Origin of the sequence: Kordia periserrulae (assembly GCF_003054265.1) — a bacterium.
In the GTDB taxonomy this organism is placed as follows: domain Bacteria; phylum Bacteroidota; class Bacteroidia; order Flavobacteriales; family Flavobacteriaceae; genus Kordia; species Kordia periserrulae.
On sequence record NZ_QBKT01000009.1, the window covers coordinates 1 to 115343 of the forward strand.

Annotated in this window: 91 protein-coding genes, 3 tRNA genes and 1 pseudogene (1 of these 95 running past the window's edge); 63 read left to right on the forward strand and 32 right to left on the reverse strand. The window is 35.9% G+C overall.

Features of this window, described 5'->3' with window-relative positions; genetic code table 11:
- A partial coding sequence (locus tag C8N46_RS16400; RefSeq protein WP_146169856.1) for a T9SS type B sorting domain-containing protein occupies nt 1–1203 on the forward strand: 1203 nt, incomplete at its 5' end.
- Nucleotides 1204–1535: 332 nt separating this feature from the next.
- Here the strand turns inward: C8N46_RS16400 and C8N46_RS16405 are convergent.
- Together C8N46_RS16405 and C8N46_RS20175 are read right to left on the reverse strand one after the other, a co-directional pair.
- Entirely contained in the window at nt 1536–3056 is a 1521-nt protein-coding gene (locus tag C8N46_RS16405) for an OmpP1/FadL family transporter (protein WP_108116049.1), read from the reverse strand.
- A 50-nt stretch (nt 3057–3106) separates the two neighbouring features.
- Nucleotides 3107–4105: a hypothetical protein gene (locus C8N46_RS20175; protein WP_146169857.1), complete on the reverse strand. Its 999-nt coding sequence runs from the start codon at nt 4103–4105 to the stop codon at nt 3107–3109.
- Nucleotides 4106–4206: 101 nt separating this feature from the next.
- Here C8N46_RS20175 and proS point away from each other — a divergent pair, with 101 nt between their 5' ends.
- The 4 genes from proS to rpsT all read left to right on the forward strand — a co-directional run bounded on the left by proS (nt 4207) and on the right by rpsT (nt 6269).
- On the forward strand, nt 4207–5685 hold the full coding sequence (gene proS, locus C8N46_RS16425; protein ID WP_108116056.1) for a proline--tRNA ligase: 1479 nt from the start codon (nt 4207–4209) through the stop codon (nt 5683–5685).
- A 78-nt stretch (nt 5686–5763) separates the two neighbouring features.
- Nucleotides 5764–5835 (forward strand) — tRNA-Glu (locus C8N46_RS16430).
- 72 nt (nt 5836–5907) lie between these two features.
- A tRNA-Glu gene (locus C8N46_RS16435) sits at nt 5908–5979 on the forward strand.
- Nucleotides 5980–6017: 38 nt separating this feature from the next.
- Nucleotides 6018–6269 (forward strand): 30S ribosomal protein S20, encoded by a 252-nt coding sequence (gene rpsT, locus C8N46_RS16440; protein ID WP_108116058.1) that lies wholly within the window; start codon nt 6018–6020, stop codon nt 6267–6269.
- Between the two features lie 151 nt (nt 6270–6420).
- On the opposite strand, the gene rho is transcribed toward rpsT, so the two are convergent.
- The gene (gene rho / locus C8N46_RS16445; RefSeq protein ID WP_108116060.1) at nt 6421–8100 is read right to left on the reverse strand and encodes a transcription termination factor Rho; all 1680 of its coding nucleotides are present in this window, start codon (nt 8098–8100) and stop codon (nt 6421–6423) included.
- A gap of 179 nt (nt 8101–8279) precedes the next feature.
- Between rho and C8N46_RS16450 the strand changes: the two genes are divergently transcribed.
- Nucleotides 8280–8693 (forward strand): DUF4293 domain-containing protein, encoded by a 414-nt coding sequence (locus C8N46_RS16450; RefSeq protein WP_108116062.1) that lies wholly within the window; start codon nt 8280–8282, stop codon nt 8691–8693.
- A 214-nt stretch (nt 8694–8907) separates the two neighbouring features.
- Complete coding sequence (locus C8N46_RS16455; RefSeq protein WP_108116064.1) at nt 8908–9762, forward strand: lysyl endopeptidase; 855 nt, start codon at nt 8908–8910, stop codon at nt 9760–9762.
- Nucleotides 9763–9913: 151 nt separating this feature from the next.
- Here C8N46_RS16455 and C8N46_RS16460 read toward each other — a convergent pair whose 3' ends face one another.
- On the reverse strand, nt 9914–10513 hold the full coding sequence (locus C8N46_RS16460) for an NAD(P)H-dependent oxidoreductase (RefSeq protein WP_170110095.1): 600 nt from the start codon (nt 10511–10513) through the stop codon (nt 9914–9916).
- 100 nt (nt 10514–10613) lie between these two features.
- On the opposite strand from C8N46_RS16460, the gene C8N46_RS16465 reads away from it, so the two are divergent.
- Nucleotides 10614–10979, forward strand: a complete 366-nt coding sequence (locus C8N46_RS16465) for a winged helix-turn-helix transcriptional regulator (RefSeq protein WP_108116066.1) — start codon at nt 10614–10616, stop codon at nt 10977–10979.
- Here the strand turns inward: C8N46_RS16465 and C8N46_RS16470 are convergent.
- On the reverse strand, nt 10976–11473 hold the full coding sequence (locus C8N46_RS16470) for a metallophosphoesterase family protein (protein WP_108116068.1): 498 nt from the start codon (nt 11471–11473) through the stop codon (nt 10976–10978). The genes C8N46_RS16465 and C8N46_RS16470 overlap by 4 nt on opposite strands.
- Nucleotides 11474–11655: 182 nt before the next feature.
- Here C8N46_RS16470 and truA point away from each other — a divergent pair, with 182 nt between their 5' ends.
- Together truA and C8N46_RS16480 are read left to right on the forward strand one after the other, a co-directional pair.
- Entirely contained in the window at nt 11656–12408 is a 753-nt protein-coding gene (gene truA / locus C8N46_RS16475) for a tRNA pseudouridine(38-40) synthase TruA (RefSeq protein WP_108116070.1), read from the forward strand.
- Nucleotides 12401–14167 carry an ABC transporter ATP-binding protein gene (locus C8N46_RS16480; protein WP_108116072.1) on the forward strand — a complete coding sequence of 589 codons (1767 nt, stop codon included), beginning with the start codon at nt 12401–12403 and terminating at the stop codon, nt 14165–14167. The genes truA and C8N46_RS16480 overlap by 8 nt, the downstream gene beginning before the upstream one ends.
- Before the next feature lie 7 nt (nt 14168–14174).
- Here the strand turns inward: C8N46_RS16480 and cdaA are convergent, their stop codons facing one another.
- Nucleotides 14175–14957: a diadenylate cyclase CdaA gene (gene cdaA / locus C8N46_RS16485; protein WP_108116074.1), complete on the reverse strand. Its 783-nt coding sequence runs from the start codon at nt 14955–14957 to the stop codon at nt 14175–14177.
- 179 nt (nt 14958–15136) lie between these two features.
- Here cdaA and C8N46_RS16490 point away from each other — a divergent pair, with 179 nt between their 5' ends.
- Together C8N46_RS16490 and C8N46_RS20615 are read left to right on the forward strand one after the other, a co-directional pair.
- Entirely contained in the window at nt 15137–15325 is a 189-nt protein-coding gene (locus C8N46_RS16490) for a hypothetical protein (protein ID WP_108116076.1), read from the forward strand.
- 212 nt (nt 15326–15537) lie between these two features.
- Nucleotides 15538–15699, forward strand: coding sequence for a hypothetical protein (locus C8N46_RS20615; RefSeq protein WP_158269186.1), 162 nt, complete (start codon nt 15538–15540; stop codon nt 15697–15699).
- 191 nt (nt 15700–15890) lie between these two features.
- Here C8N46_RS20615 and folP read toward each other — a convergent pair whose 3' ends face one another.
- Nucleotides 15891–16718, reverse strand: a complete 828-nt coding sequence (folP, locus tag C8N46_RS16500) for a dihydropteroate synthase (protein WP_245896914.1) — start codon at nt 16716–16718, stop codon at nt 15891–15893.
- 235 nt (nt 16719–16953) lie between these two features.
- Here folP and C8N46_RS16505 point away from each other — a divergent pair, with 235 nt between their 5' ends.
- The 9 genes from C8N46_RS16505 to C8N46_RS16545 all read left to right on the forward strand — a co-directional run bounded on the left by C8N46_RS16505 (nt 16954) and on the right by C8N46_RS16545 (nt 25255).
- Nucleotides 16954–18150, forward strand: coding sequence for a BT_3928 family protein (locus C8N46_RS16505; protein ID WP_108116078.1), 1197 nt, complete (start codon nt 16954–16956; stop codon nt 18148–18150).
- A gap of 7 nt (nt 18151–18157) precedes the next feature.
- Nucleotides 18158–19231, forward strand: coding sequence for an ABC transporter permease (locus tag C8N46_RS16510; RefSeq protein WP_108116079.1), 1074 nt, complete (start codon nt 18158–18160; stop codon nt 19229–19231).
- 36 nt (nt 19232–19267) lie between these two features.
- Nucleotides 19268–19831 (forward strand): L,D-transpeptidase family protein, encoded by a 564-nt coding sequence (locus tag C8N46_RS16515; protein ID WP_108116081.1) that lies wholly within the window; start codon nt 19268–19270, stop codon nt 19829–19831.
- A 1-nt stretch (nt 19832) separates the two neighbouring features.
- Nucleotides 19833–20321, forward strand: a complete 489-nt coding sequence (locus C8N46_RS16520) for a TlpA family protein disulfide reductase (protein ID WP_245896916.1) — start codon at nt 19833–19835, stop codon at nt 20319–20321.
- 29 nt (nt 20322–20350) lie between these two features.
- On the forward strand, nt 20351–21100 hold the full coding sequence (gene tpiA, locus C8N46_RS16525; RefSeq protein WP_108116084.1) for a triose-phosphate isomerase: 750 nt from the start codon (nt 20351–20353) through the stop codon (nt 21098–21100).
- A gap of 1 nt (nt 21101) precedes the next feature.
- The gene (gene prmA / locus C8N46_RS16530; RefSeq protein WP_108116086.1) at nt 21102–21935 is read left to right on the forward strand and encodes a 50S ribosomal protein L11 methyltransferase; all 834 of its coding nucleotides are present in this window, start codon (nt 21102–21104) and stop codon (nt 21933–21935) included.
- Nucleotides 21936–22019: 84 nt separating this feature from the next.
- Complete coding sequence (locus C8N46_RS16535) at nt 22020–22295, forward strand: ATP-dependent Clp protease adaptor ClpS (protein WP_108116088.1); 276 nt, start codon at nt 22020–22022, stop codon at nt 22293–22295.
- A 221-nt stretch (nt 22296–22516) separates the two neighbouring features.
- Entirely contained in the window at nt 22517–23359 is an 843-nt protein-coding gene (locus C8N46_RS16540; RefSeq protein ID WP_108116309.1) for a M57 family metalloprotease, read from the forward strand.
- A 189-nt stretch (nt 23360–23548) separates the two neighbouring features.
- Nucleotides 23549–25255: a patatin-like phospholipase family protein gene (locus C8N46_RS16545; protein WP_158269187.1), complete on the forward strand. Its 1707-nt coding sequence runs from the start codon at nt 23549–23551 to the stop codon at nt 25253–25255.
- A gap of 1235 nt (nt 25256–26490) precedes the next feature.
- On the opposite strand, the gene C8N46_RS16550 is transcribed toward C8N46_RS16545, so the two are convergent.
- From C8N46_RS16550 to C8N46_RS16560, 3 genes are all read right to left on the reverse strand, one after another.
- Nucleotides 26491–27960 (reverse strand): hypothetical protein, encoded by a 1470-nt coding sequence (locus C8N46_RS16550; RefSeq protein WP_108116091.1) that lies wholly within the window; start codon nt 27958–27960, stop codon nt 26491–26493.
- Nucleotides 27961–28499: 539 nt separating this feature from the next.
- Complete coding sequence (locus C8N46_RS16555; RefSeq protein ID WP_108116093.1) at nt 28500–29006, reverse strand: endonuclease V; 507 nt, start codon at nt 29004–29006, stop codon at nt 28500–28502.
- An 8-nt stretch (nt 29007–29014) separates the two neighbouring features.
- Nucleotides 29015–30340: an alkaline phosphatase D family protein gene (locus tag C8N46_RS16560; RefSeq protein WP_108116095.1), complete on the reverse strand. Its 1326-nt coding sequence runs from the start codon at nt 30338–30340 to the stop codon at nt 29015–29017.
- Nucleotides 30341–30511: 171 nt separating this feature from the next.
- Between C8N46_RS16560 and C8N46_RS16565 the strand changes: the two genes are divergently transcribed.
- The 6 genes from C8N46_RS16565 (at nt 30512) to C8N46_RS20775 (ending at nt 35131) form a co-directional block, all read left to right on the forward strand.
- A complete protein-coding gene (locus tag C8N46_RS16565) occupies nt 30512–31642 on the forward strand; it encodes a helix-turn-helix domain-containing protein (protein ID WP_108116096.1) in 1131 nt (376 codons plus the stop codon).
- Nucleotides 31643–31760: 118 nt separating this feature from the next.
- Entirely contained in the window at nt 31761–32156 is a 396-nt protein-coding gene (locus C8N46_RS16570) for a hypothetical protein (RefSeq protein WP_146169858.1), read from the forward strand.
- 1 nt (nt 32157) lies between these two features.
- Entirely contained in the window at nt 32158–33651 is a 1494-nt protein-coding gene (locus C8N46_RS16575; RefSeq protein ID WP_108116099.1) for an alpha/beta fold hydrolase, read from the forward strand.
- Between the two features lie 94 nt (nt 33652–33745).
- A complete protein-coding gene (locus C8N46_RS16580) occupies nt 33746–34324 on the forward strand; it encodes a suppressor of fused domain protein (protein WP_108116101.1) in 579 nt (192 codons plus the stop codon).
- A gap of 4 nt (nt 34325–34328) precedes the next feature.
- Nucleotides 34329–34967, forward strand: coding sequence for an elongation factor Tu (locus C8N46_RS16585; RefSeq protein ID WP_108116311.1), 639 nt, complete (start codon nt 34329–34331; stop codon nt 34965–34967).
- A 2-nt stretch (nt 34968–34969) separates the two neighbouring features.
- Nucleotides 34970–35131 (forward strand): hypothetical protein, encoded by a 162-nt coding sequence (locus C8N46_RS20775; RefSeq protein ID WP_170110096.1) that lies wholly within the window; start codon nt 34970–34972, stop codon nt 35129–35131.
- A 10-nt stretch (nt 35132–35141) separates the two neighbouring features.
- Here C8N46_RS20775 and C8N46_RS16590 read toward each other — a convergent pair whose 3' ends face one another.
- From C8N46_RS16590 to C8N46_RS16600, 3 genes are read right to left on the reverse strand one after another with little or no spacing between them, the layout of a single operon-like run.
- Nucleotides 35142–37661 (reverse strand): TonB-dependent receptor, encoded by a 2520-nt coding sequence (locus C8N46_RS16590; protein WP_108116103.1) that lies wholly within the window; start codon nt 37659–37661, stop codon nt 35142–35144.
- Complete coding sequence (locus tag C8N46_RS16595) at nt 37645–38559, reverse strand: FecR family protein (protein ID WP_108116104.1); 915 nt, start codon at nt 38557–38559, stop codon at nt 37645–37647. The genes C8N46_RS16590 and C8N46_RS16595 overlap by 17 nt, the downstream gene beginning before the upstream one ends.
- Nucleotides 38560–38606: 47 nt before the next feature.
- Complete coding sequence (locus C8N46_RS16600; protein WP_108116106.1) at nt 38607–39131, reverse strand: RNA polymerase sigma factor; 525 nt, start codon at nt 39129–39131, stop codon at nt 38607–38609.
- 112 nt (nt 39132–39243) lie between these two features.
- On the opposite strand from C8N46_RS16600, the gene C8N46_RS20830 reads away from it, so the two are divergent.
- The 4 genes and pseudogenes from C8N46_RS20830 to C8N46_RS16620 form a co-directional block, all read left to right on the forward strand.
- The gene (locus C8N46_RS20830) at nt 39244–41022 is read left to right on the forward strand and encodes a hypothetical protein (protein WP_211314505.1); all 1779 of its coding nucleotides are present in this window, start codon (nt 39244–39246) and stop codon (nt 41020–41022) included.
- 14 nt (nt 41023–41036) lie between these two features.
- A complete protein-coding gene (locus C8N46_RS16610) occupies nt 41037–41528 on the forward strand; it encodes a hypothetical protein (RefSeq protein ID WP_245896919.1) in 492 nt (163 codons plus the stop codon).
- A gap of 480 nt (nt 41529–42008) precedes the next feature.
- Nucleotides 42009–45290 (forward strand): tetratricopeptide repeat protein, encoded by a 3282-nt coding sequence (locus C8N46_RS16615; protein ID WP_108116110.1) that lies wholly within the window; start codon nt 42009–42011, stop codon nt 45288–45290.
- Between the two features lie 366 nt (nt 45291–45656).
- Nucleotides 45657–47336 (forward strand): annotated as a pseudogene (locus tag C8N46_RS16620) (DUF262 domain-containing protein); the annotation flags it as partial.
- A gap of 171 nt (nt 47337–47507) precedes the next feature.
- Here C8N46_RS16620 and C8N46_RS16625 read toward each other — a convergent pair.
- Nucleotides 47508–48902 (reverse strand): 7TM diverse intracellular signaling domain-containing protein, encoded by a 1395-nt coding sequence (locus C8N46_RS16625; protein ID WP_108116112.1) that lies wholly within the window; start codon nt 48900–48902, stop codon nt 47508–47510.
- Between the two features lie 206 nt (nt 48903–49108).
- On the opposite strand from C8N46_RS16625, the gene C8N46_RS16630 reads away from it, so the two are divergent.
- The 6 genes from C8N46_RS16630 to C8N46_RS16660 all read left to right on the forward strand — a co-directional run bounded on the left by C8N46_RS16630 (nt 49109) and on the right by C8N46_RS16660 (nt 52945).
- Nucleotides 49109–49441, forward strand: coding sequence for a LytR/AlgR family response regulator transcription factor (locus C8N46_RS16630; protein ID WP_108116114.1), 333 nt, complete (start codon nt 49109–49111; stop codon nt 49439–49441).
- Between the two features lie 219 nt (nt 49442–49660).
- On the forward strand, nt 49661–50326 hold the full coding sequence (locus C8N46_RS16635) for a DUF2589 domain-containing protein (RefSeq protein ID WP_108116116.1): 666 nt from the start codon (nt 49661–49663) through the stop codon (nt 50324–50326).
- A gap of 67 nt (nt 50327–50393) precedes the next feature.
- Nucleotides 50394–50597 (forward strand): hypothetical protein, encoded by a 204-nt coding sequence (locus tag C8N46_RS16640; protein ID WP_108116118.1) that lies wholly within the window; start codon nt 50394–50396, stop codon nt 50595–50597.
- On the forward strand, nt 50594–51154 hold the full coding sequence (locus tag C8N46_RS16645; protein ID WP_108116120.1) for a DUF2589 domain-containing protein: 561 nt from the start codon (nt 50594–50596) through the stop codon (nt 51152–51154). Before C8N46_RS16640 ends, C8N46_RS16645 begins: the two co-directional genes overlap by 4 nt.
- A gap of 104 nt (nt 51155–51258) precedes the next feature.
- A complete protein-coding gene (locus C8N46_RS16650) occupies nt 51259–51723 on the forward strand; it encodes a hypothetical protein (RefSeq protein WP_108116122.1) in 465 nt (154 codons plus the stop codon).
- A gap of 787 nt (nt 51724–52510) precedes the next feature.
- On the forward strand, nt 52511–52945 hold the full coding sequence (locus C8N46_RS16660) for a hypothetical protein (RefSeq protein ID WP_108116126.1): 435 nt from the start codon (nt 52511–52513) through the stop codon (nt 52943–52945).
- Between the two features lie 95 nt (nt 52946–53040).
- On the opposite strand, the gene C8N46_RS16665 is transcribed toward C8N46_RS16660, so the two are convergent.
- From C8N46_RS16665 to C8N46_RS20180, 3 genes are all read right to left on the reverse strand, one after another.
- Nucleotides 53041–53114, reverse strand: a tRNA-Arg gene (locus tag C8N46_RS16665).
- Between the two features lie 124 nt (nt 53115–53238).
- Nucleotides 53239–53391, reverse strand: a complete 153-nt coding sequence (locus tag C8N46_RS16670) for an SsrA-binding protein (protein WP_108116129.1) — start codon at nt 53389–53391, stop codon at nt 53239–53241.
- 134 nt (nt 53392–53525) lie between these two features.
- The gene (locus C8N46_RS20180) at nt 53526–53705 is read right to left on the reverse strand and encodes a hypothetical protein (RefSeq protein ID WP_146169859.1); all 180 of its coding nucleotides are present in this window, start codon (nt 53703–53705) and stop codon (nt 53526–53528) included.
- 474 nt (nt 53706–54179) lie between these two features.
- On the opposite strand from C8N46_RS20180, the gene C8N46_RS16675 reads away from it, so the two are divergent.
- The 5 genes from C8N46_RS16675 (at nt 54180) to C8N46_RS16695 (ending at nt 76139) form a co-directional block, all read left to right on the forward strand.
- On the forward strand, nt 54180–56573 hold the full coding sequence (locus C8N46_RS16675; RefSeq protein ID WP_108116131.1) for a hypothetical protein: 2394 nt from the start codon (nt 54180–54182) through the stop codon (nt 56571–56573).
- On the forward strand, nt 56573–60058 hold the full coding sequence (locus tag C8N46_RS16680; RefSeq protein ID WP_108116133.1) for a hypothetical protein: 3486 nt from the start codon (nt 56573–56575) through the stop codon (nt 60056–60058). The genes C8N46_RS16675 and C8N46_RS16680 overlap by 1 nt, the downstream gene beginning before the upstream one ends.
- 111 nt (nt 60059–60169) lie before the next feature.
- The gene (locus tag C8N46_RS16685) at nt 60170–68083 is read left to right on the forward strand and encodes a hypothetical protein (RefSeq protein WP_108116136.1); all 7914 of its coding nucleotides are present in this window, start codon (nt 60170–60172) and stop codon (nt 68081–68083) included.
- A 38-nt stretch (nt 68084–68121) separates the two neighbouring features.
- Nucleotides 68122–75354 (forward strand): hypothetical protein, encoded by a 7233-nt coding sequence (locus C8N46_RS16690; RefSeq protein ID WP_108116138.1) that lies wholly within the window; start codon nt 68122–68124, stop codon nt 75352–75354.
- 86 nt (nt 75355–75440) lie between these two features.
- Nucleotides 75441–76139, forward strand: a complete 699-nt coding sequence (locus tag C8N46_RS16695; protein WP_108116140.1) for a hypothetical protein — start codon at nt 75441–75443, stop codon at nt 76137–76139.
- 141 nt (nt 76140–76280) lie between these two features.
- Here C8N46_RS16695 and C8N46_RS16700 read toward each other — a convergent pair whose 3' ends face one another.
- The 3 genes from C8N46_RS16700 to C8N46_RS16710 form a co-directional block, all read right to left on the reverse strand.
- Nucleotides 76281–77756, reverse strand: coding sequence for a thrombospondin type 3 repeat-containing protein (locus tag C8N46_RS16700; protein ID WP_146169860.1), 1476 nt, complete (start codon nt 77754–77756; stop codon nt 76281–76283).
- Between the two features lie 403 nt (nt 77757–78159).
- On the reverse strand, nt 78160–79950 hold the full coding sequence (locus C8N46_RS16705; protein ID WP_108116144.1) for a M56 family metallopeptidase: 1791 nt from the start codon (nt 79948–79950) through the stop codon (nt 78160–78162).
- Nucleotides 79950–80309: a BlaI/MecI/CopY family transcriptional regulator gene (locus C8N46_RS16710; protein WP_108116146.1), complete on the reverse strand. Its 360-nt coding sequence runs from the start codon at nt 80307–80309 to the stop codon at nt 79950–79952. The genes C8N46_RS16705 and C8N46_RS16710 overlap by 1 nt, the downstream gene beginning before the upstream one ends.
- A gap of 153 nt (nt 80310–80462) precedes the next feature.
- Between C8N46_RS16710 and C8N46_RS16715 the strand changes: the two genes are divergently transcribed.
- On the forward strand, nt 80463–81410 hold the full coding sequence (locus C8N46_RS16715) for a calcium/sodium antiporter (RefSeq protein WP_108116149.1): 948 nt from the start codon (nt 80463–80465) through the stop codon (nt 81408–81410).
- 99 nt (nt 81411–81509) lie between these two features.
- The gene (locus tag C8N46_RS16720) at nt 81510–82082 is read left to right on the forward strand and encodes a hypothetical protein (RefSeq protein WP_146169861.1); all 573 of its coding nucleotides are present in this window, start codon (nt 81510–81512) and stop codon (nt 82080–82082) included.
- Between the two features lie 146 nt (nt 82083–82228).
- Here C8N46_RS16720 and C8N46_RS16725 read toward each other — a convergent pair whose 3' ends face one another.
- A complete protein-coding gene (locus C8N46_RS16725) occupies nt 82229–83245 on the reverse strand; it encodes a glutamine synthetase beta-grasp domain-containing protein (RefSeq protein ID WP_108116313.1) in 1017 nt (338 codons plus the stop codon).
- 193 nt (nt 83246–83438) lie between these two features.
- Between C8N46_RS16725 and C8N46_RS16730 the strand changes: the two genes are divergently transcribed.
- Nucleotides 83439–85622 carry a glutamine synthetase III family protein gene (locus tag C8N46_RS16730; RefSeq protein ID WP_108116153.1) on the forward strand — a complete coding sequence of 728 codons (2184 nt, stop codon included), beginning with the start codon at nt 83439–83441 and terminating at the stop codon, nt 85620–85622.
- Between the two features lie 331 nt (nt 85623–85953).
- Nucleotides 85954–86400, forward strand: a complete 447-nt coding sequence (locus tag C8N46_RS16735; RefSeq protein ID WP_108116155.1) for a GNAT family N-acetyltransferase — start codon at nt 85954–85956, stop codon at nt 86398–86400.
- 3 nt (nt 86401–86403) lie between these two features.
- Here C8N46_RS16735 and C8N46_RS16740 read toward each other — a convergent pair whose 3' ends face one another.
- Nucleotides 86404–87009, reverse strand: a complete 606-nt coding sequence (locus tag C8N46_RS16740) for an MCP four helix bundle domain-containing protein (protein WP_108116157.1) — start codon at nt 87007–87009, stop codon at nt 86404–86406.
- Between the two features lie 200 nt (nt 87010–87209).
- On the opposite strand from C8N46_RS16740, the gene C8N46_RS16745 reads away from it, so the two are divergent.
- A complete protein-coding gene (locus tag C8N46_RS16745; RefSeq protein ID WP_108116159.1) occupies nt 87210–88391 on the forward strand; it encodes an AIR synthase related protein in 1182 nt (393 codons plus the stop codon).
- Between the two features lie 30 nt (nt 88392–88421).
- Nucleotides 88422–88814: a hypothetical protein gene (locus C8N46_RS16750; RefSeq protein ID WP_146169862.1), complete on the forward strand. Its 393-nt coding sequence runs from the start codon at nt 88422–88424 to the stop codon at nt 88812–88814.
- Nucleotides 88815–89140: 326 nt separating this feature from the next.
- On the opposite strand, the gene C8N46_RS20185 is transcribed toward C8N46_RS16750, so the two are convergent.
- On the reverse strand, nt 89141–89368 hold the full coding sequence (locus tag C8N46_RS20185) for a hypothetical protein (RefSeq protein ID WP_146169863.1): 228 nt from the start codon (nt 89366–89368) through the stop codon (nt 89141–89143).
- 192 nt (nt 89369–89560) lie between these two features.
- On the reverse strand, nt 89561–90070 hold the full coding sequence (locus tag C8N46_RS16755; RefSeq protein ID WP_108116162.1) for a peptide-methionine (S)-S-oxide reductase: 510 nt from the start codon (nt 90068–90070) through the stop codon (nt 89561–89563).
- Between the two features lie 330 nt (nt 90071–90400).
- Between C8N46_RS16755 and C8N46_RS16760 the strand changes: the two genes are divergently transcribed.
- The 9 genes from C8N46_RS16760 to C8N46_RS16805 all read left to right on the forward strand — a co-directional run bounded on the left by C8N46_RS16760 (nt 90401) and on the right by C8N46_RS16805 (nt 105281).
- The gene (locus C8N46_RS16760) at nt 90401–94699 is read left to right on the forward strand and encodes a leucine-rich repeat domain-containing protein (RefSeq protein ID WP_158269188.1); all 4299 of its coding nucleotides are present in this window, start codon (nt 90401–90403) and stop codon (nt 94697–94699) included.
- Between the two features lie 254 nt (nt 94700–94953).
- Nucleotides 94954–96603 (forward strand): transcriptional regulator, encoded by a 1650-nt coding sequence (locus C8N46_RS16770; RefSeq protein ID WP_108116168.1) that lies wholly within the window; start codon nt 94954–94956, stop codon nt 96601–96603.
- A gap of 285 nt (nt 96604–96888) precedes the next feature.
- Nucleotides 96889–99852, forward strand: coding sequence for a leucine-rich repeat domain-containing protein (locus C8N46_RS16775; RefSeq protein WP_108116169.1), 2964 nt, complete (start codon nt 96889–96891; stop codon nt 99850–99852).
- A gap of 202 nt (nt 99853–100054) precedes the next feature.
- Nucleotides 100055–100870 (forward strand): T9SS type A sorting domain-containing protein, encoded by an 816-nt coding sequence (locus tag C8N46_RS16780; protein ID WP_108116171.1) that lies wholly within the window; start codon nt 100055–100057, stop codon nt 100868–100870.
- A 188-nt stretch (nt 100871–101058) separates the two neighbouring features.
- Entirely contained in the window at nt 101059–102720 is a 1662-nt protein-coding gene (locus C8N46_RS16785; RefSeq protein WP_108116172.1) for an alpha/beta fold hydrolase, read from the forward strand.
- Nucleotides 102721–103109: 389 nt separating this feature from the next.
- Nucleotides 103110–103472: a c-type cytochrome domain-containing protein gene (locus C8N46_RS16790; RefSeq protein WP_108116174.1), complete on the forward strand. Its 363-nt coding sequence runs from the start codon at nt 103110–103112 to the stop codon at nt 103470–103472.
- Nucleotides 103473–103500: 28 nt separating this feature from the next.
- On the forward strand, nt 103501–104046 hold the full coding sequence (locus C8N46_RS16795; protein ID WP_245896921.1) for a YceI family protein: 546 nt from the start codon (nt 103501–103503) through the stop codon (nt 104044–104046).
- Nucleotides 104024–104425 (forward strand): hypothetical protein, encoded by a 402-nt coding sequence (locus C8N46_RS16800; protein ID WP_146169864.1) that lies wholly within the window; start codon nt 104024–104026, stop codon nt 104423–104425. Before C8N46_RS16795 ends, C8N46_RS16800 begins: the two co-directional genes overlap by 23 nt.
- Nucleotides 104426–104429: 4 nt before the next feature.
- Nucleotides 104430–105281: a DUF5777 family beta-barrel protein gene (locus C8N46_RS16805; RefSeq protein WP_108116178.1), complete on the forward strand. Its 852-nt coding sequence runs from the start codon at nt 104430–104432 to the stop codon at nt 105279–105281.
- Between the two features lie 90 nt (nt 105282–105371).
- On the opposite strand, the gene C8N46_RS20190 is transcribed toward C8N46_RS16805, so the two are convergent.
- The 3 genes from C8N46_RS20190 to C8N46_RS20195 all read right to left on the reverse strand — a co-directional run bounded on the left by C8N46_RS20190 (nt 105372) and on the right by C8N46_RS20195 (nt 106544).
- On the reverse strand, nt 105372–105614 hold the full coding sequence (locus C8N46_RS20190) for a hypothetical protein (RefSeq protein WP_146169865.1): 243 nt from the start codon (nt 105612–105614) through the stop codon (nt 105372–105374).
- Nucleotides 105615–105779: 165 nt separating this feature from the next.
- Nucleotides 105780–106094: a hypothetical protein gene (locus C8N46_RS16810; RefSeq protein WP_108116180.1), complete on the reverse strand. Its 315-nt coding sequence runs from the start codon at nt 106092–106094 to the stop codon at nt 105780–105782.
- 156 nt (nt 106095–106250) lie between these two features.
- Nucleotides 106251–106544 carry a hypothetical protein gene (locus C8N46_RS20195; protein WP_146169866.1) on the reverse strand — a complete coding sequence of 98 codons (294 nt, stop codon included), beginning with the start codon at nt 106542–106544 and terminating at the stop codon, nt 106251–106253.
- Nucleotides 106545–107045: 501 nt separating this feature from the next.
- Between C8N46_RS20195 and prfA the strand changes: the two genes are divergently transcribed.
- From prfA to C8N46_RS16840, 5 genes are all read left to right on the forward strand, one after another.
- Entirely contained in the window at nt 107046–108119 is a 1074-nt protein-coding gene (prfA, locus tag C8N46_RS16820; protein ID WP_108116184.1) for a peptide chain release factor 1, read from the forward strand.
- A 104-nt stretch (nt 108120–108223) separates the two neighbouring features.
- Nucleotides 108224–108583: a four helix bundle protein gene (locus C8N46_RS16825; protein ID WP_108116186.1), complete on the forward strand. Its 360-nt coding sequence runs from the start codon at nt 108224–108226 to the stop codon at nt 108581–108583.
- A gap of 39 nt (nt 108584–108622) precedes the next feature.
- Nucleotides 108623–109438, forward strand: coding sequence for an orotidine-5'-phosphate decarboxylase (gene pyrF / locus C8N46_RS16830; protein ID WP_108116187.1), 816 nt, complete (start codon nt 108623–108625; stop codon nt 109436–109438).
- Between the two features lie 12 nt (nt 109439–109450).
- Complete coding sequence (locus tag C8N46_RS16835) at nt 109451–110245, forward strand: ABC transporter substrate-binding protein (protein WP_108116189.1); 795 nt, start codon at nt 109451–109453, stop codon at nt 110243–110245.
- Nucleotides 110246–110525: 280 nt separating this feature from the next.
- Nucleotides 110526–111029 carry a hypothetical protein gene (locus C8N46_RS16840; protein ID WP_108116191.1) on the forward strand — a complete coding sequence of 168 codons (504 nt, stop codon included), beginning with the start codon at nt 110526–110528 and terminating at the stop codon, nt 111027–111029.
- Between the two features lie 38 nt (nt 111030–111067).
- Here the strand turns inward: C8N46_RS16840 and C8N46_RS16845 are convergent, their stop codons facing one another.
- From C8N46_RS16845 to C8N46_RS16865, 5 genes are all read right to left on the reverse strand, one after another.
- Nucleotides 111068–112147, reverse strand: coding sequence for a peptidoglycan-binding domain-containing protein (locus tag C8N46_RS16845; protein WP_108116192.1), 1080 nt, complete (start codon nt 112145–112147; stop codon nt 111068–111070).
- 78 nt (nt 112148–112225) lie between these two features.
- Entirely contained in the window at nt 112226–112846 is a 621-nt protein-coding gene (locus C8N46_RS16850; RefSeq protein ID WP_108116194.1) for a hypothetical protein, read from the reverse strand.
- Nucleotides 112847–112972: 126 nt separating this feature from the next.
- Nucleotides 112973–113176, reverse strand: coding sequence for a putative signal transducing protein (locus tag C8N46_RS16855; RefSeq protein WP_108116196.1), 204 nt, complete (start codon nt 113174–113176; stop codon nt 112973–112975).
- Between the two features lie 144 nt (nt 113177–113320).
- Nucleotides 113321–113794: a DUF5763 domain-containing protein gene (locus tag C8N46_RS16860; RefSeq protein WP_146169867.1), complete on the reverse strand. Its 474-nt coding sequence runs from the start codon at nt 113792–113794 to the stop codon at nt 113321–113323.
- A gap of 168 nt (nt 113795–113962) precedes the next feature.
- Entirely contained in the window at nt 113963–114664 is a 702-nt protein-coding gene (locus tag C8N46_RS16865) for a DUF4197 domain-containing protein (protein ID WP_108116200.1), read from the reverse strand.
- Between the two features lie 145 nt (nt 114665–114809).
- On the opposite strand from C8N46_RS16865, the gene C8N46_RS16870 reads away from it, so the two are divergent.
- On the forward strand, nt 114810–115343 hold the 5' portion of the coding sequence (locus C8N46_RS16870; protein WP_108116202.1) for a Crp/Fnr family transcriptional regulator. The gene runs 54 nt beyond the window's last position; only the first 534 of its 588 coding nucleotides appear in the window; the start codon lies at nt 114810–114812; its stop codon lies off the right edge, out of view.

Here is a 115343-nt window from a genome sequence, read left to right on the forward strand (position 1 = left end):
ACCTATCATCCAACGGTAGCAGAAGCTTTAGCAGGCACAGGAGCGTTAGTAAACGGTTTTGAAAACATGACCGACCCACAAACGGTCTTTATCCGTGTGGAGAACACCGCTACAGGCTGTGTCAACACCAACAACATTGCAAGTTTAGAGCTCAGTGTAGAACCAATACCAACGGCAACTGCGCCAGCAACCTATGAACTGTGTGCCACGGACGCATCAGACCCAAACACAGCGGTGTTTGACCTTACTAGTTTAGATGCAGAAATCATCGCAGGACAGTTAAACATGGCAGTATCCTACTATGAAACCGCCATGGATGCAGATAGTGATATCAATGCCATTGCCAATGCGACAACGTATGTAAACACGTCCAATCCACAGACGCTTTATGCACGCGTTCGACAAACCATTACAGGCTGTTTATCCGACCCAGTACTAGTAACATTACAAGTGAACGCACTACCAGTATTTACCCTACCAGCAGACGATATTTTGTGTGTAGATGCCGATACAGGAACCACTACTGACGGACCGATGATTGGCGTAGACTTAGGTGCAGGCTACAGCTATAGCTGGACCACACCAAATGGTACAGCAAACTCGCCAACGGTAGCAGTAACTACCGCAGGAACTTACACGCTGACCATTACAGACAACAACTTTACCACCAGTTGTATTTATAGCGATAGTGTGACGTATCAGGCGTCTTCTGCACCATCGGTATTAGACATACAAATCACTACACCAGCTTTTGCAAGCAGTCACAATGTGATAGCGACAGCCTCAGGCGGTTCTGGCGTGTATGAATACCAATTGGATGATGGAGATTGGCAAGAAACAGGAGAGTTTTTAGACCTAGCACCAGGCGAGCATACCATCACCGTGAGAGATACCAACGGCTGTGGAGAGCTTATCAGAGGCTTTGAACTGATAGATTACATGAAATTCTTTACACCAAACGGCGATGAGTATCATCCAACGTGGAACATCATCGGACTACGCAATCAGCCAGGCGCGAAGATTTACATCTTTGACCGATATGGAAAACTACTCAAACAAATCAGTCCAGCAGGACCAGGTTGGGATGGAACTTACAACGGTTCGCCAATGCCATCACAGGATTACTGGTTTAGAGTAGAATACGTAGACCCATTCGATGGAACACCGAAAGAATTTATCAATCATTTTACGTTGAAGAGATAATTTACACCAAAAAAAATATACACCATACACCAAAAACCGAAGAATTAATCTTCGGTTTTTTTGTTTTAGTTTTGACGAAATTAATCAAAAGTATTAGATAAATTAGTGAGAATAGTAGGCTTTAATGATGCTCTGTAGATTAAAATTTCTAAAATTTAAGCTGAAATCGTATCAGATAATTGTTATTACTTAAAACAAAAGAAGAGAGTAGAAGGGAAGTGGAGGAATACGTTTTTTATCCTTCAAAAGGGTAGAAAACTAAAGAAAATAGTCTAAAAATAAAAAGACCTCATCATTACAATGAGGTCTCAAAATGTGTTATTTGTGTGATGTTATAATTTGAACGTTAACGAGAATGTTACGTTTGAATTTACGTTATTGATATTAGCACGGTCTACCAAACCAGCTTGGAAAAGTTGTGGATTGTTAGCTTGCTCGCTTCTATCATAAGCCAAATCAAATGACATGCTTCCAAAATTGTATCCGATACCAAGAGAATAGCCTTCTAAGTCACCGATAGTTGCACCATTTTGGTATGGACTTTCTTCAAAGCGATAACCGCCACGCAAGCTTAAACGGTCAATTCTGTATTCGCCTCCAATTCGATACGAAGAAGCTGCTTGTAGTTGAGTTTCTATATTGTTGTTCGTGATAGCAAAATCATCAGTTGGACGCAATTTGGCATTTGAATAATCTTTTAAAGAGTAATCAAAACTAATCAAACCTTTCTTTCCGAAAATATACGCAAAACTTCCTGTTAAGCTTCCTGGAATCACAATTCTGTGTTCTCTATAAGCATTGACTACATTTGGAAAAATATCTCTTCGCAGAATTTCATTTGGATCATTCGGATTACGAAAATCGGTACTTAATCCTTGAATTAATTCGTCATTCAGACTATACCAAGTTGGCGATTGATACGAACCTCCCAAACGAACATTGTCTAATTTTAAAATAGCTCCTACTTGAAAAGAAATTCCAACTCCATAGGTGTATAACTCATTAGAAAATTCAGCATATTGCAATCCTGACGCAGCATTTACAGGTGTTTCAACCAAAACTCTTCGTTCACGATAGTCAACATCATGCGAATTCACGTTTAATCCTAAATGTAAGTTGTCTTTGTACTGAGAAGCTAAATTGAAGGTGTATTTTCTGTTGAATCCAGAAGTCTGTACGATATAATCATGAATGGCTCCATTAGAATAATCTGCATTTGAAAAGTACGATGTGTTCGCATCATCGTCCACATCAGGATTAATCACAAAACCTTCATATCCTAAAAAACCTTGCTGAGCATCAAAACCAAAGTTTTCTCCTAAAAATAAATAGGTGTCTGTATCAGTTTCATCAGGGAATTGCGCAATATTTCCTAAGGCTTGTCCGTTAGCATAAAATAAAAAATAGTCGGCAATTCCTCGAGTTGGATTTGTTCCTGTTGCAAAATAATTATTGTAATAGTTGTCATTATTCTGAACATTGATTCCAAATGAAATTTTTTTCCAATCACTATCCCCCATATTGTTAAAAACAAATACAATTCCTGCTTGATTTAAATCAAACTCAGATTCGTTTCTATTGGCTGCTGTACCGAAATAAGAGACATCATTATCATTATTATAATTACTAAGTGAAAGCGTGACTTCGCTGGTACTAAAAATTGCTGAACCTGCAGGATTGATTGAAAATGCAGAGAAATCTCCTCCAAGAGCACCGAACGCTCCACTCATGGCTCTAAAACGTGCAGTTCCATTCAAATTTTCAGTAGAATAACGAACAACATCGTTTATATTTTGGGCGTAACTTATGGACATAGAGAGCATGACCATGAATAGTATGAATACTTTTTTCATAATGTATTTAGTATAGTATTATTTTTAGGGATGTTTTATATTTCAAGAATTTAGCGTCTTCCTCCTCGTCTTCCGCCACCACGTGAACCACCACTTGATCTCATTCCGCCACCACCAGACGATCGCATTGAGCCTCCAGATGAACTTCTTGACCGCGTATTGATACTAGGTCTATTATTACTACGTGTGGAACGTGTTGACCTTGTAGCTCTAGTTGATCTTGTGGAACGTGTAGATTGTGTAGCTCTTGTTGAGCGTGTATTTGAGTTTCTAGTAGCTCTTGTATTTCGTGAATTTCTTGTGTTTGCATTTACTCTTCGTGAAGAACGATTGGTCGAGTAACGATTTCCATTTCTATTGGTAGTTCTTGAATAATAATTAGCTCGTCTACTTGCCAAAGCTCTGCTAGCATAGCCTCTTCGTCCAACATTATAAGCATAATTTCTGTAAGGAGAGCGCCAAGCATTCCAGCCCCATCCCCAGTTATTCCAACCTGGACCCCAGCCATTCCAGCCCCAATTGTTCCAGCCTATAGGACACCAAGCATTCCAGCCCCATCCCCAGTTATTCCAGCCAAGACCCCAACCCCAACGGTTCCAGCCCCAGTTGTTCCAACCCCAGCCCCAATTATTCCAGCCCCATCCCCAGTTGCCCCAACCGATTTGAGGACCACCATATACATTAATGGTGATGTCATCTGCTGTTTCGCCCCAAGGAGAGTAGCTTTCACTGTAGCCGATTGCGTCAACATTCGTTTCAGTTTGAGGTTCTGTATTGTTACTAGTGTAGGATTCAACATCCGTGAAAATGTCACCATAACGGTCTTCTGCTTCGAATGATTTTTGTTCGAAATAGTTTTGATATGCATTGCTTGAGGGATTGACATCTTGAACAACTTCTACAGTTTCTCTTCTCGGTTCTTCAGTGCCATATATTCCATCATCGTACGTAGCTTGTTGGTATGTGCCACATGATGTTAGTGTCAAAAAAGTGATAGCCATTAAATGCATGGCTTTAATATTATTTTTGAAATAGTATATTACTTGCATATCTCCTAAAAATTAATTGTTGAACAATACAAAAATAGTTAGTTTTGTCGAAACTATTTTTTATTTAACATAGTCACAATATTTGTGCCAAACTACTAAGGATGAGCAAGAAATTAACAAAGAGATCTGATGATTATTCAAAATGGTATAATGAGTTGGTCGTAAAGGCTGATTTGGCTGAAAATTCGGCAGTTAGAGGTTGTATGGTTATCAAACCTTACGGATATGCTATTTGGGAAAAAATGCAAGCTCAATTGGATAAAATGTTTAAAGAAACGGGACATGAAAATGCCTATTTTCCATTATTTGTACCAAAAAGTCTCTTTGAAGCTGAAGAAAAAAATGCTGAAGGCTTTGCAAAAGAGTGCGCTGTAGTAACACACTATCGCTTGCAAGCGGATCCAGATAAAAAAGGAAAACTACGTGTTGATCCTGAAGCAAAATTGGAAGAAGAGTTGGTGGTGCGTCCAACAAGTGAAGCCATCATCTGGAATACCTATAAAAATTGGATTCAATCCTATAGAGATTTGCCAATCTTAATCAATCAATGGGCAAATGTGGTTCGTTGGGAAATGCGTACGCGTTTGTTTTTAAGAACGGCTGAATTTTTATGGCAAGAAGGACATACAGCACACGCAACGAAAGAAGAAGCAATTGCAGAATCTTTACAAATGCAAAGAGTCTATGCAGAATTTGCTGAAGATTTTATGGCAATGCCTGTAGTAAAAGGCGCTAAGACTGAAAGTGAACGTTTTGCAGGCGCTTTAGATACATACACTATTGAAGCCTTAATGCAAGACGGAAAAGCTTTGCAAGCTGGAACATCACACTTTTTAGGTCAAAATTTTGCAGAAGCTTTTGATGTAAAATATGTGACGAAAGAAGGAAAGCAAGAATTGGTATGGGCAACTTCTTGGGGTGTTTCTACGCGATTGATGGGTGGACTCATCATGACGCATAGCGATGATGCAGGATTGGTATTACCTCCAAAATTAGCGCCAATTCAGGTGGTTTTTGTTCCTATTTATAAAAATGAGGAGCAATTTGACGCCATTGCTGAAAAAGTAGCAGAAATTTCGACTGAGTTGAAAAATAAAGGTGTTTCTATCAAGTTTGATAAGCGCGATACCTTGCGTCCAGGCGCAAAATTTGCCGAATGGGAATTAAAAGGAGTTCCGTTGCGTATTGCGATGGGAGCACGCGATTTGGAGAACGGAACAGTAGAAATTGCCCGTAGAGATACATTTGAAAAACAATCTGTAGCACAAGAAGCGGTTGTGGATACTGTTTTACATCTTTTAGAAACAATTCAAGAGGATTTATTTGCAAACGCAAAAAGTTTTAGAGACGAACATACAACTGTAGTAGACACATTTGAAGAATTCAAAGATGTCATTGAAAACAAAGGCGGATTTGTTGCTGCACATTGGGATGGTACTGCTGAAACCGAAAATAAAATAAAGGAACTCACCAAAGCAACTATCAGATGTATTCCATTAGATGCTTTGGAAGAAGAAGGAAAATGTGTATATTCGGGTCAGAAATCAACTAAAAGAGTCTTATTTGCGAAGGCATATTAAAAAAAGTAAAAAAAATTTTTAAAAATAGTTGGAGCATATAAAAATAGTTGTATTTTTGCATCCGCTAACAGAAATAATGGCCCGTTCGTCTAGGGGTTAGGACGCCAGGTTTTCATCCTGGTAACAGGGGTTCGAATCCCCTACGGGCTACTAATTTTTTCTGAAAGTTTATTTGCAAGTTTAAAATTATCAATTAAATTTGCACCCTCATTGAAAAATGATGGCCCGTTCGTCTAGGGGTTAGGACGCCAGGTTTTCATCCTGGTAACAGGGGTTCGAATCCCCTACGGGCTACGAAACACTAAGGTTTATAAAGATAATTAGGAGAAAAGATGGCAAACCATAAGTCAGCATTAAAAAGAATTAGAAGTAACGAGGCAAAGCGTCTAAGAAATAGATATCAGCACAAAACGACTCGTAATGCGATTAAGAAATTAAAATCAATTACAGACAAGAAAGAAGCTGAAGCTTTATTATCTAATGTAACTTCTATGATTGATAAATTAGCAAAACGCAATATTATCCACGATAATAAAGCAGCTAACTTAAAATCAAAATTGACAAAGCACGTAAGCGCACTTTAATAGGTAGTGATTACTTAAAATATAGAAACTCCAATCTAATTGGAGTTTTTTTTATGTCTACACTTTTCTGAAATAGAATAAGTGAGTACAAAAAAAGCTGCTCAATCGTATTGAGCAGCTTTTTGGATTTATAAAGGATATATTCTTCTTATTATCCGTTCATGGATAGTAAAAATTCTTCGTTGTTTCTAGTTTGTTTGATACGTTGATTGATAAATTCCATTGCTTCTACAGGGTTCATATCTGCTAAATATTTACGCATTACCCACATACGCTGTATGGTGCTGTCATCTAACAATAAATCGTCTCTACGTGTACTTGAAGATGTAAGGTCAATCGCAGGGAAAATTCGTCTGTTGGAAATTTTACGATCCAACTGCAATTCCATGTTTCCTGTTCCTTTAAATTCTTCAAAAATTACCTCATCCATTTTAGAGCCAGTTTCTGTCAATGCAGTCGCGATGATTGACAACGAACCACCACCTTCAATATTTCGGGCAGCTCCAAAGAAACGTTTTGGTTTGTGAAGCGCATTCGCATCCACACCACCACTTAATATTTTACCAGAAGCAGGTTGTACCGTGTTATATGCTCTTGCTAATCTCGTAATTGAATCTAATAAAACAACCACATCGTGTCCGCATTCTACCAAACGCTTGGCTTTTTCCAAAACGATGTTTGCTACTTTTACGTGGTCAGAAGCTTCTTTATCAAAGGTAGAAGCAATTACCTCTCCTTTTACATTACGTTGCATGTCGGTAACCTCTTCAGGGCGTTCATCAATCAATAAAATAATTTGATATACTTCTGGGTGATTTGCCGCAATAGCATTCGCAACATCTTTTAAAAGCATCGTTTTACCAGTTTTTGGTTGCGACACTATCATTCCTCTTTGTCCTTTCCCGATAGGAGAAAACAAATCCATAATACGCGTAGAAATCGTGCTTTGACGTTCTGCGATATTGAATTTTTCATTTGGGAATAATGGTGTCAAATGCTCAAATGCCACTCGATCACGCACTACTTGTGGGTCCAATCCGTTAATCTTGCTTACTTTGATTAATGGGAAATACTTTTCACCTTCTTTCGGCGGACGCACAATTCCTAAAACGGTATCTCCAGTTTTCAATCCAAACAAACGAATTTGCGATTGCGATACATAAATATCGTCTGGAGATGATAAATAATTATAGTCAGATGATCTTAAAAATCCGTAACCATCTTGCATAATATCTAACACACCTTCGCTTTCAATAATACCGTCAAACTCAAAATCAGGTTCGCGGTAGCGATTGCGCTGGTCTTTGTTTCCGTTATTTTTGTTAGAATGCTCTTTCTTATTGTTGTGTTTATTATTTTGCTGTGAATGCTCTTTCTTGTTATTCTGTTTATTGTGTTGCTGCTTGTTATTATTGTTGTCGGCAGCATCGTTTCCAGATTTTTTAGAATCGTCATTTTTCGCTTGAGGAGCTGTGTTTTTTTGATTCTTATCTGTATTGCGATTGTTCGATTTATGTTGTTTAGAAGCCTGCTGTTGTGTATTAGAAGTATCTGAAGAAGTCGTCTTTTTTTGTGGAGAAGTTGTCGATTGGTTCTCCTTTCGTTGATTCGGTTCACGTTTAATACGCTTTCGTTTGGACGCAGATTCTTCTGTTTTTTGCTCAGTATTTGTAATAGGAGCAACAGATTCAGGATTGCTAGCTTGCAAATCTAAAATCTTGTAAATTAAATCTAATTTCTTTAAAGTTCTATACTTTGGAACGGCTAAAGCCTTGGCTATCTCTTGTAATTCAGGGAGTTTTTTACTTTTTAATTCTGAAATTTCTAACATGTATTGGCTTGTAATGGATTGTTTTTTTGAAAAAATGAGTGATGTAACTCGTAAGAAGTGAATAAACCTATTAGTAATAACAGGTCATGAAATATCTATGCAATAATACAAATTTATTTTAATAAACAAAATAGTATTTTATGAAAAGAACTATTATTTTTGTCATCCAATTTTAAGATATGATTCAAAGAATACAAACTTTATACATGTTATTAGTCGCGGCTGTTGCTGGCGGTTTATCATTTGTATTCAATTTATATGCTTTTGAAGACGGAACAGAAATCTATGCAAAAGACGATGTAGTGTACTTAGGTTTGTTTATGGGTTCGGCTGTATTGGCATTTATCACTATCTTTTTATACAAAAACAGAAAATTACAATTTGTGTTGAATCGTTTCAACATCTTATTTCACCTTATTTTATTAGGGATATTTGTATATCGAATGCTAAATTTATCTGGAGAGATTGATACAATCTCTGAGAAAGGTATTGGGGTTGTTCTTCCTCTTATTTCTATCGTTTTATTAGTGCTCGCAAACCGAGCAATTAAAAAGGATGAAGACCTTGTAAAATCTGTAGATCGATTGCGATAAACCTAACATCTTAGTAATCTTAGTGCGTAAAACTCCAAAGTATCAAAGCTTTGGAGTTTTTTTATTGAAATTGTAGTGGTGTAAATTTTTCTTAGGAATCTCAAAAGCTACCAAGTGAAAATACGCGTATCTAAAAATCGACAATAATACGTTGAAAAATCTGCATGTGTGATTGTAAGTTTACAGTATTAATCAACCTTATAAAATTGTAATTATGGAACTTACAGCATCAATTTATGGTGGCGGTCCTTTTTATCCAGGCGATAATTCGGCATTACCAACCATTAAAGAATCAGGATTTACTACTGTGGTTTGTTGGGCATTACACGTGCGTCCAAATGGAGATTTAGCATATAATGATACATTAATCATATCAAACGGACAATATGTAGGCGATGCTTCTTGGGGAGAACAACTCGCAAACATCAAAGAAGGTGGAAGTGTGAATAGAATTTTATTTTCCATTGGTGGTTGGGAAACGAATGATTTTTATCATATTATGAATTTACTCAATACACAAGGCGACGGACCTTCCAGTATTTTATACAAAAACTTTGAAACCTTACGTCATGTAATTCCAGCAATTGATGGTATTGATTATGATGATGAAGGAAATTACAATATCAATACCATTACCAGATTTAGTCGTATGTTGGCAACGATTGGATTTGAGCAAATTACCTTCTGTCCATATTCAAGTCCGCAGTTTTGGATTAATTGTTTAGTCGCTTTAGAAAAAACAAATCCAGGATTGGTCACAGGTTTCAACTTGCAATGTTATGCAGGTGGCTCGTATAATATTGGCAATGTTAAGCAATTTTGGATTACACCGTTGCAAGCTGCTATGGGGAAAGGATTTGATGCTGCTGGCTTTGTAGATCCAGGGTTGTGGAGCAATCATGGAGACGATTGTATGCAAGGGATGAATCCAAAGCAAATTAACAGTCAATTCGCAAAATGGAAAAAAGATAAAATTAGGGGCGGATTTATCTGGCTGTACGACGATATTGAAAAATGTGGAAACGATCCGCAAGCTTACGCTGACGCAATTCTTAGTGGATTGAGCTAGTTTTATAAAAAAATAAAAAGCTATTTGGAAAACTTTGAAACGTCATTCTGAACTTGATTCAGAATCTTGCAATAGTAATTTCTCACTGTTATGGGAAACCAAATCAAGTTTGGTTTGACGAAATTTATATGTTCCAAATAGCTTTTTCAGCTTAAACTGTCTTCACAACCTTTTCCAAATCTCTTCTTGATTTTGGATTTTTACTTGGCTGATTTTTATCTTCTTCATCGCGATAACCAATTGCAACGGCTGCAAGTGTTTTGTAATTTTCAATACCGAGAATTTTATCGTAATTATCAGGTTCAATACCTTCCATCGGTGTAGAATCGATGCCCATTTCCGCGCAAGCGCTTAACAAAATTCCGATAGCTAAATACACTTGCTTGTCAAACCATGCTTTAATTTCAGCAGCTGGTTTTGGCTTGATAAATTCTTTATAATAATCCACTGCGCCTTTTGGAAGTTCTGCTTTAATTTGCTTTTCAAACAATTCAGGAGAATCAATTCGGCTAAACACCACAACCGTATCGCAATCGGTTACTTTTTCGGTATTCAACCATGATACTTTTGAAAGTTTCTCTTTCGTTTCTTGGTCAGACACAAACGTAAATCTCCACGGTTGACTGTTAATAGATGACGGACTCAAACGCAAAATCTCTTTCAATTCTTCTATATATTGGGAATCTATTTTCTTGGAAGCGTTGTATTTTTTAGTAGTATAACGTTCTTCCATTGCGGTTAAAAAACTCATTCTGTATACTTTTTTTGATTAAACTATAATTTTTATAGTAACAAAAATAAAGATAGTTTTATATCTTTGCAATAACGGTCAAAAATGATAGTTGAAAATTATGAGAATAGCAGCACCAAAAACATACAGCTTCAACGGAAAAGAATATCCGTGTTGTGCCAGTTTAACAATGGGAATTATTGGCGGAAAGTGGAAAACCGTCATTCTCTATTACTTGATGAATGATACATTGCGCTACAACGAATTGCGAAAATTGATGCCAACAGTAACAGAGCGAACATTAAGTTTACAACTGAAAGCATTGGAAGAAGACAAACTCATTAAACGAAAAGTGTACACCACAAAACCGCCGTTAAAAGTAGAATATTCACTAACAGATTTTGGAAAAACGTTGATTCCACTCATTCAATCTATTGCCGATTGGGGACATGATGTGGCTCAAAAAGAATCAGAAAGTAAAAGTTAATAACGATTGGCAAGTTCAATAATTTCTAAATCTTTAATTTTATCCTTGTCAATCACAAAACGCAGCATGGTACGAACTTTATGAAAACCGTGTTTTCCGCACGCGCCAGGATTCATGTGAAGTAAATTCAGCTTCTTATCAAACATCACTTTCAAAATATGGGAATGTCCGCAAATAAAAAGCTGTGGCGGATTTTGACGAATTTCCTCGCGCACGCGTACGTTATACTTGTTCGGATAACCGCCAATATGCGTAATCCACACATCAACATCTTCACACATAAAACGATTGTGTTCAGGAAATTCCATGCGCGCTTTATCATTGTCAATATTGCCATACACGCCGCGCAACGGTTTTAATTCTTTAATGGTATCTGTCACAGACAAATCGCCAATATCGCCTGCGTGCCATACTTCATCTGCATGTTGAACATGCTTTAAAATGTGGTCGTCAATATGACTATGGGTATCTGATAACAGTAAAATTTTCTTCATAAAATATATTGGTAAAAAAACTCAGCTACGTATGCGGATTCTACGTTTAAAATGTCAAAACAAACGTTACATCATTAAATCTCGATTATCGAGTAAAACTTTGCTAAATAATTGTTATTGCGCGCAAACTAATGAATTAAAACTTATCTTTGTCAGTCTGAAACAAAAGTAGCAAAATTACCTTGAGATACTTCATTGAACTTTCCTATAATGGCGAAAATTATCACGGTTGGCAAAATCAGCCGAACGCCATTTCAGTGCAAGAAGTTATCGAAAAAGCATTGTCTACCTTATTGCGAACAGAAACGGTAATTGTAGGCGCAGGACGTACGGATGCTGGTGTGCATGCCAAACAAATGTATGCACATTTTGATACGGAAGTTGTTTTTGATGCTTCAGAACTGACATTTAAGCTTAATTCATTTTTGCCGAAAGATGTTGCCATTCAGGGAATTTATGCGGTCCATAAAGAGGCGCATGCGCGATTTGACGCTACAAGCAGAACCTATGAATATTGGATTGTCACTGAAAAAAATCCTTTTCATAATCAATCGGCACATCTGGTTTTTAAACCGTTAAATGTTGAATTGATGAATTTGGCAGCGAACGAATTATTTAATCATGAAGATTTCAAATGCTTTTCCAAAGCGCACACCGATGTAAAAACTTATATCTGTGATATACAAAAAGCAATTTGGGAACAAAAAGGCGAATTGTTAATCTTTACCATTCAGGCAAATCGTTTTCTGCGCAACATGGTACGCGCCATTGTAGGAACCTTATTAGATGTCGGATTGGGTAAAATAACCCTTGAAGAATTCAAGCAAATCATTATATCGAGAGATCGAAACCAAGCAGGCACTTCGGTACCTGGAAAAGCGTTATATTTGACCGCGGTAACATATCCGCCAGAAACCTTTACAAACAATGGCTAAAGTAACAGGAAAAGTATTTGATTTTGGTCTTTTTAAACGATTATTGACCTACACAAATCCTTATAAAATCACCTTGTATTTTGTGGCAATCGCGGCAATATTATTGTCTGTGTTCGCGGTGGCGCGACCTGTACTGCTCAAAATAACGGTGGACGACTACATCGTAACCAAAGACAAAGAAGGATTGTTACTATACATTCTTTTAATGCTTGGTGTGTTGCTGTTGGAAGTTATATTTCAGTTTTTATTTGTCTTTTATGCAAACTGGCTTGGGCAAAGTATCATTAGAGATATTCGTAAAAAGCTATTCGAGCATATGTTGCAATTCAAAATGGCGTATTACGACAAATCGTCGGTAGGTCGTTTGGTAACACGTGCCGTAAGCGATATTGAAACCATTGCTAGTATTTTTAGTGAAGGATTGTTTGTCATTATTGCCGATTTGTTAAAAATGCTTGTTGTGATGGGCGTGATGTTGTGGATGAGTTGGAAACTATCGCTAATCGTATTTGCAATTTTACCGCTAATTATTTACGCAACACGAGTATTTCAAAAAGCTATGAAAGCAGCGTTTGAAGAAGTCCGTGCGCAAATTTCCAATCTAAATTCCTTTGTCCAAGAACGTGTAACGGGAATGAAAATCGTACAATTATTTTCACGAGAAGAGACAGAATATAAAAACTTTAAAGCCATCAACGAGAAACATAAAAAAGGATGGTTAAAAACAATTTGGTATAACGCTATTTTCTTTCCAATTCCAGATTTGGCAAATTCTATTGTTATCGGATTGGTTGTGTGGTACGGCGGATTGATGTCAGCAACGAATGTTTCTGTCGAACTAGGAAATGTATTGGCATTTATCATGATGGTTGGCATGTTGTTTAGACCTTTACGACAAATTGCTGATAAATTTAACACCTTACAAATGGGAATGGTGGCTGCAGGGCGAATTTTTACCATTTTAGATACTGAAAGCAAAATTGAAGATGAAGGAGAAATCACGTCTTTAAACATCAAAGGTGACATTTCGTTTACAGATGTATGCTTCTCGTATGTGGAAGATGAAGAAGTGCTACACGGTGTTTCATTTGAAGTGAAACAAGGAGAAACGGTTGCGATTGTCGGAGCTACCGGCGCAGGAAAATCTACAATTATCAACTTATTGAATCGTTTTTACGAAATAGATTCTGGAACCATTGCTATTGACGGAATCGATATCAAAAGTGTAAAACTAGAAGCCTTACGTGCCGAGATTGCCGTAGTATTGCAAGACGTATTTCTGTTTGCAGACACTATTTTTAACAACATCACGCTACAACATCCCGAAATTACACGAGAAACAGTAGAGGAAGCTGCCAAACAAATTGGTGTGCATGAATTTATCATGAGTTTGCCAAACAATTACGATTACAACGTAAAAGAACGTGGCGGTATGCTTTCTTCTGGGCAGCGACAGTTGATTTCGTTTTTACGTGCATACGTCACCAATCCGAGTATTTTAATTTTGGATGAAGCCACTTCTTCGGTCGATTCGTATTCGGAACAACTCATACAAAACGCTACAGATACCATTACACAAGGAAGAACCTCAATTGTTATTGCACATCGATTGGCAACGATTAAAAAGGCAGACAATATCATTGTAATGGATGCTGGAAAAATTGTAGAACAAGGTTCACACGATGAATTGTTGCAAATAGAAGGCGGCTACTATAAAAACTTGTACGAAGTGCAGTTTATTCAACAGGAGAGTGCATAAGAAGAGATTAACTCAAATCTTTTTGAAGCAGTTCTTCTAGCGAATCGATATCTTCATACAATACAAACTCACCATCGCGGATATAGGAAATTTGTCCAGATTCTTCGGAAACAACAAGAACCAAGGCATCTGTTTTTTCGGTAATTCCCACAGCGGCTCTATGGCGCAAACCAAAACGTTGCGGAATCATAGTAGATTTTGAAACAGGCAGAATCACACGGGTAGCTGTGACACGATTTCCTTCAATGATAATGGCGCCGTCGTGCAGTGGACTGTTTTTAAAGAAGATACTTTCTAGCGTAGGTACATTGACGTCCATTCCCATCGTATCGCCAGAATCTTTTACAAATTCTAAGGAATTATTGCGTTCAATCACAATAATAGCGCCTGTTTTAGTGGCAGACATTTTAGTGCAAGCTTCAACAATTGCTTCCACATCAGTATCAATATTGGCATCTTGTTTTAAAAATCGGAAGTGTTTTACAAAACTTCGTTTCGCAGCAAAGTTCGTGGAACCAATCATTAGTAAAAACTTTCTGATTTCTTGCTGAAATACAATGAATAATGCCAAAATTCCAACATTAATAAATCCACCAAAAATATTGCTTAAAACGTTCATTTCTAGTGCTTCGGTAATCTTCCAAGCTACAAAAATAATCACAATTCCAATAAAAATATTAATCGCGGCCGTTCCCTTTACGAGTTTGTATATATAATACAGCAATACCGCAACGAGAATAATTTCGATGAAGTCTAACAATCCAAAATTTAAAAAGTCTAAAAAGTCCAAAGTGCGTTTTTACAATACAAAAAGTAAAAGTAACAAAATTTAAAATGAAAAATGAAAAGTGTTTTGATAAGTTATCAAACCATAAAAAAACAAAGAAAAACTAGGGCAAAACCGTAACTAGGGTGTACTGAGGTTCTTTATATTTCAGTTTTATAATTTATAATCAAACAATAAACACCATGTTAAAAAACATCTTACAACTTGAAGGAGCAAGAGAAATTGAAAAAAAGCAACAACAAAAAATCTTAGGAGGATCTGTGTGTAAACACAACGGATCTTGCGTAAACTACGGAAGCGAATGCAACGAACGCGAATGCCAAAAAGCACCAAACCCACTTGATTCTGATGCTGAAGGAGGAATGAATTAAAAATTTTTAAAATTTTACATGATAAAGCTGTCTAGTATCTCTAGGCAGTTTTTTTATGGAATTCAATACGCAGACTTTTTGTGAAAATAATCTTGAAAAGTTATTTCTATAAAACTATATAATTTTAGCTTATAAGAAAATATGGTAAAACCGTAACGAAAAAAATGACAAATCACGTATCTTAAAAAAGTATAATCTAAAATAAGCATACCATGTTACACAGTATTTTAAAAATCAACGGAGTTTCAAAAATTAAAAAAGAGGAACAACAAAAAATCAACGGAGGACGTAAACAATGTATTCAAAATGGCGTTTGTACAGATTGCGGAGAAAAATGTGCAGAGATTGAATGTGTTTTTTGCATCGATTTTTAAATAAAAAACAGAAAACTGTCTAAAACAACTTTAGGCAGTTTTTATTTTTCAGTAGTTAAAACAGTCAAGAGTCAAGAACCAAGAGTCAAGAACCAAGAGTCAAGAACCAAGAGTCAAGAGCCAAGAGTCAAGAGCTAAGAGTCAAGACGAAAAAAACCAACACCCAACACCCAAAACCTAAAACCTAAAACCTAAAACCCAACCATCTCCACCAACTTCACACATTCCACAGCTTCCTTTACATCATGAACACGTAAAATAGAAGCGCCGTTTTGTAGTGCAATTGTATTTAGGACAGTCGTTCCATTTAAGGCTTCTTGTGGCGTCGTTTCCAATACTTTGTAAATCATCGATTTTCGGGAAACTCCAACTAACACAGGGCAATCGAGCGATTCAAACAGTTGTAAAAGTTGTAAAATGGTATAATTATGCGCAATCGTTTTTCCAAAACCAAACCCAGGATCTACAATAAGGTCGTTAATTTTATGTGTTCGCGCCAACGCAACTTTTTCGGAAAGTTCTTTTAGAATATCGTTGACAACATTCTCATAATTAGGGTTTTGTTGCATGGTTTTTGGCGTGCCTTGCATGTGCATCATACTATACGGAACGCCCAATTCGCCCACAGTTTGCATCATATTCGCATCTAAATTTCCCGCTGAAATATCATTAATAATCGCCGCCCCAATGTTGATAGCTTCTCTAGCAACTTCGCTTCGAAAGGTATCAACAGATAGAATTGTTTGAGGAAATTTTGTTAAAATCAATTCCAAAATCGGCAACAAACGCTGTTTTTCTTCTTTTGTAGAAACTTCAGGGGCATTTGGTCGCGAACTGTACGCACCAACATCGATAAACGTAGCGCCATCGGTCAACATTTTTTCGACTTGCGTCAAAATTGACGAAGCATCTTTATACATACCGCCATCGTAAAAAGAATCGGGCGTTACATTCAAAATTCCCATCACTTTAGGCGTGTCGAGCGCAATTAATTTTCCCTTACAATTGATACTTTTCATCTGTTTGTTCTTATATCATTAATTTTGTCAGATGCAATTCGCCACTAATCATATCGGAAGATACTAACCATTAGTTTTGGCTCATTTCATACATACATACCTTTAAAATGAACTTATGTCATTTTCTTTTTATAAATTGGTAATTTTGGACGAAATTTACATAAAATAAAGCGCATCGCATAGTAAATTTAAGGCTAAGTAAGTTGTGCAGAAGCGAACTATCATAAAAAATAGCATGGAAAAATCAGGAACTGAGCAAACCTCAAACAAACCAACAATTTGGCAACAAATTGTAGAAAAGAAAGTAGCTTTTTTTAATACCATCTATGGAAAAATACTCACGATAATCTGTCAAATATTTGTGGGCGGATTGTTTATTTTTTCAGGATTTATAAAGCTGAATGATCCTGTTGGTTTTTCGTTTAAACTCACCGATTATTTTGCAGAAGACGTTCTGAATTTACCATCGTTAGTGCCGTACGCGCTGTGGTTGGCGGTTTTTCTCGTCATTCTTGAAGTTATTTTAGGTGTGATGATTTTACTAAGCCTATTCAAAAAACCAGTATTGTGGAGTTTGCTCGGATTGATTGTATTTTTCACCTTTCTCACCTTTTATTCGGCATATTTCAACAAAGTAACCGATTGCGGTTGTTTTGGTGATTTTTGGAAATTGACACCTTGGGAAAGTTTCACAAAAGACATCATTTTGCTAGTCGCGATTCTTATTTTGTTCATTGGAATGAAACACATCAAGCCTATTTTCTCTAAAAAAATAAACATCGGCATTGCAGTCGTGAGTTTAATAGCGTGCATTTTCTTTGGAAGACATGTGTTGAATCATTTGCCAGTTTTCGACTTTAGACCGTACAAAATCGGCGCAAATATTCCAGATGGGATGATTGTTCCGCCAGATGCTCCCAAACCTATCATTGAATATACGTGGGTTTTTGATGTGAATGGAGAAGACGTAGAAGTTGTGACGACAGATGTGTCGCAACCACAAGTAGAAGGTGGCGTTTACAAAGATTTAAAAAGTGAAATCATAGATGAAGGTTACGAACCACCAATTCACGATTTCATCATTGAAAGTCCAGAAGAGGGTGATGTTACAGATAGGATGCTGGAAGAAGAAAAAATCATCATGGTCATCATGTATCGATTGGAAAAAGCGGAAGAAGCAGGACTTTTCAAAGTAAAAGAATTTACCGATAAAGCGTTGGCAGCAGGATATAAAGTCATTGGATTATCAGCTTCCGATGCGCAGGAATTGCAAGATTTGGCAGATTTGATGCAGTTCAATTTTAATTTTTATCTCACAGATCCTATCACCTTAAAAACCATTGTACGCTCCAATCCTGGAATCATCAAAGTGGAAAAAGGGACCATTACAGACAAAAAACATTACAACGATTTTGACACGATAAAACTGTAAACACTCTTTGGGAAGATACATTGTACATAAAATCGGCTATGCGTTTTTGACACTTTTTGGCGTCGTGACAGTGATATTTTTTCTGTTTAACATTCTGCCTGGCGATCCTGCAAAAATGATGTTAGGGCAAAATCAAACGGAAGAACAAATTGCAATTGTCAAGAAAAAATATGGCTTTGACAAACCTGTGTTGACACAATACGCGTATTACATCAACGACTTGCTGCCCATTTCGTTTCATTCCACCAAAAAAGAAGATTACACACATTTGGCAGACAACAAATACAGTGCGGTTTCGCTATTTACCATCGGAAATACGACGACTGTTTTAAAACTTCCGTATTTGCGCGAATCATTTCAAAAATCGGGAAAAAGCGTGGCGCAAGTCATTCGAGAAACCTTGCCAAATACTATTGTGTTAGCTATCGCCGCCATTAGCATTGCGATGTTGCTGGGAATTTTTTTAGGAATCATTTCCGCATTGTATAAAGACACATTTGTAGACAAACTCATTCAAATCGTAAGTACATTGGGCATGAGCGTTCCTTCATTTTTTAGCGCGATTCTATTTGCGTGGATATTTGGGTTTCTATTGCACAAATACACCAATTTAAACATGACCGGAAGCTTATACGAAGTAGATGATTTTGGCGAATTTATCAGCATTCGCTGGAAAAACCTCATCTTGCCAGCCATTGTGTTGGGAATTCGTCCGTTGGCAGTTATCATACAACTCATGCGAAATTCATTGCTAGAAGTTTTCAATCAAGATTACATTCGTACGGCAAGAGCTAAAGGATTGAGCGAATTTCAAATCATCAAAAAACATGCTGTCAAAAATGCGCTAAATCCAGTAATTACGGCAATTTCTGGATGGTTTGCTTCCATGTTGGCAGGAGCTGTTTTTGTAGAATATATTTTTGGTTGGAACGGACTTGGAAAAGAAATCGTAGATGCATTAAACAGTCAAGATTTGCCAATCATCATGGGCGCTGTGTTGATTATTGCTGCTATGTTCATTATAATCAATATCTTAGTAGATGTCGTATACGGTTGGCTCGACCCGAAAATTAGAACGTAAATACGAATGATTTCATCCTAAAAAAGTAACGATCAAATGAAAATTGCGAAGCATATTCTAGTGGCTATCAGTCTTATGTTGATAGTGTTTTCCTGTAAACATGATACTTCACAAGAAAAATCGCAAAAAGAAAGTCTGCAAAAAATACTGCCGAAAGGCTCAAGTATTGAAATTTTGATTGATAAAAGCAAGTATACACTTTCTGTCTTTTCGGCAGATACTTTGGTAAAAACATACAACGTCGTTTTTGGAGGAAATCCTGTGGACGATAAAGAAAAAGAAGGCGATCAGCGCACGCCAGAAGGTGAATTTGGTGTGCGAGATAAATATCCGCATCGCAAATGGTCAAAATTTATTTGGATAGATTACCCGAATGCAAATTCGTGGAAAAAATTCAATCAACGAAAAGCTGCAGGCATCATCAAAGAAGGTGAAACTATTGGTAGCGAAGTTGGAATTCACGGCGTGCCCGAAGGAATGGATGCTATAATTGACAAACGACAAAACTGGACGCTAGGTTGTATTTCCATGAAAAATAGTGACGTCAATGAAATCTATCCGTATATTACCAATCAAACAAAAATTACCATTCAAAAATAGCATGAAACGCGCACTAAAACTCGTATTAGTTGCTTTTGTCATCATAAGTTGTCAAAAAGAAAATTTAACCAAATTCCCACCAGAAGCGTTACAGGAAAAAATGCTGTCAATCACTGGAGAAAACACTACTTTTGAAAAGATTTTACAAAAATACCAAGGAAAAACTATTTTTGTAGATATCTGGGCTTCTTGGTGTCGCGATTGTTTGGTTGGAATTCCTGGCGTAAAAGAAATTCAAAAAAATAATCCAGCGGTAACCTACCTCTTTTTATCTTTGGATAGAAATATGGAACGTTGGCAAAAAGCGGTTGAAAAACAGCAGCTTATAGGCGAACATTACTATGTGCCATCAGGAATGAAAGGTACTTTTGGAAAAGCTATCGGACTCAGTTGGATTCCAAGATATATGGTCATCAATCCTGACGGAAGTATCAAGCTTTTTGAAGCCATTAAAACAACAGATTCAGCATTGCTAGAAGCAATACAATAAATAAAAATCAAGTCAAAAACATAAAAAACATGAGACGTAAAATAGTTGCAGGAAACTGGAAAATGAACAATGACCTTTCGGAAACGGAAGCTTTATTAAATGATTTAATTGAGCAGGTACCAAACACGGATGTTTCTGTAATGGTAGCACCGACGTTTGTAAATTTATTTCAAGCGTTCAACGTGCTAAAAGGACACAACATTGAAGTCATAGCACAAAACATGCATCAAGAAGCAAATGGTGCGTATACAGGAGAAGTTTCTGCAAGCATGCTTCAAAGTGTCGGTGTAAATACCGTAATTCTCGGACATAGTGAGCGCAGAGCTTATTTTGGAGAAACGGATGAAATCTTGGCCAAAAAAGTAGATACAGCGTTGGCAAATGAACTACAAATTGTATTTTGTTTTGGAGAAGAATTGGAAGATAGAAAAGCAGGAAACCATTTTTCTGTAGTAGAAAATCAATTAAAAAATGCTCTATTTCATCTAGAAGCTGCACATTGGAAAAATATCATTTTGGCGTATGAACCTGTATGGGCAATTGGTACTGGAGAAACCGCTTCGCCTGAACAAGCACAGGAAATGCACGCGTTTATTCGTAAAACGATTTCAGAAAAATTTGGACAAGATGTAGCAAACGAACTTTCCATTTTATACGGAGGAAGTGTAAAACCAGCCAATGCTGCCGAAATTTTCGCAAAAGCGGATGTTGACGGTGGATTAATTGGTGGTGCTTCCTTAAAAGCAGCTGATTTTGTAGCAATCATAAACGCGTTTTAACATGTCAACAACCTATATTGGATACACTTTTAAAGTTTCGCCTGTGCAGCCAGCCACGGAAATACTCATTGCGGAATTGGGTTTTGCAGGCTTTGAAAGTTTTGTCGAAAATGAAGAAGGTGTCAATGCCTACATTCAAAAAGAAGATTGGCATGCGGCTATTTTGGAGGATATTCAAATTCTAAATAATGCTGATTTTGAAATCACTTATGAACAAGAAGAAATAGCGCAAGTCAACTGGAATGAAGAATGGGAAAAGAATTTTGACCCGATTGAAGTAGATGGAAAATGTGTGGTAAGAGCGCCTTTTCACGAAAAACCTTCGGTGGAATATGATATTGTCATTGAACCAAAAATGAGCTTCGGAACAGGTCACCACGAAACGACACACATGATGTTACAACATATCTTAAACACAGATGTCACTGATAAAAAAGTGCTGGATATGGGTTGCGGAACTGGTGTTTTGGCAATTTTAGCAGAAATGAAAGGCGCCAAACCATTGGACGCGATTGACATTGATAATTGGTGTTATTTGAATTCGCTAGAAAATGTAGAGCGTAACAATTGCAAGCATATTTCGGTGTATGAAGGCGATGTGACTTTATTGAAAGATAGGAAATATGATATCATCATTGCGAATATTAATAGAAACATTTTACTGAACGATATTCATCAGTATGCAGCGTGTTTACATGAAAATGGAATGTTGTTTTTAAGCGGATTTTACACAGAAGACATTCCTATCATTACAGACGAATGTGTCAAAAACAAGTTAAAATTTGCAGACAAACTTGAAAAAAATAATTGGGTTTCGTTAAAATTTGTAAATTAGTGGTGCATAAGCTTTTAACAAACGCTAATGTAACCTTACACGAACAAAAAAGAAACAAGTTTTACTACGGATAAAATACCAAATATGAGTACGCAAGAAAAAATTAAGGAAGAATTACTCACCTTAGAAGAGATACAAAAAAACAATGAAATCGTATTGTACAATGACGACGTAAATACATTTGATCACGTTATTGAAACGCTCATTTATGCCTGTGATCATACTGCGGAACAAGCAGAACAATGTTCAATCATTGTGCATTACAAAGGAAAATGTACGGTAAAAACGGGTGATTATGAAGATTTAAAACCGCGATGCAGTAAATTATTAGAAGCAGGACTTTCAGCCGAAATCATATAAAGAAATAAAGACGATGCCTACAACATACTGAGATAGACGCTTTTTTAAGCGTCTATTTTTTTTGATGAATTTTTAACAAAACACGTAAAATGTGTTAATTTTTTAGATATCCTTAATAGATTTAACATTTTATTAGGAATTATACAATAAAATTTATAAGTTTGAAATGTGTTAAAAATCGCTCCAAACAATTATTAACATTAACCGAAAAAACTTCTAAAATGAAAAAAATTAAAAACTTAGCATTGCTAATGGCAATTGTGTTGGGGCTAACCTTCACTTCATGTACCAAAGACAACACCGCAACAATCGAAGAAGAAACTGCAGTTGCGCCAGTTGGAATTCCACAAGACGTATTTGAAAAAGCACAATCATTACACTTCAATACATTCGACATGCAAAAAACCATGTTCGAAAAGCCAGGAGGAAAAATGGAAGAAGCATATCTTCTTGAAGGAGATATCATGATTCCACACGACCAATTAATGGCAATGGAATTTGGTGATGGTATCACTAGCAAGCAATATCGTACAAGTAACCTAGTAAATGATGGTGTGATCACTATTATTGGATATACAGGAAACAATTCTAATGGATTAACAACTAAAATGATAAATGGACTTAGTTGGGCTGTAGATAACTATAATGCATTGAACTTAGATATCACTTTCCAATTGACTTACGGTACAGATTATGAAAATAAAGACATGGTTGTGTACCAAGTATCTGGAGGTGCAGGAGGATCTGCAGGTTTCCCTTCAGGAGGAAATCCAAACAAGTGGGTTCGTATTAATTCAGGATTGGCTCCATACAGTACCAACGTACACGAGCACGTAATTGGTCACGAAATGGGACACTCAATTGGTTTCCGTCACTCTGACTACTTTAGCAGACAAAGCTGTGGACAAAATACAAATGAAGGAAGCGCTGGAGTTGGTGCAATTCATATCCCAGGAACACCTACAGGATGGGATCCAACTTCATTAATGAATGCTTGCTTTAGCTCAAGCGAAGATGGAGAATTCAACAGTAATGATATTACAGCATTACGTTGGATGTACTAATAAACAGTCTTACATAGTAATAAGAGAAAATAATTAAATTAAAATCGAGAGTGATTTTTAACATAGAAAAGGCGCCTAACCAGCGCCTTTTTGCTATTTATATATTTTACTGAAACTATAGGAAAAGCATTTTTTTAGCCATAAAAAGGCAGATGAAAATGTTATATTTATTCCGAAAATATAATGAACATGCCTACAAAAAAGTTTAAAATATGCATCACTATGGCAGGAGCCGTTTCTGCGGGAGCCTATACTGCTGGCGTAATTGATTATTTGTTAGAATCACTACACCTATGGGAAAAAGCCAAAGCACAAAATAAAAAACTAGGAAAAGAGCATCCGCAATACAATCATTCCATTCCGATGCATGATGTGGAATTGGAAGTGTTAAGTGGCGCTTCCGCGGGAGGAATTACAGGAACATTAGCAGTGTTGAGTTTACTTAACAAAAATCATCAATTTGTAAATAAAGACAACCCGAAAGGCGAAAACAATATCTTTTACCAATCGTGGGTAAAAATGGCAGATACGGATACCGAAACGTCTTTGATGAAAATGTTGCATACAAATGATATCAAAAGTGACGCATATCCAGAATCGTTGTTGAATGTAGCGCCGATTGAAGCCATTGCAGACAATGCCTTGCAAACAAATCATCAAGTTGCATTTCCTAATTATGTGTCTAAAAGTCTGGATTTAGTGTTGACAACCACCAATTTACGCGGATTAAATTTTCATATAGATTTTAAAGATAGCGAAACGGTCATCACCAATCATGGTGGTTTTTTTCGGTATAAAATCGCGAATGACACACACAAACCAGGCATTCCTGAAAACGATTCGTCTCTATTTTATGTGTTGGATTTACAAAATGAAACGCATGTCAATTATTTAAAAGACGCGACACTAAGTACGTCTGCATTTCCGATTGGATTGAAATCAAGAGAAATACAAATTGCGCATGAATATGTAGCGCGCTATCCAAAATATTTGTTTGATAGGAGTGAAGGCATTCGTGTCGATTTGCAAAAAGAGAATACCTATACTTTCAATTCGGTTGATGGTGGATTGATAAACAATGAACCTTTCGGAATCTGCATGAAAGTGCTCATCGAAAAAAACAAAACCATTCGCGACGATGATAATTATGCAATTATTATGGTGGATCCATTCCCAAATCAAGATAACGATGCAGATGCGTTTGATACCAAACGCGATATTATTTCCATTGCCAAAGGAATGTTTAAAGCCTTGCGAAATCAGGTAATGTTTAACCAAGATGGTATTTTGGAAGCCCTGTCGTTGAGCAATCGCACAAAATTTTTAGTCGAACCCAAACGGAAGCAACAATCTGGCGAAAAGTGGATTCGCTCCAAAAAAGACTTAGCTTCTGCGCCGTTGAGTGGTTTTGGTGGATTTTTGGATGAATCGTTTCGTGAACATGATTTTCACTTAGGTAGAAAAAATTGTCAATCGTTTTTACGATACTATTTCGCCATAGAAAACAAAAATATCAACAAACGATTTGGAACTGACGTCACAGAAGCAGCATTGCAACGTTTTTCATTTAGCGATAAAGAAGATGAAAGCAAAACACCAACATACTTTCCAATCATTCCCGACATGCGTGCTTTACACATCATTAACAAAGAATTTGACACAGATACCTATGGCGAAGATGCGTATTTGGCATATCCTGCGTATCCAAAATTCAATATGGAATCTTTTGACAACACCTATAAAAAGCCAATTCAAAAGCGAATTCGTGCCATTGTCAGATCGCTCACCAAAAGCAAATTATACACATTTGCGTTCCGATTGTTAGGACAACGAAAAACGTACCGACTCGTTCGAAAAACAATTGAAAAAAGCTTACATGAAAGCGAACTCATATAAATTATGCTTTCAAAAAAGTATTTCATCAAGATATATTGCTAAAAAATACATTAAAAGACATAAAAAACGGTTGCTTTCACAATTCTAAATACGACATTTTCAATCATAAAAAAACAGCATCTTTTGTGTTGTAAATCAGAATATTATAATGTTTTATGTTTACACGTAATTTATAAATTACGTACACAACTTCTTTTATGCTAGATAGACTTTGCATAAGTTTACCGTAGGTTTTTTAGGTTATTTATTCTTCCATAAAACAATTACAATCTACAGTTGTAAACCATGTTAAGAAGGATATATTTCTTATGCAAAAGGAGTGTTGGGGGACGCTCCTTTTTTGTTTTTCTTCTCAAAAATTAACGCTTATTTTAAATTTCATACGCTCACAAAGTAATTTATGGTGTCTCTATCAACTTTTACTACTTTAGAGCAAGTTTCAATGAGTATTTTATTGAGGTTTATTATTCTACAAATGGAAAGGAGCGTTGGGGAACGCTCCTTTCGTTATTTTCATACATACCTTGTCGCATACAATTAGCTCGATATCTGTATAAAAAAGATATAGACGTTATGTTCAACGCCATAATTGTGTCATTCATCTACACTATAAAGAATACTTGTCGACTTTTAAAAGTAGATGATGATAATCCCTTTATATTTGGTGTAAATATTTAGTATTACGATAATTACAATCTGGTAAATTGTAAAATATAAAGAACTCTTAATGCCCCAAGAGTTCTTTTTTTTGTATATATCATTCACAGGATATCTTTTTTTGATACATTAGTTTATCGATATATTATGACCATTTATCGATATAAAAATATAGGTTCATCGACTTTGTGTGATGCGAATTGAAACTAAAAGTATATTTACACTATTAATATTTAGTATTGAAAAGTTAACAATCTGATAAATTGTTTAAGAAAATAAAAAAAGAATCCTTTGCCCTGAGGATTCTTTTTTTATTTAACGCATTTTGAATATGCTTCTTTTCTTATATATCGTGCTAAAAATCAACTTACTATAAACCATATACAAGCTATTTTGATGTCTTCTTTCACCTCTTTGTAATGTTTGATGAAGTTACACGACTATTGTTGGTAAGTACATAGAAATAGTATTGATAATCTGATACGCTAAGTTGTTTTTAAAAACAAAAAAGAGAATCCTTTGCCCTAAGGATTCTCTTTTCATTTTGGAGCGTTTAAAAAAACTAAATACTGATATGTTTATTCTTTTTTGTTGATAAATTCATTTTGAAATTCTTTTACTTTCATCATGTCGATTTCTTTTTTGGAGCTTCCTTTTTGATGCTCTAAATATCCGTTAAATACGTGACTCAAATACAACGGAGATGTTGGGTGTCCTGAACCAAAACTAGTGGCATTGTGGCACGACAAACAGTTTGTTAAATTGCTAGCCTCAATTTCTGACAAGCTAGATTCAAAAGTTTGCGTATAGGTTTCCATAGAAATATTTGCCGAATTTAACGAACCTCTAGCTACAGAACCTGGCGTTGCATCTCCAAGACCATATCCTTCTTTTTTAATTAAAGTAACTTGCTGCGCAGGTGTTAATCCGTCCGTGTTGATCCAAATAGAGCCTGTGTACGCATAATTATTCCAAACATCGGAAAGATTATCAGCCACACACTTATTAATGTAATCGATATTATTATAATTTTCTGGCTCAGATTGGCTTGTTGTCATAAAATTGGTTTCAGGATCAGAACCTTCAACCCTTGGCACACCGTATTCAAAAAGGGTGTATGCTTCACTTTTTACTTTTGGAGAAGAACCAGTCCAAGTAATTCCATCTAAATTAGAAACTGTTCCTGTTTGAAATAACAACTTTTCTGTATCCGCACTTGCCGTTCCTTTGGTCCAATCAAAAGCAGGTGCCAAACTATTATGCTCAAAAGTTGCCCAAATAAATTCTGGGTGGTTTTCAACAACACCAACTACGTGCATTCCCAACAAAGCTACTTCCGTAGTAGTGCCGTCAACACTAGCATTTGTAGTATAATAATTTCCAAGATCGCTTTGTGGAATCGCGGAAGTTGGAATCCAAGAGGTTTTCAGTTCAAAAGAACCTACAGGGAACACCGCAGAATTGTCTGGCTGCAAAGTACCATTTGCGATTTCAGCACCGTAGTTTTTAGCCGCGGTATTCATCGTTTCATTCATGAAAATCGCATAATACACCGTAGCTGAACTTCCATTATTAAAATTTGGATTCGATTGTAAAATTCCTGACGAACCCGCTTGTTTGTATTCAGAAGAAGATAACGTCACTAAAGTTCCTGAAGCCACAGTCACAGGATTCATATACGGATCTACTTGCATAATGCTTGCATCTCTCAAAAACATAGGAGTTTTGTTGGTATCAGGTACCGTAAGCCACAAGAACTTTTGCCATGACCATTGGTGAAAAATACAGTTGGTAGTAGATTTTGCCGCAAATGGACTATTGGCACCTTCTGCGGGCGCTGGTGTTTGTGTGTGTGGAAACCAATTAGTTTCACAGGCACAAGTACTATCTACAGTATTGGCATCTGCCAAATCGTATTCAGCTTGTGCTTTGGCTTTTAGTTTGGTCGTTTCGGTGTCGGTTTTTGTTTCTTTCTTTTTCTCTTCACAAGAAATAAAGAATACAAAAATTACGCAAAGTAGCGCAGTAGTTTTTAATAAAGTCTTCATGTTACGTTAGTTAAGGTTTGGTTAAGGTGTAATTTAACAATTCAAATTTCATAAAAAAAGCAGTAGTATCATAGCGTATAAATACTTGTTTTGAGCCAAAAACTCGAATTATCATGTTTAAAAGTTACCAAAAATCTTTTTAAGAAGGAAAATAAATAGCGTCAGTTTGATAAGAGTTTTTCTCGAATAAAAGTATTACTTGTCAAGAAAACTAAGCACAAACAACTAAATTTCAATATTTTACTTTCTTATTCTTTGCTTGCCCAAAGAAAAGAAACAAAAGAAAGGGCACTTTTAGTTCGTGAGTTTTCTATTTTAAATAAAGGAACTCATGAATCTTTGATTTCCAGAGGTGTTTTTGCTTTTCTCTTTTAGGGAGAAAAGCAAAACCGCATGATTTTTTCTAAATTTCTTCCAAGGTTTCAGAAATTTTTAACGAAAAAATCATGCTACACTGCGGAAAAGATAAAACTAAGTGTTCTTTTTATGTAGAACTAATAGTCTACTGTTAGATTACTTTTATAGGTATAAAACAACTTTTAGTGAATTTCTGTGCGAGAAATAGCATCTACCAATTTTAAAATAGTTGGCATGCGATGCGATCCATGAAGTAATTGAACGTTCTCTAAAACTGTATCTTTTTCTATCCCAATACACGAAACATATAACGGATTTTCACTTGAGCCACGCTTTATAGGTGTTGCCACTTTTTCAGTGTGAATAAACGATTTTTTCGCAATACCAATGATGGGAACTTTCTCATCAAGTGCTTCCCAAAGATAACCGCCCAAACCATATTTTTTGTCATTATCCACAAACACATGTCCGTCAACAATAATAGCTTCCAATGTGTGAAGCGGCACTTGTTCCAAAACCTTTAAAATACAAGGCAATTCTCGTTTGTAAAATTCACCCGAAACATACGGTTGAACGTCTTTGATGATGGCTGTGTAGACTTGTGTTGGAGTTTCGTCAGACCAATCAAACAATACGCAAACTGCTTTTGCATAAGTTTCTTTATAATGAATATCTAGCGCAGCAATCATTTTGGCGTTTATTTTCTTGGGTATCGAAGGTCAGTAGCTTTAATTTCGTAATCAAATACCTTATTGCCGTCAGAATCGTAAATAGTAAGCAACAATACACGATTCGTGCGTTTTCCTGTAATTTCTAAAATACCAAAATTGCGGTTGTAAAATGTTTTTCCTTTCACCTGAAGCGTATTTCCTTCATCTCTCGGTGAATGCGTTCCAGCCGTTAAAGGCGAGCAAGTAATATCGATGAGCGGATAGGCATCTTCACGTTCCAAACGTGAAATTTCGGTGTGATGTCGGTCACCACTAATAAAAATAACGCCTTCAATCTTTGCATCGTGTAAGCGTTTTAATAATGCTGCACGCTCCGTTGGGTACGTCGCATAATTTTCAAACTTGGTAACGTCGCTCAGTACTTGTCCGCCGTTAATCACAATTTTAAACGGCGCGCTGCTTTTTGTCAAAGCATCTATCAACCAATCCAATTGCTGTTTTCCGAAATAATCTTTGTCTTTATTTGGATCTCTATTTGGTGCTCTGTGATAACGGTCGTCCAGCATAAAAAACTCTACATCGTTCCAGGCAAAATGTTGGGTAACGCCACCATTTCCAGCCGCATTGGTGTTCAAATTTCCCCAATAATCGTTAAAAGTCTGTTCCGTAATTTTTTTATTCACATAACTGCGATCGGCGTCATTTGGTCCAAAATCATGATCGTCCCACGTAGCATAATGATGCACACTTCCTAGCAAAGCTTGCATTTCTGGTGTAGCGCGTGTATGTCTAAAACGATGGCGAATTCCGGTTTCTGTCATAAAATCGGGCGTGCGCAAATACATATTGTCACCAACCCACAACATAGCATCTGGATTTTTTTGTAGAATGGAATTGAAGATTTGATACTTATCACCATACGGTTTTGGGCGATCGTCTTTCTTTTCATTAATAAAACTGCACGAACCAATAGCGACTTTAAAATTTGGCGGATCGGTTCGATATTGCCATAACGTTTGTGTTTGAAACGCTAATTTATAATCTCTCGGAACATACACATCATTGATATACAGCTTATACGTATACGTTTTTCCATATTCTACTTCATTAGGTGTTAATTTGGCAATAAAATCACCCGCTTTGGTCGTTTGAACGCTTTCGGTAAATTTCTCCGTTTCATTCTCTGTAAAATAACCAATTTTTAACTCAGCAGGCGCGGTAGTTTGTACCCAAATCAGTGCTTCCCTAAAGTCAGAATAGCCAACCATAGGACCTGATTGTAATAGTTCTTTTTGTGCAAAAGTGATAGTTACACATAAAAAGGAAAGCAAGAGAATTATGTTCTTTTTCATTCGTCGTTTTTTAATGATTACAAATGTCTGCATAAAAATAGAAAACTAGTTTAAATTTAGGTGAATATTGATGCATATTCGTTCAGTGCAAAAAATCTTTTCACGGACACACATTTTGATTCTACATAGAATTATCTATCTTGGGAAGGCAATAATTTGTCTCAAAAATACATGGAAATCAGTACTGTTTTAATTGTCCTTTTGCTAACTGTTGGTGCAGTACAAGGCATCATTTATGGCAGTATTTTATTTCAATCGAACACACAAAACAAACTAGCCAATCGCATCCTAGCAACCATTTTATTTCTGCTTTCGTACCGACTTATAGTACAAGTGTTACGACTCTTCGGATTGGGATATTACGACAGTTGGTATTATATGATGATTGATCTCAGCTGGATTCACGGTGCGTTGTTATATTTTTACGTAAAAGCACAAACACAACCCAATTTTCGTTTTAAAAAAGCCGATTGGATACATTTTGTACCTGTGGTTTTACAAATTGGCATCAGCATTTTTGTACGAATACAGAATATATATTGGGATGGCACACGCGAAAGTTTGTCGTGGTTAGGCTATTATGGATATATCGTTTGGATGAACAATTCTACGATTTATATTATAGCGAGTTTGCTCATCATTCTATATGCATATAAAGCTCAAAAACGCTTGCAGATGGTGAGTGATATGTTTGAAATGAAAGCCACCAAATTCAATTGGATACAACGGATTATTCGTTCGTTTCTTATCTATTTTTCGCTGGTTTTATGTGTGTTGTTGATAGATTTAATTGTGTTTTCGTCGTCAAACGAAGGTTCATATTTTTACTTTACGCGCTTTTATTACTATCCGTTTTTTGTGGGAATCGCGATTTTGACATATTGGATTGGAATGGAAGGTTTTTCGCGAAGAAACGATGCTGAATTGACGCTTAAAAAATCGCTTCCAAGTGAAACTGCTGAAAAATTAAAAGAAATCTCCAAAAAGCTTGAAACAGCCATGCAGCAAGACAAATTGTATAAAAATCAAGAACTGTCGTTGCAAAGTTTGGCAGAAGCCTTAGACATCAAACCGTACCTAATTTCTAAAAGTTTGAGCGAAATATACAACAAACGTTTCAATGATTTTGTGAACGAATACCGTGTCAAAGAAGTGCAAACCTTGCTAAACGACGCTGACAATTCCAAATACACCTTGCTGAGTTTGGCAATGGAAGCAGGATTCAATTCCAAATCTTCCTTCAATCGCGCTATCAAAAAACAATTGGGAATTTCCCCAAGCGAATTGAAAGTTTCCAAATAGGGTTCAATTCAAAAAATGACGCTTCATTTTCCGAATAAAAAGGGTTCAATTGGCAATTTGAAACGATTTGAAGCCAATAAATATCTAGGTTTGTGTCAAACTTTAAAAAAATCACACAATGAAAAGACATCAACTTTTTATGCTTTGTTGCATGCTTGTAATTACTATTCAAACACAAGCACAATCTAAAAACATGGACGCAAATATTTTAGTAGGCACTTGGGTTTTAGACATGAGTCCAGAAAATCCAAACGACGCCAATTTCGCAGAAATGATGATTACGAAAGTAGCCAATAATACCTTAGAAGGATTTTTCTATCGTGAAGGCGTTTCTATTCGTAACGGAAAAATTAATACCCAATTGGGAACGGTTTATGGCGCATTGGTTTCGGGTGACAATTCGGGCGATTACAATACTGCCTTTTATTACAAGGATGGAAAATTATACGGAAGTACGCACGCACTAGAACGCGATTTTTTAGCCGTTTGGACAGCCACGAAGAAAAGCAATTGATATGCAGAAACCTATCATTCTTTTACTATTGTGTTGTGTGCTATTTTCATGCGAAAAGTCAAAAGAGAAATCCATTAGGTTTACACCAACTTTTACAATTTCAACCGAAACTACACATACAATTCCAGCAGGGCAGGAGTACACTTTTGGATATTTGGAAGTGTTGGAAAATCGTGAAAAACCAGCAGGAAAAACGATTCAGTTGCCGGTGTATATTTTTAAAAGTCGAAGCAACAATCCAAAACCCGATCCAATCATTTACACGGTTGGCGGACCAGGAAATTCTACCATGCGTTCGGCGCAATACATGAAATATTATCAGTATTTGGATGATAGAGATGTCATTTTGTTTGAACAACGCGGAACAGAATTCGCGAAACCTTCATTGGATTGTCCCGCGTGGTCAGAAGCAATTTACAAATCAAATTTCCCTGAATATAACGAAGCAAAACGTGATAGTTTGTTAGAAGCGGCTGCACGCACATGCAGAGAACGTTTGATAGCACAAGGAGTCGATTTGAACAGTTACAACACGAACGCAATTGCCGCCGATATTGAAGATTTGCGCAAGGTATTACACATTGAGAAATACAACCTTTTAACAATTTCCTACAGTACGAAAATCGCGCAAGTGTTGTTGCGAGATTATCCAACACCGATTCGAAGTGTCGTGATGGATTCGCCATTGCCGTTGGAAGTGAATTACGAAGAAGAAAGTGTTGGGAATTTGCTAGAAGTTGTAACTATGTTATTGTCTGATTGTGAGGAAGATGAAAAGTGTGCTGAGAAATTTCCGAACATTAAAAATAGGTTCTTTCAATATTTGCGTGATGCAACTGAAAATCCGTTGCAAGTTACGGTTACAAACCCGAATACAGGAAAACCTGCAACATTTCACTTGCAAGGAAAAGACTTGATTACGGTTTTTACAGTTACCAATTCGAACAATAGTGCTTACGTTCCAAATGAAATTCAGAAACTATTAAACAACGATTTGAGTTCTGTAAAAGCACAGCTAGAAAGTTTGTTTGATAGACCTACACAATTTTCAGGTTCGGGAATGGGCATGCGTTTATCAGTTTGGTGTGCGGAAGAATATCCGTTTGCTTCTAAAAACATAATTGTTGCTGAAAAAACAACATATTCAGAAGTATTAGGCTTATCGCCGATGGTTTTTGAACCGAATATTTGTGGTATTTGGAAAGTGCAACCGTTAAAAGCGATTGAAAACAAAGCCATTCAAAGTGATGTTCCTGTGTTGTTGTTGAGTGGTGAATATGACCATGAAACACCTGTAAAATGGGCTTCGGCAATGCAAAAAAATCTATCAAACAGTTATCATCTCGTTTTTAAAGGCTGGACACATACCGTAACGACCAATTGGGGCAATCCGTGCGGAATGGAAGTTGCCAATGCGTTTTTTAACAATCCCAATCAAAAACCACAATCGAAGTGTTTTGAAGCGATGCAAGCGTTGGAGTTTGTGACGGAGTAGCTTATAGTATTGACTTTTTAATATAATTTCTTAGTTTCTATTATCTGAAAACTTTAGTACTTATATTTGAAACTACTAATCATATAGCTCTTTTATGTTAAAAGGATTATTTAAGAAAAAAACACCTTTCGGAAAATTTACCGCTCATTTATATACGATTTTCCAAACGGAACCTGAATTCTATATGGAAGAATCCACCATAGATGGTGTTTCTGGTGTTACAAGCTTTATTTATAAAGATATTCCTAAAAAAGGAATGATTACGGGAGTTACATACGGACTTTCTCTTGTGAATTATCCCGAATGGAAGTTTGGACGCCCTGAATTAATGATTACAGTAAATTCCAACGATATTTCATGGGCGAAATCTGCAGGATTTTTAGCAAATAGTTTAAGAGGTAATTGTCCTTTCAGTTATAGCAACATCATCAATTTTAGAAAAAAAATAACAGATGAATCTGAAATGGACGCTTTTCTGGTTTTTGCACCATCAATACTTGAAAAAAATGATTTTTCGAATATCAATATTGGATTAAATTATAAAGTAAACATAGCTGGACTTTACCCAATTTATGCATCTGAAATGAAATATATTGAAAAAAACGGACTCGAAAAGTTTTGGAAACATCCTAATTTTGATATGTACGATGTTGCTAGAAAACATGTTAAGTAAGAATATGAAACAAATTGATTTTATAGCAGCTCTTGAATTTTTAAAAACATCTGAAAGTGGTCGTAAAACTCCAGTATATTCAGGATATCGTCCGCATATTGAGTTTGAAAATTATCCAGAATACTTAACTTCGGGAGAACAAACCTATATTGGGCAAGAAGTTGTAGAATTGGGTACTAAAGTAAAAGCTACTATCAAACTTTTAGCGACTTCATATTTTTCAAAGAGACTTTATGAAAATATGGAGTTCAAATTTTGTGAAGGTGCAAGAGTGATAGGTTTTGGTAAAATACTACAAATTATAAATACTGAATTACAATGCGAAGAGGGAATTGATCAAAAAGAAATTAATTTGAATCTGTATCCAAAAGATATTTTAGAAAGAATAAAATCAGATTTTAGAGACAATTATAGTCTAGCCAAACGGAAAATTCAAGAATTTATAATTTTAGACAAAACTTTTAGAGATTATAGAATAGTACGTGCTTTACTATTTACAGCAAATCAAGAAATATCTCGATTAGAAAAAATGATTGCATTAGCGAAAATCGATTGGCGAGATTTACTCTTACAAGCTGAATATAATCAAATTGATAAAAGAGTTCGAGATTTCAATAACGAATTTGGAAAGGAAAAATTATAAATATGCGAATCAAACACTGCGATATCTGTAAAGAAGACTTTGACACCCTATTTCGAATTCAATACAAACTGCCAAAAGAGTGGGTTTTTGTTTGTGAAGATTGCTTGCTGAAAGTCAAAAAAGACAATCCGTTGTATCGTTATGGCGGGACTTGGAAACGATGATGATTTTTGTTTAAAAATACAATCGGCAGGAGAAGTTAGGCGTCATTCCTAAGGAGAAGCGTTGTATGTCGGAAACTGTATCCTGATTGTTGATTCGGTAATAGCGTTCAATTTGGTTGTTGGTGTTCAACACATTCCAAAGTGCAAAAGCAACATCGAGGCGTAAGTTTTCGTTGAGTTGATAGGCATATTTCGCCGAAAAATCCACACGAAAATAATCATCCAATTGTGACGAATTGACGTCTTGATAGTTGATTTCATCATTTAAAATTTCATTGCCAACAACAGGCATCGTGATTGGTTTTCCCGTTCTCCAATTGAATCCTAACCCTAATTTTAATGACTTACGCGTGTATGTAATTCCAGAAGTCAGCGCGTGCGTAATGTCATAATTGCTTGGAAACGGATTGGCTTCTAGCGTTGTAAATTCGTAGTTGTTTTGCATGTAAGAATAACTCATCCAAATATTCAAATTGGTTACGCGTTTTCGCAGTAAAACATCAATTCCGTTGACTGAATAACGTCCGCTCGCTTTGGTAAATTCGTATTGATTTTGAAATCCTTGACTTTGCGTGGTAATTCCGTCTACTTCTTTATAATACACATCAGCACTTGCGAGCCAATTGTCTTTTTGATAACTAATTCCAACAGAAGCTTGTTTGCTCGTAAGTACAGGGATATCTGCATCATTAGACAGTTGCCAGCGTCTTTTTTCAATACCTAAAAAATCATTTTGAAAGTTGATAATTTGTGAGGTGCTTTGATGTTTAAATTCACCTTGTGCTTCTACAATAAAATTCTCTAAAAAGGTGTGACTCAAACTAAATCGTGGCTCAATGATGTGTTTTTTGAATTTGTCCAAATAATTATAGCGTCCGCCCAAACTAATTTGCGTGGCTTTATCTGCAGAGCTAAAATCGATTCCTGTAAAAAAAGCGTGAGTTCGCAATACTTCTGAAATCAATGTACGAATGAGTGGCACATCAATATCGTCTAAATTTGTCACTTCCGTTTCTACAAAATGATACCCAGCGTTGAGGTTGAATTTTTCGTTGAAAATGTAATTCGCCTTTATTTTCGCGCTTGTTTCCGAGACCTTATTTTCTTGCAAAAAACGTTGTGAATCCAACACATTTGCATTGATAGCTTTGAGTTGATAGTCTGTTTCGTAAATTTCTACTGTTGTGAATAATTGATCTCTCCAATTGTTTCTGTAATACAATCCAGCAGCAAAACTATTTTGTTGCAAACTACTTTCTTTAGAATCTTCTACTGAATCTGTCAAAAGCGTTTCTGTAAAATCTAAAGTATTGGATACAAAAATTCCGTTCAATCGCAGTTCATTTCGTTCGTCAATAGCGTACAACCAACGAAAAGAGGCATCATAAAAATCAAAGTCTTTATCAGAATTTACAATGTTTCCTTGATTTTCTGCGACTTCGGTATCTTGTGCAATTTGTTTAAAATACGCAGTGTATGCAGGTGTTTTTACCAAATCATTAATCGATTTGCGCGCCGCAACTTGGATGGACGATTTGTTGCCTAAAGGCGTATCTAAAAAAACATTTGCATCTGTAAAATTCACGCCCGCATTTCCACGAAAAGATGTCGTAATATTTTTAGCGGTTTCCATTGTAATGGTTCCTGAAACGCCATCAGTTTCACTGATATCGGTACCGTTTTTTAAGAGATGTACTGTTTGCGTTATTTGCGGATTGTACATCGAAATCAATCCAAAAAAGTGTCCCGATTGATACATTTTGATTCCGTCCCATTTGATTAAATTCTGATCGTGTGTTCCACCGCGAATGCTTAAATTGGACACTGTTTCATTCGTGCTTTGAATGCCTGGAAACGCTTGTACTGCTTGCAATACATCGTTTTCAATCATGCCCGGAAGCAAATCGAAATTTTTAAAATCGATTGTAAACGCTCCGTTACCTAATTTGTTAATTCCTGTTGCCAAATAGTTGGAAATAATCACGCTTGAAAGTGATTCCGTTTGCGTACGGAGAAAGACAATTCCGCAACCATCATCTGTAAAATAATCGCTCAAACGCCGAACTGTTTTATAGGAAATATGACGAATGATTATCAGCTCTTTGGCAGAGGAAATTTTCAATCGAAAAAAACCATTAGCATCACTCGTGGTTGCGTTGGTTGTTCCTTGAATCGTGGCAGCTTCTATGGGCGAATTGTCGTCTTTGTTTTTTAAAAAACCACAAATCAATATGCCTTTTTTGAGTTTAACTACAACAAATCGCGCGTCAATTTTTTCAAAGGTGAATTTGGTTTCTTTTTCGAGCTGTAACAGTATTTTGGGAAGCGATTTAGAAAAATCAGGTTTGCTTACTTTTACTTCGTCGAGTTCTGATTGTGAATAGTTGAATTCTACATTAAATTGTTGTTTCAACGTATTCAAAACTGTGATTAAATCTTCTTTGCTAGAAGTGGAAGTTTCTTGTCCAAAACTACACGTAGAAACAAAAAAAACAATGCCAAGAATGTATATGTTACTGATTATTTTCATGAAGAATCACACGTTTCTCAGTATCAAATTCAAAGCGAATATTCATAGGTTCTGTAACAGCTTTCAAGGCTTTTTCTACATCATCATGCTGAAAACCACCTGTAAAAAGTTGTTCACTGTTAATGTTTTCAGTCGCAATGCTAACATCAAATTGACGTTCCAATTCAGCCAATACTTCTTGTAGTGGAACTGCTGAAAACGTACTGATGTTTTCTGTCCAATTTGGTTTAAAATCACTAGACTTTCGTTCAACAAGTTGGTTGTTTACAATAACAAATTGATCACCAGGCGCTAATATGTTTTGGTGCGTTTTTGTGATGACTTTTACCGAACCTTCGTAGCATGTAACTTCAAAATAATTGGCGCGTTTTTTCACATTGAATTGCGTTCCCAACACTCGAATGGTATCATTTTGCGCAATCACATCAAAGGTTTTTCCTTTGGCAACTTTAAAATACGCTTCTCCAAGTAAATTCACGGTTCTGTCATCATTCCAGTTATTTTCATCGTACGAAAGTGACGATTTAGCGTTGAGGACAATTTCAGAAGCATCAGGCAAGGTAATGTTGGTTTTTTCGCTAGCCACAGTCGTGATGGTTGTAAGCGAATCGTTCATGAAAAACATGTACAATCCAATAAAAATGATAAATACAGCCGCTACTTTTAGCAATGGCATCCACACTTTTGTAAGACTTCTTTTTTGCGTTTGCGCGACCAATTTTTTCGCTTTAAACGTTTCAAAATCATCAACCGTTTCAAAATGCGAGGCTTTAAAGTTTTGGGCATTTTCTATGATGGACTGATAATATTCAAAATCGTCACGCTGTTCAAAATCGCGCAATTCGGCTTCTGAAAGCTCGCCATTCAGCCATTTTTGTATCAAATTATCGTTGTCCATTCGTTTCGTATTTTTGTATATAACAACTATAGGTTTAAAATCCCTGATTATTTTATGGAAAATCCTTCCAACTGCTCTTTTAATATTGTAAAAGCTTTGTGAACCCTGTATTCTACTACCTTTACCGTTACGTCCAACAGTTCTGCAATTTCTTTATGCTTTTTATTTTCAGCTTTGCTCAGCAAAAAAGCAACACGATATTCTTCTTTCATGTTTGCTAAAACTGCATTGTATTTTTCCAGAAATTCTGCTTCTTGCATTATAAATTCTGGACTGACATTCGTATGTGTTTTGGTTGTTGCTTTTTGATAGTTGAGTTTTACTTTTTCGTGTTTTAAATGATTTAACACCATATTATTGGCAACGGTAAACAGAAACGATTTTGCTTTTGCGGGCGAAACAGTATCACAATTTTTCCAAAGTTTTAAAAAAGCTTCTTGGGTAGTATCATTCGGATTGCAGTTACTTCCGTACTTATAATATAAAAAATCGTGTATGCTTTTTGAAAGTTTTCGATAGAGACTCTCAAAAATACGTTCTTCGCAAACAGTTGTTTCTAGTTCTTTTTCCACAAAAAATTAGTATTGAAATCAAGATAAGTAAAATTTTTTTAAAAAAAGTCAGGGATTTTGAATTTACGATTGTTGTATAGGAAAGAACGAAAAATAAAATCCCAAAATAATTATGAAAACACTCACACAACTTTTAGCAACGGCGCTTCTTTGTACACTTGCGTTTACCTCGTGTAGAACGGAAGAAACGGAAATTATTGAACCGCCACAAGAACAAACGTTGGAAATCAATTCGCCAGTAAAATCGTTAATGCAACGCACCGCAACGAACGATGGTTCTTTAGATAATATTATTGACAATGCCAACTGTGTCACTATTCAATTGCCTGTAACGGTAGTGGTAAATGGATTGCAAATTACGGTAGATTCTGAAGATGATTTTCAAACGATTGAAGATATTTTTGAAGAATTTGACGACGACGGTGACGAATTAATCATTGAATTTCCAATCACGATTATTTTGTCAGATTTCAGCGAAATTGTCATTAATAATGCTACTGAATTGGCAACATTTACAGACAATTGTACAGGCGAAAATGAAGTCGATGACGATATTGAATGTTTGGACTTTAACTATCCGATTGTGGCTTCTTTCTTTAACACCAATAATGAATTGCTGGAAACAATTTCCATCATGAACGATGCACAAATGTATGAGTTCATCGATGATATTGATGAAAATGACATCATTACAGTTCAATTTCCAATTAGCGTTACCACGTATGACGGCGAAACGATTACCATCAATAATTTTGCAGAATTAGAAAATGTAATCAATACCTATGATGATGCCTGTGATGAAGACGATGACAACGATTATAACGATGACGATTGTGACAACTGTACTAACGACCAATTGACTTCGGTATTAAGCGAATGTTCTAATTGGATGGTGGATAAACTAGAGCGAAATGACAATGATTTGGAAGACACCTATGTAGGCTATAATTTCAATTTTGGAACCGATGGAAGTATTCAGATAACTTCTGGAGGCGGAAACTTTACAGGAACGTGGCAATCGTCAGGAACCGGCAATAATATTTCGGTAACGATTACAATTCCTGATTTGCCAGATTTTAACGCTACTTGGAATCTTCACGAAATAGATCAAGAAGACAATGAAACTAAAGTTGATTTGCGATTAGGCGATGACCGTCTGCGATTTGAAAGCGATTGTTCATCCTCAGGAAACAATGGAAATGTAGACGATACAGCTTTGGTAAACTCCTTAACTACGGGCGATTGGTACATCACGTACTATTTTGATGATACGGACGAAACGGCAGACTACACAGATTATGTATTTAACTTCGCTTCTGACGGTTCGGCAACAGCCAACTTAATGGGAACTATTACCAATGGTTTTTGGAATACTTCGGCAGGCGATGAAACAGCTTTGGAATTGAACTTAAATTTCGGCACCACCATTCCACTTGATGAATTGGCTGAGGATTGGGACGTGCTGGAAGTCACCAACGACATCATCCGATTAAAAGATGTGAGCGGCGGCGATGGAGATATTGATTATTTAACTTTTGAAAGAAATCCTTCTGGCGGAAGCGGCAATAACTTAAATGCTATTCTGGAAACAGGCACATGGATTGTAGACTCATACACTGATGATGGAGTAGATGAAACCGCAGATTATAATGGTTATCAATTAACTTTTATGAACAACGGAACTGTGCAAGCTAGCAACGGAACCACCATCAACGGAACATGGGATGTGCAAAATGCTGGAAACACTTTACTATTAAACTTTGAAGCCATTCCTTTTGATGAATTCAACGATGATTGGGATGTAATTTCTGTTTCTGAAACGCAAGTAATTCTGCAAGATGTCAGCGGTGGAGGCGGTGGAACCGATGTATTAAAACTATCTAAACTATAAAAACACGTATTATTATGAAAACTATGAAAACACGATTTAATTTACTCTTTTTGGTGATGTTAAGCTTCTCTTTAATGTCAACCACTTGTGAAACGGACGATGATGTCGTTGTAGATAATTCACAAACCATTGCAGAAATCACGGATATTGCAGAAACCAGTACTTGGAGAATTACAAGTTATGTAGATTCTGGACAAGATGAAACCAACGATTTTAACAATTACAACTTCACTTTTGCAGCCAACGGCACGGTTACCGCAAGTAACGGAACTGACCAAGTGCAAGGAACATGGTCTGTAACCGATGACAGTAATAGCAATGATGATAGCAATTCGGATGACGATATTGATTTCAACATTTCGTTTAACGTACCAACCACCAGCAATTTCTTCGATTTGAATGACGATTGGGATATTATAAGTTATTCCAATACGACCATAAGTCTGCAAGACATTAGTGGCGGAAACGGAGGAACAGACACCTTAGTTTTCCAGAGAAACAATTGATCTTTTTTGCCCTAAACTTCACGAAAACGCTGTTGAATAGTATGTTCATCAGCGTTTTTTTATGATGTAAATTTCCTAAATTCTCTACAATGAACTTTTATTAAGTTTAGAATGGCTATTTAATAAAATCATTTTATGAAAACTCGTCGTGTGTCTAACGTATACTGAGTTTATGGCACTTCAATATTTTGTAATTTCAAAGAATACTTTTAAATATTTTTGAAGAGAAAAAGCCATAAAAAAAGCAAGCTATTTATGTGTAGCTTGCTTTTTTGGTTTTATTGTGACCCCGAACCTTCAAAGTTCGAACTTTTTGGTGGAGGATTTGCGGGAGATAAGTCTATTTGTAATAGAAAATTTTGAATTACTTACTATGCCTCTAGTTCGATTTAAATAATCGCTTTTACGGTAAACCTCATTTTTAACAGTAAGTATTTTATTAATTTTATTCAACTGTAAATCAATGAAATAATTATTCAAATGGATTCTAAAGATATCATTACACTGGTAGTTGCACTAATTGGAGGAATAGCAACTATAGTAGCTGCAATAATCACAACAAGAAAAAAAGATAAGGACAATAAAAAGCTTAGTGAAGATAATCAAAAACATGAGGATAATACTGATGAAATAGAAACAGCTAGAGAGAAAGCAAAAGAATTAACTGATTTTAAGGAGTATCAAACTAATATTTCAATTAATGGTCAAGATTTCTTTGGTAGAAAAAAAGACTTACATGAGGTAAAAAGTTTATTTCTAAATTCAAAAAAACGATTAATTACAATAACTGGAACTGGTGGTATTGGAAAAACAAGATTTTCAAAAGAAATTGGTTTAGATTTACAAAAAAACTATTCAGGGGGTGTTTGGTTTGTGGACTTAACCGAGACAACAACAATTAGTGGTATAGCTTATGAGATATTCGAAGTATTTGATAGACGTCATTCAAGCAATCAAACTACCGATACTCACGCAGTAATTGAACTTTTAAATCATAGAGGTAAAACATTATTAATTCTTGATAATTTTGAACAAATCGTTGAACTTTCTAACCAATCAATCACATATTGGTTAGATAAGTTACCAGATGTAGATTTTCTTGTTACTTCAAGAACTCCTTTAAAAATAGCTATAGAACAACAATTTCAATTATCACCTCTTGAGATTCCTGACAAGAATGAAACTGACTATGAAAAGATTGTTGAAAATAATTCTGTTAAATTATTTACTTGTATATCAAAGAGAGTATATCCAAACTTTACACTTCAAGAGAATGATATTAACACATTGAATTCTATAGTTTCATATTTAGAGGGGTTACCTCTTGCAATTGTTATAGTAGCATCTAGAATAAAATATAGTAATCTTGAAAATATCGAAAAAGAGTTAAGTAATATTCTAAATTTATCACAAAGAAATCGAGATACTCATGAAAAGCATCAAACACTCTATGATACTGTTCTTTGGAGCTTCAATTTATTAAAAGAAGTTGAAAAAGAGGTATTCTTAAAACTAAAAGTTTTCAAAGATGGTTTCACGTTAAATTCTATAAAAAAAATAGTATTAAAAAACGATGATAGATTAATTGACATATTGGATTCATTAATTGAAAATAGTTTGATTTATACTGATCGTACAGAGCAAGAGTTGAGATATAAAATTTTAATTCCAATACAAGAATTTATAAATAAAAAGTCTGAAGTTTATTTTCAAAAAAAAATATTAAATGCTTTGGAAAAAGAGTATTGCAATTTCTTTTATAATTTGAGTATAAAGCACAGAAGTACTCTAAATACTAGAAGTAGTATTGATGCTTTAAGTTTTGAAATGGAAAACATTCTTCATACGCAGGACTTATACATAAAGAACTTTGAATATGAGAAAGCCGCAGAAACAATTTTAATTTTTGTGGAAGTCCTTACGCTTAAAGGTCCCACATCATTAAGAATACCTAGATTAAAAAAATCGTATGATACTTTAAGTGATAAACATACTGAAACTTCAGGGAAACTAAAGTTAGAATTGATAAAAACGCACCTTTCTAGGGGTGAATGGTCACTAGCTGAATCATTAATTTATAAACTACTAGAAAACAATCAATACCTAGAAAATATATTTGAAAAAGCAAAAGTATTTATGCTCCTGAGTACAATAGCCAGTAATTATGGCTTTTTGAAACGTTCTATTTATTTTCGAATAAAAGCTAGTGAAATCTTCAAAATGACAGAATCATCTGTTCAGTTGGCAGAATGTTATATAGGATTGGGAGCATCGAATGAGAGATTAAAAAACTATGAAGATGCAATGAATTATTTTTCTCTTGCTGAAGAAATAGCTAAATCAGAAAACAATCAAGTATTATCAATAAAAATTCATAATCGAAAAGGACTAGCTTTTTGGCATCATGGAAAACCAAGTTTGGGTTTAAAGGAAATTAATGCAGCACTTAGATTAAGTAATCTAATGGGAAATAACCTACTTTTTGCTGCTAATACCACAAATAAAGGACTGATCCTTTCAGATCTTAACAGGATAGATGAATCGCTAGAATATTTTGAAATAGCAGAAACATTTCATAGAGAATTAAGAACTCTACATTGGGCTTCGGTAAATTATGGTGGCTGGGGAAGATCATTAATTTTAAAAAATAATAATTTACAAACTAGAAAAGCTATAGATTATATAAAAAACTCAGAAAAAATTGCTCGTGAAGTATATTATCCTGAAGATTTGGCTATGAGTCTAGGAGACTTAGGGCGGGCGTATTTACAATTAGAAGAGTGGAGAAATGCTTATGAAGCTGTAAGTGAGGCTATTTATCTTGAACGAAAAATGGGAGCAACAGATGAGCATAGACATTTTTGTAATCTTGTAGTTTTCGGACAATGTTGTTTTATATTGGATAAAAAAATTGAACTATGGGAAACTATAACAAGAGCTAATGATTTAATAAATGTCATTGGAATAGATGAAAATTATCCAATAAGAAAAGCTGCAATGGACTTTTTAAAATTAAAAGAGCTTTCATTAAAATCAAAATTTCCAATCTTATCAGAGACTCCCATAGTTCTCAAAAATCTTAACTTATCTAGTAAGTTTTTCTCTAACTTACCAAATCTAATTAAAAAGGTTTCTAAAAATGAAATGTATGAATACCCATGGTTTTTAATTGAGGACAGTTTGAAAGAAAGAAATATTAAAAGCATTAAGCTATTTGGGTATGGCAGTTTAATTAATAAAGCTTCTGCTTCAAAAACAATAAATACTAAGTCAGTTAATGAATATACTTTGGCTAGTGGTTTAGGTTTTAAAAGACTATTAAATTATAATATGCCTGATGAAGTTAGAAAACGTTCTTTATATAATAATCCAATCGGAGAATTATACAACGGGCTATTTAATGTTGAATATACAGGCTCAGTTAATGACCTATTAAATGGTGTTATGATAGATGTCACAGTTGATGAATTTGAAAATTTACGAAAAAGAGAAATAGGTTATGATTTATTGCCTATAGTCTGTATTCCTCATGATAAAGAAACTGATGAATATGTCTTAGCTTATACTTTGAGTTGTTCTGATCGTAAGTGGGGAGAGAGAAACCTCCTAAATAAAAAATTATTACCTCACAAGACTTATGTTGATTTATGTAAAGAAGGAGCTAAAAAAATTTCTAAAGAATTTTATGAAGAATTTCTTCGAACTTCGTATTTAGCAGATGGAAAAACTACATTACAAGATTATAAATTTCCAATTAGGTAAAAGTATAGTTCTTTAAAATCTAACTTATTAATTATCTGTTTTCAAGAGTTTTAGATGAATGAAATCCGCTCGGGTATAAAACATAAAAACTTGTAATCCTCTAAATTACAAGTTTTTACAATTCTAGTGACCCCAAGCTTTCAAAGTTCGAACTTTTTGGTGGAGGATTTGCGGGAGATTGGGTTGTTTTTCTTGAATATTACTGCTTTTTAAAAATTTCACCTCTTTGTAAGAGATTTTGTATTTTTATAAAAATAATTTCTGTTCTAAAGTAAACTGATAAATATTAAAATAAAATATGGGACAATTCAGAGATATATCAATTAAAAATGTAATTGAAGACTTAAATCAAAGTTATTTTTACCTGATATTCAAAGAGAATATGTTTGGTTGCGTAAAGCAAAAGAAAAGAAAATTGAACAACTTTTCGATTCCATTTTAAGAGGTTATCCAATTGGCTCATTTCTTTTTTGGAAACTTAAGAAAGACGATATTGAAACAAATAAAGACGCAAAAGAAGATTCTGAAAAATTAAACTTTCAATTATACAAGTTCATTGAAAATTATGATCAAAGAAAAACACACAACGAAAAAGTAAACATAGAACAAATAAATTCCAATGATTTATCCATAGTGCTTGACGGTCAACAAAGATTAACTTCACTTTATATTGGACTTAAAGGAACAAGAACTCTAAAAAAGCCCAAAGCATGGTGGGATAATCCTAATGCATTTGAGGAAAAACAACTTTTCTTGAATTTAAGATACAAACCAAATGAAGAAAGTCCTGATGATAATTTTAATTTTGATTTTCTTCCCAAAAACTCAGTTCCAAAAATTGATGATAATAATTATTGGTTTAAGGTAGGTAACATTCTTGAATTAGGAAGCATAGTTAGCTATGCAAGAGAAAATAATCTTTCGGACTACGAAGCGGAAATACTTGAAAAAATGAAAGATGCTTTTTGCACTAAAAGTTTAATTTCATATTTTGAGGAAACTGAAAAAAATCTAGATAAAGTTTTAAAAATTTTTATTCGTGTAAATAGCGGGGGAACACAATTATCATACTCTGACCTTTTAATGTCAATTTTGACTGCAAATTTCTCAACTGACATACGGGATTTGATGAATAAATTTGTTGATTCGCTAAAGGAGCAAGGCTTTGGAGTAATGGGAAGAGATCAAGTACTGAAAACTTGCTTACTATTGACTGAAAGCAATCACATTTTCAAACTAAAAAGTTTCAGTAAAAGTAATATCAATAAGATTGAAGATAACTGGGAAGAAATTACTGAAACAATTTTCAAAACAATAAAATTATTAAAAGAATTTGGTTATACAAACCAACTTTCTTCGGCTTACATTTTATCAGCTATTGCATATTACATTTTCAAAAAGAAAAATATAGATCAAGAAGACAAAACTGAAATACTCAAATTTGTGCGAAACGCACAAATCACAAGTTATTTTACGACTTCTTTAGACGGTAAATTAGAGGTTGTTGCTAAAATCATAAGAACAGCTGAGAATTTTTATATGGTCAATAATAAATTAACTGTAAGTAAAGTACAACCTTTGAAAATATCAAGTGATGATATTGATCGAATGATGAACTTTCAATATGGAAATCCAGCAATTCTCCCAATTTTGCAAATATTATATCCAAATTTAGATTACAAAAATTCGACTTTTCACATAGATCATATTTATCCTAAATCAAAATTTAAAGTAAATAATGTAGAATTGAACGAGAACTACCTCACAGAAGCAAATTTTCTTTACAATCTTCAACTTCTTCAAGGAGAAGAAAATTTAGCTAAAAAAGCAAAAGACCCAGAATTATGGTTGAATGAGCATTTTTCAAATAATAAAGAGCAGATTATAGCCTATAAACAAAGGAATTATATAGACCAAAACTTTGAACTTAATTGGACTGTTATAAAGGAGTTTGACGAATATCGAACCGAAAGAATAAAATCTAAATTGAAGGAAATATTGTTGACAGATAGAAAAGCAGAAGTGTCTAATAGTTCTAACTCTTAAATATTTAAAAATCATATTATTATATAAAACTATCCGCTCGGGTACAAAAATAAAAAACCTGTAATCTTTTAAATTACAGGTTTTTACAGTTTTTGTGACCCCGAACCTTCAAAGTTCGAACTTTTTGGTGGAGGATTTGAGGGAGATTGGGTTGTTTTTTGAGAAGTTCCTTTAATTTTTATTAAACTCAGTTAATTTTTCATTTACTTCATTTCTACTTTTAACATCTAGCTTTTTATAGATATTGCTTACATGAAATTTTATAGTATTTGTTGAAACAAACAGCTTTTCAGCTATTTCACGATTTGTCATTCGTTCATGAATACATTTTAGTACTTTTATCTCTTGCAAAGTTAATGTAGTATTACTTAATTCGTTTTCTTCAAGTAATATATAGAACGAATCAATACTTGTTCCTTTTTGATTCTTTGACAATAGCAATTGTAACTCAGAAATTTGTTTTTTATGTTCTTTATTTAAAATATCTAAACGATATGATATTGCATACGTAAATATTAACATATCAATCATACTAGCTAATTTTAAAAAAAACGTTTGCCCATTATTAGGAATCAATCCAAAATCATAAGAAAATAAAAAGTGAAAACCAAAAGTTATAAGGATTGTATAGCCTAAAATATAAAAACGTGCAAATTTTACTTCCCCCATATAAACAACACATACAATCCACGTAATTGAAAAACTAGACATGGCTACAGTATCTGCCATAATGTAAAAAATAAAATCACCTGTAACTATATGACTAATTTCTAATAAACTCATTAGTGTCACTAGTCCTATTGCATATCTTTTGAACTTAGGCACATAGTCTTTAAAATTTAAGAAAGTAAATGAAAAAAGAAACATGGTTATCTCGGTTAGTAAGTGAGAAATACCCTCGATATCTATGATTGTGTTTATTGGCAGAATCAAATTCATAGTGCCATCATGATACAAAATAGCAACAGTATATGAACATAAAAATATTAGGTAATACAGGTATACTTTTTCATTAAATTTTATGTAGAAAAATAAGTTGCATATTAAAATAGCCAATAAAAAACCATAATATGTTCCAGTAAAAAGGTTATATAAAAAAGTATGCTCAAAATATTCTTCAGTCGTATATATCCGTAGAGGGAAATTAGCCTCTTTGCAAAAAAAAACCTTTAAAAAAATTTCTGTTGTATTATTTTCTATGTCAACCGAAAAATTTGGAAAACGATTCTGTTTATTTTGCTGTAGATTATAATTATTTTTTATCTCGTTTACATATAAAAGACTATTGCCCTTCCTTTTATAAATAAGAATTTCTTCAATATTATGAGTAGGTATTTCAACGATAATTTTATTTACATCAATACTTTTAATTATTACTTTAAACCAATAATTACCATTTTTTAAACCCAAACTTTCTGATTGGGGTATTTCTTGAAATTTAGATTGAAGAACAGAACATTTTAAAGTGTCATTATCAAAAGATAAAAATTTGATTTGGCAGTTAATTTTTTTTGCCATTGAAATAGAACAATAAAACAATAGTAAAAGTAAGCTGATTTTTTTCATGATAAAAAAAGATTGATAGTTTTTCTTGTTAAAATAAAGCTACAAACCTTCTCTATAAAACAAGTATAATTACCTGTTTTGCTACTCTACAGGTAGTAAAAACTATACTTATTTTGTGCAATGTGCTAGAAAGTCTATTCTATTACAATCATATGTTTTGTAGTGATCTGTATAATTTTATAGTCTAATACACAAAGAGTGTCATTATGAAATATATTGACTATTTAATTATTAAAAAACAACAGGCACTGTGTAAAGTACTAATAGCCAACATAATATACATTGAGGTAGAAGATAATTATAGTACTATACACACAATTTCCAACAAGTATTTGGTACAGAAATCTTTAGTAAAATTGAAAGATCTTCTGAAGCACAAAAACTTTGAGCAAATTCATAGAAAATATTTAGTCAACTTTGATAAAGTACAAAAAATTGACTTATATGAAAACTTAGTATATCTAAATCAAAACTATGTAGTTAGTTTAAGCGAACGTTATAAAAAGCAATTGATTAGTAAGTTTGATGTCATTAAATAATACTTTTTTTACGCTTGCATAGTAAATCAAATACGTTCGTCAACCCAAAAACAACACTTATCCATTATCTCTCATACTTCACTAATAATTTAAAGAATTTTACTCCAAGTTTAAGAAGAATATATCATATAAAAGACGTCTATTTTACTTCAACCAAACTTAGGGCGTGAATCCGAAAAGCCAATTATTAAATAGAGTAGGAATTTAAAAATTAAAAAAATGGCAGATTCTAAAGCAATAGTATCAATGGCTCAGCAGTTTACAGGCTTACCCATTGACAACCTTATTGGAGCACCACTTATGGCAGCTGCAACAGCTAACAATGCAATGGCATTAACCCAAACACGATTTTTATTAGATACTTGTTTTGAAGCAAAAAATGATTCAGATCAGTTAATTCCAATAATGATAAAGATGGAATTAGTAAGAGGCGTTATTGGACAAAAAACAGATAATAATGATAACTCAGTTACACCAATTATTGAAGAAGTCAAAACTACCTTTAATTTACCTTTATTAACCATTGTGCCTCTAAACTCTTTGGCTGTAGATGATGTATATGTGAAGTTTCACATGGAAGTTAAATCAAGCTATTCTGAAGATACTAGTAAAGAAACTAGAGATCAAATGAAAGCATCTGGTTCGTTTGAGGCTAAAATGGGTTGGGGACCACTTAGTGCAACTGTGAGAGGAAATGTTTCAAAGGAAAGCTCTTCTGTCTCAAAGGAAGATACACATTATTCTAAAGAAAACTCAGCAGAATATGATATAAGTGTTCATGCTAAACAAATCCCTTTACCTGATGGTGTAAAAACAATAATTAATGCATTTACACTCGCTATTGAACCAATTCAATTAGGCAAAGATGTAAAACAAGATAATTAATAGCTAATCAATCTGTTTGGTCGTAATAATCAATTACATGACCGAACAGATTTAATATTTACATAAAATGAAAAATAAAATAAATTGTCCTGTATGTGAAAAAGGGGAAATTCACTTTGATCTTAATTTTTTAGTGACAGGAACTAGTTTTTCCTGTTCTTACTCAGATTGCTTGACAACTATTAAGCTCCCTAAAGATAGCCAGCACTCTGTCAAATCTGTACTCGAAGGATTAAAAGAGATTAGTTTACAAAAAAAACAATTAATATGAAATTAGATAGCTTAGTGAATTCCATACAAGCAGCTGCAATAGCTGCTAATGAAGCATTACATGATAGAAATAAAAACCTTATCAATTTATATTTTGATAAAACAGATGAATTAACTGAAAGAGAAGTTAAAAATAAAATCTCTAAAAATAATAACCTTGCACCTGAAGATGTTGAAAAAATAATGTCTTCCCTAGCATCAAGTTTTCTTGATAAAATCAAAGGAAATTCAGAAAAGTTAATTCCTAAAATGGTTACGGTTCAATTTCCCCGTGAAACAAATAAAGGACCTGTTGTACATGATGTACATGTACCGCTAATTACATTAGTCCCTTTAAGTTTGACAGAAGTATCTAACATAAAATTTAAAACAGATATTGAAATTAAAATAATAGATGATGAACTAAACCTTTCTTTCCCTGCTAAAGATAATAAGGAAACCTCAGATAAAACTTTAACCAATATAGAAATCAATATAGATAAATCTCTTCCTCCTGAAGGACTACGAAAACTTATCGAAGGTTATGAAAGAGCGCTAAGAGCTCAAATACCTGGATAAGTAAAGACTAATTTTAGTTCACTAAATGTTGTAGTTATAAAATCAGGACACTATCCAAAAAACCTAATTACAAAATAGAGTAGAAAAATTTAAATTTTAACAAGATGATATATAAACAACTAGATATTAACTCAGTAAAAAATAAGAGCTCAAAACTTGTTTCTTTTTTAAATCACAAATTAAAAAGCTTAGCAACTCATTCAATTAATATAATTTTTTTAGGAGAAACGCATAATAATCAAATAGATCAAACGGTAACAAGAGAACTTTTAATAAATCCTCCAGTAGTAACTCCCAACGATACAAGAATAATTTTAGAAAGAGGATTGAATCAGGTCTATAATGTATTTAGCGCTTTGACTGATCAAAGAACTGAACCTCATTTGAACCTAAATCGGCAAGAAAGAAGTGATTTAATAGCAAAAATGGTTTTGACAGCAATCAAGCAAGATGATAAAAAAACAATTTATATTGTTTGTGGTGAAGAACATTCAAAAGAAATTTATGAAAGTTTAGATAAACAAAAAATTGAAAACTCAATTTTTATTTCAAAACCATCCGTAGTCTAAATTAAAAATGTAAATTAGAGGATGACTTGTCAGAATAGTAAAGCATTTTCACTGTAATCGCGACGAGATTATTACTCCTTGTTACTTTACAATTCACTACTACGAATAAGAAACTACGAACTTTCACTATTATTCTTTTGTTTTCATTACAAATCTTGAACGTTGTTCAGCTTTGCTCTAAAAACAAGAAACCACGTCAATTTGACGTGGTTTCTTGCTTAATTTGGCCCCGAACCTTCAACGTTCGAACTTATTGGTGGAGGATTTTAAGAGGATAAATGCCTTTCTTTTAGATTATGACTACTTTTAAAGGTGATCATAGGTTTTTATAAGAAAAAATTATTAATTTTAAAGAAGTAAAAGAAATTTCTATTGTACTTACTTTAGCAACAATTTATTTATTACGTTGACTACAACAATATTTTAATCGTACATATTAAGCCTGACTACACTTATTGTATTCACAGTTTGGTTTCACTTTGGTGAAAAAGTTCATTTAAATCCTATTCTTAAAATAATTTCAACAGCGTTGATTTCACTTGGCATATACAGATTTATTGCTTACATATTTTTACTCTTACTCAAAAATATTCGATTTATTAGAAAATTTTTCTTGGATCCAAAATATCTAGAGGGAACTTGGGTTGGATTCTATATTGGATCAAATAATCAAGTAAAGTTTATAGTTGAAAGATTTGAACAAGATTTGGAAATATTGAGAATTCGTGGAACCGCTTACAATGATCAAAAAAGATTTCATACTTCTTAGATTTCTTTTCCCGCAAATGTGGATGTTAAAAAAGGGGAGTTAACATATATGTATGAGCTAAAGGGAATAAACGAAGTTTCGAATGGGACAGGAATAGTATTTTTTAATTTTCATCGTAAAAATAAAAACTCAGCCCCCAAATTGATTAAAGGTTTTTCCGCTGATCTTCACAATAATGAAATAAGAACAAAGTCTATTGAATATAAATTATCTGATTCTACTGATTATATAGATTCTGATGCTATAGAAAAAGCGGTTGAATTTTATCAAGAAATAGCTCATACCTTTAATCATCTAAAGCGGCTAATAATGTGCATAGTTAATTACTTGCTGATTTTCCAGCGAAAAAATCAGCAAAAATTTTCAATAGATTATGTTATTTTATTATTTTTTGCTAAATACAACCGAAACAAACCACATGCTAGAACGTTACTATTTAAATCTAACCTTTAAGCTTCTAATAATTAATTCCTTAGAAGACACTGTCCGTTCGGGTATAAAAACAAAAAACCTGTAATCTTTTAAATTACAGGTTTTTACAATTTTTGTGACCTCGGCAGGATTCAAACCTGCAACCTCTTGAGCCGTAATCAAGTGCACTATTCAGTTATGCTACGAGGCCTTTTGTTCTTTGCGGGTGCAAATATATTTGTTTTTAGTGTAATTACAAATTATAAACTGTAAAAATTGCTTTTTCTCAAAAAAAAGAATGCAATTCAATTCGTTTTCAGATACATACAAAAAAATCAATCCAAAGCATTGGTCGTAACGTAATAACGCCAGCCAATAATCGCGAGTTGGAATTTAGATGCTTTGCTCAAATCCAACTGCTTTTTGGAAAAAGAAGGTAATAACACCTTATTCAATTTTGCCAATATTTTGAAAAATGATTTTTTCATTCGTTAAAAATAGCAAAAACAATTCAATCTACCTTTTTAAAATACACATAGTACTAAGTTTATGTACAACGGTATTATTACCATAAAAAAAGCGAACCGAAGTTCGCAATTTTTGTATGAAGTATGCAATACTTTTACTGATCGTCTTTCACACACCAAGGCTCAATCGAATTTCCACACAAATTTGGATCGCATGAATAACCACATTGAGAATTGCATTGCGATCTTGACATTCCTCCTTTTAATTTTCTTTCATTAAAATTGGCAATGGACTTTTTACTTAGTTTCAACAATTTTAGATTCTTTTTTTTCATGATTTATAAGTTTTGTTAATATGCTTAAAGATAAAGAATTAAGCGTAATTATTTAGTAACTATTTCTAACGAACATGTGAAATACTGCAACTACAGATGGCATGGTGAAAAAAAGAGTAGATTCTAAAGAATTATTTAGTTATTTGTTGAAAATATGAATGGATAAAAGGAGTAAATTTTCTTTTTATTGGTTTAAAAAACTGATTTTTTGTTTCAGCTTTCACTTCCTCAAGAAAGTTGCCATTAACTAACATAAATATCTAAGCTTTTTTAAAATTAAAGTAATTTTTGAGTCTTACTCATCATCAAGTGAATAACATATTTAGGGTTGTTCAAAATTCACTCCTTCTCATCTGTGATTGGTTGCTTTTAGCAGACTATTTCTCCCAAGAACAAGACTTCTAGCATTGATTGCAAGGTGTTATAAAAATCATCCATTCATACAATACTTTAATTGAAAAAAAATAAACGAACATGGAAAACTTCTTTTTCTTTACTGATAAACAGTCATGGGAAAATCAGGACCAATCGAATCAAAGGGAGTTTGGCGCAATTGATGGAAATAATTATCGACTACAAAGTACACATAAATTTTCATCAGGAAATCCAAATTTAGCGGTTGCCACATGCAAATCTATAGTACTCATACAAGAGGCGAGTGGAAATCCAAACTTGATAAACATTGCGTTAAAACCTGTAAACCCAGTTGACTGGGAATATGATGGTATTGCTTACTTTATGTATAGAGGAATAAAGAAAGATTCAGTCATCATTCCCAATCCAACTACGGGCACAGATTTTCCTGAAATATTAGCATCGTCTTCTATTGCAGGAGCGCCTGATATTAAAACAGCTGTTATCGAAAACAAAGCGCGTCTCAATGCAGACACGCAAAATCCAGACAATGATCCTGCGATTCCTAGACATTTGGGATATTCGTATTCAGCTACGGCTGATCCGACTTCGGATGATTATGTGTTGGATGATGTTCTTTTGGAAGAAATCTTCTTTAAAGAACCTAATGACATTACATTTCAATTGCCCATCGTAGAAGCAGGTGCCATTCTTGGAGAATTCAGTACCACAAATCTTGCTGGTTTTGAAATAATTGGCGATCAAATTGGGTTTGAAGCCACAATGGGAACCTTACGAGCTTCCGAAGAACATATACTTGATGTATCATCTTATTCGAGCAATGAAAAAAAATATCGCAAAGAAGAAATTTTAAACTACTTTGATCCTGCGGCATTTTATGGGAATTTTATCTTAACGGATGACGAACTGAAAGGTTTTAATGCTACAAGTCCAACATTTTCAGAAACTTTAAACAAAGAAGTTTTGTTAGATGATTTTACGAACAAGCATAAAACCTATGTAGATATTCGCCATCAAACGGGACATTCGTATAACTACTTTGAAAACTTCTATTACGACAATAGTGCTTCAATCACACATAAGAAAAAGCACTATATCTTAGGTAATTTTACTCCATATCAGCATGGTGTTAACTCAAGAGTATTTGAGTATGGAGCTGATGATTGGCCACTATTTACATTTGATTCAATTTCAGCAGCAGAACCACAAGGCAAATTACCATACTATATCTCTTTTCTTAATCAAGTAAAAAGTTTAGCAGCTATTTATCCAACATTTAATGTGGCAACACCTTATAAAACTTTTGATGGCGTAGAATGGAAAGACAGAACAAAAGGACACATTTTAGAACGTACTATTTTGGTATACGGAAAAAGTATCTTGGATGTAGATGATGATTCGTATCAAGCTAGCAATTTTGAAGGTGACAATTACGTGAAATCTATGCAATTGTTAAACTATGAAGACTTCATTAACAATGGTGAAGATGCTACTTTTATTGGAGAAGCAGAATATAGAGATACTACGGTTAAAATTGTTCTTAATAATTTATCTACTGGGCCTACGTGTGCTTACTATCACATCAAAATGTTACTTGACTTTAAGCCGACACATAGCTTTGCAGGAATTATTCCGAGACGAATTATAAATCCTGCCAATCCAGCAACAAACGCAAACTTAGAGGAATCCTTACTCAGACATGATGATCATGTGCTCGATTTAATGTTTCCAATATTTGATATGAAACGTGCATCCTCACACACTGCAGGAGAAGTATTAGCACGTGTATATTCTACTGAAAATGCATTTATGACATCAGGAACGTACGGGTATTATTATGACCAGCGATACATTCCAAGAATTGGAGTAGCAGAAGACGACAACAACTTGACATTTTTTGCATATATCGATGAAAAAAATATCTATAAATCGGCAAAAATCAATAATGAACGAGAAGTAGTAAACCTTACCTCTTTCAAAATAGCACAACAAGCAGATTTTCTTTTCGGGTTAACCAAAAGAGACTTAAATGTTTCGCTTCAAAAACAAGATTTTACAAACATTCAATACAAACAATTGGTATTTGCACCAAACGGCTCAGTATCTGATTACATTACCAGTCCCGCAAGTCCAACGCTGCTCTTCTTCTTATCAAACAACAGTGTAAATGACGGCGTAGAGTTCGAGCTGGATTATGAATATTTTGACTGTATCACCATTTCAAAAGCACAGTACAACACACTCAAAAGTTTAAAAGACACAGAATTTGGAGTCAATAACTTCAACAAAGTGTATTTGGGAGTTCGCTACAGCAGTTTATATGATAAAAAATCCGAAAATACAACCATCGGGAGATATCAGTTACTGCTCAAAGGGGTAGTTGAAGATGCAGGAGTATTGAAAGAAAAGCATGTATTTACCAATATTTACATCTACACAAGAATCACGGACAACCGTGAAGAACCAGCAAGTAATTATAAAACAAAATTCTAATGGCAATATATATAACAGAAACAGCAGCACAAAATGCGCTCACGCAAGAAGCTACATTCTATCCAGAAAATCAGCCGCCATTAAGTTCTGATTTATTCAAAGGAAACAGAGCCTTAAAACTCATCAATATGGGAAAAGGTGCTTCGTTAGCTTTAGGTCGAGATAATAATGAAGAAGCAGTACGCTTATTAAATATTGCTTTATTTACAGTAGTTCAAGAAATACCAGGAATAACAGCAGCAGAGCGAACAAATGCTCAAAATTTAAAATGGGGACCAACCAATGTTGATGGCGGATTTGTGGGAACTTTTGCTGAAATTACCAAACTGAGCGTAGAAGTATTTCAACAAAACACTCCTGAATTAGCCGCTACTGCAGATGGTGTCGTAGGACGAAAAACAATCTATGAATTAGACAAAGCACTCAACAGAATCGGTGGCTACGATGCAATTAATGGAGGAACAATTATCAATTACGGATTATCAGAAGACATCGGAAAAGATACGGTGGTTTACAATACGTATTCGGGTGTAAATTACGTTCCGCTGTATAGCGAACCAATTGCAAACTCAAGCAAAGAAATTCTTCGATTAAAAGAAGGTGATATTGTTCGCGTACTTAGAAAACATCCTGCTTCAGCAGCTGGATGGTATCAAATAGTGGTAGTTTCCGCAAGTAAACATACACAAACTACGGATGGACGAGCTAAACTCATAAGAGCTTTTAAAGACAACATTTCTATTGAAGGGCACATACAAGGAGCCTACATTTGGGAGCACTGGGAGTCAGGACCAAACGGTGAATTTAGAGTGCCTATGCCAGATGTAAATTCTAAATTATACAGAATTCCAGCGCGACCTACAACGGAAACTCCGTTAAAATTTACCAATACACAATTAAAATCGCTCATTCAAGAGCATTACTACGATGAGGTAAAAATATTTCCACAAAATGCAGATGGTGAAATATTCGATCCAAACGATCCTGATAATCCAAATGGAAGTCCTAGTAGTATTGTTACATTTCCTAGTAGAGGAACTTTAGTAGAAGATTCACCTTTTTTTAAATTTTGTTTAAATCTTCTCATCTATGCAAACAATCCCGACCCTGAAGGAGATTTACAAACAAATACGACACGAAGTATTTATCCATTGCCAGGAAAAAGTTTCTTTGAAGAAAATGATCATCTAACAGCATACTCTGATTTAGAAACGTATTTGCAAGCAAATCAAAATCCGTCGGATATGTACGATACGTTCTTGCAATTTGTAACTGGAATTGACAGTAAGTACGATTACATCCACGAAACGGCGCCAGTTGATGAAAAAATTCAGCTAAACCTCAATGCAAATGGCAATCACTACATGTGGATTCCTTCCAGACAATTTGCAGAATCATTATGGCGAATTGTCAACAGAGTTTACATCGATGAATTAGATGATACCGATCCTGTAGTACAGCTTGCTGAACTAGCCATTGAAACTATGTTCCCAAGACGCTCAGAAGGACGTCGTTTCAAAATTCAATTAGGAGCAACATACGCTTTTATCGGAGCTGACTTTGAAGGCGATGTCTCCATCTGGCGAAAAGATACTGAAACTACGGGTGACCATATTTTGAAAATTAGTGCTTACGGAGAACTAAAAGTAGGTCCTGATGTTGGTGTAGAGGCTGGATTTGGTTTTTGGTTTGGAGGAAACAATAGAAAACGTAAAAAAGACGGTATCAGAGCAGCTATTGGAGCATCTGCACAAGGTGGAGGCGAAGTTAATGCACTCATCGAATTTGAAATTCCTGTCACAGGAAAAGATCCGTTATCAAGAGGATTGGCGTCTATGATGTATGCTGGCTCAGGCGTTGTATTACCTGTAATTGCACCCTTTGCATTCTATAGAGCTGCAGAAAATTTCAATGTGGACTTATGGAACTATATGACCAAGCTCAAAGTATATGTTGGTGCGTATGCAGAAGCTGGAGCCGAAGCAAGTGCAGGTTTGAGTTTTGGAAACGCTGATGATCAAACTGCTTGGCAAAACAACAATGTTGATGAAAGTTATGCAAAACCTACCAAATTGGCGTCGCTCTTATCTGGAGCAGCAATATCAGCAGGAGTTGGTGCAGGTGCAAAACTCGGTTTCGGATTTGACATTGATGTTAATTACTTTGTTGGAAGCGATTATACCAAATGTATGCGATCAGATGGTACACGTGTGCCACTTGAAATTAAAATGTTTGCCTTTGGTGAAGGGAAATTTCATGCAGATTTTTTCACTTCACTATCCAAAGGACTTTTTGGAATACCAATTGTTCCAAATTTTGTAGTAGATCAAGGCTTAGGAATGAAAATAGGGCTAATTTACAGTATTGCTGATGAACCAGATGTCATCAACAATGATACAAGTAATTTTGACTTCACATTTCAAAAATTAATTCGAAATAGTAAAAAACTAATTTCATTCTATAACTTCTCGGGAGATTTAGATCGTTATCTGGAATACGGATATGAAACTACCTATAATTTTGATTTAACAGAAATTGTAAATACCATCACTGACGCGTATTCAGATGCTACTTTACAACTTGGAGGATACAGTCAAACCTCCTTTGAGTTTGGAACTTCATTACAAAGTATTTTAGACAATTTAGATGGTGTGGAATTTAGAAAACGTTTCAACTTAGCGTATGCTTCAAGAAAACTAAAATCCATGCAACGAAGTCAGCGTATTGTTGGAAATCGTTGGGTAGGTGCTAAATCAAAATTCATGAATGCATCAAGAGAAATTGGAGGTTTCTCACTATCCTCATTCTTAGATTTAGACTATAAAATTTCAGGAACAGATTACATCGAAGCCATTAAAGCACTTGTCATTATGACGCGTATCAGTATTGCGCAATTAAAACTGGACAATCAGAGTATACCAGAAGTATCATTATTACATGATAGACTTGTAACCTTCAATAGCAAAGATACCATTGATGATAGAGTGGCGTATGCACTGACACTTTACAATGATACAGCATTAACACCCATACTAGATGCAAACGCTGGAGCAGCCGCTGTATTTTCAAAACTTCTCACAATGACAGCTGTTGAAATTGGAGCTAGAACTGGATTTTATGGAGGTGACGGAGATTCTTTCTCTAACATGGATCCTGAAATCAAGAAGATGCTTATGGCAATGGCAATCAACTATGTAAGTAAATGGGAAGACATCAGATTGTCTATCCATAACGAACTCACATTTGGACTCGGTGTTAGTGGTTCTCTTGGTTTAGGAGCTAAAGTAAGAGGTTTCTTAGGAGTAGAAGCAGGATTGGTAATGCATAGTGATTTAATTGACAATGACTATGTATACAACAATTACTGGTCAGGTGTTTTAAAATCACTATTTGATGTCAATCCAGGTACACTCCCTGATGGCGAAATACTATCGTCAAAAGACAAAGGAACCTTAGTGGCTATTCTCTTCGATAAGCAACTGTAAGCGCACAAAGTATCTAGAATACTATGAAAAATCATACAAAACTACGCACAATGCGTACAACAATAACTAAGAACATTTTTCCATTAAAAACTGTTCATAAATAATATAATTATGCCGGAAAATAATAACATATTTTATCCTAGTGTAAAAGATCTCGTATCTTTTGATAATCTTCCTGCGAGTTTGAGTTTCGTTGAAGAAGGCTTAGATACCATTCTGGAACATATATATTTCAAAGATTTTGTAGTTCACAAAACATTTTACAGAGAATTTGGTGAATATCGACTAACTGCAATCATCTTTGAAGATGTCGGGATATCTTTCCCAGGAACCGATGGTTTAAAACTATTATTAAACCCTGGGAATATTGAAGATAGTATAGAAATTCCTATCGTTCTAAACTACTATTGGACAATCATCCGATACAAAAATCAATTTAGTTTCAACAGCTTTGATAATGCAATCAAATCCATTGTCGAAATTCTCTTTGAAGTAGCAGGAACAACCAAAGAAGCCTTTTTGCTCGATGCTATAGAAACATTCATTCCAGAAGGTGGTGGAATTGCTGAATTCGTCAATCAATTCAACAATGAATTTACTGAAACTTTAGGACTCACAGATGACCAAGATTTACTAGTAAGTACCAATGAAATCATGGATTTTGTAGGACAAAATAACTACGAAATCATAGACATTGTCGTCACACTATTTCTAAATGATGCTGGATTCTCTTTTGAAGAATTATACAATCGCGTAAAAGCACTATTCGACCGCTATTTTGGGCGATTAGAAAAAGAAGACTTTTATCAAATCCTAATTCCACAATTCAATTTTGAAATTACAGATATTGATCTAGCCTTACAATTTCCTAGAAAATGGTTGCGACCAATATACACAGGAGCTACTGACTATCCAGATGTAGATCCTGCAACGATTGAAATTGGCGAAGTATTGCCAGAACCATATCATTCACGTTTAATCTATAATGTTGGGCGATTCAAAATATCAAGCAAAAAAGGATTTGAATTCTTCGATGAAGATAGCTTCGATTTCAAACGCTCCGAAATAGGAAAAACAGGGTTACAAGTAGAATTTTCAAACTTAAAATTAGACTTGCGAAAAGACAGAAACATTCCAGAAGCATCTGCCGATGGACGTTCTGACGATTTCCGTGGTGTCTATGCCGAATTAGCAGCGGTAACCTTACCAAAAAAATGGTTCAACAATGTAGACAATTCTACACTTCGTATAGCAGGATACAACATGCTCATCGGAACAGGCGGCGTTTCAGGAACAGTAGCTATTGAAACTGTTAATGGAACACCAAATACCAACGACGATTACATGCCTGTAAACATTGGAAATTGGGAACTCGGATTCAAAAACTTTGACATTACGTTCAAGCAAAATGCTATTACAGAATCCAACATTGAAGGACGTTTAAAAATTCCTAAACTCAAAGATGGCGCTGGAAACGATGCACTGATTGACATCAAAGGGCACTTAAACGAAGAAGGTGATTTCAATCTCACAGCTTCCGAAGCACAAGGGATTCCATTAAGTCTGTTCGATTTTGTAACCATCAATTTCTTAACGCTCGAATTAGGTCGCGAAGACGAAAAATTCTACGTTGGAACGTCTTGTGAAGTAACGTTCCAAAATGCCATCATGCAGCGTGTATTGGGCGACCAAAAAATTGTATTGCCAAAATTGCGTGTGTACGAAGATGGTTCTATGGAAATTGTGGGCGGAAATGCGTTCATTCCAACCAACATCTCACTAAATCTCGGTCCAATTGAAATTGCCGTGACGGGAATTCACTTCGGCTCACACCAACAAGAAAAAGACGGCGTGATGCGTAAGTACAACTATTGGGGATTTGATGGTGCTATCAGCTTAGATCCTTTAGGAATTGACGCGCGTGGTGAAGGAATCAAATACTATTACACTACCGACAATGACGAACATGGCGGCGATGGCGATAGCTTCTTGCGAATTCAAACTATTGAAGTTGATTTAATCATTCCTGGAACTGCAAATCCAGATTCTGCCTTAGCCATCATCAACGGAATGTTGTCTATCCCTGAACCTGGAGAATCGCCAGAATACGAAGGGAAAATTGGTTTAAAACTTCCAAAAGCGCGTATCAGCGGTGCTGCACAAATGCGTTTGCAACCAAAAGAACCAGCATTTATCATTGAAGCAGGCATCGAAATGCCAACACCAATTCCATTAGCCGCAACAGGATTAGCATTCTACGGATTCGGCGGATTGCTCGGTTACAAATACGTTGCCGAAAAAGAAGCTATCGGACTCGTTTCTGGTGAAAATACTTGGTACGAATACTATACGTATCCGAAACGTGGTGTGAACTTGGACAAGTTCAGCGGGCCGCCACGAACCGATCAATACAATTTACCCGTGGCAGTCGGTGCAGGAACGGTATTAGGAACCATGCACGATGACGGTTTCTTGTTTTCCACACGATTAATGGCAATTTTATCCTTACCATCGGTATTTATCTTAGATGGTAGAGCCAATGTATTGGGCGAGCGTTTAGGAATCTTAGACGATACGGAACCACCATTCTTTGCAGGAGTTGCGGTAGGAGACAATTCGTTCGAATTCTGGTTTGGAGCCGATTACCAATTGCCAAAATCCAACGGCTGGATTATTGATTTGTATGCAGAAGTACAAGCAGGCTTCTTCTTCAACAATCCGTCCGCGTGGTATCTCAACTTTGGTACCAAGCAATCGCCAATTACAGCTCGTGTTTTAACCATTATTACGGCACAATCGTACTTAATGCTTTCTGCAAGAGGAATTGAAGCAGGCGCACGTGTAGACTTATCTCTGAAGAAAAACTTCTTTGGTATCAAAGTAGAAATCAGTGCGTATGTGGAAGTTGGTGGATTTATCAGTTTTGAGCGATTCCAATTAGGAGGTTACATTGCCTTTGGAGGAACCATTGCTATCAGCGTTTGGAAAATTGTCGGATTCCGTGTGAGTCTCGACGCAATTCTATCTGCGGAAGCGGCAAAACCATTCTTACTCTATGCAGAAGTACGTGTGCGTGTATGTATCAGAATCATCGTGAAAATCTGTAAAACATTCAAGGTAAAACTGAAATGGGAAAAAGATAATTCGGTAGACAGAACACCAATTCCGCCATTAGCGAATGGAGACAATCCAAATTATCCAGACAGAACAGAAGAAGCGGTACAAGGTGTACACATGTTGACGAATGAAACGTTTGCACTAAACTATTTCCCAAATCAGCCAATGCCTAGTGAAATTGACAAAGTTATTCCGTTAGACACCTACATTGACTTTAAAGCAATGAAAGGATTAGTACCTAGCGCGGTATCTGACAAAATTGGAGGACACACAGGCGCAGCGGAAAACTTTATCGATCTTATTCCGCCAAACAAAGTAGTTCGAGGAGGAAAAGAAGTACGTCAAGTAAAACACAAATACTCTATTGAAAACATTGGGATTTACATGGCTGATGGTAGCAACTGGCAACCATACCATCCTTTTGAAGCCGTAGTTCCTGTAGCTGAAAGACCAAATGTGAATCACTTGCGTATTGGATATTGGCAACGCAACGGAGAACAATACGACTCTATCCGATTGTTAGCTACGAATCCATTCTCGTATATGGAAGCTGGTGAGCCAGGATGGTTTATTCCAGAGCAATATGGAATCACACCTTCCGAATTGTATTGTGTATCCAAATTGGAGACAGGCGATTGCTCGGATATGTTAGAAAAACCATTAGGAACGAAATACTACCGACCAAATGGCTACATCGGTCATTACATTGATGGTGCCTATTATTCTATTGAAGAAGGAAACGGCGATTTGGAACAAACTATCTATGTGCGAACAATGCAATGGACCGTTCCATTAGTAGATCCAAATAATGGAGAAGATATTACCACTGTCAATTTTGATCGAATTCGACTTAGAAAAGACGGTACTGTTACATATCCTAATATTGGAGTGAACGCAGATATTTACACATTAGCTGGCGGCGTAGCGACCAATCTTATTGAAATTTCAGAGCAATACCTTACGGGAATTAATACGCTTTTATTGAACAATGGCGGAAAAGAACTCAATAGTTTAGAAATTTTAAATGTTGTTGAAACTAATGGAAATCTTTTTGTGGAGGTTGAAGTAAAATCTGAATATGCGTATCCAAATCCAGATTCTGACGACATGTTCTTTGATAATTTATTCTTACGTAGACTCAGACAAAGTGGTGGTGCATCTTCACAAGGAAGTAGAAGTGATAGTACAGAAACACTAATAACTTCCTCAAACGAACCAACTCCAGTAGGTTGTATGGAAGTAACAGATGTTGAAAACAACTTCAATTATGCACAGTCGTTGCAATTTAGCAATGCAGATACACTAGTTATCATTCTGCCAGTAGCAACCGTAAATACAGACTTAAAACTGACTACGTATGCAGAAGGAGTAACCATTCGTTACTACAAAACATTGCTAAGTGATACAGCAAATACACCGCAATACCAACTCGTTCACGAAGTGTACAAAACCAGAGCAGAATTGAGCAATGTAGTTTCATACACCAACGAAAATGAACTCATTACCAGAATTACGGTAACGCCAAAATCAGCCAATGCACACTTAATTCGTGCCGTACGTGAAGAAATAGCAGAATTGCAAGAAGCGACGTATGATAGTGAAACAGGGCAAATTATACCACTAACAGCAGCGCAGCAAGCACAATTGGCAGCATTGCAAGCAGAATTGGCGCAATTGGAAGCACAAGGTTGTAATCAGGCACAAAGCGAATTGCCATTAAAAACTTCTAGCGGAAGCGAAAAAGCAAAAAGTGCAAGTGTTCCAAGTACTTTCTTCAATTCGTATAGCTACACGGCACCGCAGGTAAAAGGGCAATTATCCAATAAATATGCAAAAATGAAACTCATTGGAGGAAATTATTACGCAGTAGGATATCCGCTATTCAATGTGGTAAGTTCTTCTGATACAGATGGCGTATTAACAAAGTTAGATGCTGCTGGAAATGTAATGTTTAGTAAAGTGTATTTTATTGACAATCAGCCTGTAAAATTCTTAGACCTTCATGAGCTTTCAGATGGAAATATACTCATCATCGCAAGTTTGTTTGGAGAAAAACTATTCTACATAAAAGTAGATACAGATGGAAGAATTGTATGGCAGCGCTACTTTATCTGCGAGCAAGGGTTGGATGAACATAGAGTTTCGGTTGTAAAAACGCGACGACAATCGTTCTTCATTAGCTGTCTATCAACAAGACTAGATCATGTATATGTGTTTGAAATTAATGAAAATGGAGAACTTATCAATCAAACAGGATTGGATGGCGAAGGAAAGTATTCCTATGATATTGGCGCAAGTTGTTTGGACCCGGATGATGGATTGATGGTTGGAGTCCGTCGAAGAGACACTGAAAAACCTGTCATTCAAAGTGTCATTTTACATTTTGATAGTGCATTACAATTAAAAATGAAGTATCTCATCAACAGCGATTCACAAGTAGAAATTACAGATATGTTGATGCATGAAGACAGACTGTACTTCATTCTTGATGATTTAGTAAAATCAGAATCTACCATCACGTACATTTGGTATTACGGAAAAGAATTCAAAGAATTGAGTTCGCGAGCATTGCCAGCCTTCAGAAACTGGAAATTGACTGGTTCCGACAAGCCAAATACAGTTATTGTAGCGCACAATGAAGCTCCAGTATACCGAATTGGAATTCAACCTGATCAAAGCTTGGCAATTGATGCTACGTTCAATTTTGAAACGCCAGTACCAATCACGGGAATCAACGATATTTTGTATGATGGCGAACAAAAGAAGTACACGTTTATTACAGATACCTATTTGGCGGTGTTGCAAGAAGATCTGGCAAGTTGTGTCACAATTAAAGATGAAACAATCAAAGGATTACCTGAACGCGCATTTACCTACACCAAAATAGCAGCACTCATAAAAGACTTCAAGCAACTATCATTTGTAGACGGAAGTATCAGAGAAGCTTATCAAACTCTTCAATTAGATGAAGAACTATGTGGCGGTGGCGGAAATGGCGATTGTAGCAAAGACGAAATCTTATGTAATTTCTACGAAACGCTTCAAGCAGCGCTATTTGGTTGTATCAATTACAAAGCAAAAGATCCGTTCAATGACAATTGGAATTGCTTCTTGGATATGATAAAAAGTATTGAAGAATTTGATGGGCTGTATCCACAATACGGATTAATGGCATTGTTGGAAACAGATATCAACACCTTACTTGCGTATCCTGAATTTGCAAGACCACCAATTCTAGAAGGCGCTATTGGATATGCGAATGTAATTTTAGACAAAATCTACGAGATTGGAAAATGCGATTGCACTGGCGAACCTGAAGTTCCTGTAGTATGTAACACATCGTTGCAGCAAGTATGTTGGTTGTCTGTGGAAAAATTTGAATACAATCAAACCATTCCAGGACAAGCCGCTATTGAGCAAGAACAGCAAGATATGGAAGAAGCGGTGCAATACACGGCTCAACCTATCTGGCGACCAAACTCAACGTTCTACGTTCACTATCAACTGAAAGATGAGGTAGACAATGGCGCTGGTGGCGATACGTTTGATTATTACTACGGATTCAAAACGGCAGGACCAATTGGACATTTCCATGATGCAGATGGTGTTACGTACGGAAACGAATACGATGAAAACAATAATTTAATCAATCGTGTAGATACGAACGGAAATCCGAGCGCGACTGGAAAATTGACAAATCCAGACAAATACCCGCTTACGTCCTTACGTCAATACATTGATTATGACAAATCGTATCCAAATGCTGATGGTAATTTGTTGCAAGCTAAACCTGTATTCTACGGACAAGAACAATGCAGAATTACCTTGTACTTTACGAAACCGCTGGCATATCACATGTTGCGTTCTTGGGAAAGCTACTTAGGTTCGCCAGAATTAACAGGTGCAATGCATATTGCTATCAAAGATCCGGTAAGTAATGTAACGATTCCGTATCCGTTGCCAATCGGTTACAACGAAGACTCTGTACCATTGCCAGAAGGAAACGGTGCAGGCGGCGTAGCATGGATTGATGATAACGATCCTAGAATTCCGTTAAACATCAGATTGCTGAATAATTTCATCAACTACATCAACGAAAACAACGATGCTATTGAATGTACGTTTACGGTAGGAAATGCAATTCAGCCACAAAGTTATGCGTATTCAGTAACCTTAACGAATCTGAAACCGCAGAAGTTGTACACGGCGTTGATTTACAATGCTTTTGAAACAGAAAGTAACGATGTCGTATCGAGTGCGCAAGTACACAACTACGTATTCCAAACGTCGCGTTATCAAAACTTCGGAGCGCAAGTAAACAGTTATCTATTGGTGGATGAAGATGATGCAAACAATACACGACAAGCTGTATTCAATGTAGCACTCCCAAACCTAACCACTGGCGATATTGACACCGCATACAACATTGTTGATGGAAATCCTGACGCAAACAGCGATGCGCTCGAAACGCAATACTTAGATGTATTTGACAGATTGTTAGAAGGTGTATTGGGCATGCAACCGTTAGATCCAGCAGTCAACACAGAATTCAACAAAATTTTGGATGGCGACGGAAACATCATTGCAATCCTAATTCGCAATCCAGAACCATTCAACATTCCGAAAATTCCAATAGCACAAATCAACGGAACCGAAGAAATATTTGAAGCAGGTGCTACAGTCGGACACAGAGGAGCAATCCGTGTATTCGATAAAGTAACTGATGTAGATGACGACGCTTACAAAGTATTGTATTCTAAAGACTATTCGCAAGCTATCATTATGCATGACAGCAAGCAAATAACGGCAGACACACTAAGCTTCAAGTTCAGATATCTGATTTGGGATGCAACTACATACGTAATTGATGACACAGTAAGAGCAGAAGATATTGTGCTAGCTCAGTAACAAAAATTAAAAATTGACAGTTTAAAAAAAATAATAAGATGGCATTAAGTAATGACTTTTTTATAAAGAAAATCAAAGTAAACAGTAGCTATGCTGACGTGAGCTTCATAGGAGAAGTTGATGGGTTTTTCTACTGGGGCACAAGATCATCTATAACCACGAACAAAGTAACACTGATTAAAACCAATAGCAATTTAGAACTCGTTTCTGTAAAATCATTTGCTAATGGCGAAATAAAATATGGGTTGCTAAAAAGTATCGTGCGTACACCAAACGGTGATCGATTGATTGCAGGACATTATCACAATATCGATGCTGAACAAAGTGATAAATACTGCATCATCAAACTAGACAGTAATGACAACATGGTATGGTTTAAAACCTACGAACATGAACCAGACATTTACGACTCGTACAAAGTTGAACTCAAACCAAATGGTGCAAACTATTTGGTTTGGGCCAACAACCTACTCTTTACCATAAATGACAGTGGAACGGTACTCAATAGTACGGTAGAAACGTCTTCGGTAAGCGTACAAGATGTGGTAGCTGATGGTAGCGGACAAATTGTAGCAGTCGGAAACGGAAATACGTTTCCAAGTGGAAGACGCGGTGTGGTATCACTAGCAAAACTAAATACCAGTTTGGCAGTTACAGAAAATGTAGAGTACTCAACGGCGTTTGTTCCATCGGGACCGTATGGAGTTGGAACTTCCGCATTTGTAAACAACGGTGAATTGGTAAGTTCAGGAAACATTGGAGACCGAATTTTCTTTCTCTCTTTTCCGTTGGGAAGTACGTTTCCCCAGTCGCACAGCGCTATGTGGTACGACGATACTACCAACTACAGCTCGCAACTATTCAAAATTAACGACGGATTTTATCGTTTAAATATTGATAGAACCACAACGCCAAGTTCAACCATTGTTCAAAAATACGGCTTCAACAGAGCCTTGCAATGGTCAAAAACTATTGACAAAATGAACTTGCATCCAGACACGTTCTACGCTAAAAATGATGCCTTGCTATTCATTCCGTTTGGAACAGGATATGACAATGAAGTTTGGGACAACAAATCTATCGTAAAAACAGATACATTATTAGAGCAGAATGCTTGTATTCGTGTAAATGACAATGCTAATTTTTCACTCACCAAAGAAAACTTAGTACGCGAAACAGGAAGTTTTGCATTCCAATCTGTAACCTTGACTACTCAAGGACACGATGCAACTGTTGTAAACGAAACTAACAATGAAGTCGTAGAATTGTGCTCAAGTACGCCAGTTTCTACCGAATGTTACTTTACAAGTTCCTTCCGAAGCAATGGCTCGTTTGACGGAAACAGTTCAGTATGCACTTTGGCAAACAATCGTATCTTAACCGTTGGCGGCAACGGAAGTGGAGGAGTTGTAACGTTATTAAATAACAACAGTCAAGTAGTTTGGCGAAAGCATCTCACTGTTGTTGAACGAAACGTCGGACTATCATCCGTAGCACCATGTCCAGACGGGCAAAGTGCCATTGTATTAGGACACTATGCAACAGGGCAAACCAACAGAGTACATCTAATAGTGTTCAGAATAGATATCACAGGAACCATTATTTGGTCCAAACTGCTCTATTCGCCAAACACGCGATTCAGCACAGGATTGCGAACGCTTGATTTTAGCAACGGAACACAAAAATACCTCATTTCAGCCTGGTTCAATGAATTTTCGTCCATTGACGATATGGAATTGTACAAACTAGATGAAAACGGAAACTTATTGTCTTCCAGAAAAGTAACAGGTATTTCCGATGAGCAAATCATGGGAATCATTTCAACACCTGCTGGATTTACCATTTTAGGTTCTGCAACAACGCCTGGCGGACAAACAGTGCGTCACGGAATTGTGCTATCATTCGACAATAACTTAGGACTCAACTGGGGAAGACGCGTAGGAAATGGCTCGTATATCTATACTACGGGAGCAATTTTAACATCATCGACTACAGAAAACTATATTGTAGTTGCGGTAAATGACAATTCCAACAAACTTTATATTAGTAATTTTGACAATACGCTCAGCTCATACAGTGTAAAAACGGCAAATTTTGGAAGTGCCACTGACAAACTCAGTCCGTCAATCCGACTCGTTCAAGGCGCAAACGATACATTCTATTGTATTGCAAATTACACCACAAATCGCGCAGCAGAAGTGCTCAAATTTGATTATCAGTTGAACGAATTATGGCGTAGAAAGTTAAACTTTGGAAGCAAAAACAGCATCAGTCAGTTGCTAAACGATGCTGATGAGCAATTGCTTTTAGTCGGTGGAATTGTAGGAACAAACGCTGCATACTTAGCAAAAACCAATTTGGAATTGCAAAACTGTATCTCAGAAAATGTTGACACAACTCCATACACGCAAGAAGCGTTTACAGCAGTAGAATTTGTGCCAACTATTGGCGATTTGCCAAACACGTATCAAGACATTTCGGTAGCAACTACCGATTTGGAAGTGGAACGTACAGACTATTGCAGTGAAAATTGTGACACAACCTCACTTCCGCCTAGCGAATACACGTCTATTCAATCGCCAAACTTCTACTTGCAAGCTGCAGGCTCAACAGGAAACGATGGCAGTACACAAGGAATTCATACGCGCTGGGTTTTCTCGGGTGCTTTAGGGGAGAAGCACTTGCCAAAAGGAAACTACGCGGGTAACACTAACAATTTCAACAAACCAGATGACTTTGTTCGTGTGTACCGAACGCCGTATGCCAAAGTAGCAAAAACCATCAGTTTTGCACAAGCACCAAATCTTGTAGACGATGAAAATGCTTTTTGGATGTATCGAATTGACGGAAAAGATTTCCATGTATATTTTAGAAATCAAGCACAATACGCGCAAGTTCGTACAACAATTGATCCAGCCACCAATCCGCAAGGATTTGTACAAAACTACGGTGGTGAATTGATTGAAATAGAAAGTAAACGACACTTGTTCTTTGCGGTAGAAGCAACGGTAAGTTCGTCCGCTTCCAACAGTACGTTGCAAACGGAAACCTTGTCTGTGTCAACAAACACGCTCATTGCACTCAAAAAAGTAACCAATAGAAAAACATTTACGAGTACAGGCTTGCAAAATGTTCGTTTGCTTTGTGAAAATGGTCGCTCGTTTAGAAGTGTTGGTAACAATACCTATCTAACGGAAGTTCGTGTAGAATTATACGGCGACTTTATTGAAGCAACCAACGAAAATCAGGCTTGGACGCCAATGGGAAGCTATGCGCTAACCTTAGACGACAATGTTGCACTACAACAATTAGAACCATCTGCAGGTTTGGTTGATGGAAACTGGCCACGATTCAACGACGATGCTACTGTAAATATTGACAACTACATCAACAAATGGAATGTAGTGGAAGCAGATATTTATGATAGAAATCTAAAAGAAGTGGTCGAAAAATACATCACACTTAGTGATGATATGAACAATCCAAAAGCCGTTGAGGAAATTCCTGTCGATGAAAATATTGTGGTAGAAGATGAAGACGATGTAATGGAAATTTCCAATCTCGACATGCTAAATATCGCTTCGTACGATTATCACATGGCACGTATGTTAGGATTAGGATTCTTAGACATTGCTCCACAAGTACAACAAGGAGAATTCGTGTACATTGCTGAATATGTTACTTTTGGCGACTTGGAAGATGGACAGGGCGCACGCGAAGTACAGCATTTAAGCATGAGTTTGCCAACCGCAACTTCCGACGAACGTTTGCCATTGCCAATAGCTTTAGATGAAGTTATTCCAGGAGCCTATTTTGGAACGGAAACTACAGAACCTTCAAGCATTACAGACGATGATGGATACACGCACGATGGTAGAAAACGCTACGTAACATTGTACGCTGAGCAAATTCCAGACGATGTGTACAATCCAGCGTTTTATGTGGACAGTTCAGAATTTGAAGCAAAGGAATACACCATTCCAGTGTACGCAGGATTGGAGTATAGAAAACAACGCAACGGACAGCCAGATCCTGGTGTTTGGGAGAAACCAGAAATTTCGCATGACAAGCGTTATTTACACACCGATACTACGGTTTCCAATGCTTCCGAACGCTATGAAGCTTTTCCAATTGCCTTGCCAGAAGTTGGGCAACCAATATTTGTACACAAGCAAATCATCAGCGGAACGCATTACTATGGTTCGTACGGAATCAACTGGTTTTCAAGAGCGACTTCGAGTCCTACGGAAGTATCAATCGTAACGGCGTTACAACCAAAAAATCCGTTGTTGCCGCCGTCCAACATTCAACCGCATCTCATTCAAAAAGAGCAGCCGTTATTGTTGACATCTGCGGAAGAGCAAGCACGATATGACGCTATTACGGGCGATAAAACCTTGGCAAGAATTTCATTCGATTACCATTCCTATCAAGAACTTATTGACTACACGGTAGAAGCCGATGCAGCAATTACAGATACCGAATTGGTAACCGATACAACTTCCATTTTTGATGATAACGATGAAATTTTCGCGGAAGATGTAGATATCTTTTTCAGAAATGAAATGCCAAACAACGTCTCAGGGCAAGTTATCAGCGTGGTAGACGATCCTACAAACAATTTAGTTTCTATCGTTACGGTTGACGAATACTATTTATCAAGTGTTGACCAAACGTTGACACCAACCATTCTTAATGGTTTGGAAAGTAATTATGTAGGAGGTGTTTTCATCATTGGAGAGCAACAACACATCATTCACGAAGTAATTCAAACCAGCGGATTTCCACAATTTAAAGTATACAAAAAGGAAATTAGTGATGCGTTGGTAGATGATATTCCAGCGCCAGACGCAGAAGAATTACAAGCGATTGAAATTACGAATGATGGTATTTTTATGGCGATTGAAAACATGCAAACACCAGCGAGTTGGGGAACTCCAAATCCGCAACCATTACATGTAAAAGTAGATACTTTTGACCAAATTCATCGTGAAGTTGTCATGGTAGAAGGTGACAATGGCGAACTAGAACGTCACTTAGAAAAAACGCGTGGAATATGGTCTGATGCTGTAAACAATCACACAACCATTACCGAAGTGGATGAAGTAATTGATTTGGACGTGAATGGCAATCCAATCATGGGACACAAAGGAATGTATCGCATTACATTTCACGGTATCGTGCTTAATCAACATGTAGATTACAGTGAAACGAGTGATTCTGTAGAATGGTATCGCGGAATTGTTCGTGTACACACTACAAGCAATCCAAACGGAAAGCGTAAAGTGTTGAAAGTAGCTAAAATTAACAACATTAAGTATGTAGGTGATACTACGCAAAGTGATGTAGAAGTGTTAGCGTTTGATCCTTTATTTTCGTCAGATGCTGGGTACGATTCAATTCAAATTGGGACAAATGTTTCGGTGAATTTCTATCCTGGATACAAAGTGTACTTGTATGAAAATCAAACCTATGGATTGACGGAAGCCAATCTGTTACCAGGCGAAGATGAAGAAGTACGCAACTCTATCGTAGGATTGCGAAGTCATGATACAGACAATCCATTTTACTCAAGCATCAGTATTCCGAAAATCATGTTTGCGCAAAAAATTGTAGAAGCGCAACAACCGGAACAGCCTGATGGAGCAAAATACGCTACACGCCCAGATTTCTTTGGACGTTCCACGTACACCATTACTACGGAATACACGCACAAACCACACGGTGTGTTGTTTTACAGAGCCAATGATGAAGCGTTGTTGAATGCGCTGTATGAAAAAGCAACGGTGCGTCAAATTCGAGAAGAACTCAAAGCCTTAGGTGGAAATAATGAGGAATATTTTACCAATCGCTGGGAAAACTTCTTGGACTTTGCAACGCTTGCATCGGAAGGAGATTACCGCGTATATCCGCCAGTAGGTGTATCTACAGAGAATTACAAATTTCCAAATCCTGACAAAGTTGCTTTGTTTGAGTGGGCAAATGACATCATTGCTCGAATTAATGGTAATACTGCATTTCCACCAGCCCAAACAGTGACGCCGTTTGTAGCCGATCCGAATGCTGTAAATACAGATGTTGGAAACATCGCGGTTGGTGATCCACGATTGCTCGGTTTTGTAAAAGGAGTGTTGTTTAATGCGTTTGTACCATTGACCGAAGTGCCAGTAGTATATGCGTATATCAACGGACCAAGTTACACGCCAGTCAACAAAAAACAAGTGTTACGAGATGAAAACGGTAGTGTATTATTACCATCAGATCCTGCATTTGAAATGGCACCAATGATGAAAACCACAAGTACAAGTCCGCACACGACACAATTTACAGACTTTACCTTGGATGGTACATCAAACAATATTTACTTCTATGCCGCAAGAGAATTGAGTTCGCAAATGAAATTGGGAGAATTCAGTCGCGCGTTAGGACCTATCAAATTGGTTACCTCAAATGCTCCAGAAGCACCAGAAGTAAAACGAATTATGCCAGTGTTGGAAAATGCAGTTTTAGGAACACCACCGCGAATTCAACTAGAAATCAATTCGTATCCTGAAATTCAAGACATCAAAAAAGTGAATATTTACCGCGCATTTAACAAGTTGGATGCACAATCTATTCGCACGATGACTTTGGTGGATTCGGTTGATGTAGATGCAGCAGGATTGGCAGGCAATGCATTGTGGACTGTGTATGACGATTTTACAGACTTAGCTGAAGTTCCATACGGAGATGGATTGTTCTATCGCTTAACAGTGTCGCGACAAATAGAATACGCGGAAGCTGATTATGGAAGTGGTTCACCGCAAATTGTTACTGATTATGCGCCATCGCAAGCTTCTAAAATAGTCGCTTCTATGATGGTGGAAGTGGCAAATCCGCCAGCACCAACGTTGCAATATATTGCGGAACCCATTGAACCGAATGGTGACGTGAATCAGATTGCGTTGCAGTGGGATAAAACATGTTACAAAGGAACCTACTTTGTGTTTAAAATGAATGCGCAAGGAAACTGGGTGAAAATTCATGAAGTTACCACAAACGAGACAACTATTTTTGTATTGCTAGAAGATACGGCACTGCAAAATCACAGTTTGGCTACGCAGGATGCTGACGGAAATACCATTTATCATCACTTTAAAGTGGTAGCACAAAACACGTCAGGCATGCAAAGTACGGAAGAAAACATATTAACGATACCAAATGAAGACAACTGGGTTGACATTGGCGGTATTGGCGATATGATTGTCGGAACCACATTCACAATTAGATAAACATTTAGAACTCGCTTGAACCTTCTCACGAAAGTGAAAAGCGTTCAGGCGACTTCTTCAACTTAATACACAAAAAAAATTAGATCATGGCAGAAAAAAATAGAACAGAGCTAAAAGCATATTTTGAAACAGGAGATCGCCCAACACAAGACGAATTTGTTGATTTGATTGACAGTTCCGTCAATAAAGGGCAAGACAAAGCTACGTTAAGTGAAGCTTTAACCACCAATAACACCAAGTACATTACACCACAAGCAGCAAATCACGTGGTAAATACTGTAGTGCCTTCTGCGACGACGTCGACGAAAGGTAAGGTAGAATTGGCAACATTGACTGAAGTTGCCTCAGGAACAGATACCACAAGAGCCGTAACGCCGCAAGGAGCCAAACATGCTGCGGAAGTACATGCGCCTGTTACCAGTGTTAATGGACAAACAGGAGCCGTAACGATTGTGACTTCAGGAAGTGATTCTGGATGGCAAACACCTTTGTTATTGAACGGAATTCAGAATTATCCAGGCAGTGCATATCAAGCTGCTAGATATCGCAAAAAGAATGATGTGGTCTTTATAGAAGGTTTAGTTAGTAGTGGAACACCAACGCTAGGATACACAGATATTTTTGTATTGCCTTCAGGCTATCGCCCAAGCAAAAGACTTATTTTAAATACATTAATTTCAGGAAACGTAGCAACACGTATTGATATTATGACAACAGGCGAAGTAAGATGTTACGATTACAATACTAGTTGGACAAGTATCTCAGGCATTTCTTTTGTGATTTAAAGCGCTTTATGTCTTTTTGATAGTATGTATTCATGCATTACTATTTCACAACAAGACAAAACACAAAAAAAAGAAGCTATCTAACAGTGTAGATAGCTTCTTTTAATTTTCGGTTAAGAAAATTGAAAAGAAATGGAGAAGTTATGGCTTCAATCTGTAATAAAATTGAATACTACCTGTGTTGTATAATGTTCCGCTTCCAGTAGCAGCATCACAATACTGTACTACAGATTCTCCTAAGATATCATCTTTGTTTGTCAGTGGAATGTCTAATGAAGAGTTAATGTCTACAGGTCCTAATTTAAACTTCACTGTTAAGTTGAAAGTTCCCCATTGTCCTGGATCTTCTTCGTACCAGAAAACTTTGATTTGCTCTCCGTGCGTACAGTAATCCCAGTTAAAAGTCTCCCAATTAGCAGTTACCCACTTTGTAGATTGACACGTTCCCCAGAAGTTTGCATCACGCAAGCTATTCTTAGTAAACGATCCTGCTTTCTTAATATCTGTTGAAATTACATTGTTAGTTACCGGGTCTAAGTAACTATATACTACTACCGCACGCATTTCTCTTTTTCCTTCAAATAATTCTGATGTTGAGCTGTATGCTGCACAGTTGTTAAATTTGAATCTGTAGATTTCATCTTTTTTGTCAAATGTAGTTCTGTCACAGTTTGGTGCTGTACACTGGTCTTCTGGACATCCGTTGTTTGATGCTGGACCTGCTTCGTTTGGACAATCATCTTCTGCATCTGGAACTCCGTCGCCGTCGGCATCTGGCTCACCACAATCACCTAAACAAATACATCTGTAAATTTCGTATAGTTTGGTTACTTGTACAATTAAATACTGGTCTCCATCAATAATTGCTGTAATGAACAATTGAATAATGTGTTGCAAAAATGAATTACAAAGAGCCGTAACACTTAAAAATTTAGTGATATGTCTTCCATCTGTAGAATTAAAAGTATTTACATTGAATATCTCAAGTCGCTCATTTTCTTTTACACCCATCAATACAGTGTCTGGTGTATATTCAGTCACTACATATTCTGAACCATCTTCCTTAAATGCAGTGTATCCTGTAGTTTGCATGTCATCAATTTCAGCAGACTGCACACCAACGCTTACTGGCATATCGTATATTTCAGGACGTTCAAAATAACGCGCATCTAAAAAGATAGTTAGTTTTGGATCGGCTTTTAGAACTTCATTCGAAAAGAAGTCTGGAGTAACTTCTTGTGCATGTTGTAATGTACGTGAAGTATCATTTAAAAGTTGATGAAATGGCACACCAGCTACATTTCTATCTTTTACCATAAGATATAATACTTCATAGTCACCATTATATTCTGAAGCTGCTTCGTTGTAAATAAAGTTTTTAATTTCACGGTTATTTTGTATTGCTTTGGCAAGTGTTTTTGCGAAAATAGTTCTTGCCTGTGTTTTGGAATAGGTTGATCCTAAGTCCGAATACACTAATTCTCCACTTGGAGTAGTTCTTGCTTTTTGTGTGATGATTTCATCAGACGTTGAGTCGACAACTGGATCTTCACTACACGCTATAAAGGAAATAGCCATGAAAAAGAATATTCCCCATTTATAAATTTTAGATTTCATAATTAAAATAGTTATTTGATATACTTACTCTTTTATAGGCTTTTCAGCTTCCACCTTTTCATGATTGTTGCAACCGAATCACAGTACGAAGTAAAGGCGTAATTTTCTATTTTTAAAGGAGTTATGAGTGATGTTTATAAATTTCATGCAACGGATTTATAAATATCATGTAGTATGATTTTCCTCAAAAAGCTTGCAGATAGTGGCGTTCCGTTACTTTGATATTCAACAGCGTTTTTGTCAGATGATTTCGCGCTTGTAAAAGTTGATTTTTGTGAATTTATTTAAAAATTAGCCTCAATAATAGCAAGTTGAGCATTGTTGAGAGTCAATTCAAACCATAAAAAAAAGCTGTCTAGAATCATTTTCCAGACAGCTTTCACTATATGCTATTTTGTGTGAATTATTCCTTTTTTGTCGTAACTAGGATGACACCGTTTTTTCCTTCATCACCGTATTTTTTAGTGGCAGATTCCCCTTTTAATACTTCTACAGTTTTGATGTTATCGGCATCTAAATCTTTAAACTTTTCGTACGATACTTTTTTTCCGTCAACAAAAACCAGCGGTTTCTCTTTGCCGTTAGACGTATTGAAAACGATTTTGTTTTCTTTCTTTTTAATGATTTTAAACTTTTTGTCTTCAACTTCTTTTTCATCAGTATCTGTCGAAATCGAGTATGAATACACATTCCCAGTATTTCCTTCGTTTTTAATTTCAATTTCTTCCTCAATAATCGTATCAGAATCTAATCGTTTACCATTGATGATGATGATTTCTTTCTCACCATTCTTTTTGATATCAATGGTTTCGGCTGGACTCAATTTTTTGCCGTTGATGATAATCACTTCTTCACCATCTTCTTTTTTGATGTCAACAGTTTGAATATTTTCTTTCTGAATCCATGTTTTTTTAGTGGTTTTACCATTATCATCTGTTCTGATAACGATTTTCTTCTTTTTTCCGTCGGTATCATCATCAGAAGAAAAAGTGTACGCGTACGCGCCTGTAACTGCTTTAGGTTTTGACATTACAAACAATTCATCACCGCGTTTTCCAACTTGAATATCCGAAATCGCTTCCTCATCAATAGAAGCAAATTTACCACTCGCTTCTTGCGAATTTTTAATGGATAATTTGATGGAAATGCTGCTAATTTCTTTTTTACCATTGAATTTTACATCGCTGTACTCAAATGTAATTTTTTGTGACTTGAATAGCTTTTTGTACGCTTTCAATTCTTCCATTGACGTGTTTTTGGTAATTACGACCACTAAATCACCTGCTGTAGTTTCAATAATTGGATTGTCGTACGTATTGGTCACTTCTTTGGCAATCACTTCCGTATTAAATAGAAAAACAAAGGCAATTAGTAGTGGAAAAATCAAAAGCTGTTTCCATCTTTTGGTGTGGGTAGATTGTGTTTTTTGTAACATAACGATTCGTTTTTTGATTAATGAATTATAAAAATTGTTGGTGAGCGCTGGAGAATAAGTGTTTCCAGACACTTTTAATAAGGTTAATTGATACGCTTTTTTAGAAGGCGTTTGTTTGATAGCCGCACTGTCTGCCAAAAACTCTAAATTTTGTAACATGAATTTTGTATGCAACCAAGCAAACGGATTGAACCAAAAGAAAATACAATACAATTTGGATACAAATACATCCATAGAATGCAATTGACGACTGTGCGCTTGCTCGTGTTTTAAAATGGCTTCCAACTCTGACGCCGAGTACAACGCAGGATTGTACACGATGTAATTAAAAAATGAAAAAGGCGAAAAATTGGCATTGGTTTCTATATATATAAATTGTCCGTCTCTTTTAGTAACATCTGACTTCCAAAGCAACCGGAACAAGGAAAATAATTCTATCAAAAACTTTCCAAAAAATACAAGCACGCCCGCTAAATAGGTATATGCCAACACGCTCATCCATGAAAAATGAGAAGTTTCAGCAGGAATATTTGATGCTTGAACCACAAAATTTCCAGATACTTGCTGTGTAATTACTGGAATTTCAATATATCGGGTAATCACTAAAAAGGGGAGAAGTAGCGAAATCAACATCCCGAAAAGGAGAAAAAATCGGTTCTCCTGAAAAAAAGTTTCGCGACGAAGTATGACAAAATACAATCCCAAAAACAATACTAAAACGCCAGCACTTTTTGTAAAATATAGCAATAAATCTTCCATTACTGTTCGTTTTCTATCAGGTTAATAATCTCTTTCAAATCTTCTACGCTAATCTTTTCTTCTTTGGCAAAAAAGGAAACCACGTTTTTGTACGAATCATTAAAATAATCCTGAATGGCAGACGCCATAAACTTTTTACGATAGGCTTCTTTGGTCACAATTGGAAAATATTGATGTGTATTTCCATATGCTTGATGCCCCACATAGCCTTTTTCTTCCAAATTGCGAACAATAGTTGATAACGTATTGTAATGTGGCTTTTTCGTTTGAATTTCTGCCATCACATCTTTGACAAAAGCCTTTTCCAGCTTCCAAATGATGTGCATGATTTCTTCTTCCTTATTGGTTAATTTTTGCATGATTCAATTCTAATTAATTGCAATTTTATTTTTAATACATCACAAATATAAACTAAAAAAACAGTTGTGCAACTATAAAAATAGTTAAACAACGAATTTTATAGTTTATTTAACATGTAAAAGGAAATAGTATCTTCGCAAAAAAAACTTTTAATGGAAAACATACTGTATGTACTTGGCGGATTAGTACTGTTGGTTTTAGGAGGTGAATTTTTAGTACGAGCTTCTGTCGGATTGTCGTTTAAACTCAATATTTCCAAAATGGTTATTGGTCTTACCGTAGTCTCTTTTGCAACGTCTGCGCCTGAGTTATTGGTAAGTGTAAATGCCGCCATCAACAATTCGCCCGCCATTGCCATCAACAATGTCATTGGTTCTAACATTGCAAACATTGGGTTGGTATTAGGAATTACGGCGATTATTGGTCCGTTAGCCGTTAACAATACCTTTTACAAGCTCACGTGGCCATCGCTCATGTTTTTTTCATTACTGATATATCTTTTTCTGTGGACAGATATGACCTTGGCTCGCTGGGAAGGAATTTTATTAATCTTAGGATTGATTGTGTTTTTAATCATATTAATTCGCTCAGCGCGAAAAAATAAAGACGAAATTGACATTGAAGACGTAGACGCCATTGCAGGAACCATTTCGTATGCAAAAATCTTTTTGTGGTTAGTTTTAGGTGGCGCCGCGTTGTACTTTGGTTCCGAATTTTTAGTAGATGGCGCTAAAGAAATTGCAAGAAGTTTGGATGTTAGCGAAGGTGTCATTTCCATCACCATGATTGCTATAGGAACGAGCGTACCCGAATTGGCAGCTTCTGTAATTGCCGCTGCTAAAAAAGAAAAAGCAATCTCACTAGGAAACTTAATTGGCTCTAACATATTCAACATTGCTTCCGTATTGGGACTAACGTCTATCATTACCGAAATTCCTGTGATAGAACCGCAAATATTGTCAAGAGACATCTTTTGGATGCTCGGTTTTGCGTTTATTCTCTATCCATTTGCGTACGTGCCTAAAAAGTTTGGAATCGATCGGTATGAAGGTATTTTATTGTTTTTAGCTTATGCTTTCTTTATTTATACGGTTTTTTAGATAAAAATCATCAATTTATTATATATGAGATATTTTATTCTAATTGTTTTACTCGCATGTTTTTCAAAATCAACTGCACAAGTTCAAAGATTTTATTTTGTGGATGACGTAGAAAGCATTGCCTACATTACTATGAATATTTGTGTAGATACAGATGCAAAAGTTAGCAATATTAAATTGGTAGAAGACAAAACAACCTATGCAAACGATACTTTTATTGAATACATCCGTACAAAATTACAAACGGTTCAATTTAAAGAAAATAGTGATTTAAAAAATACTTGTTTTGATGTTTCTGTAAGATTTATAAATAGAAAATATAAAGAAAAAAAGCTGAAAGAAGATGATTGCAGTGCTTGTGAAAAATTTAAAGAAGGCGAATTTCGATATGGTGCTGAAGAGTTCAAAGACATAAAAGTAGTTCGCAAGCGTAACATTCAAAAAGAAATTAGAAAAGATAATGTATCTGTTTTCAAAATCACTTGGGTAAGCAATTGTAGTTATATTTTAACGTATAAAAAAACGTCACACCCAAAAAGGAAACATTTAGTAGATGATGAAATCTATGTAGAAATCATTGATGTATTGAACGATGACAGTTACGTATGTAAAATAACAGCGTCTTTCACAAGTGGAATAGATTATGGCATCTTCAAAAAGATAAAAGAATAAGTCGTACATCTTCTTTTCAGTAAAAAAATCACTGTGATTTTTTAAAACTTAACATGTATTGAAACGATACAGAAAACTGTTTCATAAAAAATGGCTTGCAAATTTTTACAAGCCATTTTCAATAATTTGATTATGAACGTATCTGCTTAAAATCCTGCAGATTTTACAGTTTTAATAATTCTTCCTGCAATCTTATACGGATCACCGTTAGAAGCTGGTCTTCTATCTTCCAACCAACCTTTCCAACCTTTCTCTACCGTAATAATTGGAATACGGATAGAAGCACCACGGTCAGAAATACCATAGCTAAAGTCATCAATAGAAGCTGTTTCGTGGTCACCTGTCAAACGTTGATCGTTAAACTCACCATACACTGCAATGTGTTCTTTTACTACAGGTCTGAATGCTTCACAAATTTGCTCATATACTTCTCGACTTCCACAGGTTCTCAACGTTGTATTAGAGAAGTTTGCGTGCATACCAGAACCGTTCCAGTCCATATCTTTACCTAATGGTTTTGGGTGATACTCAATATAGTATCCGTATTTCTCTGTCAAACGATCTAATAAATAACGCGCTACCCAAATTTCATCACCAGCTTTCTTTGCACCTTTGGCAAACAATTGAAATTCCCACTGTCCAGAAGCTACCTCTTGGTTAATTCCTTCAAAGTTCAATCCTGCATCAATACATAAATTTGCGTGCTCTTCTACGAAATCTCTTCCGTGCGTATTTTTTCCTCCAACAGAACAATAGTACAATCCTTGTGGTGCAGGATATCCACCAATTGGGAATCCTAACGGCAATTGTGTCTTTTTGTCCATGATGAAATATTCTTGCTCAAATCCAAACCAGTAATCGTTGTCTTCGTCTTCAATCGTAGCTCTTCCGTTTGAAACGTGTGGCGTTCCATCTGCATTTAAAACCTCTGTCATTACCAAATATCCATCTCTACGTGCAGGATCAGGATAAATAGCAACAGGCTTCAACAAACAATCAGACGATCCACCTTCGGCTTGCTTTGTAGACGATCCGTCAAAAGACCAGATTGGACAATCTTCTAATTTTCCACTAAAATTCTCCTCAACTTTAGTTTTACTTCTCATATTTTGCGTTGGAAAATATCCGTCCAACCAAATGTATTCTAATTTAGATTTGCTCATAATATTGAAATTCACATTAATAAATTCGCAGGCAAATATAATTTAATTTTGAAAAATACCTTATTGAAATATAGGTTAAGTTTGTGTAAATTATTAAATATTTATTAACAACCCCCATTTTTTTAGGGGTGTAATTGTTTATATCTTAAAATTCACATTCGAAATTAATATATTTGCAAAAAAAGAACATACTATGTCTACACTCAGATTTAATGCTTTAAAAGAAACTTTACACCGAACGCCTGTTGAAATACCGCAAAAAGGACGTCGCTCCGAAATATTCGGTGATAATGTATTTAATGAACACGCAATGCTGCAGCATTTAACCAAAGATGCGTACAAAAGCGTGATGAATGCGATTGAATTTGGAACAAAAATCGAGCGAAAAATTGCAGACCATATTTCTACAGGAATGAAAGAATGGGCAATTAGCAAAGGTGCCACGCATTACACACACTGGTTTCAACCGTTAACAGGTGCAACCGCCGAAAAACACGATGCGTTTTTTGAAACCATCGGAAACGGTCGCGCTATGGAAAAATTTGATGGTGGACAATTGGTACAGCAAGAACCAGACGCGTCAAGCTTTCCAAATGGAGGCATCAGAAATACGTTTGAAGCGCGTGGATATACTGCGTGGGATCCAACGTCACCAGCATTTATATACGGAACAACACTATGTATTCCGACGATTTTTGTGGCGTACACAGGTGAAGCGTTGGACAATAAAGCGCCGTTATTACGCGCATTACAAGCGGTAGACCAAGCTGCGACGGCGGTGTGTAAATACTTTGATAAAAATGTTTCTAAAGTCAATGCCTCATTAGGTTGGGAACAAGAATATTTCTTAATTGATGCGGCGTTGGCTGCTGCCAGACCAGATATTACCCTTACGGGAAGAACCTTATTAGGACATTCTCCCGCAAAGGGACAACAACTAGACGATCACTATTTTGGCTCAATTCCAAACAGAGTAATGAACTTTATGCGCGATTTGGAAAACGAATGCATGCTGTTGGGAATTCCAGTAAAAACGCGTCATAACGAAGTAGCTCCAAATCAATTTGAGTTGGCACCAATTTTTGAAGAAGCCAACTTGGCAGTAGATCACAATTCCTTATTGATGGACGTGATGGAAAAAGTATCGCAACGTCATAAATTTAAAGTGTTGTTTCACGAAAAACCGTTTGCAGGCATTAACGGTTCTGGGAAACACAATAACTGGTCGTTGGCAACCAATACAGGTGTGAATTTGTTAAGTCCAGGAAAAACCCCGATGAAAAATTTACAATTCTTAACCTTTTTTGTTAATACGATAAAAGCGGTTCACGACAATGAAGAATTGATTAGAGCTTCCATTGCCAGCGCGAGCAACGATCATCGTTTGGGAGCCAATGAAGCACCGCCAGCCATTATTTCAGTATTTATCGGTTCGCAATTATCTGCGGTGTTGGATGAATTGGAAAACGTGACCAAAGGAAAACTATCTCCACAAGAAAAAACAGACTTGAAACTCAATATTGTTGGTAAAATTCCAGAAATTCTTTTAGACAATACGGACAGAAACCGAACATCACCATTTGCCTTTACAGGAAATAAATTTGAATTGCGTGCCGTAGGTTCGTGGTCCAACTGTGCAGGTCCAATGACGGTTTTAAACACGATTATCGCGAAGCAATTAAAAGATTTTAAAGCAGAAGTGGATGCGTTGGTTGATGGCAAAGGATTGAAAAAAGACGAAGCCATTTTCAATATTTTACGTGAATATATCAAAGCGTCTAAAAAAATACGTTTTGAAGGAAACGGCTATGGAGAAGCTTGGGAAAAAGAAGCTGCCAAACGCGGATTGAGCAACAACAAAACCACACCTGAAGCTTTAAAAGCACAAATTTCAAAGCAAGCGTTGTCACTTTACGAAGAAATGAACGTGATGAGCAAAGTAGAGGTAGAAGCGCGCCATGAAATTGAATTGGAAGAATATATATTACGCATTCAAATTGAAAGTCGCGTGTTGGGCGATATTGCTCGAAATCACGTCATTCCAACAGCGATTGGATACCAAAACACCTTGATTGAAAACGTAAGCGGACTCAAAGAAATTTTCGGAAAAGAATTTAAAGCACTTGCAGCTGAACAAATTGATTTGATTGAACGCATTTCAAAACACATTGCAGGCATCAATTCAAAAGTCAACGAAATGATTGAAGAACGCAAAAAAGCAAACAAACTCAGCGGACAAAAAGCTGCAGAAGCCTATTGCAACATGGTAAAACCATACTTTGAAGAAATTCGCTATCACTGTGATAAATTGGAATTGCTAGTCGATGATAATTTGTGGCCATTGGTAAAATATAGAGAGTTGTTGTTTACGAGATAGATTGTTAGATGCGGCTTCGCCTTTTAGAATTTTAGACGCGCTGTCGCTTTTGGTATTGGCTTCACCTTTTGGTCACGCTTTGCTTTGGTATCGCTTCGCTCTTGGTCGGTGAGTTTTGATAGTAATTTATACATTTTCAACAATACTTCTCTGCGAGGAGTTTGCGACGCGGCAGTCTGTTACTGAGTTTACTTAGAATTTTCTTTGAAACAGATTGTCGCGAATTTTAAAATGTAAAACTCAAAATGAAAAAGTACTTTTAATCAATAACCAAGTTAGAAAGTGAAAAGTGAAGAGAAATGACAAATTGACAAAAAACAAATAAAAAAAAATGACCATCAAAAGAACCAACTCTAACAACCAAGACTTTGTCAATTTAGTCAAGGAATTGGACGCGTTTTTAAGTGTTAAAAATGGTGACAGTGACGCTTTTTACAGTCAGTTCAATGGTTTGGAAGCTTTACAACATGTCGTGGTTTTATATGTTGATGAAATTCCGGTAGGTTGTGGTGCAATTAAGCAATACAATGAACATACGGTTGAGGTAAAGCGGATGTATGTACGTCAACAATTGCAAGGAAAAAACTTAGGTGAAAAGATTTTAACCGAACTCGAAATGTGGGCAAATGAACTTGGAAACACACGTTGCATTCTCGAAACAGGAACCATGTTGCCAGAAGCGATTCGTTTTTATGAAAAGCATAACTATCAACGCATTCCAAATTATGATCAATACATTGGTGCGCCTGAAAGTGTGTGTTTTGAGAAGTTATTGTAATAACTATTCTTGCTTTTTTTCCTTCGGATTATAAATAACAATCACTTGAATAATAATAGCCAACACAACCAATATATAAATCTCCATTTGGGTAAATAATTCTACCGATTCAATGGCTTGTTTGCTAATAGACATTTGTCGACTTCCTTCAGAAATTTGTATTTGCGCCAAATCATCTAAATTATTCTCAAGAGCGGAAATTTGACCTGAAGCTTTCAGTTTATTTTGAGAATTAAAATCAATTCCGTTAGCTTCTATAGTAGTTAAAGAACTAAAATTCTTTTTAAAATTTTTAAAAACATTTTCTTCTACATCTGTCAACTTCGTTTTTTCAAATCGATCCACCAAGCTTTCAATTTGTTGATTTACGGCTTTATTTTTTTGACTAAAAAACAACGAATCATTTGTGGCAAGCGCAATTTCTTTTTTATGAATGGCTTTTGAGATTTTAAAAATAAGGTCTTTTGCTATCAATCGATCTTCATAAATAGTTACTACAGAATCTTTTACGCGAACAAAATTATTCTTGTCAATCAAATTCGTAGCAATGATTAAAACAAACACCATTAAAATTCCGAGAATCCATTTTACCTTATCCAATAACGCCATAAAATATAAAGTTTAGTTGTACAAAAAATATCTTCTCAAAATAGACAAAAAAAGCATCTCAGACAAGAGGAAACTTAAAACTTTACACTCGAATTACAAATGAAAATCTTCCTCTAGAAAGAGATCTTCACAATTTTTATGAAGTGATACATTTATGGTTTTCGCTGAAAAAAGTATCTTTGCAACACAACAACACTACTATGAGTCAAGAAGTATCAAAACGCTATGCAATGCGTGGCGTTTCGGCATCGAAAGAAGATGTACACAATGCAATAAAAAACATTGATAAAGGATTGTTCCCAAAAGCATTCTGCAAAATTGTTCCCGATTATTTAACGAATGATGATGATTACTGTTTAATAATGCACGCGGATGGCGCAGGTACAAAATCGTCGCTCGCATACATGTATTGGAAAGAAACTGGCGATATTTCTGTGTGGAAAGGCATTGCGCAAGATGCACTAATCATGAATATTGACGATTTGTTGTGCGTGGGCGCGACAGATAATATCATGTTATCATCCACCATTGGAAGAAATAAAAACAACATTCCCGGCGAAGTCATTTCCGCGATTATCAACGGAAGTGAAGAATTGATTCAAGAGTTGAAAGAATTTGGTGTTACGATTCATTCCACAGGTGGCGAAACAGCAGATGTGGGCGATTTGGTACGCACGATTATTGTCGATTCAACGGTAACGGCTCGCATGAAGCGAAAAGATGTCATTGACAATGCCAATATCAAAGCTGGCGATGTCATTGTCGGATTGGCTTCTTTTGGACAAGCAACCTACGAAAAAGAATACAACGGCGGGATGGGAAGCAACGGATTAACATCTGCACGCCACGATGTATTTCACAACTATTTAGCAGCAAAATACCCTGAAAGTTTTGACAATGCGGTGCCAAGCGATTTGGTCTATTCTGGAAACACAAAATTAACAGACGCTGTCGAAAACGCACCAATCGATGCTGGAAAACTAGTATTGTCACCAACGCGAACGTACGCGCCAATCATTAAAAGTATTTTAAGCAAATATACTTCTAACGACATTCACGGAATGGTACATTGCAGCGGCGGCGCGCAAACCAAAATATTGCATTTTGTGGAAGACCTGCATATCATTAAAGATACGATGTTTGACATTCCGCCATTATTCAAGTTGATTCAGGAGCAATCCAATACGGATTGGAAAGAAATGTACCAAGTGTTTAATTGTGGTCACAGAATGGAATTGTATGTTGCTCCAGAAATTGCCGAAGATATTATTGCGATTTCAAAATCGTACAATGTAGACGCGCAAATTGTTGGTCGCGTGGAAGCTTCTGAACAAAAAAAACTAACCATTTCAAGTTCGTACGGAACGTTTGAATATCAGTAACATTTATTTCACATAAAAACTAAAAAAATCATGACATTACCTAAAAAAAAGTTTCTTATCATTACTTTCTTAATATCATTTGCATTGGCATTTATCGTGGCATATTCACTCATGGGCGAACCAGATATTACGGATGTTGAAGCGACCTATTCAGGAAGTACAGAACAATTTTTAAGTACCATCAAGACAAATCCAGAAGACTGGACAAAAAACCAAAAAGTAGTCACGCTTACAGGAATCATCACTTCGAAAGATAAAAAAGGCGTTTTGCTTGACGATAGCGTGTATTTCCGATTTGCAGAAGGGACATCGACAGACGAGTTCAAAAAAGGCGAAAAGGTAAAAGTAAAAGGAAGCGTGATGAGTTATGATGCTATTTTGGAGGAATTAAAACTTCAAAATGCCGTGTTGGTGAAGAAATAACTTTTGATTTACGATTTTTGATTTTTTGAGGCGGTAGTTTTTTCGATTTCTATCGAAATATATTTTCAATTGTAAATAAAAACCCATTGGTACATTTTCAAATTATCAAATTTGCCTATTAAAAAGGCGTCAGTTCAAGTAAAATTCTGAAAAGAATTTTGTGTCGAGAACTACTTCGAAATCCACACGTTTATTACGAGTAAAAACATTCAAAAAAAAATAGCTAATCTTCTAAAAATTAATAAGAAACGAAAAGCGAACCTAAGTTCAGTCATGGTCGGAAGATTTTTTCTTCCAACCATGACTGACTAAAGTTTACTTAAAATTTAACATTGATATCTAGTATCCACATCACAATATGAACATACTCCATTAGCATATGTTTCTCCAGAATGAGTTGTAAAAGTATCGCAACCATCCAATGTCTTTGGCGCAATATCACAAGCCTCACAATTAGAATATTCACGGCTAACTGGTGTTTCCCCTCCATAAATTTGAAATTTTGAAACAAGCCTTTTGTTAAGCTTTAACGATTTTAAATTCTTTTTTTTCATAATAAATGATTTTAAAGATTAAACATGTGAGCAAGTAACAATAAAAAGTAAGTACGAAAAAGGAATGTATTTGATGCTTTATAAAGTATCAAACTAATAAAACAGTAGAATCAAAGAACATTATATTTGCAGTGATTACATAACAAAAGCAAAAGAATTACTAAATGATTTTAGTAGTTTAAGCTGTAAATATCAATCTAAATGAGCAGTGATTTTTTCCGTTGCTGCATATTCCGAAAACTCCCGCAACAACAATTGCAATTTCGGATTGATAAACTGTTCGCAAAACGGCTTTTTGGGATTGGAATAATAATAATTCGTGATTTCTTCGCGGGAAGCTGTAAACGCAACAAAAGGCAATACTTGTGTGATGATGTTTGCTTCAAAATCTGCTTGCAACTCAGTGAGTAGCTTTCGTAAAACCGTTTCTTGTTCCGCATTGTAAAAATACATGGCAGAACGGTACTTTGTACGCATCGAATGTTGTACAGTCGATTTGTGCGTGCGCAGATGAATTTCTACGAGCACTTTCAACGGAATTTCTTCAGCATCAAACTGTACAATGACAGCTTCCGAAAATGTATTATTTTCTCCATCAGATTGTACCCAACCTTGCGCCACATCTTTCACGCCAACAAGCGACTGAAAAACTGCTTCTGTACACCAATGACAACCTCCGCCAAACGCAACTTTCTGAATCATACTACAAAAATACAAAACAACTTTTAGTTGTCAGAATTGTACAATACTATCGTTTCGAAATCGAAATAGTGACGTTTAAAGTTTTGATATTCAAAAATTTAGGATGTCTAAATACGGTTGTAAAAAAACCGACATCCTGTCGGAAAAGTGATAGTAATAAACGGTTTTGTTATATCGTCTTGCAGATTTTGCCGCTATTTTTGCTGTATAAAACTAAAACCTACCTCGCTCTTAAATTAGTATTGAATTAATACCGCCTACGTAAACTATATAAATAAAGAATCAATTTTAATACTAAATATAATGAATCGAGTAAATCACCAAAAAACAATGCTTACACTATTTTTTGCATTAGTATGTGCAATGACAAGTGTAGCGCAAACATTCTCGGATAATGGATTTAATTTTAATGTACTATCGACCAATCCGAACGAAGTAGAAGTCACAGGAGGAAACGATGGAAGTTCTCCGTTAGCCATTCCAAGTACCGCAACAGATGGAAACGGAATTGTATATACGGTAACCACCATTGGAAATTCTGCATACCGAAACGGCGCTGGAAATGGTGTAATACTACCAAATACAATTACAACTATTGGATTTAGAGCTTTTAGAGACAACGGCGGATTGACAACAATTACCTTACCAGCAAGTGTGACCACCATAGGTGGAGAAGCTTTTTTTGGAGGTGGATTGAACGAAGTGATTGCTTTGGGAACCACGCCAGCGAGTATCAATAACAGTTCTTTTGGGAATCGTAGCAATGTAGATTTAACAGTTCCAAACGGTTTGGAAGAAACCTATCGATTAGCTGGCTGGACTGGTTTTAATACCGTTAATGGAGAAATTCCAATCGGCGGAACGTTTGAAGTAGGCGACTTACGATACAGAGTGACATCGCAAAGTCCTAAAGAAGTTGAGGTAGCAGCTCGTTTAAATGGAATTGTCGATGTGGTAATTCCTGTATCTGTGCTAGAGCCACAACTTGGCGACACCTATGCAGTAACTGCCGTTGGAAATCGTGCTTTTAGAAACGCAGGAATCAATACTGTGGTGTTTTCCAATAGCATAGAAACGATTAAAAATGAAGCTTTTGAACTGAATAATCTGACAACCATTACCTTACCAACTTCTGTAACAACCATCGAAAGTGAAGCTTTCAATCTTAATGCTTTAACAGAAGTCATTTCACAAGCAGTAGCTGCTCCATCAATTCAAACAAATAGTATTGTAAATCGTGGTGATATTAGTCTAACTATTCCAAGCGGTTCTGAGGCAGCGTATGTAAATGGCGGTTGGACAGGTTTCTTTTCCATCAATGGAACGCCTTTTATCGGTTCTGATTTTTCTGTGGATGGATTTAATTATAGAATCAACGGTGTTAATCCAAATACAGCAGAAATACGCGGCGGCGACAGCGGAATTGTGGATTTGGTAGTACCTTCTTCCACTACTAAAAATAGTATATCTTTTACGGTAACTTCGATTGGAAATCGTGCGTTTAGAAATAGAGGACTCAATAGTGTTGTATTTCCAGCAAGTATTACTGCGATTGGAGATGAGGCTTTTGAACTCAATAATTTGACTTCTGTGACTATTCCTGCAGCGGTGACTTCTATTGGACTAAGAGCCTTTATCAATAACAATTTAACACAATTAACGTTTGAATCGGGACCAGAAACGATTGGTGAAAGTGCGTTTAGAGGAAATCAATTGACCAGTGTGAGCATTCCAAATGGAACAGTAACAATAGGAAACGGAGCATTTTTTAGCAATTCCATATCCAGTCTATCATTACCAACCTCTTTAGATATAATTGACCGCGAAGCCTTTAGAAATAATCAATTAACAAGTGTAGTGATTCCAACAGGAGTAATTACCATTGGTAGAAACGCCTTTATTGAAAACTCAATTTCAAGTTTGGTACTGCCTTCTACAGTAGAAACTATCGACGTAGATGCTTTTCGAAATAATCAACTCACAAGTGTTACTTTGCCATCTTCGCTGACAACCTTAGAATCAGGTGCGTTTCGAAATAATCAATTAACAAGTATCGTAATTCCAGATGGTGTTACTGTTATAAATTCTGCAACTTTTCGAGATAATAATTTGGTTACTGTCACACTTCCTGCAAACCTTCAAACGATACGAAATGATTCCTTTCGTAATAATGAAATTGAAAGTATCAGTTTCCCAGCTAGTCTAACCGAATTACAAGGTTTTGCTTTCCGCAATAATAATTTAACAAGTGTTACCATTCCAACAACCATTTCAACAATAGAAGCTCATACATTTAGCGAAAATCAACTGACAGACATTGTAATTCCTACCAATATAACTTTTATAGGAAATGATGCTTTTACTAGCAATCCTATCAATACGCTTACCGCAGACAATGCTACGCCAGCAACCATTACTTCGTCCAGTTTTGGAACGCGTAATACCATCAACTTGATTATCATTCCAAATCAACAAACCGTGATTGATGATTATGTTGCAGCAAATTGGACAGGTTTTAAAAGTGTGAATGGAGAATTTCAACTAGGCGCACGATTTACAGAAGGAGATTTAAGATACGAAGTGACAAACACAAGTCCTAACGAAGTAAAAGTGTTGAATAGAGCAACGGCTGTACAAACGATTAACATTCCAGCAACGGTGACCGAATCGAGTCTTGGAACAAATTTTAATGTAACTGCCATAGAAAATGCCGCGTTTCAAAACTCAGATATTACTGCTGTAACTTTAGGAGCTAACCTAGAAACTATTGGAAACAATGCGTTTCAAGGCGGTTCTTTAACTACCATTGATGCGCAAGGCACCACGCCGGCAACAATCACAGCTACAAGTTTTGGCGATAGATCGCTGATAGATTTAACGGTGTTGTTCGGGTTGGAAACAACATATGCCAATGCAGGTTGGACAGGATTCAGAACCGTAAACGGACAATTGTCTGACGGTGCCGTAGGAACTACTTTTGTGGATGGTGGCATTACGTTCGAAATTACATCGCTAAGCCCAAATGAAGTAACAGTAGTAGGCGGTTCTGTAACAGGCGATTTGGTCATTCCTGCGCAAGCTAATTTAAATACAAACACGTTTTCTGTACTCACTATTAGCGACAATGCATTTCAAGATGATGCCATTACCAGCGTGACGCTTCCTGCAAGTATTACAACTATCGGAGCCAATGCCTTTACTACAATTTCGTTGGAAGAAGTGATTGCGTTAGGCACTACACCAGCAACGATTGAAACTAATTCTTTTGGAATCAATGAAAATATTTCTCTGACCATTCCTAGTGGAACGGAAACAGCGTATGCAACGGCAGGCTGGACAGGTTTTTTCTCTGTAAATGGTAGCGGACCAAGTGTGGGAAGTACCTTTTCTGTTGGTGGCATTCGTTACGAGATTGTAACACTTTCGCCAAATACCGTAAAAGCCATTGCAAAAAGTGGCGAAGTACCAAATGGTGATTATATATTTCCTGAGTTGTTATCAAAAAATGGCGTTGATTTTAGCATTACGACCATCGGTAACTCCGCATTTCGAAATCGTGGTGTGCGAACCATAAGTTTTCCATCCACCGTAACCACGCTGGAATTCAGAGCATTTCGTGATAATGGAAGTTTAACACACGTAACGCTTCCTGCAACGATTACTTCTGTTGGCGCAGAAGCCTTTTTTGATACAGGTTTGGTGGAAGTCATCTCAGAAACTACCACGCCATCTAACATTTCCAACGGTTCTTTTGGTAACAAGACAAAAATAGATTTATTTATCCCGCAAGGAACTACACAAGCGTATTTAGATGCCAATTGGACAGGTTTTAAATCGATTGTAGAAGAAGGAACGGTAATTTTAGAACCTAAAGTATTTTTACAAGGAGCATTTTTCAATCCAACGACAGGAGAAGAAAACTTAATGCGAGACGATTTACGCGTAGCAGGAATCATTCCAACAACATCGCCATACACAGACGGAATTACCTGCAATGCTTCCGTTTTTAATACGACAGGAACTAATGCGATTGTGGATTGGGTTTTTGTGGAATTGCGTGATGCAAACGATAATACAACTGTAGTTGAAAGTCGCTCAGCACTCTTACAACGCGATGGCGATATTGTAGATGTGAATGGAGGCGGAATTTTAAAATTTACATCACCGTTAGACAATTATTTTGTGGCGATTCACCATCGAAATCACTTAGGAATCATGTCGAATACGGCGTTGCAGTTGGATGGAAATCGTGTCAATTTGGACTTTACAGATGCAATCAATCCGATTACGTTTGGAAGCAATGCACAAACTACGGCAGGAATGCCAACGGATACTCTTGGCATGTGGACAGGAAATGTAAACGGAGACACAATTGTTCAATATTCAGGAGTGTCGCCCGATGCACCAGCTATTCTATCGTTAGTACTCAATGATGTTGGAAACTTTTTAAACTTCTCCACATTTGTGGTCAATGGATATGATGAAAATGATTTGAATTTGGATGGAAACATTCAATACGAAGGCGTTTCTCCAGATGCACCTTTTATTCTGCAAAACGTGTTAGCACATCCAGGCAATTTCTTAAATTTTAGTACATTCCAAATACAAGAGCAATTGCCTGAAAACTAAATGGAATAACAATTTTTATTAGTAGTAAAAATAATTCAGCACATATACAAGGGCTGTCTAAAAAGTTTTTATAAACGTCATTCTGAGCTTGACTCAGAATCTCATCGTATTGATTTTTAAGTGTTATGAGAAACCAAATCAAGTTTGGTTTGAAGAAATCTGTACTTTTTAGATAGTCTCTTTTTTTGTTTAAAAAGTTAACGAAAGGAAATAGTAACTTTGTGTTACCACCAAAAAAATGTAAATTCTGCCTAATGAAAATACGCAACATACTAACATTATTGTTTTTGTATTCTTTATCAATACAGGCACAAACGCAAAACAATCTTAAAGAAACACTCAAACTTCAAATTGAAACAACTACTGTCGATTCTTTAAAAATTCCATTGCTATTACAACTAGCGGAACATGTGTATCAATATGATGTAGACGAAGCTAGAAACATTACACTAAAAGCCAAAAAAATAGTTGACAATATGGACACGCAGAGTTTGTACTATCAAAAACAGAAAATACAACTATACCAAATGTTGGCGGAATGTGATCAGTTGCAAGACAAAATACCAACGTCACTTGAACATGTACAAAAAGCCATTGACATAGCAAATACCATCAAAGACATGAAAAGTTTGCGAAAATCGTATCGCATCAGAGGTATTTTATCTATCAAAAATAAAGATACTCTCAAAGGAAAAGAATATTATAAAAAATCTGTCGAAATTGGAAAAAAAGTCAATGATTCTAAAGGAGTTGCTGATTCGTATATTTATTTGGGCATATTATCTTATCATGAAAATAATGGAAAAGATTCTATGCCGTATTATATGAACTTATCCAAAAAATATGATAATTCTCTCGAAAATTTGATACATACAGATGTGAATTTGGCAGCGTTCTACATTTTTGATCAAGATTATGAAAAAGCACGAAAAATGTATGAAAGTTTGATTGAACCACACAAAAAAGTCAAAAATTATCTCGGATTGAGCAATTGTTACTTGAACTTGGGAAATGTGTACGCTTTTTTGAATCTGAAGGAAAAATCGTTGCAGGCGATAGACAGCGCCATCGCATACTCCAAAATTTTAGGCAATAAAGATTTCTTGGAATCTCAGTACTTGTCACGACGAAATATCAACTTGTATTTTAAAGATTACAAAGCAGCACTTCACGATTTTGACATGCATAAAAAATATTACGATTCTATCAACGATTTGCAAGCGGCAAAGCGTTTTACCGAATTGGAACTCACGTATAAATTTGATAAAGAAAAAGAAATTGCGGCACTAGAACTAAAAAATGAGCAATCGAAAAAAACGCTATATAGTATTTTGCTCATTGTTTCGATTGTTGGAGCATTAATCGCTTTTGTCTTGATTCGAAAAAATAACAAACAGCGGTTGCAGTTGGCAGAAAACGAATTAAAATTGAAAGAAGTTGAAAAACTAAAAGCCGATTTAGCCTTAGCAAACAGAGAAAAAGAACTTAAAAAAGTCGTCATTGAAAACTCCATCACCGAAGAAGTGCTCAACAAAACCTTAGATGACATCAAAGAAATCATCACGTTTGAAAATGAAAAAGAGCGAAAACTAGCCTTAAAATCCTTATCAGCTTCATTACTTTCTGAAAAAAGTTCCAAAAGTTCAACATCCAATCTGCAAAGTTATTTAGATGAGGTAAGTATAGATTTTAAAGTGCTACTCGACACACATTTTTCTACATTAAAGCCAAAAGAAAAAGATATTTTGTGCATGATGAAATTAGAATTAAGTACTGCAGAAATCAGCAAATTGTTAAACACAACGGTTGCTTCTGTAAAATCGTCGCGGTATCGAATTCGTAAAAAATTAGAATTGCAATCTGATGATGATATCATTGCATTTATTGAAAATACTCACAACTAAAACTTCTACATTCTAAATAACGTTACCATCCATCTTTTTAAAAAGATAAATGTCGCTTGTTTTTATTGCTTTTTAATTAAAAAAAAATATTAAAATATTGAAAATCAACAAAATAAAAAGTTGATACCCTTTTGATACCCTACAAAATTTGTAACAAATACGACATAAGACTTCCTTTGTTTTCGAATTAAATCACAGTGTTTTTTTAATTCAAAATCACAAATATTATTACTGTTTTTATACCAGAGAAAACAGTGAATTATTGCACTACTAAATATAAAAATCATGAAAAAAAAATTAAACTACTTATTATACATACTTTTGCTATGTGTCACAACACAAAAAAGTTTTGCACAGCAAACAGAAGGAGATGGACTATTTTTCTTTGTGGACGGAATAGAGTATCAAGTAACTAATTTTGCTCCCAATGAAGTGGCACTTTTTTTTGGAGAGCCAGAAGGTGCATTTGTCGTTCCGAGTTCGGTAACCTTTGAAGGAGCAAACTATACTGTCGTAGAAATTGGCAGCGGCGCATTTTTTTCCACATTAACAACGAGCATTACACTTCCTGCTACCATAAGAACTGTTGATGATTTTGCATTTGAAGATTCAGGAATTACGCAAGTAACGGCGTTGGGCACTACAGCGCCTACGTTAGGAGTCTTTGCGTTTACAGATCCTAGTTTAGTGTCACTCACAGTACCTGCGGGAACAGAAAATTCTTATTTAGAAAATGGTTGGGTAGGATTTGCTGCAATTAATGGAACAGCATTCAGCTTTGAAGTGAATAATATCACGTATGGTATCAACTCATTATCAGCGAACACAGCAACTGTGATTAATAGTTCCATTACAGGAAGTGCTGCGGTAATTCCAACAACTGTAACATTTAATAGTACCACATATACAGTTACCGAAATAGCTGATTACGCATTTGATAATAATCAGTTAACAGGCGTAACCATTCCCAATACAGTTACTAAGATAGGAGAAAGTGCTTTTGGTGTTAATCAACTAACCAGTGTTACATTACCTGCAAATCTTACTGAATTGGGAAGATTTGCTTTTGCAGACAATCAAATAGCAACGATTAACATTCCTTCAAGTATTTCAGTACTAGAGAATGGTATATTCTTAAATAATCAGTTGACAAGCGTTACCATACCCGCAGCAGTTACAAGTATTGGGAGATCAGCATTTACTGTAAATCCAATTACAACCATTGATGTATTGGCAACCACACCACCAACCGTTGAAGTATTCTCTTTTTCGGATCCAAATACAATTGATGTTACAGTTCCAGCGGGAACAGAAGCTGCGTATACAGCTGCGGGTTGGAATATATTTCGTACGATTAATGGAATTACGCAATTTAGGGTTGGATCTGAGTTTACAGAAAATAACTTCAATTATAAAGTAATCGCAATCAATCCTAACGAGGTAGAAATTACAGGCGGGACTAATATACCACAAGACTTAGTAATTGACGCGAGTGTCACAACAGAAGGGACGAGTTTTTCAGTAGTTAGAGTCGGGCAAAGAGCTTTTGAAAATAAAAATCTAACCAGTGTGCAATTTCCAAACACTATGCGAATTATTGATGATTTTTCCTTTCAAAACAACCAATTAACGAGTTTAACCATTCCAACAAGTGTGATAGTTATTGATTTTAGAGCTTTTCGTCTCAATCAAATAGGAAGCGTTGTCATTCCGAATTCGGTAACATTTCTTGGAAATGGTGTTTTTGAAGCAAACAATTTAACGAGTGTAACGATTTCAGAAAATATCACAACGATTCAAGCACAAACGTTTCGGAGTAATCAATTAACTACCGTAACCATTCCTGCCAATATAAATTTAATACAAGAAAGTAGTTTTAGAAATAATCCGCTGACGGAAGTGATTGTATTAAACTCGTCGCCTCCAGCGCTTACAGGGAATGATCCTTTTCTGGGCATTAGAGGAAATATCGCATTAACTGTACCTACAACCACAGAATTAAACTATTTGGTGAGTGGTTGGACAGGTTTTGCATCCATCAATGGACAAGATCCAGCATTTTTCAACGAATTTGTGGACACTAATGCTACGTATAGAATCACAGCATTAAATCCTAACGAAGTTACCATTGTTGAAAGCACTATAACAGGTGAATTAATTGTTCCAACTTCAGCAAGTGATGGTACGGAAAACTTTACAGTAACAGCTATTGCAGAAGATACCTTTCAAAACAAGCAATTAACAACGGTGATTATTCCAGCTTCTATTACTACTGTAGGAAGAAGAGCTTTCCGAGATAATCCGCTTAGTACGGTCATTCTAGAAGGAGCTACACCACCTGTAGTAAATAATCAAACCAATGGAAACAATACCTTTTCCAATCGTTCTAGCATTGATCTATATGTACCGTCAGGAACGGTGCAAGCACATCTCAATGGAGGTTGGTCTAACTTTAAGTCCATCAGTGGCGTTTCCAAAGCATTGATCTTAAAAGTATATCTACAAGGCGCAAGTTTACAACCAAATGTGGGTGAAGAAGATTTAATGCGTGACGATTTGCGCACAACAGGATTCATCCCTACCACTTCTCCTTATGGAGATGGTGCTACCGTAAATGCTACCGTATTTGACACTACAGGTGAAAATGCTATTGTCGATTGGATTTTTGTAGAACTCCGTGATGCCACAAACAATACAACTGTGGTTGAAAGTACTTCAGCCTTGCTACAACGCGATGGTGATGTAGTAGGAACAGATGGAGTTTTACCTGTACAATTCACGTCAGCATTAGACGATTATTTTGTCACCATAAAACATAGAAATCACTTAGGAATTACATCTGTAGCTACTAAAGCACTACGATCTACAGCAAATGTGCTAAATTTTAGTGATGCTAACAATCCAGTAACTTTTGGATCCAATGCACAAACCGATGCAGGAATGCCAACCAATACTTTGGGAATGTGGGCAGGAAATGTAAACGGAGATAACATTGTACAATACCAAGGAGGAACACCAGATACAACAGCTATTTTATCAGCAGTGCTAAATGATTTAGGGAACTTTCTAAACTTTTCCACATTTATCATCAACGGTTACAATAACAATGATGTTGATTTGAGCGGAACAACACAATACGAAGGTGGATCGGCAGACTCACCGCTGATTTTACAAAATGTATTAGCGCATCCAGGCAACTTTTTAAACTTTTCCACTTTTCAAATTACAGAACAATTACCAGAAAACTAAAACTAAAAATACACGTGTAACGACTTGTGAAATTTGAAATCTTTTTTTCCTTTTTAAGGTTTATTTTTTCCTTTTCAAGAAGATTTATAGGGTGAAACCCCCCTATATATATGACTTTAGCCAAAAATTAAAAAACACATAATCTGTAATGCTAAAAAACAATTACCAGAAAACTAAATACAAATACTAAATATTGAATACGATGAACAAATTTACTTTTACCAATTTATGCATGGCAATATACTGCCTATTTACAATGCAATTGAATGCGCAAGACGGATACACGTACACGCTAATTCACAACGGTGGATATAGTTTCTCTGTCGGAGCTGTGCCAAATGCAAGTGCTTCTAACTTTCCAACATCAGTACAGAGTTACGGATTTACCATTATTGTGCCTGATGGCGTTACAGCTATTATAACATCTTCTTTAGGAAATGGCGCAGGAGCTACATTTTTTGACGGAAACAACGTAGGGCAACCAGCGAATGATGGATACCTAATCACAGAAACTTTGGGAAGTCCAATTGCGTTGCCAGCACCATCGGCAGCAACCACTACACCTATGGTGACTTTTGAAATACAAGGAACTCCTACAAGCGGCATTATAGAAATCTTAGCCAACAATTCCGCACTCGCAACCGCAGTAACGCCACTAAAAAGCTTTATGTCTGCTGATATGGAAGATGACGGTTCTGCCGTATTCACGAACAGAGTCGATCCAAATGGTTCAGGCTTGTCTGGCGACAGTACCTTCGATTTTACGACGCTTTCAGTAGCAGATAAAAAGTTTGAAAATCTTTCTATATATCCTAATCCAGCTGTTGATGTAGTGAATATCAGATATACAGAAACACCATTGCAAAAAATTGAAATTTACACTCTCAACGGACAATTGTTACAAGCAAAAACGACGCAGCTAGAAAGGTTGCAAATTCACAACTTACAAGTGGGCATGTATCTTATGAAACTATATACTAGAGACGCGAGTACAACTATCAAATTAATTAAACAATAAATAGCATATCCCAAATCAAGTCAAGAGTACTAATGATATAATAAATTATTTTTTTAGTTGGAAATCAGAATTTTACGTAACTTTTTAAGTGTAATTTATAATAGAAGTTTAATTTATTTTTAAGGTTGTTATCATTAGTACTCCAATTTACGCTATGGCTTATAACCATATTTTAACAGCACAGTGACATGATTCCTAAAATACAATATACAAAAAGTGGAAACCTAAGCATTGCCTATCAAGTTTTTGGTTCCGGGCCAGTAGATTTGGTCTACATTCCAGGTTGGGTTTCCAACATTGACTGGATGTGGGCATGCCCAGAATTGGTAGACTTTTTTGAAGAACTCGGTAAAGTCGCGCGAATTATTCTTTTTGATAAAAGAGGCACAGGTTTGTCCGATCGTATTGTGGAACTTTCCACACTCGAAGAACGCATGGAAGATATCAAAGCCGTTATGGATGCCACAAATTCCAAAAAAGCCATTCTGTTTGGACATTCGGAAGGCGGAAGTGTTTCGGCTTTATTCAGTGCAACCTATCCCAACAGAGTATTGGCGTTGATTACCTTCGGAATTTTTGCAAAACGACGCTATTCTGAAGATTATCCTTGGGCACCAACCGATGAAGAACGCCAAAAAGTGTACGATATGATTGAACACAATTGGGGAAGTGGCGAAATGAACCTAGAATCGTTAGTGCCGTCCAAAGCAAATGATGAACAATTTATGAGTTGGTTGGCAAGTTATTTTCGCTCAGGTGCGAGTCCGAGAGCGGCATTGAAATTGACCAAAATGAACACGCAAGTCAACATTATTGATATTTTAGAATACATTAAAGTACCTACATTGCTGATGCAGCGAACCAACGATATTGACGTAAAAATAGAAGAAGGAAAGTTTATTGCAGAACGCATCAAAGGTGCAAAATTTGTGGAATTTGATGGAAACGATCATCTTTTTTGGGCAGGAAATACCCAAGAAGTGTTAGAGGAAATGAAAACATTTATTCGCCAATTGCCATCTCGTGATAATTGTCATAAAAAAAGACTCACCACCATGCTTTTTGGGCATGTACTCACCGCTGCAAATCAAGGTTTGCAATCGCAAGTATTGGAAGAAAGCATTACTGAAAAAGGTGGAAAAATTATCATTGTAGAAAAAAAGTTTTTTGTGGCTTCTTTTGAAGTGCCAAGCAAAGCCATCAGTGCTGGAATATCACTGTTAAACACACATAAAGAAAAAGCAATTCCTTTTGCTGCGGGTATTTACATGAAAGAAAGTGATGATAACCAACATGAACCTTTAAGTCATAGAGATAATTATATGATTACGTCCATTTTGTCACTCATCAAACCCAATCGGATTGTGGTTACGCAAGCCATCAAACACTTGCTGTCGGGCGTTGCGTTCAATTTTTCAAAAGATACTTCTATCTTAACCTATCAAACGCATCAGTTGTGTACATTGTATCACGTCACAGACAAATCGAATACACATGTCAAAACATCCTTTCCGTATGGTTTTTCAAAATACGATTCGTTTTTGGAAGACGTACTAAAAATTATCGATGAACATTTAGACAATAATAATTTTGGCGTAGAAATGCTCACGAAAGAAACAGGCGTAAGCGAGCGAAAATTGCAACGACGTATCAAAGAAACCACAGGAAAATCGCCAGGACAATTGATAACCTTCATCCGACTCAACAAAGCGAAATCTGCTTTGGTAGAAAAAACAGATACGGTGGCTGAAATTGCATTCAAATTTGGGTTTTCCAGTCCGTCGTATTTTTCAAAATGTTTCAAAAAAGAATTCGGAATTCGTCCCACAGAAGTCGTGGCAACAAATTAAATCGTTTCATAAAACACGTGAAATTGTCGGAAAATTACCAGTATTAAACGGATTTATTATAGAAAAAGCTTTCAATTGAAATTACATTTACCATCAAAACAACAACAGGAAATTTTAATTGTTCATTCGCGGTAAGAGCTGTAAACTAGCGGAAAATGAACATATAAAGGAATTCCTTTTTAACGCTTAAAATTCCGTTTCAAGGAGTTTTTATAAAGTATATAGAAAAAAGGGTTGTTCCTTTACATCGTTTCAAATTGAATCATAAAAGATTGTTTTAGTGGATGTAATGCGCTACATTTAATTGCACATTAGTCATTTCAAAACTTAAAAAGTATTCAAAAAGAAATAAAAACCAATATAGAGTAACTAATAATTAAACTAAAAAAATGTATCGAAAAGTAACCTTACTAACTTTAGCTGTCGTGGTAATTACACTGTACAACTGTACCACAAATACCATTGATGAAGTTGAAATTGAAGATTTGCCACCAATTGTTGAGCAAATAACATACGTAGACGACGTAGCGCCTATTATTAATGGAAATTGTGTGGGTTGTCACAGCGGACCAAGTGCCAATGCCGGATTGCAATTAGACGGGTATGCCAACGCCAGAGCAGGCGTAGAGCAAGGAAATGTATTAAATCGCATCAACAATGCGTCCAATCCGATGCCACCAACAGGACAGCTGCCTGCAACCGATCGTCAAATCATTGAGCAATGGGCGGCAGATGGTTTTTTAGAAGATTAAACAAACACCAAAACCAATACATAACAACATGAAGAAATTACTATACATGTGCATATTTTTAGCAGTAGGAACTGTAGCAGCACAAAAATATTATACCAAAACAGGTACTACCGATTTTAAAGCTTCGGTAGCCGCTTTTGAACCTGTAGAAGCGAAAAGTAGCAGTACCACCGTAGTGTTAAATGTCAATACAGGCGATATTGCAGCGTTATTATTCATCAAATCCTTTCACTTTAAAGTGGCGTTGATGGAAGAGCATTTCAACGAAAACTATATGGATTCTGACAAGCATCCAAAAGCGACATTCAAAGGCTCACTAGCAAACTTTTCAATGGCTGACATTTCAAGTACAGCCAAAGAATACGATTTAACAGGAACATTGACCGTACGAGGACAAGCCAAAGAAATTGCGACAACCGCAAAAGTGTCTAAAAACGGCGAAAAAATTATGATTGAATCGTTCTTTTCTGTAAAACCTCAAGATTTCGGAATTGAAATACCAAGCATTGTACGCGAAAAAATAGCTAAAGAAATTAACATCAATTTGAATTATGAACTTATCGAAAAAAAGTAAAATATTCCTAAGCATACTAGCCCTATTGGTAGTTGGAGGAATTGCAGGATATTTTTATCTATATCAATCGCACACCTCTATAAACGATATGGAAATCGTATATACAGGAAGCGCAGAGGAATTTCAAAACAAAATGGAAGCAAATGCAGACGCATGGTCAAAAGCAGGTGATAAAGTCATTGAACTCACAGGAACCATCACTGCAAAAGATCTAAAAGGGATTTCTGTGGAAGGAAGTTTTTATTTTCAATTGGAAGATGGAACAAGTACTGACAATTTACAAGAAGACCAAAAAATACAAATTAAAGGAAGAATCATTGGCTACGACGATTTGCTAGGCGAATTAAAACTTGACAAAGCCATCATCCTCAAAAAATAACAACATGAAACACTATTATATATTTCTAGTATGCTGTCTTTTCAGTATGGGATTGCATGCGCAAGATGATTTATTAGACGAATTAGAAGAAGAAGCTACGCCAGAAACGTTTGTGTCACCAGCTTTTAAAGCGATGCGAATCATGAATTTGCAATCGACCAAAGTAGCGGCAAAAAATGATTTTTATCTCTACGTGTCGCACCGATTTGGAACCCTAGAAGACGGATTGTCCACTTTTTTCGGATTTGACAATGCAAACACACGAATTCAATTGGTGTATGGACTTTTTGAAGGTTGGCAGTTTGGCATCAGTAGAGAATCGTTGCGAAAAACGTACGCACTTTCTACCAAAATGAAATTAAAAGATCAAACCGAAAGCTTTCCTGTAATGCTTGTCGGATACGCAACCGCAAATATCAACACGCAAGTGCGAAAAGACCGTTTTCCTTTTTTAACCTTTGAAGATCGGTTAAGTTACACCACGCAATTACTAATTTCACGTAAATTCAACAACAACTTCTCGTTGGAAATTGCGCCTTCGTATGTACGTCACAACTTAACGCTTGAAGCATCTCAAAAGCATGACCAATTTGCCATGGGCGTTGGCGGACGTTTAAAAGTGAGCAAACGCATGTCTATCAACATGGACTATGCCTACAATTTCAACAGAGCAGAGGATACCGCCTTTAGAAATCCATTGACCATCGGTGTCGATATAGAAACGGGCGGACACGTATTTCAGTTACTATTCTCCAACGCACAATCAACGAATGAGCCAGGCTTTTTAAGCTATGCAGAAGGCGATTGGGGCGACGGCGATATTTTCTTCGGATTTAACATTGTACGTGTATTCTAAAACACAATCTTATCTAGCAACTACTAATCTACTTTTACTAAAAAAGGCTTTCAAATTATTGAAAGCCTTTTGTCTTTTAAGTTGAAAAAATTAACAGTAAAAAGTCACACAAACTGCGGTTTGACAAACTGCGGATACACATAAAAAAGTGTCACAATCTACTGTTGGACTAGGATCAGGACAACTATCTGTAGGATCTTTACAATCGTCGGTAGCGTTGCAAATAACAGTGGCACAAACAAAAGAACCTCCAACAATTTGTTCAGATGTCAAATTTGAAATCTTGGATTTTGATAAGTGAAGTTTTTTCAGCAATACATTTTGTTTTTTCATAAGTATAAATTTAAGTTTACTACAACTCAAAGCTATTAAAAGCCAATTACTCCAAAAAGAAATTCAAACAATAGTGTATAATTGGTCATAAAAAGGAAATAACTGGTAAAAAAAAAGGCTTTCAACAATAACGTGAAAGCCTTTTTCGTATTTATGAACTAAATTTTAGTAACACTGAAGTCCATTACAAGCACTATACAATGCTGTTTGTCCACATCCGTAGATAGTTCCACAGTTGTTAGTTGGTGGCGGACATCCATCGGTGTACACAGGGCATCCATCTGTTTCTTGTGGACAGTCACCTGTTCCACATCCAACAGTACCACAGTCAAAATCAGAGAAACATGGCTCGGCAGTTCCCGTCCAAGACTGATATCCACCAGTTCCGTAAGTTCCTCCAGTCAAACCTTTAGACTCCAAAGAAGCTACACTAGATTTCTTTAAAGCTAACTGACGTAAGTTTACTTGCTTTTTTTTCATGATTATATAAGTTTTTGGTTAAAAACCTTAAAATTAATGAGAACTGATAAACTTTATCTATGGAAAATCCGTAATAATAGTAGGTGTTAACCAAGCGAAAAACAAAAAGCTCCCAAAATAATTGGAAGCTTCTTTTGATAATAATACTTCGGTTTATTAGTAGCACTGAACTCCTGCAGGGCACACAGAATGCGAATTGCATAATAATGTCGCAGGTGGGCAATTTTGTGTTTGTGGTGGACATCCGTTGGTATAACAACCATCTGTATACACAGGGCATCCATCCGTTTCTTGTGGGCATCCAGCTGTGCCACAATCAAATTCAGAAAAGCATGGTTCATACGTTCCTGTCCATGATTGATATCCTCCTGTAACGCTATTAGACTCTAATGAAGCTACACTTGACTTCTTTAAGGATAACTGCTTTAAATTTACTTTTCTTTTTTTCATGATTATATAGGTTTTTGGTTAAAAGCATAAAACTAGTAAGACTTTTTCTAATTTTTCTATGGAAAATCCATAAGAAAAGTATGTCTAAAAAAGAAAACTGCGTTACTTTCACTAGAAAATAACGCAGTTTTGACTGTTTTTACTACCTATTAGTTAGGCTTCTTGTGTTTCACAATTACAATATGTTTTTTCACACTCGCCGTTCCCAAATGACGAGCAATCACTATCTACAGGAGTACGTAATCCTCCTGTAACGATCTCTTTTAACGAGGAAATATTTCTCTTGTTTAATGTCAACGATTTTAAAGTTCTTTTTTTCATTTGTGATAAATTTTTAATGGTTACTAAATTTTTCGTATTAAATGTACAACATAAAAGTGAGATTATTCAATGCGAATCAAAAGAAAATGGATACGCATAAAAGAGTTCTTAGAACATTTCCTGAAAACTAAAAACAATCAATAAAAATTGTAAATTTGCAAACTTGAAAACCGAAGTTCCATGTTAGAAAAGTTAGAAATAGTAAAGCAACGTTTTGATGAGGTAAATGATTTAATCATTCAACCAGACATTATTGCTGACCAAAAACGATATATACAACTCAATAAAGAATACAAAGATTTAAAAATACTCGTTGAAAAACGCGATGCGTATAAAGAAGTCTTAGACAATATTGCAGAAGCCGAAGAAATCATTGCTGACGGAAGTGATGCAGAAATGGTGGAAATGGCAAAAATGCAATTGGACGAAGCCAAAGAAGCATTGCCCAAACTAGAAGAAGAAATTAAGTTTTTATTGATTCCTAAAGATCCTGAAGACAGTAAAAACGTCGTGGTAGAAGTACGTGCCGGAACTGGCGGTGATGAAGCCAGTATTTTTGCAGGCGATTTGCACCGAATGTACACAAAATACTGCGAAGGTCGCGGATGGAATGTTAGTGTCGTAGACTACAGTGAAGGAACTTCGGGCGGATTTAAAGAAATTATTTTTGAAGTTTCTGGGGAAGATGTGTACGGAACGATGAAGTTTGAAGCTGGAGTGCATCGTGTACAACGCGTACCACAAACCGAAACACAAGGTCGTGTGCATACCAGTGCTGCAACGGTGATGGTGTTGCCAGAAGCAGAAGAATTTGATGTTGAGTTAGATATGAACGATGTCCGTATTGAGCGTACCACCTCTACAGGACCTGGAGGACAATCCGTAAACACCACATATTCTGCCATTCGTTTACATCACGGACCGTCTGGATTGGTCGTAAGTTGTCAAGATCAAAAATCATCACACAAAAACCTTGAAAAAGCCTTAAAAGTATTGCGATCGCGCTTATACGAACGTGAATTGGAAAAGAAAATGGCGGCAGACTCAGCACGTCGTAAAAGCATGGTTTCTTCAGGTGATAGAAGTGCAAAAATTAGAACATACAACTATCCGCAAGGTCGTGTAACCGACCACAGAATCGGATTAACACTCTACGATTTGTCTAATATTATGAACGGAGATATACAAAAGATTTTAGACGAATTGATGCTAGTAGAAAATACAGAGAAACTAAAGGAAGCTAGTGAATTTTGATACGGAAATGGGTTTTAGGTGTTAGGTTTTTGGTGTTGGGTTAGCTTGAAAAATAATTTTGTTTGTAGATAATATCCTCGAAATGCTCAAAATATATAAACATTATGAGAGATTTTCGAAAATTGGATGTATGGAATAGTGCCATCGAGTTGGTAACAGATATTTATAAAATACTGGAACTATTTCCCAACAAAGAGAAGTTTGGATTGAGTTCACAATTATCAAGAGCTGTCGTTTCGATTCCATCAAACATAGCTGAAGGTTGTGCCAAAGACTCGCAAAAAGATTTTATTAGATTTTTAAAAATAAGTTTAGGTTCTTCATTTGAAGTAGAAACTCAAATTATTATAGGAATGAAATTAGGCTATATTGAAGATAGAAGTGGACAAGAATTAATTGATAAATTACAAATATTGCAAAAAAGAATCAACGCGCTATCAAAATACGCAAAAACAAAAACCTAAAACCTAAAACCCAACACCCAACACCTAACACCCAAAAAAATGACCACAACCCAACTCATAACGCAAATTCGGAAAAAGAAATCGTTTCTCTGTATTGGATTGGATGTAGATTTGCAGAAGATTCCGAAGTTTTTACTAGAAACTGACGATCCGATTTTTGAATTTAACAAAGCCATTATTGATGCTACACATCATTTGGCAGTGGCGTACAAACCGAATACGGCTTTTTATGAAGCCTACGGTATCAAAGGTTGGCAAGCGTTGGAAAAAACCATTCAGTATCTAAATACCAATCACCCAGAAATCTTTACGATTGCAGATGCGAAACGTGGTGATATTGGAAATACTTCGAGCATGTATGCGAAAGCTTTTTTTGAAGATTTAGCGTTTGATTCGGTCACAGTAGCGCCCTATATGGGAAAAGATTCTGTAGAACCTTTTTTAGCGTTTCAAGGAAAACACACCATTTTATTGGCACTGACTTCGAATCAAGGTGCATTCGATTTTCAAACGAAAATTATTGCTGACAAAGAAGTCTACAAACACGTATTGGAAACCTCTAAAACTTGGAAAAACAGCGAAAACTTGATGTATGTTGTTGGCGCTACCAAAGCGTCGTTTTTAGGAGAAATTCGTGAAATTGTTCCTGAAAGTTTTCTGTTAGTTCCTGGCGTTGGTGCGCAAGGTGGAAACCTGCAAGATGTTTGTAAATACGGAATGACAGACAATATAGGGTTGTTGATTAATTCTTCTCGCGGAATAATTTACGCATCAACCGAAGTCGATTTTGCATCTGCAGCAGCGAAAAAAGCAGCCGAACTACAATCGCAAATGACAGCTATTTTAGAAGCATAACAATTGGTATTGATGGAATTTACAGACCAATTACAACGAGCGTTCACACTTGAAAAAACGCCCAAACGCATCATTTCGTTAGTGCCCTCGCAAACCGAATTATTGTACGATTTAGGATTGGAAGATGCTGTGGTAGGAATTACCAAATTTTGTGTACATCCGTATCATTTCAAAAGTACCAAAACGGTTGTTGGTGGAACCAAAAACATCAAATTAGAAAAAATAAAAGCCTTGCAACCCGATATCATTCTGTGTAATAAAGAAGAAAATACACAGGAAATTGTGGAAACACTTGAAAAAATATGCCCTGTACACGTTTCCGATATCAAAACGATTGACGATACGCTGGAAATGATTTCACAATATGGTAATATGTTTAAATGTAATACCAAAGCTGCTAAAATCAACCAAAAAATTCAATTTCATTTAAAAGATTTTCAGGCGTTTGTAAAAGATATTCCTTTGCAAAAAGTAGCGTATTTTATCTGGCGAAAGCCTTGGATGGCGGCTGGAAAAGATACGTTTATCAATCATTTATTAGCGCTTTGTAAGTTTGAAAATATATACGAATCGCACGGAAGATATCCTGAAGTCACTATTGAAAACATTCGTGAAGAAGGCGATCCAGATATTGTGATGCTTTCTTCTGAACCTTATCCATTTAAAGAGGAACATGCGTTTGAACTGGGAAGATATACACATCACGCCAAAACCATTTTTGTAGATGGAGAATACTTTAGTTGGTACGGTTCACGACTGGTGAAAGCTTTTGACTATTTTAAGAAACTTCACAAACGGTTAGAATAAAAAAAATCGGGCAATGAGACCCGATTTTGCTTTTTAACTAACCCAAAAAATGTTGTAGTAGATTATTACAACACTGCAAATATAGGTTGAAAACCCAGTTTTGTATGTTAAGAGAATATTAGAAATTGATTAAAAAATGTTAACAATTGTGAAAGTTACTGCTTGATTATCAATGAAAATCGTTTTTTGAAATATGCTTAGCTATTGCTTTTTAAAATAAATTTAGAAGAATTTTAGCGAAATTGTAGTATCTTGATGAGAACAACATAATTCTCCTGTCATGAAAAAACTTCTCCTTATTTGTATTGCCCTTTTTTCGTTATATGGTTTTGCACAACAAAAATCCTGTGCGTGCTGTACAGAAAATCATCAAGCGTTTGACTTTTGGGTAGGAACGTGGAATGTGACAAATCCTGATGGAACTCCTGCGGGAAAAAATATAATTACAAAGATTGAAGACGAGTGTGTATTGCGCGAAAACTGGACCAGTGCAAAAGCGGGATATACGGGAACGAGTTATAATTTTTACAACGCACAAAAAAAGCAATGGGAGCAAATTTGGATTGACAATCAAGGGGCAAGCTTGCACTTAAAAGGCAACAGAGTTGGCAACCAAATGATTTTACAAAGCGATGAAGTTACGTCTCCCAAAGGTCAAAAATACGTAAACAGAGTCACGTGGACGTTGAATGAAAATGGTTCCGTGCGACAACATTGGGAAACGTCTACCGATCAAAAAACGTGGCAAACATCTTTTGATGGTTTGTATGTGAAAGAACAATAATTCAAGTTTAAGTTCAGTTTCAACTTCAAATCCTAACTTCAAACCTTTCCAAGTTGCACTGCTTCTTGCATGACTTGATAGCGTTTGCGCCACACAGTTAAATCTTTATTCAGATGGTCATCAATATGTACGGGATCTTTGGTGTTGAAATTTCCGCCCCAGCGTAATTCTGGATCGTCAATAATTAAGGTTAAAAAAAACTTTACAGGATCTGGAACGTTTGGATATTTTGCCAATACTTTCGAATTTGCCCATTTGCCATTTCCATATTGTAAGTTCATATCAATTCCGTGTCCTGCCAAATGATTCGAAAACGTTGCAGGCGGCACAATAGCACCTTGCACATTCGTTGTAGTTCTAAAAGAGCTTGTTACGTATACAAACACATTGGCGCGTTTGGCATAACCGTTAATTTTTTCGAGTGCAGGTACAAATTCCACATCAGCTCTGCATGGTTTTCCTGAAAAATTAGAAGCTTCAAACAAAACTAGTGGTGATTTTTTACTAGGTAAATTCTGCGGAGCCAAATCACTCCATTTAGCGCCGTAATATTGATTGATATCGTTTAGGAATAAATTAATCAATGGTCGCGTCAGCAAATCACCATCTGATTGAATATTGTGGTCACTGGCATATTTTATCACAGCATTTCGCGTACTATTTCCATAGAATCCGTCTGCGCCGAATTTCGCAAAATTCAATTCTTCGCCATATCCTTCTGTATTTAAAAACACTTGAATGGCGGTAATGCTCATTTTAGTTCCTTTGGAAATGTATTTTTTGGTGCGCAAATCGGATGTATGAATTTGCCATAATACATACATTTCTGGAAGAAAATCATGGCGTTCTAAAATTAATTTTGCCAAATCATCTGTGACTTTATCACCATTGGTATTCACCCCATTTCGTTTTGCAAAAGCGGCTACGGCAGTAGCAGTGGCGCGCCCGTAATCGCCATCAGCTTGGTAATTATCCCATTTCAGTTCTTTCCGAAAACCCAATTCAAAAAGTGTTCGTTGCAAATCGGTGATTAAGACCTTATCGTTTGACCCTCGAAATAACAATCGGTCAATATTTCCTTTTTTTAAAGCGGCTTCCAATATATTTGAACATTCCATGGTGATATCATTTTAGTTGTCAGCAAATTAAGAAAAAATAAAGAGAGTCAAAAAGAGGAAAAACACGGAGTTTACAAACTATCGCAAATCATCAATGTAGCCTTTGGCTTTGCCTGTTCTTTTAGGTCTGTTTTTCTTTCGTAAAGTGTTTGTAAGTTTATCAAATTGCGCTCTGGTTACTTTTCCTTTTCTCCATTTGTGTTGTTTGGCAAGTCCGAATGCGTATTTGTTATAATTAGGATGACTTCCACCACCTTTGATATGGTGCATTTTTCCTTTATCCAATCTTTTGATTCGTAAATGATTGGTATTACGTCTGCCAGAAGGTAGCATCATACCATTGACAGCACTATTTGCCCACGACTTCGGAATTCCGTAATCTCTGCATACTTGCGCAGGAATTAAATGTTGTGCTTCGCGTCCGCGTTTCCATTTTTTAAAGTCAATTCCTTTTACTCGCTTTCCGCCACCTCTTTTAAAGCGTTCTCTAGCAAGTTTTCCAGAATCTCCGTATTTGGTTTTTACAAATTGGATAACCTGTCTTTGAACAGTCGTGTTTTTTGCTGTGTTTTGAAATAAACCGGAAGGATTGAAACTTTGAGAACGATTGTCTACTAACTGAAAAACAGCACGTTGATGCACAACATTGGCAGCAGCTTGTTGTTTCTTTTTGGGTATTTGAGTAAGAAGATGTTGCATGACTTACGTTCGATTGTTCCACACTACAATCAGTAAGTTAGCTTAAATAGGTAACACCATTAAGAAATATTTGATTTTGTCTACGAAATGTATATGCGCACAGAAAAAATATCTGTAAGCTTCCTATTATTTCAAATCGGCGAGTAATTCTAAGGCTTTTTGGGCGTCTTCTTTCGCTACGTGCAATTCAATATCGCCGCCTAAAATTCCCGCATAAGCGGTATCCATTTTATTGATTTCGAAATAATTAATTCCAGCTTCATTCAAAATATGTTTTGCATCCATAATTTGAATTTGAACATTGCTTGTATATATTTTTACTCTACTCATATATCAGTCATTAAAAAGTGTTCTATTAAGATACGAAAAATTACAGGATTTTATCAAAATTTAAAAGAAGATTCTTTCTGAATTTGAATGTAATTGAGTTTCAGCTACTTTCGTATTCAATCTTTCAATTATTCAATCATTTAATCACTTATGTTGATAGCAAAATCCGCCATTTTTCACTTTTCGTCGACACAATTTCCCTGATTTTGTTCGCGCTCCACATATAGAAGTCGTAGATTTTTTAGGAGCCGTTGCGCGACTGTTTTCTTGTTTGGTATGTTGAAAACAATAACCGTTTGCCAGTTTTGTAAAGTGTTTGCAGCGCGTTCCTTTTTGTGTAGTTCCTTTACATCGTACTGTAGAAGCCTTTCCAACAGACTTATCGGCAAAGTTATTTCCTTTTTTTAATTGATGAATTGGCGGTGGTTTGCATATTTTACAAGGTGTCAATTTAGCAGCCTTAATTTCTGCAACACCAGAAAGTTTTTTAGAAACATTTTCCACCATTCTACACGAACTCAAATGATATCGCGCTCCCGAAGGTGTTTTATATACGTTTTGTGCATAACATTGTATACATGTTATGAATAAAAAGAAAATGAAGGTTAATTTTTTCAAATGAAATCAGATAAAGCCTAAAATTAGACAAATCTTCAAACATTAGAAAATGGTTTCCCGTAAAAATAGCAGAGAAACGTATAGTTCTGTAAATTAACAAATAGGGCAATCAAAAAGCGAAAACCCAAAAGCAAAGCGACCTAACACCTAAAACCTAACACCCAAAAATCAATCCTGCAAAGCAAACACCTTCTTCAACAAATCCGTAGTTCTGGAGCTAACTTTGGTGCGAATCTTTTTCTCTTCAACCGCAATCATCGTGTACACACCTTTCAATGCTTCGTTGGTTACATAATCGGTCAAATCTGGATTGACGTCGTTCACTAGCGGGAGTTTGTTATATCGCTCAATCAAATTCGTCCAAATTCTGTCCGCGCCTACTTTGGCAAACGAATTCTGAATGACAGGTTGAAATTTATTGTACAACGCGGTTGTTGTTTTATTTTGCAAGTACTGAGTTGCTGCATTATCGGCACCGAGTAGAATATTTTTGGCATCATCAAACGTGATGTCTTTTACGGCATTTACAAAAATAGGCGTCGCTTCTTTTACAGCATCTTCAGCAGCTCTGTTCAGCATTTTAATTCCGTCATCTGCCAAACTTCCCAGTCCGATATCGCGCAAGGTTTTCTCTACCTTTTGCAGTTCTGCGGGCATCAAAATCTTTACCAAACCATTCTTGTAAAAACCATCTTTTAAGGTTAACTTTTGGACTTGAAGATCAATTCCTTTATCCAATGCTTGACGCAATCCTGCAGCAATATCAGCGTTTCCGATAGTTCCCTGTGGCAATTGATTTACTACTTGTTGTAATTCCGCGCAAGAATTCAATAGCAACAATCCGACAAAAGCAATCATGATTTTTTTCATAAGTCTGTATTTAGATTTTAATATGCAAAAAGTACAAAAGGTTTGTGCAAAACCAAAATGTATTTCGGTAAAATTTCAAAAAACAGCTATACAGCAAAAAGCGTATAATAATCCTGTATATTTGTGATATAAACCAAAAAATGATTTGAAAGACTATCAAAATATACTAAACAACATCAAGCGTTATGTTCAGCTAACACCAGAAGATGAACAGCAATTTATTTCCATTGTACGTACAACAACTGTAAAACGTAGACAATTTATTGTACAACCCAATTTTGTATGTTCGCACCAAACGTATGTCGTAAAAGGTACATTGAGAAGCTATTTTGTGACGGATGAAGGTGTAGAACATACCATTCAGTTTGCTGTTGAAGATTGGTTTATCAGTGATTTTAATAGTTACATTACACAAACACCTGCTTCGTTATTTGTAGAAGCATTGGAAGATTCAATAGTGCAACAAATTAGCTATAAAGATGTGGAAGCCTTGTGTGCCGCGAATCCAAAATTTGAACATTTTTTTAGATTGGTAGCGCAAAAATCATTTGCCTTTTCGCAACGCCGTATACTCTCAAACTTAGGGAAAACCGCAGAAGAGCGTTATCTTGAATTTTACAATTTATATCCATCCATCGTGCAACGTGTTCCGCAATATGCATTGGCTTCCTATCTTGGA

What these genes read in the sequence shown, in the direction of transcription:
- C8N46_RS16405 (WP_108116049.1), bottom strand. Translation starts at nt 3,056, where the DNA reads ATGAAAAAAGTATTCATACTATTCATGGTCATGCTCTCTATGTCCATA.
- C8N46_RS20175 (WP_146169857.1), bottom strand. Translation starts at nt 4,105, where the DNA reads ATGCAAGTAATATACTATTTCAAAAATAATATTAAAGCCATGCATTTA.
- proS (WP_108116056.1), top strand. Translation starts at nt 4,207, where the DNA reads ATGAGCAAGAAATTAACAAAGAGATCTGATGATTATTCAAAATGGTAT.
- rpsT (WP_108116058.1), top strand. Translation starts at nt 6,018, where the DNA reads ATGGCAAACCATAAGTCAGCATTAAAAAGAATTAGAAGTAACGAGGCA.
- rho (WP_108116060.1), bottom strand. Translation starts at nt 8,100, where the DNA reads ATGTTAGAAATTTCAGAATTAAAAAGTAAAAAACTCCCTGAATTACAA.
- C8N46_RS16450 (WP_108116062.1), top strand. Translation starts at nt 8,280, where the DNA reads ATGATTCAAAGAATACAAACTTTATACATGTTATTAGTCGCGGCTGTT.
- C8N46_RS16455 (WP_108116064.1), top strand. Translation starts at nt 8,908, where the DNA reads ATGGAACTTACAGCATCAATTTATGGTGGCGGTCCTTTTTATCCAGGC.
- C8N46_RS16460 (WP_170110095.1), bottom strand. Translation starts at nt 10,513, where the DNA reads ATGAGTTTTTTAACCGCAATGGAAGAACGTTATACTACTAAAAAATAC.
- C8N46_RS16465 (WP_108116066.1), top strand. Translation starts at nt 10,614, where the DNA reads ATGAGAATAGCAGCACCAAAAACATACAGCTTCAACGGAAAAGAATAT.
- C8N46_RS16470 (WP_108116068.1), bottom strand. Translation starts at nt 11,473, where the DNA reads ATGAAGAAAATTTTACTGTTATCAGATACCCATAGTCATATTGACGAC.
- C8N46_RS16480 (WP_108116072.1), top strand. Translation starts at nt 12,401, where the DNA reads ATGGCTAAAGTAACAGGAAAAGTATTTGATTTTGGTCTTTTTAAACGA.
- C8N46_RS16490 (WP_108116076.1), top strand. Translation starts at nt 15,137, where the DNA reads ATGTTAAAAAACATCTTACAACTTGAAGGAGCAAGAGAAATTGAAAAA.
- C8N46_RS20615 (WP_158269186.1), top strand. Translation starts at nt 15,538, where the DNA reads ATGTTACACAGTATTTTAAAAATCAACGGAGTTTCAAAAATTAAAAAA.
- folP (WP_245896914.1), bottom strand. Translation starts at nt 16,718, where the DNA reads ATGAAAAGTATCAATTGTAAGGGAAAATTAATTGCGCTCGACACGCCT.
- C8N46_RS16505 (WP_108116078.1), top strand. Translation starts at nt 16,954, where the DNA reads ATGGAAAAATCAGGAACTGAGCAAACCTCAAACAAACCAACAATTTGG.
- C8N46_RS16515 (WP_108116081.1), top strand. Translation starts at nt 19,268, where the DNA reads ATGAAAATTGCGAAGCATATTCTAGTGGCTATCAGTCTTATGTTGATA.
- C8N46_RS16520 (WP_245896916.1), top strand. Translation starts at nt 19,833, where the DNA reads ATGAAACGCGCACTAAAACTCGTATTAGTTGCTTTTGTCATCATAAGT.
- tpiA (WP_108116084.1), top strand. Translation starts at nt 20,351, where the DNA reads ATGAGACGTAAAATAGTTGCAGGAAACTGGAAAATGAACAATGACCTT.
- prmA (WP_108116086.1), top strand. Translation starts at nt 21,102, where the DNA reads ATGTCAACAACCTATATTGGATACACTTTTAAAGTTTCGCCTGTGCAG.
- C8N46_RS16535 (WP_108116088.1), top strand. Translation starts at nt 22,020, where the DNA reads ATGAGTACGCAAGAAAAAATTAAGGAAGAATTACTCACCTTAGAAGAG.
- C8N46_RS16540 (WP_108116309.1), top strand. Translation starts at nt 22,517, where the DNA reads ATGAAAAAAATTAAAAACTTAGCATTGCTAATGGCAATTGTGTTGGGG.
- C8N46_RS16545 (WP_158269187.1), top strand. Translation starts at nt 23,549, where the DNA reads ATGCCTACAAAAAAGTTTAAAATATGCATCACTATGGCAGGAGCCGTT.
- C8N46_RS16550 (WP_108116091.1), bottom strand. Translation starts at nt 27,960, where the DNA reads ATGAAGACTTTATTAAAAACTACTGCGCTACTTTGCGTAATTTTTGTA.
- C8N46_RS16555 (WP_108116093.1), bottom strand. Translation starts at nt 29,006, where the DNA reads ATGATTGCTGCGCTAGATATTCATTATAAAGAAACTTATGCAAAAGCA.
- C8N46_RS16560 (WP_108116095.1), bottom strand. Translation starts at nt 30,340, where the DNA reads ATGAAAAAGAACATAATTCTCTTGCTTTCCTTTTTATGTGTAACTATC.
- C8N46_RS16565 (WP_108116096.1), top strand. Translation starts at nt 30,512, where the DNA reads ATGGAAATCAGTACTGTTTTAATTGTCCTTTTGCTAACTGTTGGTGCA.
- C8N46_RS16570 (WP_146169858.1), top strand. Translation starts at nt 31,761, where the DNA reads ATGAAAAGACATCAACTTTTTATGCTTTGTTGCATGCTTGTAATTACT.
- C8N46_RS16575 (WP_108116099.1), top strand. Translation starts at nt 32,158, where the DNA reads ATGCAGAAACCTATCATTCTTTTACTATTGTGTTGTGTGCTATTTTCA.
- C8N46_RS16580 (WP_108116101.1), top strand. Translation starts at nt 33,746, where the DNA reads ATGTTAAAAGGATTATTTAAGAAAAAAACACCTTTCGGAAAATTTACC.
- C8N46_RS16585 (WP_108116311.1), top strand. Translation starts at nt 34,329, where the DNA reads ATGAAACAAATTGATTTTATAGCAGCTCTTGAATTTTTAAAAACATCT.
- C8N46_RS20775 (WP_170110096.1), top strand. Translation starts at nt 34,970, where the DNA reads ATGCGAATCAAACACTGCGATATCTGTAAAGAAGACTTTGACACCCTA.
- C8N46_RS16590 (WP_108116103.1), bottom strand. Translation starts at nt 37,661, where the DNA reads ATGAAAATAATCAGTAACATATACATTCTTGGCATTGTTTTTTTTGTT.
- C8N46_RS16595 (WP_108116104.1), bottom strand. Translation starts at nt 38,559, where the DNA reads ATGGACAACGATAATTTGATACAAAAATGGCTGAATGGCGAGCTTTCA.
- C8N46_RS20830 (WP_211314505.1), top strand. Translation starts at nt 39,244, where the DNA reads ATGAAAACACTCACACAACTTTTAGCAACGGCGCTTCTTTGTACACTT.
- C8N46_RS16610 (WP_245896919.1), top strand. Translation starts at nt 41,037, where the DNA reads ATGAAAACTATGAAAACACGATTTAATTTACTCTTTTTGGTGATGTTA.
- C8N46_RS16615 (WP_108116110.1), top strand. Translation starts at nt 42,009, where the DNA reads ATGGATTCTAAAGATATCATTACACTGGTAGTTGCACTAATTGGAGGA.
- C8N46_RS16625 (WP_108116112.1), bottom strand. Translation starts at nt 48,902, where the DNA reads ATGAAAAAAATCAGCTTACTTTTACTATTGTTTTATTGTTCTATTTCA.
- C8N46_RS16630 (WP_108116114.1), top strand. Translation starts at nt 49,109, where the DNA reads ATGAAATATATTGACTATTTAATTATTAAAAAACAACAGGCACTGTGT.
- C8N46_RS16635 (WP_108116116.1), top strand. Translation starts at nt 49,661, where the DNA reads ATGGCAGATTCTAAAGCAATAGTATCAATGGCTCAGCAGTTTACAGGC.
- C8N46_RS16640 (WP_108116118.1), top strand. Translation starts at nt 50,394, where the DNA reads ATGAAAAATAAAATAAATTGTCCTGTATGTGAAAAAGGGGAAATTCAC.
- C8N46_RS16645 (WP_108116120.1), top strand. Translation starts at nt 50,594, where the DNA reads ATGAAATTAGATAGCTTAGTGAATTCCATACAAGCAGCTGCAATAGCT.
- C8N46_RS16650 (WP_108116122.1), top strand. Translation starts at nt 51,259, where the DNA reads ATGATATATAAACAACTAGATATTAACTCAGTAAAAAATAAGAGCTCA.
- C8N46_RS16670 (WP_108116129.1), bottom strand. Translation starts at nt 53,391, where the DNA reads ATGAAAAAATCATTTTTCAAAATATTGGCAAAATTGAATAAGGTGTTA.
- C8N46_RS20180 (WP_146169859.1), bottom strand. Translation starts at nt 53,705, where the DNA reads ATGAAAAAAAAGAATCTAAAATTGTTGAAACTAAGTAAAAAGTCCATT.
- C8N46_RS16675 (WP_108116131.1), top strand. Translation starts at nt 54,180, where the DNA reads ATGGAAAACTTCTTTTTCTTTACTGATAAACAGTCATGGGAAAATCAG.
- C8N46_RS16680 (WP_108116133.1), top strand. Translation starts at nt 56,573, where the DNA reads ATGGCAATATATATAACAGAAACAGCAGCACAAAATGCGCTCACGCAA.
- C8N46_RS16685 (WP_108116136.1), top strand. Translation starts at nt 60,170, where the DNA reads ATGCCGGAAAATAATAACATATTTTATCCTAGTGTAAAAGATCTCGTA.
- C8N46_RS16690 (WP_108116138.1), top strand. Translation starts at nt 68,122, where the DNA reads ATGGCATTAAGTAATGACTTTTTTATAAAGAAAATCAAAGTAAACAGT.
- C8N46_RS16695 (WP_108116140.1), top strand. Translation starts at nt 75,441, where the DNA reads ATGGCAGAAAAAAATAGAACAGAGCTAAAAGCATATTTTGAAACAGGA.
- C8N46_RS16700 (WP_146169860.1), bottom strand. Translation starts at nt 77,756, where the DNA reads ATGAAATCTAAAATTTATAAATGGGGAATATTCTTTTTCATGGCTATT.
- C8N46_RS16705 (WP_108116144.1), bottom strand. Translation starts at nt 79,950, where the DNA reads ATGGAAGATTTATTGCTATATTTTACAAAAAGTGCTGGCGTTTTAGTA.
- C8N46_RS16710 (WP_108116146.1), bottom strand. Translation starts at nt 80,309, where the DNA reads ATGCAAAAATTAACCAATAAGGAAGAAGAAATCATGCACATCATTTGG.
- C8N46_RS16715 (WP_108116149.1), top strand. Translation starts at nt 80,463, where the DNA reads ATGGAAAACATACTGTATGTACTTGGCGGATTAGTACTGTTGGTTTTA.
- C8N46_RS16725 (WP_108116313.1), bottom strand. Translation starts at nt 83,245, where the DNA reads ATGAGCAAATCTAAATTAGAATACATTTGGTTGGACGGATATTTTCCA.
- C8N46_RS16730 (WP_108116153.1), top strand. Translation starts at nt 83,439, where the DNA reads ATGTCTACACTCAGATTTAATGCTTTAAAAGAAACTTTACACCGAACG.
- C8N46_RS16735 (WP_108116155.1), top strand. Translation starts at nt 85,954, where the DNA reads ATGACCATCAAAAGAACCAACTCTAACAACCAAGACTTTGTCAATTTA.
- C8N46_RS16740 (WP_108116157.1), bottom strand. Translation starts at nt 87,009, where the DNA reads ATGGCGTTATTGGATAAGGTAAAATGGATTCTCGGAATTTTAATGGTG.
- C8N46_RS16745 (WP_108116159.1), top strand. Translation starts at nt 87,210, where the DNA reads ATGAGTCAAGAAGTATCAAAACGCTATGCAATGCGTGGCGTTTCGGCA.
- C8N46_RS16750 (WP_146169862.1), top strand. Translation starts at nt 88,422, where the DNA reads ATGACATTACCTAAAAAAAAGTTTCTTATCATTACTTTCTTAATATCA.
- C8N46_RS20185 (WP_146169863.1), bottom strand. Translation starts at nt 89,368, where the DNA reads ATGAAAAAAAAGAATTTAAAATCGTTAAAGCTTAACAAAAGGCTTGTT.
- C8N46_RS16755 (WP_108116162.1), bottom strand. Translation starts at nt 90,070, where the DNA reads ATGATTCAGAAAGTTGCGTTTGGCGGAGGTTGTCATTGGTGTACAGAA.
- C8N46_RS16760 (WP_158269188.1), top strand. Translation starts at nt 90,401, where the DNA reads ATGCTTACACTATTTTTTGCATTAGTATGTGCAATGACAAGTGTAGCG.
- C8N46_RS16770 (WP_108116168.1), top strand. Translation starts at nt 94,954, where the DNA reads ATGAAAATACGCAACATACTAACATTATTGTTTTTGTATTCTTTATCA.
- C8N46_RS16775 (WP_108116169.1), top strand. Translation starts at nt 96,889, where the DNA reads ATGAAAAAAAAATTAAACTACTTATTATACATACTTTTGCTATGTGTC.
- C8N46_RS16780 (WP_108116171.1), top strand. Translation starts at nt 100,055, where the DNA reads ATGAACAAATTTACTTTTACCAATTTATGCATGGCAATATACTGCCTA.
- C8N46_RS16785 (WP_108116172.1), top strand. Translation starts at nt 101,059, where the DNA reads ATGATTCCTAAAATACAATATACAAAAAGTGGAAACCTAAGCATTGCC.
- C8N46_RS16790 (WP_108116174.1), top strand. Translation starts at nt 103,110, where the DNA reads ATGTATCGAAAAGTAACCTTACTAACTTTAGCTGTCGTGGTAATTACA.
- C8N46_RS16795 (WP_245896921.1), top strand. Translation starts at nt 103,501, where the DNA reads ATGAAGAAATTACTATACATGTGCATATTTTTAGCAGTAGGAACTGTA.
- C8N46_RS16800 (WP_146169864.1), top strand. Translation starts at nt 104,024, where the DNA reads ATGAACTTATCGAAAAAAAGTAAAATATTCCTAAGCATACTAGCCCTA.
- C8N46_RS16805 (WP_108116178.1), top strand. Translation starts at nt 104,430, where the DNA reads ATGAAACACTATTATATATTTCTAGTATGCTGTCTTTTCAGTATGGGA.
- C8N46_RS20190 (WP_146169865.1), bottom strand. Translation starts at nt 105,614, where the DNA reads ATGAAAAAACAAAATGTATTGCTGAAAAAACTTCACTTATCAAAATCC.
- C8N46_RS16810 (WP_108116180.1), bottom strand. Translation starts at nt 106,094, where the DNA reads ATGAAAAAAAAGCAAGTAAACTTACGTCAGTTAGCTTTAAAGAAATCT.
- C8N46_RS20195 (WP_146169866.1), bottom strand. Translation starts at nt 106,544, where the DNA reads ATGAAAAAAAGAAAAGTAAATTTAAAGCAGTTATCCTTAAAGAAGTCA.
- prfA (WP_108116184.1), top strand. Translation starts at nt 107,046, where the DNA reads ATGTTAGAAAAGTTAGAAATAGTAAAGCAACGTTTTGATGAGGTAAAT.
- C8N46_RS16825 (WP_108116186.1), top strand. Translation starts at nt 108,224, where the DNA reads ATGAGAGATTTTCGAAAATTGGATGTATGGAATAGTGCCATCGAGTTG.
- pyrF (WP_108116187.1), top strand. Translation starts at nt 108,623, where the DNA reads ATGACCACAACCCAACTCATAACGCAAATTCGGAAAAAGAAATCGTTT.
- C8N46_RS16835 (WP_108116189.1), top strand. Translation starts at nt 109,451, where the DNA reads ATGGAATTTACAGACCAATTACAACGAGCGTTCACACTTGAAAAAACG.
- C8N46_RS16840 (WP_108116191.1), top strand. Translation starts at nt 110,526, where the DNA reads ATGAAAAAACTTCTCCTTATTTGTATTGCCCTTTTTTCGTTATATGGT.
- C8N46_RS16845 (WP_108116192.1), bottom strand. Translation starts at nt 112,147, where the DNA reads ATGGAATGTTCAAATATATTGGAAGCCGCTTTAAAAAAAGGAAATATT.
- C8N46_RS16850 (WP_108116194.1), bottom strand. Translation starts at nt 112,846, where the DNA reads ATGCAACATCTTCTTACTCAAATACCCAAAAAGAAACAACAAGCTGCT.
- C8N46_RS16855 (WP_108116196.1), bottom strand. Translation starts at nt 113,176, where the DNA reads ATGAGTAGAGTAAAAATATATACAAGCAATGTTCAAATTCAAATTATG.
- C8N46_RS16865 (WP_108116200.1), bottom strand. Translation starts at nt 114,664, where the DNA reads ATGAAAAAAATCATGATTGCTTTTGTCGGATTGTTGCTATTGAATTCT.